This is a genomic window from Enterococcus casseliflavus NBRC 100478 (assembly GCF_001544095.1).
Classification (GTDB): Bacteria; Bacillota; Bacilli; order Lactobacillales; family Enterococcaceae; genus Enterococcus_D; species Enterococcus_D casseliflavus.
In genome coordinates this window covers 56,728-172,070 of record NZ_BCPT01000006.1, presented here as the reverse complement: position 1 = coordinate 172,070, position 115,343 = coordinate 56,728, and the positions used below count along the sequence as shown (strand labels likewise).

The window sequence follows — 115,343 nt, the reverse complement described above, 5'->3', positions numbered from 1 at the left end:
CAAAAGTTCAAGGATTGCCGTTAGCGATCGGGATCATGGATGCGAATTTCATCATGGGCAGTATGGGAACGGTCGTAGGGGAGAAGATTACCCGTTTGTTTGAACGTGCGATCGAAAAACAGCTACCAGTTGTTCTTTTTACCGCTTCAGGTGGTGCGCGGATGCAAGAAGGAATTTTGTCACTGATGCAAATGGCAAAAATCTCTGCCGCGGTAAAACGCCACAGTAAAGCTGGCTTGTTTTATCTAACGGTTTTAACGGACCCGACAACCGGTGGCGTCACCGCTAGTTTTGCGATGGAAGGGGATATCATCCTGGCAGAACCGCAAGCCTTGATCGGTTTTGCTGGACGACGTGTGATTGAACAAACCATTCGTCAGGAACTACCTGAAGACTTTCAAAAGGCAGAGTTTCTGTTAGATCATGGCTTTGTCGATCAAATCGTTCCACGGACGAACTTGCGGGAGAAAATCCACCATTTGATTTCTTTGCATACGCGGAAAGGATGGGATCGCAATGACTAGAGCAGCCCACGAGATCGTTGAACTCGCTCGCAGCAAAGACCGTTTGACGGCACTGGATTACTTTGACGGCATTTTTTCTGAGTTTGAAGAGTTTCATGGAGACCGTCTGTTTGGCGAAGATGAAGCCGTTGTTGGCGGCATTGCTTGTTTAGATGGCAAGCCAGTGACCGTGATCGGTATTCAAAAAGGCCGTAATCTGCCTGAAAATTTACGCAGAAACTTTGGCTCGCCACATCCTGAAGGTTATCGCAAAGCGTTACGCTTAATGAAGCAAGCAGAAAAATTTCAGCGACCTGTGGTCACATTGATCAATACAGCAGGGGCGTTTTGCGGTATTGGCGCGGAAGAGCGCGGAGAAGGCGAAGCGATTGCCCGTAACTTGATGGAAATGTCCGATTTAACGGTGCCGATCTTGGCAATCATCATTGGTGAAGGCGGCAGCGGCGGTGCCTTAGCACTGGCATTAGGCGATGAGGTTTGGATGATGGAACATTCGATCTATGCCATTTTATCTCCCGAAGGCTTTGCTTCGATCCTATGGAAAGATGGCAGCCGTGCCAAAGAAGCTGCTGGCTTGATGAAGATCACAGCTCAAGAACTATATGAACTCGGTGTTATTGAAAAAGTGATTGCTGAAACCCATGAAGAGGCCTTTTTACCGAAAGAGCAATTGATGGAACAGATGAAAGCGGCAATTTCAACGAAACTTGCCGAACTTTCTACCTTGCAAACAGATGAATTGCTTGAGGCAAGGTATCAACGTTTTCGCCGATTTTAAAAACTAGGATATCCACTCTGATTAGAGGATGGGTATCCTAGTATTTTTTTATTAAAAGTGTTATTGAATAAATCGTACAAATGGCGAAGTTTTTAGTTTAAAATTTAATTATTCTGTGCTATTATGTATATATTCTGAATATATGAAGATTATATTGCATAAATATTTGTTTTGAAGAGGAGCTTTTTTTATGAAAAAATTATTTGGAGCATTTGTTGTATTGACGGGGATTTTGGTTTTAGGAGCTTGTGGGAATGGCGGCTCATCGAGTACTGGAAGTTCTAGTGCCAGCGGTTCGGCGGATAATCAATTGGAAGCCATCAAAGCAGCTGGTGTGTTAAATGTGGCAACTTCTGCTGACTTTGCCCCGTTTGAATTTCATGCCTTGATCGATGGCAAAGATACGATCGTGGGCGCAGATATCGATATGGTCAATGAGATCGCTGATCGTCTTGGTGTCGAAGTGAATATTTTGGACCTTGATTTCAATGCTGTTTTGACTGCTTTGCAACAAGGGAAAGCCGATATCGCTGTTTCAGGCATCTCAGCAACTGACGAACGTAAACAGACTTTTGATTTCACCGATAACTATTTTACACCAGAACAAAAATTAGTTGTTAATAAAAACAATGAATCGGCATTTGATTCAATCGAAAGCTTGTCTGGCAAAAAAGTAGGCGCTCAAAAAGGCTCGATCCAAGAAATGATCGTTCAAGATCAATTAGCTGATTCGCAATTGGTTTCCATCGCCAAAGTTCCGAATCTAGTCAATGAATTGAAACAAGGCTCGATCGACGGTTTGGTCCTTGAAAGTGCGGTTGCTGAATCGTATGTTGCACAAAATGATGACCTCGTGATCACTGATGTAGCATTAGAAGCATCTGAAGGCGATTCTTATGCAATTGCTTTACCTAAAGGGAGTACCGAATTACAAGAAGAACTAAACAGTATTTTGAAAGAATTGATTGAAGATGGTACAATCGACGAGTATGTACAAAAGAACACAGATCTAGCCAACGAAAATGCGGCGCGATAGATAGAACGGAGTAGACACAATTATGGATTTATCCTTTTTAGCGATATATTACCCTTATTTTCTTTCTGGTGTGGTGATCACCATCGTGATCTCTATCATCACCGTGATCTTTGGAACGATTCTAGGGGTGATTTTTGCCCTAATGAAATTATCAAAAGTGACGCCTTTGCGCTGGTTTGCTAATGCGTATATTGAAGTCATCCGCGGCACACCGATGCTGGTGCAGATATTGATCGCTTTTGGTCTTTTGCAAGGAATGTTTGCCTTGCCGACGGTCTCGATCGGCGTGTTGAGTCTTGATTTTGGGCGGCTATTTCCTGGGATCATTGCGCTCTCGCTTAATTCTGGGGCATATGTTGCTGAGATTGTCCGAGGGGGAATCAATGCGGTTGATTACGGTCAAACAGAAGCGGCTGGTTCTTTAGGGTTGCGGCCTTTTCAAACGATGCGTTATGTCGTATTGCCACAAGCACTACGCAACATTTTGCCGCCACTAGGCAATGAATTTATCGTTTTGATTAAGGATTCCTCTTTGCTTTCAACGATCGGCATCTACGAGCTGATGAACAGTGCGCAGATCGTTGTCACCAGTTCTTTCCAACCATTAACGCCTTTCTATGTGGCGGCGGTCATTTACTTCATCTTGACGTTTACGACTTCGCGACTATTGAGTTTATGGGAAAAGAAACTAGGCAAAGGCTATCGTCGTTAAAAGGAGAAGACAAGCTATGATGTTAGATATTCAAGATTTACACAAAACCTTTGGCAGCAATCAAGTGCTAAAAGGGATCACAACGACGATCGATCAAGGAGAAGTCGTAGTGGTGATTGGGCCATCTGGGTCAGGAAAAAGCACGTTTTTACGCTGTTTGAACCTATTAGAAGTACCGACAAGCGGAAAAATCTTTTTTGAAGGAACCGATATTACCGATCCAAAGAATGATTTGTATAAGATGCGTGAAAAAATGGGTATGGTCTTTCAAAATTTTAATCTTTTTCCGAATATGACGGTTTTAGAAAACATTACTTTGTCCCCGACGAAAGTCAAGAAGGTAGCAAAATCGGCGGCTGATCAGTTGGCAAAACAACTACTAAATGATGTTGGCTTACCAGACAAAGCAAAAGCCTATCCTCAAAGTCTTTCTGGTGGACAAATGCAACGAATCGCTATCGCACGTGCCTTGGCGATGGATCCAGACGTGATGCTCTTTGATGAACCGACTTCAGCGTTAGACCCAGAAATGGTTGGCGAAGTATTGTCCGTCATGCAGCGTTTGGCTCAGCAAGGAATGACGATGGTCATCGTCACTCATGAAATGGGCTTTGCGAAAGAAGTCGCGGATCGGATTTTATTTATGGATCAGGGAATCATTATGGAGGAAGGAACGCCAGAACAGATCTTTGATCATCCGAAAAATCCACGAACCATTGATTTTTTGAGTAAAGTATTGTAAACTGCGAGAAGTTCGCAGTTGTTAGTGATAAATTTGGACCTTTCCTAAGCATCCTTTCAGTAAAAGGATGCTTTTTTGACGGAAAAAAGACTACTTTAAAGAAGTGATAGAACAAACGGTTGTCTTGGCAGGTTCCTTTTTCAGTTCTTTTACAAGAAACCTGCAGAAACTGGCGCACTTGCTAGTATTCAAAAAGATTCTATTGTATAATTACAGGTTGAAGAGGTCTGATCTTGATAGAAACCATCTGCGTGATTGTAGGCAGATCGGACTGTTTCTTTTTAAGGATCGACAATTTGGATCGATGACTAGTCGCCGATTTTTAATACGTGAAGAAATCATGCAGCAAAGGAGATTTTATGTTTTCAAATTATAAACCGACTTGGATGGTCGATGCGATTTATAAAATCACCCCTAGCCAACTAAAGGCACAGGGGATCAAAGGGATTTTGACCGATCTTGATAATACCTTGATTGCTTGGAACAATCCTGACGGAACCGAAGAACTAAAAAACTGGCTACTGGAAATGAAAAATGCTGGGATACCGGTAGTTGTCGTTTCCAACAACAATAGTGAACGAGTGGCACGGGCAGTTGCGCCTTTTGGTTTAAAGTACGTACACCGCGCATTAAAACCCTTTTCAAGAGGGATCAAACAAGGCTATCAACAATTAGGCTTGAAAAAAGAAGAGGTCGTGATGATCGGCGATCAAATCATGACGGATGTACGAGGTGCCAATCGTGCCGGTGTTCGCAGTATTTTAGTGAAACCAGTGATCCCAACGGATTCTTGGAAAACCCAATTTAATCGAGCCGCAGAAAGAAAAATCATGAACTATTTATTGAAGCACAACCCAGAGTTAAAATGGCGTGGAGGAATTTAATATGACAGAAGGAATCGAAGAAATTCACTGTATCGGCTGCGGGGCAGTGATTCAGACAACGAACCCCAATGAATTGGGCTACACCCCGCAATCCGCATTAGAAAAAGGACTTGAATCAGGAGAAGTCTATTGTCAACGCTGCTTCCGTTTGCGCCATTACAATGAGATCCAAGATGTTTCCCTTACCGACGATGATTTTCTGCGTCTACTGAATGAAATCGGGGAAAAAGAAGCCTTGATCGTTAATGTCGTTGATATTTTCGATTTTAATGGTTCATTGATCCCAGGACTGCACCGCTTTGTCGGCAATAATCCTGTTTTATTAGTGGGCAACAAGGTGGATATTTTACCAAAATCTTTGAAAAAATCGAAGATGACCCAATGGATGAAGGAACGTGCTCATGAAGCTGGTTTAAGACCAGTGGATGTATTATTGACGAGTGCCAAGAAGCCAGGTGAAACGGAAGCTTTACTGCAAGCGATCGAAACGTATCGTGAAGGACGCGATGTCTATGTGGTGGGTGTGACGAATGTTGGAAAATCAACATTGATCAATCAAATCATCAAACAAACAGCGGGGATCAACGAATTGATCACGACTTCGCGTTTCCCAGGAACCACATTGGATAAAATCGAGATTCCATTGGATGACGGACACTTCTTGATCGACACACCAGGAATCATTCATCGTCATCAAATGGCGCATTATTTAGGTAAAAAAGATCTAAAAATCGTGGCACCAGCCAAAGAGATCAAACCAAAGGTGTATCAGTTGAATCCAGAACAAACTTTGTTCTTAGGAGGACTTGCCCGATTTGATTTCATTCAAGGAGAACGCAGTTCATTTATTGCTTATGTAGCAAATGATGTGGCGATCCATCGGACCAAATTAACGAAAGCCGATGAGTTTTATGAGAAACATGTTGGTGGGCTGCTGCAGCCGCCGCGAGCAGATGAAGTGGCGGATTTTCCTGAACTCGTCCGTTTCGAATTTTCAATCAAAGAAAAAACCGATATCGTTTTTGCTGGACTTGGCTGGATCACGATCACCAAACCGTGCGTCATCGCTGGGTGGGCGCCAAAGGGTGTCGATGTGCTTAGACGTAAAGCATTAGTATAAGGAAGAAGGAAGAATATGGACTTACGAGGAAAACAAAAAAGATTTTTACGAAGTGAAGCGCACCATTTAAACCCGATTTTTCAAATCGGCAAAGGCGGCTTGAATGACGCGATGATGGCGCAAATTGAAGAAGCGCTAGAAAAACGAGAATTGATCAAAGTCTCATTGCTCCAAAATACCGATGAGGTTGCTGACGAAGCAGCTGAAACGATCCGTGAGAAAGTCGGCTGTGAAGTGGTACAAATCATCGGACGAGTGATCGTTTTATTCAAACCGTCAAGCAAAGAAAAATACCAAACGATTTCAAGCAAAGTTCGTTCAATTTAGGAGGGAGAAGGCATGCAAGGACAAACATTTGGAAAGGTACAAACGGTTTTAGAGACACAAACACAAGAACTTGTACCGAAAAAGCAAGTGGGCATTCTTGGTGGGAATTTTAATCCAGTACACTACGCACATCTGGTCATGGGTGAGCAAGTAGGGCAAGCATTAGGGCTGGATAAAGTTTATTTCATGCCTGAGTATTTACCGCCTCATGTTGATGAGAAAAAGACGATCCCAGCTGAGCACCGCTTGGCGATGTTGGAGTTGGCGATCGCCGATAATCCGCGATTTGCTGTAGAGACCATTGAGTTGGAACGAAAAGGTAAGAGTTATACGGTTGATACGATGCGGGAATTGACAGCTAAGAATCCAGATACCAATTATTATTTTATCATTGGCGGGGATATGGTGAACTATTTACCAAAATGGCATCAAATCGATGAGCTGATGGAATTGGTGACTTTTGTGGGGGTTCGTCGTCCAGAAGTGCCGATCGATAGCCCATACCCGATTATTTGGATCGATATCCCGCTAATGGATGTCAGCTCAACAACAATTCGTAAAAAAGTGCAACAAGGTTGTTCGGTTCGCTACTTATTGCCAGATAATGTGTTACACTATATTCAAGAAAAGGGGTTGTACTTGGATGAAGAGTGAACACTACACACAAGCAGAACGGGAACTTTTGATGCAAAAGGTCCAAATGCAGATGAGTCAAAAGCGCTTTGAGCATGTGTTAGGTGTCGAAAAAACGGCCGTTGCCCTTGCGGAAAGATATGGTGCTTCACCGGTCAAAGCCAGCATCGCCGCCTTGACGCATGATTATGCGAAAGAACGCAGCGATGAAGAATTTCAATTAGTCATTCGTAGAGACGGATTCGACTTGGATCTCTTGAACTGGAACAATGCCATCTGGCATGGACTCGTCGGTGCTGATTTCGTTCAACGAGAATTAGAAATCGATGACGAAGAAATCTTACAAGCGATCCGTTTGCACACCACCGGAGCTGCTAAGATGAGCCTGTTAGATAAAATCATCTATGTGGCAGATTATATCGAACCCGGACGTACGTTTCCTGGAGTCGTTGAAGCCAGAGAGATCGCAATGATCGACTTAGATGCCGCTGTTGCTTACGAAACGAAACATACCTTGCTTCATTTGATCGAAACAGAAGCTGTTATCTACCCAAAAACGATCGAAACCTACAATTTTTGGGTAGCCAAATATAGGAGGGAATTACCATAGATAGTCAGAAAATATTAGAAATTGCTGTAAAAGCCGCCGATTCCAAACATGCCGAAGATATTATGGCATTAGATGTGCGGGAAATCTCTTTGCTCGCAGATTACTTTGTGATCTGTTCAGGAAATAGCGAACGTCAAATCAATGCGATCATTGATGAAGTCATCGATAAAGAAGAAGAAAATCAAGTATCTGTTCGCCGTGTCGAAGGAAAAGATGGTGGAAAATGGGTCTTGATCGACTTAGGTGACGTGATCGTTCACGTATTTAGTGCCTCAGAACGTGCTTTTTACAACCTAGAAAAATTATGGTCTGATGCGCCGCTTGTGGATCTTAATGAATGGGTCGTGGCGTAATGGCTTACGAAACCTTCGCATTTGTCTATGACGAAGTAATGGATTCCAGTCTCTATAAAAAGTGGCTGGATTTTTCTTGTCGTCATTTAGGAAAAAGAAAACAGCTGTTAGAATTGGCTTGTGGAACTGGTGCGTTAGCCGTTGAGTTTGCCAAGGCTGGTTTTGACGTGACTGGGTTAGATCTTTCAGAAGAGATGCTGATGATCGCTAGTCAACGGGCTGAAAAAGAAGAGGCGGCTGTGCAATTTGTTGCGGGTGACATGCTGGATCTCGTAGATGTTGGCACCTATCAAGCAATTACCTGCTATTCTGACTCCCTTTGCTACATGGAAGACGAGCAGAGTGTGCAGCAAGTGTTTGATGGTGTTTACAGTTGTTTAGAAGAAGATGGCGTCTTTTTATTTGATGTGCATTCCTTATATCAAATCGATGAAGTCTTTCCTGATTATAGCTATCATTACCAAACCGATGAATTTGCCTTTCTTTGGGAAAGCTATCAAGGCGAAAAAGACCATAGCATTGAACACTTCTTGACCTTTTTTGTTGCACAAGAGAATGGGTTGTTTGAACGCTTAGATGAGCTTCATCAAGAAAGAACCTATCCTCTTGAAAGCTATTTAAGAATGTTAGAAAATGCTGGTTTTGCTAATGTTGAATGCTATGCTGATTTTATCGATACGAAGCCAAATGAAAAAAGCCGTCGCTGGTTTTTTGTCTGCCATAAGTAACCGTTATGTAAAACAGGAGGGATGTCGATGAAGGCTTGCGGACTAGTCGTAGAATACAATCCTTTTCACCATGGACACCAATACCATGTGGAAAAAGCACGGCAAGTAACGAACGCTGATGTCGTCGTTGCGGTGATGAGTGGGAATTTTTTACAGCGTGGCGAACCAGCAATCATCGATAAATGGCAGCGAGCTCAAGCAGCACTACAATATGGGGTAGACTTGATCGTCGAATTGCCCCCCGCTTGGGCCGTCCACTCTGCTGATTTTTTTGCATCGGGTGCGATTAGGATTCTGCAGGATCTGCAATGTGAGTTGTTATGCTTTGGCACAGATACGAAACACCCCTTCGACTATGCCAAGTTTGCTCACTTTGAAAAAGAAAATCAACTAATGATCGATGACGCATTTCAACGCTTAGCGAGGCAAAATGCTACCTATAGTCAAAAAATGAGTGCGGTCCTCAGTGAGCTTTATCCTGAGTACCATGCAGAAAAAGACCAGCCCAATCATCTGTTGGGTATGGCGTATGCACGGGAAGTGCTGCATTATGAAAAACCAATGCGCTTGGTCCCCATCCAACGCGTTGCGGCGTCTTATCATTCAGAACAATTCGATCATCCCACGATCGCCAGTGCAACAGCCATTCGCCAAGCAATCAAACAAGGTGCAGCTGTTGCGGATTTTGTTCCTGAAGCCACACAAAACTTTCTTTCACAAGCAACAGTCGACTGGGAAGCATTTTGGCCGTATCTTCAATACCAGATCATCTCTGCCCCGCTCGAAAAATTAGCTGCTATTTACCAGATGGAAGAAGGATTAGAATATCGACTAAAACAATATGTGACGGCGGCGGATTCTTTTGCAGATTTTATCAAGTTGTTAAAGACGAAACGTTATACCCAAACGCGGCTGCAGCGTCTTGCTTGTTATGTATTGTTCCAAGTGACAAAAGCTGAAATGAAGGAAGCTCAAGAACATTCCTTTATTCGAGTCTTAGGGTATACGAAGCAAGGGCAGCACTATTTAAAAGAGGTCAAAAAAGAGCTGACCCTGCCGCTGATCGCTAAATTTGGTAAGCAAGAAGCACAGCGCTATGGCTTGTCATTGCGGATCGACCAGATCTATCAGCAAGGGAATCCTCAAATCACAGAACAAAATTTTCGAAGAATTCCGCTTTTTATTGATAAATAAGTGAAAATTACTTCACAGAACGCCATTTGACAAGTATAATGAATAAGGATTTTTAAAAACAAGAAAGCGAAGTGAAATCATGGGTCGTAAATGGGCAAATATCGTAGCGAAAAAAACTGCTAAAGATGCAAACAATAGCCGAGTTTATGCAAAATTTGGAATCGAAATCTACGCAGCAGCAAAATCGGGTGATCCTGATCCTCACGCGAACCAAAAATTACGCTTTGTTATCGAACGTGCGAAAACCTACAATGTGCCAAAACACATTATTGACCGTGCGATTGAAAAAGCCAAAGGTTCTGGCGATGAACAATACTCAGAACTTCGATACGAAGGATTTGGTCCAAATGGATCAATGGTGATCGTCGACACGTTGACAAATAACGTCAACCGCACCGCAGCCGATGTTCGGGCCGCTTTTGGTAAAAACGGCGGGAATATGGGTGTTTCAGGGGCCGTTGCTTATATGTTTGATAACACGGCACTCTTTGGCTTTGCCGGTGACGATGCGGATGAAATCTTAGAATATTTGATGGACAAAGAGATCGATGTTCGTGATGTTGTTGAAGAAGATGGACAAATCATCGTTCACGGTGAACCAAGTGACTTCCATGCCATTCAAGAAGCCTTGAAAGAAAAAGGAATCACTGAATTCTCAATTGCAGAAATGCAAATGATTCCTCAAAATGAAGTAACCTTGACGGGTGACGATCTAGAAAAATTCGAAAAAATGATCGATGTGTTAGAAGATCTTGAAGACGTACAAAACGTCTATCACAATGTGGCAGACGCGGAAGAATAAGTGTCACTTGGCAGCCTAGAGACAATCTGGCTGCCATTTTTTAGTATGTTTTTTTATGTAGAAGCTTTGTCGCTTATGCAAGAGAAATAATGAAGCGGTAGCGTTGCTCATTTACTGAAAATTCTTCTGTGTTGATCATCTTTTCAGTTGGTTTCTATACATTTTATGTGTTATGATTTACTACATAAGCAAACAAATCGTTAGGGGGGCAGACATGGAAGAAAAAATCGTTTTAGAGCCATTTAATCGAATCTTAAGTGGTTTTGAAAAGCTAGCAGAAGTGTCTGTATCGATTTCTGACTGCTCGGCTCTTTGTCGGAAATATCAAAAGTACGGGGTAGAAGGGTATCGTCTAGGTGATTATCGTGGTTCTTCTTATTTGAATCGTTATTTAAATGTCGTCGTTGATCGCGCACCCTTATTAATTTATAAAGAGCGATTCTTGATTCCATTAGTCTTTCGCATGTCGGAATACTCTGAACGGCTCTTTATCGATGAGTATCGAATGGAAGGGTTCTTCTTGCTTTTGGATTGGCTTTTAGAGCACCGACCAGAAAAAGCAATTATTGATTATAAACGAACGCGTGCTTTGCCTCATAGAAAAGAATTTGTCATCGATAGTTCCTATGTACTTTTTCGATTGACAGAAATTCTAGATGGCGCTGGCTTCCCTCTTAGTCGCTTTACGACGATTGAGGAATTTAGTGAGTGGAATCGTACCCATCGCTTGATCGATAACGGCAGTATTGGACGACATACAAAATTATTCGTTCCAGAAGATCCCGAACACGTTTCTGAGCTGCAAATGATTTTAACCATCGTAGGGATGCGTTATCCAGAAACCCGTTTATTTATTGGCGAGTTAAAAGGCTAAAAAAACATCACGATCGGCTTGTTTCCTTTGGGAACTCGCCGAAAGTGATGTTTTTTGTTATCCGATCGTTGATGCTTTTTGGAACTGATAAGTGGTAGGATCAGCTTTTGCTAGCAGCGGCAATTCCTCTTGGGTGAGGACGGTCAACTGATGCATCGCCCGTGTCGCCATTGTATAAAAAATCAATTGGTCTTGTTCAGTCACAAAAGTGGCACCTGGTGTCCAGACAAATACTTGGTCAAACTCTAGCCCTTTTGCTAAAAAGGCCGGGAAGATCATCACATTGCGTTTCATGAAGTCTTCTTCAGAGGTGATCAGCTGCACTTGTTCCTGCATTGTTTCTGCCAGCTGGGCATATAACTGCTGGCAATCCTTTGCGGTTTTACAAATGATCGCGGTGCGCCAACGCTGATTCTCAGCTGCGTCACGAATACTGGTTTCTAGGAAAGCCAGATTTTCAGTTGCAGTTCCTTTAACAATTGTTGGTACCGCCCCTTTACGAGCCGTCAATTCCACTTGATCACTGCCAACTAAAAATTGATTGGCGAAATCTGTGATTTCCTTAGTCGAACGATAGCTGGTTTTCAATTGATAACGTTTCACACTTTCGTGGGGGAATAATTCTGCTAATGCCCCGACGATCGTTTCATTGCCATACACTTTTTGATTCAAATCTCCGCACAGGGTGATGCCAGCCTTTGGATAAAGCTGACGCAGTAGAGCCACTTGTACTGGTGGAAAATCCTGCATTTCATCGATAAAGATAAACCGAGCTTTTTCTTCGACGTGAACAGGATAAAGCTGTTTGATCAGTAAGAAAAACAAAACGGCGTCTTCTTGTTTGATCTGTCTTTGGCGCATGCCTTGTCGAATATCGGCAATACTTTGCTGCCAAGCCGCAGCCTCGATGCCAGTTTCTTTGACTGCAGCAGACTCAACCGATTGTAAAAAGTGTAAGTATTGCTTGGCTTGGTTGATAAACTGAAAGTTTTTCACTCCCCGGGTCAAGGAACGGAACTTCTTGCGGACGATCTGCTGTCTAAGTTTCTTCCGCAAACGGCGTTCGTTTTCTTCGCTGTATTCTTGATGAGGATCATTGGCAAATACTTGTTGCAATTGTTCTTCGGTCGCTTCTTTGACCCAGTCTTTTTTTGCTTCATCTTTTTCCAAGCCGCCGATTTTTTTTAATAATTTCGTTTGAAGCAGTTGGGTTCTTTGGTAAATCGGCAGTTCGTTATTGGTTTCTTGATACCAGCGGCGAATCTGTTCTTTTGTCAAATAGGTTTGCCCTTGGATTTTTAGATCACGGAACAAGGGACCGATCGGTGCAATCGAACGGACATAACGGTTGATTTTTTCCACCAAGAAAAGACTACTTTTGATTTTTTCAATGGCATCATCATCGCCGCTTAAAAAGGTTTCTTCTTGTTGGGTTTCTTTCGTCACTTCATAGCCAGTCAGAATCAATTGGATAAAGTGGTGGAAGGTTCTTGTGGGCACTTCACTTTCACCTAAAGAAGGCAGGACCATGGAAATATAGTCAGAAAACAAATGATTGGGTGAAAACAGCAAGACTTGTTTTTCGTCCAACCATTTGCGATTCCGATAAAGTAAAAAGGCGACCCGCTGCAACAAAGCAGAGGTTTTCCCACTTCCAGCAATCCCTTCGATCAGCAAGAATTTATTGGTGGTATCACGAATGATTTGATTCTGTGCTTTTTGGATCGTCGAAACGATGTTACGCATTTGAGAAGAAGAGGCTTCATCCAATATTTCCAACAAAAATTCGTCATTGATGATCTCCGAAGTATCGACCATCGACAAGATTTCACCATTTTGAATTTTAAATTGGCGTTTCAAAAGCAATTCTACCGTAAAGCGATCAGTGTCTGTTTCGTAGAAGGTTTCACCAAGCTCTCCTTCATAATAAAGATTGGCGATCGGTGCGCGCCAGTCAATGACGATCGTTTCTTCATCTTTGTCTCGCAATGAAGCGATCCCCAAATAGAGGGTCTCGGTTTCTTGTTCTTCTTTGAAATCGATTCGAGCAAAATACGGATTGCCCGCCATCGTTGTTAAGGTTTTGACGCGTTTTTCTTGTGATTCTGCGGTTTGGTATTTTATCAGCAATTCTTGTTCATGCTGCTGGTACTCGATAACTGATTCATAAAAGGCTTCACTGTCGCCCCCGCGAATTTTCTTATCGGCGATTTCTTTTAATTGATCATCCATTTTAGCGGCTAACTCTTGTTTTTGCTGCGAAAGGATCGCTTGTTCTCTGTGGATCAGAGCAATGGTTTCATTGACATGTTGTTGTTCTTTTTGACGTTCGTTCACGAAGGATCCTCCTTAAAAAAATTGCGACATAAAATTATAGCATATTTTCCCTACGGATGTCGTGGAAAAAAAGAAACTATGCTAATATTTATAAAAAGAGCTTAGGTGTTCAAAAACGAAACGAAAAAGAGGTGGAGACGGTGAGGGAAGAAGCAGAATTGCACCAATTGATCCTGTCTGTGGGGCAACGTGTTGGGGCACGTGCCATCGGTTTATCTGGTTCACGGACCGATCCGCAGGCGCCAAAAGATTTTTTGCAAGACTTTGATGTGGTTTACGTAATGGATGATATTCAGCCCTTGGTCGATGATCCTTCATGGTTAGAAGCCTTTGGACCGATCATGATCAGGCAAACACCGGAAGCTAGCACCATCTATCCGCCAAGCTTGGGCGGGTGTTTTACGTACTTGATGCATTTTTTAGACGGAGTAAGAATCGATCTCATGCTATGTCCTCTTGCACTGGTCGATCGTCTGGCTAACGAACCAGGCTTGCAGCCGCTGCTTGATCCAGACCAAATACTAAGTTTTGCTAAACAAGCAAATCATTCGCATTACTGGATCAAGCGCCCGACCCAAGCCGCTTTTCAGGAACACTGCAACGAATTTTGGTGGGTAAGCACGTATGTCGTGAAAGGGCTGCTTCGAAAGCAGCTGATTTATGCTGCGGATCATTTATACACTATTTGTTGGCAAGAATTGTTATGGATTGAAGATTTGTTCGTTGCCCAAGCTCAGCAATTTCAGGTGAGTACAGGAAAAAATCATAAATACCTACAGTCGTTTCTAACGGAAAAGGAGTGGCGGGAATTGACCTCATTGCTTGATTTTTCCACGATCACTGCCTGCGGTCAGTCCCTCTTGAAGATGCAAAAACGTTTTGATGGCCAAGCAAAGAACATCAGCGAGAAATTAGGGCTGGCCTATGATTGGCAAGAAGCTGAGAATGTCCAAACATATACGAAGTATTGGAGTGAAAAAAATTGGCAGATGAAACCAGAGAATCAAAAATAAAAGACTGTCAGATTCAAGCGTTTTGGTAGCGGTTTTTAAAAGCAAATCCAAGAAATCAATCTCCTTTGACCTATGAAGATGCTTGGTCCTTTGGTGATACACCACAAATGGCCGATGAACTGGCAGCACTGGTTTTAGCTGGCAAAAAGACGGCAACGACATCTGCCGCTGCACTCTATGAAATCGAGCAAGAAGCATTGCCGCAATCAGGAACCTATAGTGTCCTTTTAAATGGGTCGGATGTACCAAAAGCTGTTCTTTACTTAGAGTCAGTGTCGATCGTGCCTTTTGATGAGGTGACAGCAGACTTTGCCTTTTTAGAAGGGGAAGGAGATCGCACTTTGGCTTATTGGCGCCGTGTTCATGAAGCTTTTTTTCAACGAGCTTATGCCTCAGCGGGGTTGTCTTTTCACGATCAAATGCTGTGTGTTTGCGAAAAGTTTTGTGTCGTTTATCAGGAAGAATAAAGTCATGGTTTTCTTTGGAAACCAAGGTAATAGTTTTTGTCTTTTTGAAAAAGGTGTATAATCAAAAGCAAACAAAGGAGGAAATCGTATGCCATTTATCCATGTCGAACTAGTTGAAGGACGTTCGCAAGAGCAACTGACGAATATGATGAAAGAAATCACTGAGGCTGTCCATAAAAATACAGGCGCCCCTAAAGAGCATATCCACGTTATCATCAATGAAATGAAGCAAGGAACCTATGCTGTGAATGGCGATTGGAAATAATTCTCTTGCTTTTTTATCAAGAGAGTGTTTTAATTGAGCCATAATCGATCAATAAAAAAGACACCTGAATTTGAGAGTCTTCGATAAGAGAGGGAAATCTTGGCTGAAAATTTCCTAGAAGAAAACCAAAGGATGACCACTTTTTTAAGACCTCTGTCGAAACGGAGGCGGCTGAACCGTTATCTCATGAAGAGGAAAACAGACTTTTTCTGTTTTTGAAGAATAGGTGGAACCACGTGTGATCGTCCTAGTATCGTAACCGATACTAGGACTTTTTTTATTGATTGAAATCATTCAAAGGAGGACATTCATATGTCATTATTTATTACATTTCCTGATGGCGCAAAAAAAGAATTTGCTGTTGGGGTAACAACCAAAGAGATTGCTGAAAGTATCTCGAAAAGTCTTGCAAAGAAAGCCTTAGCTGGAAAAGTCAATGGACAACTGATCGATCTTTCACGTCCGATCGAAGAAGATGCAACGATTGAGATCGTGACACCCGATCATGAAGACGCCTTAGGCTTACTTCGTCATTCGACAGCTCATTTAATGGCTCAAGCCATGCGCAGACTCTATCCATCGATCCATTTTGGGGTAGGACCTGCAATTGATTCTGGTTTTTACTATGACACAGACAATGGGGAAAACCCAGTAACTGCAGAAGATCTACCAGCAATCGAAGCAGAGATGATGAAGATCATCAAAGAAAATCTGCCAATCGAACGCCGCGTGTTAACAAAAGAAGAAGCGTTGACCCTTTTTGCCGAAGATCCATACAAAGTAGAGTTGATCACTGAATTACCAGATGATGAAACGATTACTGCCTATCAGCAAGGTGAATTTGTCGATCTTTGCCGCGGTCCTCACGTCCCATCAACTGGTCGTATCCAAGTGTACAAATTATTATCAGTGGCCGGTGCTTACTGGCGTGGAAGCTCTGACAACCAGATGATGCAACGGGTATACGGAACAGCCTTTTTCGATAAAAAAGACTTGAAGGAATTTATCCGTTTACGAGAAGAAGCAAAAGAACGCGATCATCGTAAATTAGGAAAAGAATTAGAATTGTTCATGTTATCACCTGAAGTCGGCGCTGGTTTGCCTTTCTGGCTGCCAAAAGGAGCTACGATCCGTCGTACGATCGAACGGTATATCGTGGACAAAGAAATCAGCTTAGGGTACCAACATGTGTATACACCAATCATGGCAAACGTGGATCTATACAAAACCTCAGGGCACTGGGATCATTACCATGAAGACATGTTCCCGCCAATGGATATGGGTGATGGGGAAATGTTAGTATTGCGACCAATGAACTGTCCACATCATATGATGGTTTATAAAAATGACATTCATTCGTATCGTGAGCTACCGATTCGGATCGCTGAATTAGGCATGATGCACCGCTATGAAAAATCAGGGGCATTATCTGGATTGCAACGGGTTCGGGAAATGACTTTAAACGATGGGCATACATTCGTCCGTCCGGATCAAATCAAAGAAGAATTCAAACGAACACTTGATTTAATGATCGGTGTTTATGAAGACTTTAACATCACCGATTATCGTTTCCGTCTAAGTTATCGTGATCCACAAAACAAAGACAAATATTTTGATGACGATGCAATGTGGGAAAATGCGCAAACGATGCTAAAAGCCGCTATGGATGAATTAGAATTGGATTATTTTGAAGCAGAAGGCGAAGCAGCTTTCTATGGACCAAAACTAGATGTCCAAGTGAAAACCGCTTTAGGCATGGAGGAAACCTTGTCAACGATCCAATTAGATTTCTTGTTGCCTGAACGGTTTGACCTAACGTATGTTGGTGAAGATGGTGAAAACAACCACCGTCCAGTGGTGATCCACCGCGGCATCGTTTCAACGATGGAACGCTTTGTGGCTTATCTAACGGAAGTCTATAAAGGCGCATTCCCAACTTGGTTGGCGCCGATCCAAGCATCGATCATTCCAGTTTCAGTCGAAGCTCACAGTGACTATGCTTACGAAATCAAAGAACGCTTGCAGGCACAAGGACTGCGGGTAGAAGTGGATGACCGCAACGAAAAAATGGGGTATAAGATCCGCGCATCACAAACCCAAAAAATTCCTTACCAAATCGTTGTTGGGGATCAAGAGGTCAATGACGCAACAGTCAATATCCGTCGCTACGGCAGCAAAGAGACCCAAGTCGAAGAATTGAATCTGTTTGTTGATGCAATGGCTGCAGAAGTAAAAAACTATAGTCGAAATTAGTTTTATGATGGATGAAGCGAAAAAGCACCTTCTTTAAGATGGTGCTTTTTTGTCTAAATTCACAAAAATAAATAAATAGGTTTTGTTATGATGATTATATTGTAGTATAATTGATAAGTGGCAAAAATGAAAAAAAGAAAAGGAGTTTGTGATGAATTATAATTACGGAGTTAGAAAGAAATCGGTTGTATCGGTCATTTTATTAACATTTATTACTTGTGGCATTTATACATTCTTTTGGATGTACCAAACAACTAAAGAGCTAGCAGAGTACAGCGGGGATAATCGTCTTTCGCCAGAAACATCGATCTTATTATCGATCCTTACTTGCGGATTGTACCAAATTTATTGGTGGTACCGAATTGCGGATGTCTTTATGGGGGCACAGCAACGAGCGAATATGCCTCGTCTGAGTGACAACAAAATCCTTTTTGTCGTCTTGAGCCTTTTTGGTTTTGATTTTATCAACATGGCGATTTTACAAGGAGATATGAACCAAATGTGGGAAGCTGCTGATCAAAATGTCATGATGTCATCTGCTACATCAAACGATTCGTCTGATTCAGATGATTGGGTCGATTATTGATTTGTCCGTTTAAATGGTTAACGGGGTTTCCTTGTCCAGGTTGTGGCATGACGCGCGCCTACTTGCACTTATTTCAGGGTGATCTTGAAGGTGCGCTGCATTTTCATCCCTTGTTTTGTTTAGTGCCGATCGTATTCGGAATCGTTTTGTTCAAAAAAAATCCGAAAATCAGCAAACTTTACCACAGTCACAACCTGTGGCTGACCTTGACACTTTTGGTACTAGTGGTTTATGGTGGTCGGCTCTGGCTTCATTTCCCACATGACGCGCCAATGGACTTTGATCCAGAGAGCATTTTCCCACAACTACTACGTCGGATTGGTCAAGTGATTCACTAACAGCCATTCACCCAAGCATTAAAAATCTTTAAGAAAATGCTTTGTTTTTTTCTGAAAGCGAAGGGAACATGCGACAGTAGTTGAATCTTTATGAAAATTGTGTTATATTTACAATGTAATGATACTTAGAGTGAGTGAGCGGTTTTTTCGCTCACTCTTTTTAATGGAATGAAGTTCGTTTCGTTGAGAAATAAAGGAGGCGATGTTGTGAGTACGGTAGTGGAAACTGTTACAGATATAGTGACCCCTATTCTGGATGCGCAAAAATTTGAATTAGTTGAAGTAGAATTCGTGAAGGAGGGGAAAAATTGGTTTCTTCGTGTGTTCATCGATAAAGAAGGCGGAATCGATATCGAGGAATGTGCCTTTGTCAGTGAACAACTTAGTGAACAATTAGACCAATGCGAACCTGATCCTATTCCACAGGCCTATTTCTTGGAAGTTTCTTCCCCTGGCGCCGAGCGTCCATTGAAGAAAGAAGCAGATTATCAACGGGCAGTCGGCGAGTACATTCATGTTTCTTTATATCAACCGATTGATGGAGAAAAACAGTTCGAAGGCTTTTTACAGTCATTCGACGAAAACCAGCTAGTTATTAAGACCCGAATCAAAACCAGAGAAAAAGAACGAACGATCGACCGGAAAAATATTGCCAAAGCTCGTTTAGCCATTCAATTTTAAACACGGAGGAATGAAAGAATCATGAGTAAAGAAATGTTGAATGCATTGGATGCATTAGAAGCAGAGAAAGGCATTTCAAAAGAGATTGTCATCGATGCCTTGGAAGCGGCATTGGTTTCAGCGTACAAACGTCATTACGGGCAAGCACAAAATGTGGAAGTTGAATTTGATCAGAAAAAAGGCAACATCCACGTCTATGCAGTCAAAGAAGTGACAGAAGAAGTCATGGACTCGCAACTAGAGGTTTCATTAAAAGAAGCGATGACAATCAACCCCGCTTATGAAATCGGCGACAAAATCCGTTTTGAAGTAACGCCTAAAGACTTTGGTCGTATTGCGGCGCAAACAGCAAAACAAGTCATTTTGCAACGGGTCCGTGAAGCGGAAAGAAACATTATCTATAACGAATTTAGTGCGTACGAAAAAGACATTCTGCAAGGAATCGTTGAACGCCAAGACAATCGTTATATCTATGTAAACTTAGGCAAAATTGAAGCCGTGCTTTCAAAACAAGACCAAATGCCAAATGAGTTTTATCAACCCCATGATCGGATCAAAGTATTCGTTTCTCGTGTTGAAAATACTTCGAAAGGCCCTCAAGTATTCGTTAGCCGTAGCCATCCAGATTTGCTACGCCGATTATTTGAACAAGAAGTGCCAGAAGTATATGATGGTACTGTAGAGATCGTAAGTATTGCTCGTGAAGCAGGGGATCGTGCCAAAGTTGCTGTTCGTTCCTTTGATGCCAACGTCGATCCAGTCGGCACTTGTGTTGGTCCTAAAGGTCAACGGGTTCAAGCGATCGTCAATGAATTAAAAGGCGAGAACATGGACATCGTGGAATGGAATGAAGATCCAGCGATCTTTATCGCCAATGCGTTGAATCCAGCAGAAGTCAGCGACGTTATTTTCGACGTTGATAATCCGAAGGCATGTACTGTTGTCGTTCCTGATTACCAATTATCATTGGCGATCGGTAAACGCGGACAAAATGCTCGTCTAGCAGCTAAATTGACTGGCTTCAAAATCGATATCAAATCAGAAACAGATATGGAAGAGTTTTATGCGAAGCTGGATGAAGGCGACTATATCGATGAGTATGATGCAACTGCTTCAGAAGCTGCTGAAGAAAGCAGCACAGAAGCAACAGAATCTGCAGAAACAGTTGATGAAGCGATCCTTTCATCAGACATGACTGCGGATGATTATGAAAATGTTGAGTTTGACGAAAAATAGTTGAGGTGAGATCGTGATGAAAAAACGAAAAATTCCTTTACGAAAATCAGTGATTTCAGGCGAAATGCTGCCTAAGAAAGAAATGCTTCGTATCACTCGTTCAAAAGAAGGCGTTGTTTCCATCGATCCAACAGGAAAAATGCCCGGTCGAGGAGCTTATATAGCGATCGAACCGGCTGAAGCCCAGAAAGCATGGGATAAGCGGATCTTGGATCGGGTGCTGGAAACGAAATTAACAGATGAATTTTACCAAGAACTATTGGACTATGTAACGCACCAAAAAGCGCGAAAAGAGTTATTTGCAAATGAATAAAACCAAAGCATTAAATATGTTAGGACTAGCCATGCGTGCTGGGAAATTAGTGACTGGTGAAGAAATGACCTTAAAAGAGATTCGCAATGAGAAAGCTGCTTTGGTCATTGTCGCCAGTGATGCTGGTAAAAATACACAAAAGAAAATTAAGGACAAAAGTTCTTATTACGAAATTCCGCTCCTAGATGCATTTTCTGCTGATGAAATCAGTGCGGCCATTGGAAAGCCAAGAATGGTCATTGGCATCTTAGATCAAGGATTTGCAAGGAAGGTGCAGGAATTAATATTAGGTTAGGAAGGTGATTGCATGGGGAAAAAAAGAATTTATGAACTTGCAAAAGAATGGAACAAATCGAGCAAAGAGGTTGTTGAAAAAGCACAATCTTTAGGCTTTGATGTCAAAAATCATATGGGCGCGATCTCAGATGGAGAGGCGCAGAAATTGCAGCAGTCATTAGGCGGCAATCCAAATGGTAAAACATCTGCAAACTCAAATCCCGCAAATCAGAAACCAGCCAACCAGCCGGAAAAACAAGAACAAAAGAAATTTAAAACGCAAAGAAATAATCCTAACTTCCAAAACCGTCATAATAATCAAAGTCAACAGCGAACTACGCAAAGCAATAACCGTCCTGCTGGTCAAGGACAAGTAGAGCGCACGAACAGTCAAGGAAGTAACAGACCAAATAACCAAGGAAGTCATAATCGAGTGAATAACCAAGAGAATCGTAACAATCAAGGGCAACAAAACCGCCCAACAAACCAAGGACAACAAAACCGTCCGAATAATCAAGGGCAACAAAATCGCCCAAACAACCAAGGACAACAAAACCGTCCGAATAACCAAGGGCAACAAAATCGTCCAAACAACCAAGGACAACAAAACCGTCCAAACAATCAAGGACAGCAAAACCGTCCAAACAACCAAGGGCAACAAAATCGTCCAAACAACCAAGGGCAACAAAATCGTCCGAATAACCAAGGACAGCAAAACCGTCCAAACAACCAAGGACAACAAAATCGTCCGAACAATCAAGGGCAACAAAACCGTCCAGCCGCTCAATCTGCAGGAAATACGCAAGGGGCAGACCGCAACAACAACCGTACGCAAGGCTCGAATGATTCCCGTGGAGGAAATCAAAACCGCGGCAAGTCAAATTACGGTGGACGCAATAACAATTTCAACAACAACAATCGCAATAAATTTAACAAAAAAGGGAAAAAAGGCCGTCAGCAGACGGAAAAGAAACCGCCAGTTCCAGCACGTAAATTCCGTGAACTGCCAGAAGTATTGGAATATACAGAAGGCATGAACGTAGCGGATATCGCGAAAAAAATCTACCGTGAACCAGCAGAGATCATCAAGAAGCTCTTTATGATGGGGGTTATGGTCAATCAAAACCAACCTTTAGATAAAGATACGATTGAACTGCTTGCTACCGATTACGGAATCGAACCACAAGAAAAAGTTCAAGTGGATATCGCAGATATCGATAAATTCTTCGAAGTAGAAGAACAAATTGAAGAGAATTTAGTATCACGACCACCTGTTGTAACCATCATGGGTCACGTTGACCACGGGAAAACAACATTGCTAGATACGTTACGTCATTCCCGCGTAACAAGTGGGGAAGCTGGAGGAATCACGCAGCATATCGGGGCTTACCAAATCGACATCAATGGCAAACCAATCACTTTCTTAGATACTCCTGGACACGCGGCGTTCACCAGTATGCGTGCACGGGGAGCAAGTATCACCGATATTACGATTTTAGTTGTCGCAGCTGATGATGGTGTCATGCCGCAAACGGTAGAAGCGATCAACCATGCGAAAGCAGCAAAAGTGCCAATCATCGTTGCAGTAAACAAAATCGATAAACCAGGTGCTAACCCTCAACATGTGATGCAAGAATTAAGTGAACATGAGTTGATCCCAGAAGCTTGGGGTGGGGATACGATCTTCGTTGAAATCTCAGCGAAATTTGGGCAAAACATTGAAGAATTGCTTGAAATGATCCTCTTAGTAGCAGAAGTCGAAGATTTGAAAGCTGATCCTACCCAACGAGCGATCGGTACCGTTATTGAAGCGCGCCTTGATAAAGGCAAAGGTCCTGTAGCAACACTATTGGTACAACAAGGAACTCTTCATGTTGGTGATCCAATCGTTGTAGGGAACACTTTCGGTCGTGTCCGCGTGATGACGAATGATTTAGGTCGTCGTGATAAAGCAGCTGGACCTGCAACGCCAGTCGAAATCACAGGATTGAACGATGTCCCTCAAGCAGGTGACCGTTTCGTTACCTTTGAAGATGAAAAAACGGCTCGGGCAGCAGGTGAAGAACGTGCAAAACGTGCCTTGATGGAACAACGTGCATCAAGCAGTCGTGTGACATTGGATAACTTGTTTGAAAGTCTGAAAGAAGGCGAACTGAAAGAAGTGAACGTCATCATCAAAGCAGACGTACAAGGTTCAGCCGAAGCGTTAGCTGCGTCATTGAAGAAAATCGATGTTGAAGGTGTGCGAGTAAACATCGTCCATTCAGCCGTTGGTGCCATTAATGAAAGTGACGTAACGCTAGCAGCAGCAAGTAATGCTATCATCATCGGATTCAACGTCCGCCCTACACCGCAAGCCAAACAGCAAGCGGAAGCAGAAGAAGTCGATATTCGTTTGCATCGCATTATCTACAAAGCGATCGAAGAAATCGAAACAGCGATGAAAGGGATGCTTGATCCTGAATTTGAAGAAAAAATCACCGGTCAAATGATCGTTCGTGAAACCTACAAAGTTTCTAAAGTTGGTACGATCGCTGGTTGCTATGTGACGGAAGGCAGCATTCGCCGTGACAGTGGTGTACGGGTGATTCGTGACGGTATCGTCATTTATGAAGGCAAACTTGCCAGCTTGAAACGCTTCAAAGACGATGTCAAAGAAGTGAAGCTAGGATTTGAATGTGGCGCGATGATCGAGAAATTCAACGATGTAAAAGTCGATGATGTGATCGAAGGCTATGTCATGGAAGAAGTACCAACAAAATAAACGAAATGACAACTATACAAGGAGGCTTTTTGAATGGCTAACTATCGAGATCGCCGAGTGGCGCAAGAAATCTTAAAAGAAGTCAATCAAATTCTTCGTAAAAAAGTTCGTGATCCTCGCGTGCAAGATGTGACGATCACAGATGTACGAGTAACTGGAGATTTGCAGCAAGCAACGATCTTTTACAGCACCTTGACGGACTTGGCTTCAGATAAGCAAAAAGCCCAAGCAGGACTGGAAAAAGCAACTGGGTTGGTTCGTCGTGAACTAGGCCAAGCGCTAACGCTCTACAAAGTTCCAGAAATCCAATTCGAGTTGGATGAATCTGTACAATACGGGAATAAAATTGATGAAATGATTCGCGCATTGCACTCAGAAGAATAAAAAAAAGAACAGCTTCCAGTCGAAGCTGTTCTTTTTTATTTGGAAAAAGCATCAGGAATTCATCAGTAAAGTAACCAGTCCAGCAACACCTGCCCCTAAGAGCCAACCACCGATCACATCTGTTAAAAAATGGATCCCTAAGTAGACTCTGCTAAAGCCAATCATAAAGCTAAGCAAAGTTGCCAGTAAGGTCATCGGGATGACAGCTGAGGGAACCAATTGTCCAAGATTCAAGGCGATCGTTCCATACATGGCAGCGGATGTGGCAGCATGAGCACTAGGAAAGCTGTGATCTTTTTCTTCAACTAAACGATGATCAATAGGACGATCTCGTCGGACGATTCGTTTGATCAAGTAAGCAGCTGCTGATACTATGAAGATACTGACTGCTGTTTTTGGTGCAAGATCCGCCCGCGATGATGGAAAGGCAAACAACAGTAAAGCGATCGCAACTGTCGGAAAGGCTTTTCCTAAATTGGTAAAAAAGTGCATCATGCGCGTCAAAGAGGGCGTACGGCTTTGGATGATCTGCAAAGCAAACGCTTCTTCCCAACGCTGCATCGTGCCGAGCTGAATCATGATCAAAAAAATGGCAAATCCAATAAATGACCCTATCGTTAAAACAACCATTTTAGGACCTCCTTATATGCTTAGTTTATCATGTAATGAGAAAGAGCGAAAAGGATTTTGTCGTGCAATGAATTTTTTTTATATGTTATAATAAGCAAGTTGAAGTGAAATGGAGGAATACGATGGACGGGATTTTACCATTATGGAAAGAGCGTGGACAAACAAGTCACGACTGCGTGTTTAAATTACGAAAAATATTAAAGACAAAAAAAATCGGACACAGCGGCACACTAGATCCTGACGTGGATGGTGTCTTGCCCATTTGTATCGGAAAAGGAACGAAGATCGTCGAATACTTGGTTGATTCTGGAAAAGTCTACACCGGGGAAATCACCTTGGGATTCAGTACCACTACAGAAGATCGGTCGGGGGATATCGTTGAACAACAAGCACTAACTCGTCCGTTTACGAAGGAAGAGATCGATCAGGCAATGAAACAGTTGACGGGGACGATTACCCAGATCCCGCCGATGTATTCGGCGGTCAAAGTCAATGGCAAACGACTTTACGAATATGCTCGTAATAATGAAACTGTCGAGCGGCCACAGCGCAACGCAGAAATTTATTCCTTTGAACGAATTTCAGAGCCGATTATTCATGAGGACAATACGCAAAGCTGGCGTTTTGAAGTTTCTTGTGGAAAAGGGACCTATGTTCGCACATTAGCGGTCGACACAGGGAAATTGCTGGGTGTACCCGCGCATATGTCTGATTTGACTCGCCTAAAAAGCGGTGGTTTTTCAAAAGAACAATCCTACACGATTGCAGAGGTGCAAAAGGCAGTCGATGAACAACGTGTTTCGGAACTACTACTACCTTTAGAATACGGGGTATCAGAATTTCTTCAAGTGACGATCGATGCAGACCTCTGGCAGAAAGTAAAAAATGGCATGCGTTTGCCCTTCAGCGCGTTTGGATTACCAAAGCGCCCAGAGGAATTAGTGGCGATTTTTTATCGAGAACAATTGATCAGTATCTATAAAGCTCATGACAAATACCAGGATATGATGAAACCGGTAAAAGTCATCCGTACAGAAATAGGAGAATGAACATGGAAATCATTGAAATGAGACACCCTTATGATCACGCAGCGATTCCTGAGGAGGAGATCGTCTTAGTTTTAGGCTTTTTCGATGGCGTGCATTTAGGTCATCAAAAAGTCATTGAAACAGGACGAAAGATTGCAGAGGAGAAAGGGTTAAAATTGGCGTTGATGACCTTTAATCAGCATCCCTCGATCGTTTTTCAAAAGGTGGATCCTGAAAAAATGCAATACCTGACCAGTTTGCCGCAAAAAGAAGCGCACATGGAACAACTTGGAGTAGACATTCTTTATATCATTGAATTTACTTCTGCTTTTGCAAATTTGGCACCGCAAGTATTTGTAGATGAATATATGATCGGACTGCATGCAAAAGTTGTTGTTGCAGGTTTTGACTATACCTATGGCAAGAAAGAGATTGCCAACATGGCGCTTTTGCCAACCTATGCAGAAGGACGTTTTGAAGTCGTGACTGTCGCGCAAGAATCGTTTCATGAGGAAAAGGTCAGCTCCACACGCATTCGCTCTGCACTACAAAATGGTGATATGGCGCAAGTCAATCGCTTGTTAGGGTATATTTATGAATTTGAAGGAACCGTCGTTCACGGTGATGCTAGAGGACGAGAACTTGGGTTTCCAACCGCAAATATCAAAGTGAAGAGCACCGTTCGGTTGCCAAAAGAAGGCGTCTATGTGACGGAAATCAAAGTTGGTGACAAGTGGTATCCATCGATGGGCTCGATTGGTCACAATGATACGTTTGGTCAAGGTCGCCAGTTAACAGTTGAGATTTATATTCTCGATTTTCATCAAGATATCTATGGTGAAACCGTGGCGATCCGCTGGCATCATTTCTTACGTGATCAAGTCGCTTTCAATGGCGCACAAGCGTTGATCGAGCAATTAAAGCAAGATGAACGAGACACTGAAGCTTTTTTTAATGGGCTTTCTGAAGAAAACTAGTCATTCGTAGTGAAAAGAAGCGTTTCAGGCTTCTTTTCACTTTTTCTTTTTCTCTCTTTTTATAACGTAGTTTATTTGAATTCTAATGCTTTCCCCATGAGGAAAAAACGTTTTTTCGATATACTAAAAAATAGGCTAAAATGATAATTTATGCAGTACGCTGCAAAGGGAAAGGGAGAGAAAAAGTGACAATTGGAAAAAAAGCGAAAAAGGGGAAAGAAAAGAAAGATTTAACCAAAATGAAAACGCCGCATACGTATGTCATCATTTTTGGGGTCGTGCTGTTGGCATGGTTGCTGACTTTCTTAGTTCCTGCTGGGAAATTTAGTACACAAGAAATCGAGTATACCGATGCAAATGGGGACATAAGTACCAGAACGGTCTTGATGCAAGATTCGTTTCGTTATGCCTACCCGTTAGATAACGAATACGTCTATCAACAGTTGAATCAATTGGAAGACGATCCACAAGAGCTGGAAGAATTAGATGTCGATCCTGAGGCTTTAGCAGCTGTTCTAGCTGAAGGGCCTAAAGAGTTGTCTCAGAGTCAATTAGATGAGGTCGGGCTAACGGATGACACCCTTTACAGCCTTTATGGCGAAAAGATTTATGATACTTCTGAAAAACTGCATAAAACAGCCAAGGTTTGGGGAACCGATGACTTTGGCGGTTTCGGCTTTTTAAATTTTGTTTTTGAAGGGTTGGTTTCTGGCGACAAATACGGCTCAGCAGTAGGGATTGCAGCACTGATTTTAGTGGTCGGTGGTGCATTTGGTATTATCATGCAAACGGGAGCGATCGATGCGGGGATCTTTGCATTTATCAGCAAAACCCGTGGATTAGAACGTTTGGCATTGCCGCTGTTGTTCTTTGCTTTTTCATTTGGTGGTGCTACTTTTGGGATGGCAGAAGAAGTCATTCCGTTTTCGATGGTCATGGTGCCTTTCGTGATCGCATTAGGGTATGACTCGATCGTTGCGGTCACTGTCACCTATGTCGCCTCCCAGATTGGGAATGCCACCTCGTGGATGAGTCCATTTAGTGTGGCAGTGGCTCAAGGGATCGCAGGCATTCCCGTTCTTTCAGGCGCAACGTTCCGAATCATCATGTGGGTCGTGGTTACCGCATTATCCGCAGGATACCTCATGATCTATGCCGAAAGAATTCGCAAGAATCCTGAGAAATCGCTCACGTATCAATCAGATGCGTATTTTCGAAATCATCTTGAAAAAACCTCTAGTGAGCAAAAACCATTTTTATTAGGTCATAAATTGATCTTGGTTGAAATGCTGGCGGTCTTGATCTGGATCGTATGGGGTGTGACACAAAAAGGCTATTATATTCCCGAGATCGCTTCTCAATTCTTTGTTATGGGCTTAGGGGCAGGAATCATAGCGGTTCTTTTCAAATTAGAAAATATGGGCTTGAATGATGTGGCGAGTGCCTTTCAATCAGGGGCCTCAGAATTAGCAGGAACTGCAATCGTTGTAGGGATGGCCAAAGGGATTCTTCTGGTTCTCGGCGGTTCTGATGCCAACGTGCCGTCAGCCTTGAATACGATTTTGCACAGCATCGATGGTTTGTTAAGCAATGTTCCAGCATTTATTGGGGCTTGGTTCATGTACATTTTCCAAAGCTTCTTCAATTTGATTGTGACCTCAAATTCAGGTCAGGCTGCATTGACCATGCCGATCATGGCGCCATTAGCTGATCTTTTAGGTGTTTCAAGACAGATCGCTGTATTGGCTTATCAATTAGGCTCAGGCTTCATGGATGCCTTCACTCCAGTATCGGCAAGTCTGATCGGTGTGCTAGGTGTCGCAAGAATCGAATGGGTGAAATGGGCGAAATTCCAGATCAAAATGCAAGGGTTCTTATTTGTATTAGGAACGATCTTCATCTTTATTGCAGTCGCGATCGGCTTGCAATAAGAAGCAATCAGACACGAGGAGGAAGCACTCATGAAGGTGATACGACAAGGGGAGGTTTATGCGCCTGACTATTTAGGAAAAAAAGATATTCTTTTAAGCGAAGACAAGATCATTGCTATTGAAGATTCGATCGAAGGAGGATTCTCAGGGGTTCCTCTTGAAGAAATCGATGGCACAGGGTTACTCGCTGTTCCCGGCTTTATTGACTGCCACTTTCATATCTTAGGAGGTGGCGGGGAAGGCGGCTTTCAGAACCGGACACCAGAAGTGAAATTGTCTCAGCTGACCTCTGCAGGGGTAACGACAGTGGTTGGGTGTTTGGGTACTGACGGAGTAGGCAGAGATATGACTGCCTTGATCAGTAAGGCCCGTGGACTAGAGGCAGAAGGCATCACGACGTACTTGTATGACGGTTCTTATCGATTGCCATTGACTCCGGTCACCGATTCTATCATTCAAGATTTTTTGACTATTGACAAAATCATTGGTATCGGTGAAATTGCCGTTTCTGACCATCGTTCTTCACAACCGAGTTTCGAAGAATTTACCCGCGCGGTGGCGGATGCCCGTGTTGGTGGGATGCTTTCTGGAAAAGCAGGCATCGTAAACGTCCACTTAGGTGGAGGAAAGAGAAAATATGAGCTGCTTTTACGAACCATCGAAGAAACAGAGATTCCAATCAGCCAATTTTTACCGACACATGCCAATCGGACCAGCGAGCTTTTCGAAGCAAGTATTGCTTTTGCAAAAATGGGTGGAACGATTGATTTTACAGCGAGTGAGGATCCTGATTTTTGGGAAAAAGAAGACGATGAGGTTCGCTTCAGTAAAGGATTGAAGCGTTTGTTAGCAGAAGGGATCGGGCTGGATCAATTTACCATGACCTCTGATGGGCAAGGCAGCCTCCCGTACTTTGATGAAAACAATCAATTCATAGGTCTGGGTGTCGGTAGTTCGCGAGCCTTGATGGTAGGCATTAAAGAAGCAGTCCAAAAAGAGCAGATTCCATTGGAGATCGCCATTCGAGCAATCACTTCCAATCCAGCGAAAGTATTGAAGCTTGATCAAAAGGGACGTCTTGCAGCAGGGATGGATGCTGATATTTGCTTGCTGAACAAAGAAACATTAGTAGTAGAAACGGTTCTAGCGAAAGGCAGAACGATGGTAGAAAAACAAGAAGTGAAAGTGTGGGGTACCTTTGAGCAACTAACATAAGAAGAATCCAGCTTTGACAAACTAAGAAACGGTTGTTTTTCTAAACAGAGTTGTAGAAGATAAAAATAAGCAGCCCGATCCATGACCAGTATTTACTGGACTTGATCGGACTGCTTTTTTTCAATTAAACGTAAGCATTCTTAAGCTTGCAACGCATCCAATTTCTTCATGTCTTCTTCAGAAATTTCAAAGTCAACTTTGGCATTGTCAGAAATGTATTCTTCATGAACGGATTTTGGCAATGGCAGAATGTCTTTTTGTAGCAAGTAACGAATTGAAAGTTGTGGAATAGATTTTCCATAAGCTTCCGCAATCGTCTTCACTGCATCGTTATCGAGTAAACGACCGGTGGCGATTGGAGAATAGCCTTCCACTAAAATATCGTGGTCTTTACAAAATGCCAATAACTCTTCATTTGTGCGTCCAATATGGTAAACAAACTGGTTGACCATCGGTTTCACATCGCAATGATCAAAAATATTCTGTAAATCTTTTTGATCGAAGTTGGAAACACCAATTGATTTTACTTTCCCACTTAAGTAGGCTTCTTCTAATGCTTTCCAAACATCGATGTTTTCAAGATAAAAATCTTTGTTTTCTGGATTGTTTCCCATGATTTTCCAAGGACGAGGGGCGTGGATCAAAATCAAATCGATATACCCTAAGTCAAGTTTTTTTAGAGAAGCATCAATGCTATCAACCGCTTCTTGGTAGGTCTTCAACTCAGCAGGTACTTTCGTGGTAACAAAAATTTCTTCGCGGGCAACGCCTGAATCGCGCACAGCTTTCCCAACCGCTTCTTCGTTTTTGTAAGCTGCCGCTGTATCGACATGTCGATAACCATTTTGAATGGCAAATTTTGTGGCGTTGTAAGCATCTTCTGGAGAAGATTGCCAGGTTCCAAGGCCAATCTTAGGAATCGTCAGTTTGTTCTGCAAGGTAAATGTTTCTTGTAATATCACGTATCTCAACCTACTTTCATCGCTTTTTTTTGTTACATCTTCCATTATAAAACGTTTTCTTGTTTGAAACAAATCAGACGCTGAAACTTTATCGGTAAATTGACTTTAAAAAGGATCTTTGATACATTATCAGCAACCTAAACGCAGAAAGATGTGGAAAAAATGGATTTTGTAAAAGAAGATTTTGCCTATTATCGGCGCTCTTTTGAATTGATGTATCGCAGTTATTTCCGTAGAAGAATGATTGCCCTAGGTGTGGCGATTTTGATTATCTTAGGTTATTTATTTTTGTTACAAGAAAGTTTGCTTTTAAATATCATCTTGCTAGGTATTTTGCTAGGGATGATGGCGTGGCTGGTTTCACTTTCTCAGAAAGCGAGTGAGGTCGTACGTGCTTTTGAAGAAGAAAATCAGGTGCCTCAAATTCATCAACTGACAGAATTCGAGGATCATTATGCGTTCCCAATGAACGATGGAACAACGATGCGCGTGAAGAAAAACGGCAATCGCAACTTCCCTTCCAATAATAAGCAGTACACGTTGATGGCAGGCTATAAAAAAGTTTTCTTTGTGCAACAACCCTTGATGATTTTTTACTATGACCTCTTGGAAATGAAGTATGATGAAGCGTATCGTTTGAAACGAAATCGCCAAAACGGGTTCAATCGTTGGTCGCGTTATTTCAGCTTTCGTTCCTTTAAGGGATCGATCGGCAATGTTTTTCAATTCTTGCTGGGAAATATTTTCTTCTTATTTATTGCGTATCGGTTGATCCGCTATCTGATCGATATTTTGCTACACATTCTATAACGGTCGCCAAGGGGATGATTCTCATCGTTTTCATAGACTGGTGAAAAAGATGATAGGACTTAATTTTTTAAAAAAGGTATACTTAAGTCAGATAAGACAAGCAATTGTCTTTCAAGAATAAGAGTCCTGCTCTTGTTAAGTAAGCCGTCAGCAACAGCTTATCTATTGTGGCGCTAACAGTTTGGGGGAAGTGTTAGTTCTTGTAACAAACAGATTTTTTTCTGGGCGGGATAAGAACAAAAGCGGTATTTTACCGTACTTAATAAGAGTAGTGCTCTTAATTTTTGCTATGACTATTTGAAGACATCACTTCTTGGAAGTGGTGTTTTTTCTTGCCCAAAATAGTCCAAGTGATAGGAGAATTCTAAGAACTATGCTACAATGAGTGCCGATGCTCTCAGCGATGGGAGTAAAAAGAAGGTAGAGGAGAATCACTTAGGAATGCCTGAAGGTCAAACAATAAACGATCCATCTACAAAAAGCGCGCAAAATATTTCTGCGTATATACATATACCATTCTGTGAACATATCTGCTATTACTGTGACTTCAACAAAGTGTTTTTAGAAGGGCAGCCAGTGGATGAGTACATCGAAGCGTTACTAAAAGAAATTGAGCTGACCCTCTTGCGTCAGCCTATCAATGAGGCGGAAACAATTTATATCGGCGGTGGGACGCCAACGTCGCTTTCGGCGAACCAGCTGGATCGATTGCTTGCAGGTGTGCATGAATTGCTGCCGACCCACACAACCAAAGAGTTTACCGTGGAAGCAAATCCTGGTGATTTGAGTGAAGAAAAAATGCTGGTTTTGAAAAACCATCAAGTCACTCGCTTGTCGATGGGGGTCCAAACCTTTGATAATCGCTTGCTTAAAAAAATTGGCCGCAAGCATACCGCTGAAGATGTTTATTCAACCATTCAGCTGCTGGAAAAACATGATTTTCAGAATGTGACGATCGATTTGATTTATGCACTTCCGGGACAAAGCATAGAAAGCTTCCGTGATACACTGACGCGAGCGATTGATCTCGGGTTGCCTCACTATGCGATGTATTCCTTGATTTTAGAAAACAAAACCATGTTTATGAACTGGGTTCGCCAAGGGAGAATGGCGCTGCCTTCTCAAGAAGCTGAAACGCAGATGTTTGATGAGGCGATCGCCGCGATGACAAAAGCTGGCTTGAATCAATATGAAATCAGTAATTTTGCACGACCAGGGTATGAGTCCTTGCATAATCTAGTGTATTGGAACAATGAACATTATTTTGGCTTTGGGGCAGGCGCCAGCGGGTATCTTGGACAGACCCGCTACAAGAATAAAGGTCCAATCCAGCATTATTTGAAACCATTACAGGAAAATCAATTGCCAATCCATGAAACCGAAGAATTGACAACCAGTAATCAAATGGAAGAGGAACTGTTTTTAGGCCTTCGTAAAAAGGCTGGCATTTCAAAAATACGCTTTGCAGAAAAATTCGGGAAGTCTTTTCAGGAAATCTATGGTTCAACTAGCGAACAGTTGATTCAAAAAGGCTGGTTGGCTAGTCAAGGTGATCGTGTCTTTTTAACGAAAGCTGGGATGTTCATTGGCAACGAAGTGTTTGAAGCATTTCTCTTGGATGGAGAAAAATAAGAAAGAACAAGGAAGAGAAGTAGCCATTTCGCGCTGCTTCTTTTTTTGATTTCTTTTTTTAGCACTCTCTTAGAAAGAGTGCTAAAAAAGTGATGCAAATACTTGACATTCCTAGCAAATATGGTATATTTATAATCGTGTTAGCACTTAATAGGAATGAGTGCTAACGGAGGAGTGGATAAAATGTTGACACCTAGACAACAAATGATTTTACACCTCATCATCCAAAACTATACGAATACTGGTCAGCCCACGGGCTCGAAGCGATTGATGGAAGATGGGGTTGAAGCTAGCTCTGCCACCATTCGTAATGAGATGAAGGAGCTGGAAGAAGCTGGACTTCTGCTAAAAACACATTCATCTTCAGGGCGTGTGCCATCAATAAAAGGGTATCGCTATTACGTTGATCACTTATTGAAGCCATCTGAAGTTGACCAAAACGAAATTCAAACCATTCGTCATTCTTTTGGAAAAGATTTTCATGAAATCAATGAAATCATCCAGCAGTCTGCCACGATCTTGTCCAACTTGACTAGCTATACAGCGTTGTCTCTCGGACCAGATATGAAGGAAAGGAAATTGACGGGCTTTCGAATCGTCCCTTTGAATGCACGACAGATCATCGCGATCATCGTGACGGATAAAGGAAATGTCGAAAATCAAGTCTTTACTCTTCCTGAATCGATGAGCAGCGAAGATTTGGAAAAAATGGTAAGGATCATCAACGACAAATTGATCGGTGAACCTCTAATGACGGTCTACCATCGATTAAGAACCGAGATTCCTATGATTCTGCATAAGTATTTTCAAACGACTGACGGAATCGTTGATCTCTTTGATACGATGCTGAGCCATATTTTTGAAGAAAAAATCTTCGTCGGCGGGCGAATGAATCTTCTGGATTTTGAACCGACGCAAGATGTTAGTCAGTTCAAATCGATGTATTCATTTATGAAAAACGCAGATCAGCTGACACAGCTGCTGGCGCCAAGAGATTCTGCGATTCAAATCAGAATCGGCTCTGAGCTTGGCAACGACTTGTTACAAAATATGAGTTTGATCCAAGCCAGCTATGAAATCGAAGGTCATGGACAAGGAACGATCGCTTTATTAGGTCCATCAAGTATGCCGTATTCACGGATGTTTGGATTGATGGAAGTTTTTCGAGGCGAGTTAGCAAAAAAATTGGCCGATTATTATCGCGCATTAGACGCTGCCAATGAATAAGCGGCAATGAAACAAATCGTAGAAGGGATGGTTGAAACGTGACGGAAAAAGAAGAGCGTTTAGATGAAGAATTAGATAAAACTGCTGAAGAAACCGCAGAAACAACTGAATCTTCAAATGAATCAACTGAAACTGAAGCACAGACTCCTCAACCAGAGGAAGAAGCAGTGGAAAAAAGCGAATTGGAACTTTTGCAAGAAAAGAATAACGAATTGGAAGATCAATTCCTGCGTGCTCGTGCAGAGATCGCAAATATCACTTCACGTAACCGCAACGAGCGGGAACTTTTACAAAAATACCGCTCGCAAGATCTTGGCAAAAAACTGTTGCCAGCAATCGACAATTTGGAACGAGCGATGGCAGCAGATGTCGATCAAGACCAAGCTGCGAATTTGAAAAAAGGCGTTGAAATGGTTCTTGAAAGTCTGCGTCAAGCCTTAAAAGAAGAGGGAATCGAAGAGATTCCTGCTGAAGGTGCAATGTTCGATCCGAACTTGCATCAAGCGGTGCAGACTGTACCTGCCTCTGATGAAACACCGGCAGACACAATCGTTACTGTCTTGCAAAAAGGGTATAAATTGCATGATCGTGTCTTGCGTGCAAGCATGGTCATCGTTGCACAATAGTTCTTTCTATCTATAAGTAGATGTTTAAATTAAAAAAGGGAGTGTATTACTTATGAGTAAAATTATCGGTATCGACTTAGGAACAACAAACTCAGCTGTTGCTGTCCTTGAAGGCGGCGAAGCAAAAATCATTACGAATCCAGAAGGAAACCGTACCACACCTTCTGTTGTCTCATTCAAAAACGGTGAGATCCAAGTAGGGGAAGTTGCAAAACGCCAAGCAGTAACAAACCCGAATACGATTTCTTCTATTAAACGCCATATGGGTGAAGCTGGATACAAAGTAGAAGTTGAAGGCAAATCCTATACACCACAAGAAGTTTCCGCAATGGTTCTTCAATACATCAAAGGATTTGCTGAAGACTATTTAGGTGAAAAAGTTGAAAAAGCAGTCATTACTGTTCCTGCATACTTCAACGATGCACAACGTCAAGCAACCAAAGATGCTGGTAAAATTGCCGGTCTTGAAGTAGAACGGATCGTCAACGAACCAACTGCTGCAGCTTTAGCTTATGGGTTAGACAAAACAGATAAAGATGAAAAAATCCTAGTCTTTGACTTAGGTGGCGGTACTTTCGACGTATCGATCCTTGAATTAGGGGATGGCGTCTTTGACGTATTATCAACTGCTGGGGACAACAACCTAGGTGGGGATGACTTTGATAACAAAATCATCGATCACATGGTAGCAGAATTCAAAAAAGAAAACGGCATTGATCTTGGAAAAGACAAAATGGCCTTGCAACGTTTGAAAGATGCTGCTGAAAAAGCGAAAAAAGACTTGTCAGGTGTAACAAGTACTCAAATCAGCTTGCCATTTATCACAGCTGGTGATGCTGGACCATTGCACTTGGAAATGACCTTGACTCGTGCGAAATTCGATGAATTGACCGCAGACCTAGTCGAACGGACAAAAATTCCAGTACGCCAAGCTTTGAAAGATGCTGGCTTATCACAATCAGAAATCGATGAAGTCATCTTAGTTGGTGGTTCAACACGTATTCCAGCAGTAGTTGATGCTGTTCGTAAAGAAACCAATAAAGAACCAAACAAATCAGTAAACCCAGATGAAGTGGTAGCGATGGGTGCTGCGATCCAAGGTGGCGTGATCACAGGTGATGTGAAAGATGTCGTCTTACTAGACGTTACACCATTATCATTAGGTATCGAAACAATGGGTGCCGTCTTCACAAAACTGATCGATCGTAACACAACGATCCCTACAAGTAAATCACAAGTCTTCTCAACTGCAGCAGACAATCAACCAGCCGTTGATATCCATGTCTTGCAAGGAGAACGCCCAATGGCAGCTGACAACAAAACATTAGGTAGATTCCAATTGACGGATATTCCACCAGCACCTCGTGGCATTCCTCAAATCGAAGTAACATTTGATATCGATAAAAATGGGATCGTCAATGTTTCTGCAAAAGATTTAGGTACACAAAAAGAACAAAAAATCACGATCAAATCATCTTCAGGTTTATCAGATGAAGAAATCGAACGCATGGTAAAAGATGCTGAAGCAAACGCTGAAGCCGACAAACAACGCAAAGAAGAAGTTGATCTACGCAATGACGTCGATGCTTTGTTGTTCACTGTTGATAAAACATTGAAAGAGCTTGAAGGCAAAGTGGATGCAGACGAAGTCAAAAAAGCGGAAGAAGCTCGTGATGAGTTGAAAGCTGCACTTGAAGCAAACAACTTAGAAGAAATGAAAACGAAACGTGATGCTTTGAATGAAATCGTACAAAACTTAACTGTTAAATTATACGAACAAGCAGCACAACAACAAGCACAAGAAAATCCAGAAGCTGCACAAGGCGGCGCAGACGATGTGGTTGACGCCGACTTTGAAGAAGTAGACGGTGACGATAAATAATCGCTGTTTGTGAAAAAGCCAAAGTCACCGCTTTGGCTTTTTCTTATGAATTTGCGAAACGTATTTTTCTAGAGCGAATTATATGCTAAAATACGAGAGACGCAAGAATATAGTGGAGGGAAGCCAATGGCAGACAAAAGAGATTATTATGAGGTCTTAGGTCTACAAAAAGGGGCTTCGGATGACGAAATCAAAAAAGCTTATCGTAAGCTTTCAAAACAATATCATCCAGACATCAATAAAGAACCTGATGCAGAAGCAAAGTTTAAAGAGATTTCTGAGGCCTATGAAATATTAAGTGATTCCCAAAAAAGAGCTGCTTATGACCAGTATGGTCATGCTGGTACCGATCCGAACTACGGAGGCGGTTATGGCGGTGGATTCGGCGGCTTTAACAGTGGCGGATTCTCCGGTGGCGGTTTTGGTGGATTTGAAGACATTTTCGAATCGTTTTTCGGTGGTGGAGGCGGCAGAGCAGCCAATCCTAATGCACCTCGACAAGGAGCGGACTTGCAATATGCGGTTGATCTTTCCTTTGAAGAAGCGATTTTCGGAGTGGAAAAAACTGTTCAATACAATCGTGAAGAAACCTGTCATACCTGCGGTGGGAACGGGGCAAAACCAGGTACTTCACCAGAAACCTGTCATAAATGTCATGGTGCAGGTACCATCAATGTTGAACGTCAAACACCGCTTGGTCGTGTGATGAGCCGTCAAACCTGTGATGTTTGTCATGGAACTGGGAAAGAAATCAAAGAACCATGTACAACATGTCATGGTACTGGCCATGAAAAGAAAAAACACAGTGTGAAAGTCAACGTACCTGCAGGTGTCGAAGATGGACAACAAATGCGCTTGTCTGGTCAAGGAGAAGCTGGCACCAATGGTGGTCCTTATGGTGATCTGTACGTTGTTTTCCGAGTGGAAGAAAGTGATATTTTTGACCGTGATGGGTCGGAAATTTATTACGAACTGCCGTTAAACTTTGTCCAAGCTGCTTTAGGCGACGAAGTCAATGTACCAACGGTTCATGGGAATGTGAAATTAAAAATTCCAGCTGGTACGCAAACAGGCACAAACTTCCGCTTACGCGGTAAGGGAGCCCCTCGCTTACGGGGAGGCGGCAATGGCGATCAACAGGTCAAAGTGAAGCTGATCACACCTAAAAACTTAAATGAGGAACAAAAAGAGGCATTGCGGGCTTATGCAAAAGCCAGTGGCCATGAAACGAACGAACAACAACCAGAAGGATTTTTTGATAAAATGAAAGATGCTTTTGGTGGGAAAAAGAAATAACCATGAAAAAATCCAACTCATGCCCTTATAAAACCATCCGTTTTATAAGGGCATGAGTGTTTGTATGGCTATAAATGTGCAGTATGGGCAAGAATCGAATCTTCTTGGCCATCTTTTTTTCTTTTCCTTTGAAATCGCTTGCTTAGTGTGTCACAATAAAAGTAGACCAATTAAAGGAGGAGATACAATGGAAAGAATATTTGCGAGTCCGTCACGATACGTTCAAGGAAAAGGGGTCTTGAAGCATGGGTTATCCCATATCAAAGATTTAGGAAAGAAAGTGCTTCTTTTGACCGATGAAACTGTTTGGAAAATTGCCGGTGAAGAACTATTTGAGAATCTGAAAGCAGCCGAGTTAGAACCGGTAAAAGAAATTTTTGGTGGAGAAGCTTCTGCAAATGAAATCGATCGTATCGTCTCTAAAGCTAAAAGTGAATCAATCGAAGTGATTGCCGCATTAGGTGGTGGGAAAGCCATCGATACTGGGAAAGCTGTTGCGGATGAATTGAAAATACCGATTGCTGTTTTGCCAACGATTGCCTCCACTGATGCACCAACTTCGGCACTTTCTGTTATTTATACTGATGAAGGTCGTTTTGAAAAGTATCGTTTTTATAACAAAAATCCTGAACTTGTCTTAGTGGATACCGCTGTGATTGCCAAAGCGCCTGCCAAATTGCTAGCCGCTGGTATTGCGGATGCACTCGCAACCTATGTCGAGGCACGTGCTGTTGCTCGAAGCCATAGTAAAAATATGGTCGGCGGGGTGCAACCAATTGCCAGCATGGCGATCGCTGAAAAATGCGAAGAGATCCTTTTTGAGAATGCCTTAAAAGCCTATCAAGCGAATAAAAAACAAGTCGTTACCGAAGCTTTTGAACAAATCGTGGAAGCAAATACTTTGCTTAGTGGATTAGGCTTTGAAAGTGCAGGTCTGGCAGCAGCTCATGCGATTCATAATGGCTTGACAGCCCTTGAAGGAGACGTTCATGATCTGACCCATGGTGAGAAGGTTGCTTACGGAACACTCACTCAATTGATGCTGGAAAATGCAGATCCTGAAGAGCTCGACCAATATATAGAATTGTATCAAGCATTAGAATTACCGACGACATTATCCGACATGCATCTTGCGGAAGCCAGCGATGCAGACCTATTAAAAATTGGCGAGCAAGCAACCATCGAAGGGGAAACGATCCACAATATGCCATTTCCGGTTTCTGCAGAAGATGTTGCAGCAGCGATCAAAGCCGTGGATGCCTATGTGAGTGCTTACTATCCTCTATGATGTTATTTTATTAAAGATCATCAATGTGTGCTCGGTGATTTCAAAAAACGTTTGACAATAAAAAAGAGTCGTGCTATTTTGATAACAAGCAAATTAAAGGAGGGAACAAGACATGACAAACGTCAACACACAAACTACCTGTTGTTGTTGTATGGTGCAAAAAGCAGCATACCGATTTGTCATGCCTATTATTAGTTCCTTTGTCGCAGAAGATCGCTGAAGTTTCTTTAGTGATTCACTTCTATCCGGATAAGACGACATTTTTTTGGGGTACTGATGTAATAGTCAGTACCCCTTTTTGTTTGCTGTTTTTTACCGCTTTCATTGGCGACGGCTGATGATTGCAAATGAAAATGAGTACATGAAGCATACGAGTTGTGCCAAACAAAGTTGAGCGAGGAGTCGAGCGATGATCGTTAATAATATAAAAGCATTGATTGGGCACACCCCATTCTTTGAATTTGATGCCGCAGCATTTGGCGGCAAAAAGGGAAGTACCATCTATGCGAAACTTGAGTATTTAAATCCTGGTGGAAGTATCAAGGACCGCTTAGGAAAGTATTTGATCGATGAAGCGTTTCGCGAGCATGTGATCGATCATGAGACAACCGTTATCGAACCGACAGCGGGAAATACTGGAATTGGTTTAGCTTTAGCTGGAATCGAGTATGGCTTAAAAATGATTTTTGTCATTCCTGAAAAATTTAGCCTTGAAAAGCAGCAACTGATTGAAGCGTTGGGCGGGACCATCGTTCATACGCCCACTGAAGCAGGCATTCAAGGGGCGATTGAAAAAGCAAAGGAAATAGCAAAACAGCTACCAAATAGTTATATGCCAATGCAATTTCACAATCAAAACAATCCTGCCGCCTACCAAGCAACCTTAGGCCCAGAGATCTTTCAGGAGTTATCTGGAAAAATTGACAGCTTTGTTGCTGGAGCTGGCAGCGGGGGGACCTTCGCGGGTGTCGCAACATACTTAAAGAAGCAAAAATCAAGCACTCGACTTGCTGTCGTTGAACCAGAAGGATCCATTTTAAATGGCGGGCCTGCCCATGGACATGAGATTGAAGGGATCGGTGTTGAGTTCATTCCCCAATTTTTTGACGATTTGCTTTTCGATCAAATTTATACGATCAGTGATGCGGAAGGCTTTGCTTTTACTCGTTACTTGGCAAGATACTATGGTCTACTTGTTGGAAGTTCAAGTGGAGCGGCGATGGCAGCAGCAGTAAAAGAAAGCCTCGAATTACCAACTGGAAGCTCGATCGTTACCGTCTTTCCAGATGGAGGCGATCGCTATCTATCAAAACAGATTTATGCGGGTGAATCAGCAATCACCCCATTCATAGGAGGAGCAAACCATGCATTTTAATACAAAAGTAATCCACGGCGGTATCAGCGAAGACGAAATGACTGGTGCTGTCAGTGTGCCAATTTACCAAACATCAACCTATCGGCAAAATGCTCTTGGTCAGCCAAAGCAATATGAATACAGTCGTTCAGGCAATCCAACTCGATTTGCCTTAGAAGAATTGATTGCGGATCTGGAAGAAGGCGCCCAAGGGTTTGCTTTTGCCTCTGGATTAGCAGCCACCCATGCGGTCTTCTCGCTGTTTCAGACTGGAGATCATGTCATTTTAGGGGATGATGTATATGGCGGGACGTTTCGTTTGCTCCATCAAGTATTAGAAAAAAGCGGATTGTCTTATACACTTGTCAAAACAAATGAGCTAGCTGCCGTTGAAGCAGCCATCCTTCCAGAAACCAAAGCGATCTTTCTGGAAACGCCGACTAATCCATTATTGAAGATCACGGACATCGCAATCGTTGCCCAACTAGCGAAAAAACAGGACATTTTGACGATCGTGGATAATACCTTTGCGACCCCTTACTTTCAAAAGCCGCTACAATTAGGCGCAGATATTGTGATTCACAGTGCTACCAAGTATCTCGGTGGACACAGTGATGTAGTAGCTGGGTTAGCGGTTGCCAAAGAGCCAAAAATCGCCGAAAGAATTGCTATTTTACAAAACGCCATTGGTGGTGTATTAGGGCCTCATGATAGCTGGTTGATTCAACGAAGCATCAAAACACTTGCTTTGCGGATGGAAGCACATCAAAACAACGCGATGAAAATTGCTCACTACTTACAAGCACATCCAGCTGTCGCAAACGTGTATTATCCAGGATTGATTGCCCATGAAGGACATGAGATCGCCAAATCACAGATGTCTGGGTATAGCGGTATGATATCTTTTGAACTAAACGATGAATCGAAAACAGCAGAATTTGTTGAATCATTAAAGATTTTTACTTTAGCAGAAAGCTTAGGTGGCGTGGAAAGCTTGGTAGAAGTGCCAGCCGTGATGACCCATGCCTCGATCCCTAAAGAAATTCGTGAGCAATCTGGGATCAAAGATGGCTTGATTCGGTTGTCTCTCGGCATCGAAGACGGTGAGGATCTGCAGGCAGATTTAGAGCAAGCGTTTGAAAAGGCAGGTAGCTAGTGATGGGGAGAGAGTTTATTCCAATTTTTTCTGACTGGGCAGCTGAGTACGATGAAACAGTTGCAGGTAAGGATGAAGAATATCGAGCGGTTTTTTTCAAATATGAACAGTTACTCGCTGAAATAGCTGAAAAAGCAGGGCAGTCTGTGGTAGAATTTGGTAGTGGAACTGGAAATCTAACACAAGCTCTGCTTGATCAAGGAAAAAACGTGCTGGCAATCGAGCCATCGCCAGAGATGCGGCGAATCGCCAAGTCAAAACCCAGTCTTTCTAAAGTGACTTTTGTAGATGGTGATATGGAGGTTTTTCCTGAGATCACGGATGTGATTGATACGATCGTTTCTACCTATGTTTTTCATCATCTTACGGAGGACGAAAAACAACGGGCAATCGGCAAATATGCTGCGATGCTGCCCAAAGGCGGGAAAGTGCTTTTCGGGGATACGATGTTTCTTTCTCTAGCCCACAAAATGGAACGAATCGATGAAGCACGGCAAGCTGGTCACCAGCGACTAGCCGCTGATCTGCAAAGAGAGTACTATCCAGTTATAGCGGATATCGAACGATACTTTCGTCAGCATGGGTTTACCAGTCGTTTTAAGCAGATCAATGAGTATGTTTGGCTTGTGGAAGCACAAAAAGAGTAGGAGAGAAGTACAATGAAAATGAATGTTGAAAGCTTTAATTTGGATCATACGAAAGTCAAAGCACCTTATGTACGGGTTGCCGATAAAAAGCAAGGAACGAATGATACGATTATCAAATATGATGTCCGTTTGAAGCAGCCGAACCAAGCGCATATGGATATGGCAAGTCTGCACTCGCTAGAACATTTGACGGCAGAATTGATTCGTAATCATGCGGATTATATCGTGGACTGGTCACCAATGGGCTGCCAAACCGGCTTTTATTTGACTGTCTTGAATCACGACGATTATGAAGAGATTTTGACCGTCCTAGAAAAAACCATGAAGGACGTTTTGCAAGCAACTGAAGTACCTGCCAGCAATGAAGTGCAATGCGGTTGGGCGGCGAACCATACCTTAGAGGGTGCGCAAAAATTAGCGCAAGAATTTCTTGATGAACGTGACAATTGGTCGACCGTTTTTGCCTAAATAAAAATAGAAGTAGAAAAAGGTGCCTGCGTTTGGATTCGCAGACGCCTTTTTTGTTAAACCCGCAAAGAGACGGGGGTTCGATAGTTTTTGTTTATGGTTCTACTGCTTGGACAGTAATGCCGACTCCGTTTGGATTATAGGTTTGACTAATGTAAAACTCAAATCCTTCATGAATAAAGAAAAGTCTCCGAATGGCGCTAACGTCTCTGATGTGAGCATCTAAACCATACTGTTCGATCAATGTCTCTTTGATCTCCTCAATATCATCCTCTTTCCCGAATTGTGAGAAATCAATACCGAAAAATTCTGGGACATCAACCAATGTGATTCTAGATAAATGTTCATTTCCCGCGTTATCGGAGTCAAAATCAAAGCTGATTTTGGCTAACTTCTCACGCGAGCCCCTTGGTACTCGTCTCGTTTCTAATGCACTACCATCACCCATCATTGACAACAATTCAATGTTAGAATCAGGTAAACGAGTGGTCACCTGTCTCACTTCATCGACCATGACTCCTTGCTCAGGCGAGAAGACCTTACAGGTTTCTTCGGTAACGATCACATTTTGACGCCGCCGCTTTTGATTGATGGCGGTTCGGCGTTGATTGACCCGGTCACTTCGTTTGATCAGATCAAGCCCTAGATCTTGAATAGCTTCTGGAGTCGTATCGTCTGCTAGTAAGGAAATTAAGTAATCGATAGTTAGAAATTGTTCATAAATAGGTGATGGCTGGTTTTCGATAAAAAAAGTTATTGCACCAATCATCAAAAAAGCAATACCTAAAAGAAAGAAGCAATGCTTTTTGATTTTCATATGTACCTGGTTGAAGGACCTTATCGGTTTCATCTGACGAATCAACTCCTAATAGAATGATTTGAAAAAAATTTACGGTGATATAATTCGGAAGGATCAATAAAACGAATTTCCTCTGACTACTTACTTAACTTCTGTTTCTGAGAATTGATCATGCCAGGTAACGCCAGTAACGGTTCGGTTGGAAAGGGTAACGATGATCGCTTCGCCCTCTTGATTGATCCAGGCATTGGATTCCACGCCTAGAATCGCTAGTCGCCAAGAAGGCAGTCCACCCATGATCTCTAATACTTGATCGCAGGACATTCCTTCTTGCAATTGGTGGAGCAAATCTTTGGTGACGGTTCTATTCCAACGTCGTGGCAATCCAATCTGTAATTGCTCGCAATAGGAGAAGTGAGAGGTGGATTCTTCGGTACTTACTGACTGTTGATCAAGGCTGTCAGAAGAGCTGCTTATGTCAATTGTAGTAGACGTTGATTGCTTTTCAGTAGAGGAAGAGCTGCTAGCTTCCGAATCCATTGACAATGATTCAGAAGTCACCGCTGTTTCTAATGACGAACTGCTTTGTCGCGTTTCATCCAGGAGTTCGTCAATCAGGGTACAGCCTGTGAGTGATAAGGAAAGGAAAATCAGTAAGGGAAAGAAATAGATGGTTTTCATACGATGCATGCCTCCAAAGTAATTTTCTGCATTTTTCTTTTGTTGTTATTTTAAGGTTGGTTTTTTATAAGAAGGGTTCTGACCGATGTTTAAACAAAAGAATCAATGTATTTATACAGCTTATGCAGTTATGGAGGGAGTGTTGTTTAATAAGTGTAACATGCCACTCCTGATCTGACTACTCGATTTCAAATTGCATTTCATAGTTTTAATAAAATTTAGTCTCTATTCCTGATGATTATAAAATTCACGTGATATACTATAGTCAACTACAAGATAAAAAAATACGGCTTCAGTGGCAAAGGGCATTTGACGCAAACAGATCGTTGGGAATGTTTTCGAGCATTTGAATGTGGCATTGTTTTAATAGAAAAGGGAGGAAGAGGGAATGAAGATCTTAAGGGATTGGCAAGCAAAACATCAAGCGAAAAAAGAAGAAAAAAAACAGGCATTACGGTTAAAAAATGCCAAGCTTCGTGCAGCGGGGAAAGAGCCGTTGAAGGGCTGGGGGAAAATGGTTGATACTGGCATCGGCGGGGCGAACAAAGCAAACCCCATCGATACAAAAGTGTTTTTGGGGGAAAATCAAAAGCGGATCGCAGATGAAACGAAACGGAACAAGCAATAAAGAAAACCTCTGCAACAGTTCCTTCGTCGGACTGTTGCAGAGGCTTTTTTAAATATTCAATACTTTGTCTAAGAAGTCTTTGGTACGCTCATGCTTAGGATTGGTAAAGATTTGCTCAGGTGTACCGTCTTCCAAGAAGTTCCCGCCGTCAATAAACATCACACGGTTTGCTACTTCTTTGGCAAAACCCATCTCGTGAGTTACGATCACCATGGTCATTCCTTGTTTTGCCAAATCCTTCATAACATTGAGGACATCGCCAACCATTTCTGGATCGAGTGCGGAGGTTGGTTCATCGAACAACATCACATCGGGATTCATTGCTAAAGCTCTAGCGATCGCCACCCGTTGTTTTTGTCCTCCAGACAGATTGTCAGGGTACATGTCTTTTTTATCTGCCAAACCGACCGTTTCTAATAAACGAATTGCGTTCTTTTCCGCTTCTTGCCGAGAAGCATTTTTTAGATCCATCGGTGCTAAAATGATATTTTCTAAAACCGACAAGTGAGGGAAGAGATTGAAATGCTGAAACACCATGCCGATATGTTGACGAACAGCATTGATATTGGTGTTTTTATCCATCAGATGTGCGCCGTCAACGATAATATCACCGCTGGTTGGTTCTTCTAAGCGGTTCAAACAGCGTAAGAACGTCGATTTCCCGGATCCTGAAGGACCGATCACACAAACGACTTCTCCTTCAGCGATTGAAACATTGATATTGTTCAATACGGTATTGTCGCCGTATTTTTTTACAAGGTTTTCAACTAAGATTTTTTCTTTCATGCTATTTCACCTTCTTTTCTAAAACTTTTGCAAGTTTCGTTAAAGCTGTGATCACGACTAAGTAAATAATCGCGATGATCAAGTAAACATAGGTACTTTGCGTAGTCCGAGCAACGATGATTTTCCCAGTTTGCAATAATTCTACGACTCCGATAACCGAGATGATCGTTGTATCTTTCAACGAGATAACGAATTGGTTAACGAAAGATGGAATCATGATTTTGATCGCTTGCGGTAAAATGATTTTCTGCATTGTCCGAGTGTAGGTCATCCCCAAACTTCGAGAGGCTTCCATCTGACCTTTTGGCACCGCATTGATCCCGCCACGGACGATCTCAGCGATATAGGCACTGGCATTTAAAGTCAATGTAATGACCCCGGCTGCAAAGTCGGGAATCGTGATACCAATGGCATCGGAAAGTCCGAAGAAGATGAAGAAAGCCAATACCATCATAGGAATACCACGAATGATATCAACATAGATCCCTGCAAAAACCCGCAATGCTTTGATTGGAGCAACACTAAATAGTCCAAAAATGATGCCGATCACTAATGCTAAGGCAAAAGAAATCAATGCTAGTAAAAGGGTATTCCATAAACCTTTTAATAAGACGTTATAGTTGTTGCTGATCAAACCAGTGATCGTTGATTCATCCACTCGTTTTTCTGTGGCAGAGCCATCTTCAATGTATTTATTGATGATTTGATCGTACTCGCCAGTCCGTTTCATTTCTTTCAATGCTTCATTGAACATTTGGATCAGTTCAGGATTTTGGCCTTTTTTCACCGCAAAACCGTACTGACCGCCAGATTCTTTTTCAATCGGTGTCACTAGTTTTTGACCTTGGCTGATGGCATAACCGATCACTGGATAATCATCCATCATGGCATCGATTTGTCCGCCGTTAACAGCCGCATATAATTGATCGGCCGCATCATAATATTTGATCGAATAGCCATATTTTTCTTCGTTGGCGATCAAGAAGTCTGCACTTTCTGTTCCCACTTTCGCACCAACGGTTTGTCCATCTAGATCTTCATAGGAATTGATGGGATCATTGCCTTCTTTTACAGCGATCTGAATGCCGCTTTCAAAGTAAGAGTCTGAGAAGTCGTAGGATTGACGACGCTCATCAGTGATCGTCATCCCAGCGATCATCCCATCTGCTTGGTTACCATCCAAGGCTTGCAAAGCTCCTGAAAAACCGATGAAATTGAATTCAATGTTGAACCCTTGCAATTCTGCCGCCCGATTCATTAAATCAACATCGATCCCTACATACTCATTGTCTTCATTTTGGAATTCAAAAGGAGCGAAGGCGGAGTCACTGGCAATTCGGTAAACATCTTTCTTTGGTTCGACTTTCACCATTTCACTGGTGTCTGCATCTGAATCAGACGTTGTGATGTAAGTATTGACGATTTCGTCGTATTTGCCAGAAGCTTTCATGTTGGCTAAACCAGCATTGAATTTTTCAAGTAGTTCTTGATTTTGGCCTTTTCTGACAGCGAATCCGTAAGAAGCACCTTTTTCAGGTTCGCCGACAAGTTTCATCGGTTCGCCGTTGTTGATGGCATAGCCAAGCACTGGATAATCATCAAAAGCGGCTGCCACAGTACCATTGCGTACAGCGCCATACAACCCAGTAGCGTCATCATAAAGTTTGATGTCGTAGCCATATTGGTCTTTATTTTCTTCTAAAAAGCGGGCACTTTCGGTACCAACCTTTGCACCGACCGTTTCGCCCTCAAGATCTTCGTAGCTAGTAATGCTGTCATTGTCAGCAGCTACCGCCATTTGAATCCCACTATCAAAATAAGGATCTGAGAAATCAAACGTTTCTTTACGTTCATCAGTGATGCTCATCCCAGCAATCATGCCATCTAACTGATTTGATTGCACGCCTTGAATGGAGGCGTCAAAACCTAAAGGACGTAAATCAACTGCAAAACCTTGATCTTCAGCGATCGCGTTTAATAAATCTATATCGATCCCAACGTATTCATTATTTTCATTTTGGAATTCGAAAGGAGCAAATGTTAAATCTGTTCCTATCTTATACGTAGTTTCCTCCGCACTTGCTGACTTTACTGATAGCGTAAAAATGCTGATAATCAGCGCGATTAAAGCGAAGGACATGTGTTTTCTTTTCAAGAAAATTCCCCCTTTAGATATAACGTATTTATAGATTATATGGATTTTTTCTTCAACACACAAGTCTTTCTCTTTAAAAATATGACAAAATTGCTTAAACCTCACATCAGATGTTAGAAAATCAAACATGTTAAGTTATGCTTAATCGCATGAAACTTTCATAGCAAATGATGGCGAAAGTATGTTCGCTATGATATACTTATTTATGGAAAAGCGGCAGCGAGTTTTTCTTTTTTTGTTGTCGTTTAGAATAATCGAGGGGGAATGAAGATGATCGAAAGAACAACTTCCCATGAATTTGACTTAGTATCAAAATATCAACCAGCTGGGGATCAACCAGAAGCGATCCATCAATTGGTTGACGGGGTGGTCGGTGGAAAAAAAGCACAGATTTTGTTGGGAGCCACTGGGACCGGTAAGACTTATACGATTTCTAATCTAATCAAGGAAGTCAATAAACCGACATTGATCATTGCCCATAATAAAACACTGGCTGGACAATTATATGGCGAGTTCAAGGACTTTTTCCCAAATAATGCGGTCGAGTACTTTGTCAGTTACTATGATTACTATCAACCAGAAGCGTATGTTCCTTCCAGTGATACATACATCGAAAAAGACTCCAGTGTCAACGATGAAATCGATAAGTTGCGTCACTCGGCCACAAGTTCTTTATTAGAGAGAAACGATGTGATCGTTGTAGCTTCTGTCTCTTGTATTTTCGGTTTAGGTTCGCCGATCGAGTATGCCAGACAGGTTGTTTCTTTACGAGTAGGGATGGAAAAGTCTCGCGATCAACTATTAAAAGAATTGATCGAGATCCAATTTGAACGAAACGACATCGATTTTCAACGGGGACGTTTTCGCGTACGTGGCGATGTTGTGGAGATTTTCCCAGCTTCTCGTGATGAGCGAGCGTTACGCATTGAGTTTTTTGGCGATGAAATCGATCGGATTCGTGAAGTCGATGCCTTGACGGGCGAGATCATGAGTGACACCGAACATGTGTCGATCTTTCCGGCAACTCACTTTGTGACCAATGAAGACCATATGGAACATGCGATCGCTTCGATACAAAGTGAACTCGATGAACGACTGAAAGTTTTGCGAGCAGAAAATAAGCTGCTGGAAGCACAGCGTTTAGAGCAGCGAACCAACTATGATATTGAAATGATGCGAGAAATGGGGTATACCTCAGGAATCGAAAACTACTCTCGCCACATGGATGGACGAAAAGAAGGCGAACCGCCTTATACGTTATTAGATTTCTTTCCTGATGACTTTCTGATCGTTATTGATGAATCCCACGTGACCATGCCGCAAGTTCGTGGGATGTATAATGGTGACCGTGCTAGAAAACAAATGTTAGTGGATTATGGCTTCCGTTTGCCTTCTGCACTGGATAACCGTCCGTTACGCTTGGAAGAATTTGAGAAGCATGTCAATCAAATCGTCTATGTTTCAGCAACACCTGGACCATATGAATACGATCAAACCGATACCGTCATTCAACAAATCATTCGTCCGACTGGTCTGTTAGATCCGGTGATCGAAGTACGACCGATCATGGGTCAAATTGACGACCTAGTAGGAGAAATCAATGAGCGAGTTGAGCGAAATGAACGGGTCTTTGTCACGACCTTGACGAAAAAAATGTCTGAAGATTTGACGGATTACTTTAAAGAATTAGGGATCAAAGTCAAATACTTGCACAGTGACATCAAAACATTGGAACGAACAGAGATCATTCGCGACCTGCGGCTCGGTGAATTTGATGTACTGGTCGGAATCAACTTACTGCGAGAAGGGTTAGACGTCCCAGAAGTTTCCCTGGTTGCGATCCTTGATGCCGATAAGGAAGGCTTCTTGCGCAGCGAGCGTTCATTAGTCCAAACCATCGGACGAGCAGCTCGTAACTCAGAAGGAAAAGTAATTATGTACGCCGATAAAATGACCGATTCGATGCAGCGAGCGATCGACGAAACAGCGCGACGCCGAAGTATTCAAGAAGCCTATAACGAAGAACATGGAATCGTACCGAAAACCATCATCAAAGAGATTCGCGATCTGATCGCGATCACGAAAGTGGCGGAAGAAACTGGCGAATACACCGCGACTTCTTATGAAGAATTGAGTCGTGAAGAAAAAGCAACCTTGTTGTTGAAATTAGAAAAAGAAATGAAAGATGCTGCGAAAGCACTGGATTTTGAAACGGCTGCTACCTTGAGAGATACTATTCTTGAGCTAAAAGCTGCTGATTAGAAGGAGAAACAATATGGCAAATGATAAAATCGTGATCCATGGGGCACGGGCCCATAATTTAAAAAATATCGATGTGACGATTCCCAGAGACCAGCTCGTTGTTGTAACTGGTCTTTCGGGTTCAGGGAAAAGCTCCTTAGCATTTGATACGTTGTATGCCGAAGGACAGCGCCGGTATGTCGAAAGTCTATCGGCGTATGCCCGTCAGTTTTTAGGGCAAATGGATAAACCCGACGTAGATAGCATTGATGGACTTAGTCCAGCGATTTCTATCGATCAAAAAACCACCAGCAAGAACCCGCGATCAACAGTGGGGACGGTTACTGAAATCAATGATTATCTGCGGCTTCTTTACGCCAGAATCGGTCACCCAATCTGTCCCAATGATCATATTGAGATTACTAGTCAGTCGGTTGAGCAGATGGTGGATGAAGTTTTGGCATTACCAGAACGCACCAAGATCCAATTGTTGGCACCTATCGTTTATCAAAAGAAAGGGCAGCACAAAAAAGTCTTCGAACGTATCCAAAGAGAAGGTTATGTTCGGATGCGGGTGGATGGCGAAGTCTATGATGTCTCCGAAGCGCCTGAATTAGAAAAAAATAAAAAGCATGATATTGCCATCATCATTGACCGAATCGTTGTAAAGGAAGGCATCCGTTCTCGTCTGTTTGATTCCTTTGAAGCGGCATTACGTTTAGCTGATGGCTATGCGGTAGTCGATGTGATTGGTCAAGAAGAGATGCTTTTCAGTGAACATTATTCTTGCCCGTATTGTGGCTTTACAGTTGGTGAATTAGAGCCACGGCTCTTTTCATTCAATGCGCCTTTTGGTGCTTGTCCAGACTGTGATGGTCTTGGTGTGAAGCTAGAAGTCGATGTCGACCTAGTGATTCCCGATCAAAGCAAAACGTTGCGTGAAGGCGCACTATTACCTTGGAACCCAATCAGTTCACAGTACTATCCGCAAATGCTGGAACAAGCCTGTCAAGAGTTCAATATCGATATGGACACACCCTTTGAAGAGCTGCCAGAAGAACACAAAGACATTATTTTGAATGGTTCGAATGGCGAAATTTTCCATTTCCATTATGAGAATGATTTCGGTGGCGTGCGTGATGTTGAGGTAGCTTTTGAAGGAATCTTACCAAATATTAAGCGCCGTTATCATGAAACCAACTCTGATTTCACCCGTGATCAAATGCGTTTGTATATGACGGAATTGACTTGTAAAACTTGTCATGGCTATCGTTTGAACCCTCAAGCGCTGTGCGTGCAAGTCAACGGAAAACACATTGGTGAAATGAGCGAGATGGCAATCAACAATGCGTTGAACTTTGTCGAAGAATTGAAACTATCGGAACAAGAGCAAATGATCGCACGTCCGATCGTGAAAGAAGTCGATGATCGTTTAAGTTTCTTGAAAAATGTCGGATTGGACTATTTGACCTTGAGTCGTGCATCAGGCACACTCTCTGGTGGGGAAGCGCAACGGATTCGTTTGGCAACACAAATCGGCTCCAATTTGTCTGGGGTGCTCTACATTCTTGACGAGCCATCGATCGGTCTTCACCAACGGGATAACGATCGCTTACTAGATTCATTGCGGAAAATGCGTGATCTTGGGAATACCCTGATCGTCGTTGAGCATGACGAAGACACGATGCGGGCAGCGGACTACTTGATCGATGTCGGTCCAGGTGCAGGACACGCAGGTGGCGAGATCGTCGCTGCAGGCACTCCTGATGAAGTCGCAGCCAATGCGTCTTCCTTAACAGGTCAATACTTATCAGGAAAACGACAAATCCCGACACCAACGCAACGCCGCAAAGGCAATGGTGAAAAGATTCGTGTGACCGGTGCTTCTGAGAATAACTTGAAAAACATTTCGGTCGATTTTCCATTAGGAAAGTTCGTCGCCGTTACTGGGGTCTCTGGCTCTGGTAAATCGACATTAGTCAACGAAATTTTGAAAAAAGCCTTGGCGCAAAAAATCAATCGGAATTCGAACAAGCCTGGTCGCTTTAAAACCATTACTGGTTATGAAGCGATTGAGAAATTAATCGATATCGATCAAAGCCCTATCGGTCGGACGCCTCGAAGCAATCCAGCAACGTATACCAGTGTCTTTGATGACATCCGCGATTTATTTGCTAAAACCAATGAGGCGAAAGTCCGTGGTTACAAAAAAGGCCGCTTTAGTTTTAATGTAAAAGGTGGACGCTGTGAAGCATGTAAAGGGGACGGAATCATCAAGATCGAGATGCACTTCTTACCTGATGTCTACGTACCTTGTGAGGTTTGTCATGGCAAACGTTATAACTCAGAAACGTTAGAAGTTCATTACAAAGGAAAAAATATTTCGGAAATCTTAGATATGACCGTGGAAGATGCAGTGGAATTTTTCCAACATATTCCTAAAATCCATCGAAAATTGCAAACGATCGTCGATGTCGGTCTAGGTTATGTCACGATGGGACAACCAGCGACTACTTTGTCTGGTGGGGAAGCGCAACGGATGAAGCTTGCCAGTGAACTGCACAAAAATTCCAATGGCAAGAGTTTTTATATCTTAGATGAACCAACGACTGGTCTGCACACGGATGATATTGCCCGTTTGTTGAAAGTTTTGGAACGATTTGTCGACGCTGGCAATACCGTTTTAGTGATCGAACACAACTTGGATGTCATCAAATCAGCGGACCATGTGATTGATCTAGGTCCAGAAGGTGGCGAAGGCGGTGGAACGATCATTGCAACTGGTACACCAGAAGAAATTGCTGCGGTTTCTGAAAGCTACACCGGTCATTATTTGAAAAAAGTCCTTTAAGCAAGGAAAAGAGCACTCACTTTTTTACTTGTCTGTCAATAGGTTTCGCTAAAGTTTAAGGAAGCGTGAAATATCTGCAAATTTCATGATAAGGGCTTGAAATCAAAATTTTATTTGATAGAATAGCAATAGGTATACGTATATTCGCATTGAATAAACTGCCTATAAGTTCTATCCGTTCAAAGTGGGAGAAAGCAATCAAAGATAGATACTTTGATTGCTTTTTTCTTTGTGGTATTATAATTCTATTGTAATTAAACGAAACGAGAGAGGTCGTTTTTCGTATTCAAAAGAGAGAGTGATTTTTGATGAGTCAGGAAAATTTTCTTCCCATATTATTAGGAAGCGATATGAATGTTTATGGTATGGCCAGAGCATTCCACGAAGCATATGGCATTCAATCAGTTGCTTATGCTGGTGCGGAACTTGCGCCAACCCGCTTTAGTAAAATCGTTACAATCAATCAAGTGGAAGGTTTTGACCATGATCCGGGATTCACTGAGACGTTGATCAAGTTAGGAAAAAATACTTACAACGATCCTGCCATGAAATATTTATTGATTCCCTGCGGCGATGGCTATGCAGAACTGTTAGCGAAGCATAAAGAAGAATTGAAGCCTTATTATACCTTTATTGCCAATGACTATTCCCTATTAAAACGGTTGATCAATAAAGTCAGTTTTTACGAAGTTTGCGAGGAATATGGCTTGCCTTATCCTAAGACCTTCATTTTAACACCTGAACTGTTGACGGAAGGAACGTTCAAAGGAGAGCTGCCTTTTGATTTTCCTGTGGCTTTGAAACCAGCAAATAGTGTCGCGTGGCTGTCAGTTGATTTTGAAGGGCGCAAGAAAGCCTTCATTATTGACAATCGAACAGAATTTGAAGAAATCGTTTCTCGCATTTATCAAGCGGGTTATCAATATGAAATGATCGTCCAAGATTTTATTCCTGGCGATGACAGCAACATGCGGGTCTTAAATGCCTATGTTGATGAGAATCACGAAGTTCGCGTGATGGGTTTAGGTCATCCTTTATTAGAGGATCCAACGCCTGGAGCTGTTGGGAATTATGTCGTGATCATTCCAGATGAAAATGATCAAATCTATCAAATGATCCGTAAGTTTTTAAAAGAGATCGAATATGTTGGATTTGCCAATTTTGACTTGAAATATGATGCGCGAGACGGTCAATATAAATTATTTGAAATCAACTTGCGTCAAGGAAGAAGCAGTTTCTTTATTACCTTAAGCGGATTGAATCTGGCGAAGTTCATCACAGAGGATTTAGTCTTCGAAAAACCTTACACAGAAACGGTTTATGGCAAAGCTGACGCGCCTGAAGCGAAATTATGGCTAGGGGTACCAAAAAACATTTTCTTGACTTATGCAAAAGAAAATCCTGCGAAAGAACGCGCAAAAAAATTATTAGCAGAGAATCGCTGGGGAACGACTGTCTTTTACAAAGAAGACTTATCTCTAAAGCGTTGGATTCTATTAAAGAGAATGTTCCATCTGTACAACAAACGATTCAAAACGTATTTCCATACGAAAGAAGGCTAGAAGATGGAGAATTTTTTTAGTATTTTAGGCGGCATGGGAACGTTAGCGACGGAAAGTTTTGTCCGCATTTTAAACCGACGGACACAGACCCATAAAGACCAAGATTACTTGAACTATGTTTTATTCAATCATGCGACAGTCCCAGATCGGACGGCATATATTTTAGACAACACGTTAGAAAACCCTGTTCCATATTTAATGGACGACATCGAAAAACAAAATTTGTTAAACCCAAATTTTATTGTGTTGACTTGTAACACTGCCCATTATTTTTTTGATGAGCTGCAAGCTGCCACTGAGATCGAGATTTTGCATATGCCTCGTGAGGCTGCGAAAGTCGTTTTTGAAAAAGGCGTCACTGGAAAAGTGGCCTTTCTTGGGACAGAAGGCAGTGTCAAAGCTGGCATCTATGAAAAAGAATTGCGGAAGTTCGGACTTGACGTCTATCTTCCAGAGCCGACGATCCAAAAAAAGGTCAATACATTGATCTATGATCGAATCAAAGAAAATGATCATTTGGATCAAGAACTTTACTTTGAGATACTGGAAGAAGTCACCGAACGTATCGGCTGTGAAAGCGTAGTGCTTGGATGTACCGAGTTGTCCTTGATGGATGAATTTGTGACTGATAATCCGTATCCAGTCGTCGATGCCCAATCGATTTTAGTTGATCGGACGATCGAAAAAGCATTGGCAAATCGCCAAGCAATCTAAAGCTGATAGCGACGTTAGCAGCATTTTTTGAGCTAACGTCTTTTTTTATGCCGGTGTTCCAATGATACGCCCGGCATGATATAATAGAGTTGTTTCAGAAAGGAGTTTTACCTATGACTGAAGTGGATCATTTAGAATTGGTCATTATTACTGGGATGAGCGGAGCCGGCAAAACGGTCGCGATCCAGAGTTTTGAAGATATGGGGTACTTTTGTATCGATAATATGCCCCCAAGCTTGATCCCTAAATTTTGGGAACTGATCAAAGAATCAGGAAAAGTGACAAAAATTGCCTTAGTTGTCGATCTGCGTTCAAGATCGTTTTTTGAAGAAATCCAAAGTATGCTGATCGATATTGAAAACACGAATTTTATCGACACACGGATGCTCTTTTTAGATGCATCGGACAATGAATTGGTGTCAAGATACAAAGAAACGAGAAGAGCACATCCATTAGCGATGGATGGCTTAGTTACGGAAGGCATTCGCAAAGAGCGAGCGATCTTAAACGATTTGAAGACGCGTGCCAGTATTGTTATCGACACAACGACGCTGACCCCACGGCAATTGAGAGAAAAAATCAATCAAGAATTTCGTGCTTCTCATGAGACAGGGTTTCGTATTGAAATACTTTCGTTTGGCTTCAAGTATGGCTTGCCGATCGATGCTGATATTGTGATGGATGTTCGTTTCTTACCGAATCCCCATTACATTCCAGAGTTGCGTCCTTTAACGGGTAAAGATGAACCCGTGTATGAGTACGTCATGTCTTTTCCAGAAACGGAAGAATTCTATCAGCAATTTAGTACACTGTTGCAAACGATCATGCCAGGCTATGTCAAGGAAGGCAAAAGCAGCTTGACGGTGGCTATCGGCTGTACTGGGGGCCAACACCGTTCAGTTGCATTATCTGAGCGCATCGGTGCGGTTTTGGCAGAAGACTATCGCGTCAATATTACTCATCGCGACAAAGATAAGCGTAAAGAGACGGTGAATCGTTCATGAAAATGAAAACGTACCGAATCAGAAAGCCGAAGATCGTTGTGGTAGGTGGCGGAACTGGGTTACCAGTCATCCTGAAGAGCTTGCGGAATCAGGGTGTCGACATCACAGCGATCGTTACGGTCGCTGATGATGGCGGTAGCAGCGGCGAAATTCGCAATTTGGTTTCCTCTATCTCGCCACCAGGGGATCTGCGCAATGTTTTGGCGGCTCTATCTGATATGCCGCAACTGTATAATGATATTTTTCAATACCGTTTTAAAGCCGAAGACAAATTTTTAGCCAATCATGCCCTGGGGAACTTGATTATTGCGGCGATTGCTGAAATGCGCAGCAGTACCTATGAAGCCATTCAAATTTTGTCAAAAATCATGCATATCGATGGACGAGTTTATCCTTCGTCAGATCTGCCATTGGTGTTGCACGCTGTTTTTAAAGACGGCACCGAAGCGGTAGGAGAGTCCAAGATCGCGGTTGATCGCAAAACGATCGATCGGGTCTTTGTTCGTAATCAAGAAAATAATGATGAGCCGAAAGCAGCTCGTAAAGTTGTTTCTTCAATTATGGAGGCAGATATGATCGTCTTGGGTCCTGGTAGTCTCTTTACTAGTATTTTGCCCAATCTCATGATTAGCGAGATCGGCCAAGCAATGTTGGAAACACAAGCTGAAACGGTTTATATTTGTAATATCATGACCCAAAAAGGTGAAACTGAACACTTTAGTGATGCCGACCATGTGCGGGTCCTGCATAAGCATTTAGGCAAACCCTTTATTGATACGGTGTTAGTCAACACCGAGAAAGTTCCAGAAGGGTATATGGACCCAGAGATTTATGATGAATATCTTGTACAAGTGAAACACGATTTCCAAGGACTGCGAGAAGAAGCCAGCCGTGTCATTTCAGCTGACTTTCTGGAGCTTAGAGATGGCGGAGTTTTTCATGACGGAGATAAAGTGATTGAAGAACTTCTACGTATCGTTTACGGGGCCAAAATCTAAGAAAGGAGGGATTTTTTTATGTCCTTTGCAGCAGAAGTAAAAAAAGAATTGACCGCATTAGAAGTTCATCGCGAACATGCCAAGGCAGAATTGGCCGCTTTGATTCGGATGAATGGGTCATTAAGTATCAACAACCAACAATTTGTTTTAAACGTTCAAACAGAAAACGCGGCGATTGCCAGACGCATCTATTCGTTACTAAAAGATCATTACGACGTGCGCAGCGAATTGCTGGTCCGTCGTAAAATGAAATTAAAAAAGAACAACGTTTACATCGTTCGTTTGAAGCAAGATACACAGCGCGTGCTTTTGGACTTAGATATCATGGACGGGCTGATGTTTCAAAGCCATGTTTCTGATGAGATCATGGGCAATACTCAAAAAATGCGTTCCTATTTACGAGGCGCTTTCATGGCATCTGGGTCCATCAACAATCCAGAAACCAGCCGCTATCATTTAGAGATCTATTCCATCTACGAGGAGCATAACCAAGATATTTGCGATATGCTAAACGCATATGGATTGAATGCCCGTGCATTAGAACGCAGAAATGGGTATATCTCTTACTTGAAAGGCGCTGAGAAAATCGCTGATTTTTTGACACTGATCGGTGCCACCAATTCCATGCTGAAATTCGAGGACGTGCGGATCGTGCGTGATATGCGTAACTCAGTCAACCGTTTGGTGAATTGCGAAACCGCCAATATGAACAAAACGATCGACGCTGCTTCGAAGCAGATCGACAATATCGAATTTATTCAAGATCGAGTTGGCTTGCAAGCTTTACCTGAAAAGCTGCAAGAAATCGCCGAATTACGTTTGGAACATCCCGAGGTCAGCTTGAAAGAGCTAGGAGAAATGATTCCATCAGGAGCGATCTCGAAATCAGGAATCAATCATCGCATTCGCAAAATCAATGAATTTGCGGATCATTTGCGTGAACAAGTCAGTTAATCTAAGTAGTGAATGAAATCAAAAAAGCAGGAGCTTGCATTTGACATGGATTTTAGTGTCAAATCGGCTCCTGTTTTTTGTTAGTGGTTATTCATTGATCAATGCAGTTAATTCCTCAGCAGAGATCGATTCATCAAAAATGTGCCCATCTAAGATAATCGTTGGCACAAATTGAATGTTGGCGTTTTTCGCTTCTTCCACAATTTCTCCTGCGATCGCAGGATGGTCTTGTTCAGATAGCCCTAAGGTATTTTTCGCATATTCTGCCACTTCAGGTAAAGATAAATGACCCCATTCGTCTTGTGTTTGATAAATTTTTGTGATCTCAGCGATCGTTGCCTGAGGATCTGTACTGGAAACAAATCGGTGCATCACATTGCCTCGTTGCAATGATTCTTTTTCTTTGTCGAATAGTTTGATGACACGGCGTAGTTTCCCAGCTGCGACAGCTTCACCTAAGATCGGTAACGATTCCTCAAACCATTGCCGACAGTAAGGGCAGCGCAAATTCATAAATTCGACGATCGGTTTAGCGGAAGGGTCTCCGATATGTATCCCTGTTACCGCATTTGTTTCCTGTGCTTTGATGATTGAAATATCCATTAAGATTCCTCCTTTTTCTTTTAGTTTACCGAAGTTTCTACTGAAAGAAAAGCCTCAGGTCTTTTGATTTAAGTCTGTGAAAAGAGGAGGAGAATGAGCTAAATACTATGTATTTCGTTTCACGAAATTAAGAAAAATCCCCTGACTGTGCTTTTATATTCCTTGATTTTCAGCTATAATGAATTGTGTTTTATTGTGCAAAATGATGATTAAAGGAAGTTATATAGATGAGAAAAAGAAAAACAATGGATGGCAATACGGCAGCAGCCTATATTTCCTATGCCTTTACGGAACTTGCGGCGATCTATCCGATAACCCCTAGTTCAACCATGGCTGAATTAGTGGATCAGTGGTCTGCTCAAGGAAAGCATAATCTTTTTGGGCAGCCGGTGAAAGTGGTTGAAATGCAATCTGAAGCAGGGGCGGCCGGTGTGGTTCACGGCTCATTAAAAACGGGCGCCTTAACGACGACCTATACGGCATCCCAGGGACTTTTATTAATGGTACCAAATATGTACAAGATTGCTGGGGAAATGCTGCCAGGCGTCTTTCATGTCGCCAGCCGAGCAGTGACCACCAATGCTTTGAATATTTTTGGAGATCATACCGATGTAATGGCCACCCGACAAACAGGCTTTGCTATGTTAGCGGAAAGCAGTGTCCAAGAAGTAATGGATTTAGCGCCAGTCGCTCATTTAGCAGCTATCGAAGCCAATATCCCATTTTTAAATTTTTTTGATGGGTTTCGAACCAGTCATGAGATTCAAAAAATAGAGGTCTTAGATTATGAGGAATTGGCACAGTTGGTCAATCATGAAAAATTGACTGCCTTTCGACAAAAAGCCATGAACCCGAATCACCCGACGACGAGTGGAACGAATCAAAATCCTGATATCCATTTTCAACAGCGGGAAACGATCAATCAGCATTATCAAACATTGCCTGAGATCGTTCGTTTTTACATGAAAAAAATCAATGCTTTAAGAGGAACCAACTATGATTTAGTGGATTATTATGGTGCTTCGGACGCCGAAGAAGTCATCGTTTCGATGGGGTCCTCGACGCAAACGATCCAGCAAACGGTGGATCATTTATGCGCTTCAGGCCGCAAGGTGGGGGTCTTGTCGATCCATTTGTATCGACCATTCCCACTAGAAGTCTTCTTAGAAAAACTGCCTGCTACCGTTAAAAGTATCGCTGTATTGGATCGCAGCAAAGAACCTGGTGCCAATGGCGAGTCTTTGCTTTTGGATGTGCAAAGTGCCATGTATGATGCAGCGATTCGGCCGACGATCATTGGTGGACGCTATGGTCTTGGGTCAAAAGATGTGACGCCTGATCAAATCGTTGCCGTTTATGACGAATTGCTCAAGCCAAAAGCGAGCCAAAAGAAACGCTTCACCATTGGGATCACGGATGATGTGACGCAATTGTCGTTGCCATCAAAGGGCACGCTAGATCTAACTGATCCATCCACCTTCCAAGCGAAATTCTGGGGATTCGGCTCTGACGGGACCGTCGGGGCAAATAAGTCAGCAATCAAAATCATCGGTGACCATACCGAAAAATATGTACAAGGCTATTTCCATTATGATTCGAAAAAATCTGGTGGTCTAACGGTTTCTCATCTGCGATTTGGGGATACCCCCATTCGTTCTACCTATTTGATCGAACACGCGGATTTCGTTGCGTGTCATACGCCTGCGTATTTGCATACGTATGATTTGCTGAAAGGACTCAAAAAAGGCGGAACCTTTTTATTAAATACGACCTGGTCACAAGAGCAAATCTTAAAAAATCTACCGAAGAAAATGAAACGTTATCTTGCTGAAAACGAGATCCGCTTTTATACCATCAATGCCATGCAGTTGGCAATGGAAGTCGGCTTAGGTGGGCGGATCAATACCGCGATGGAAACAGCCTTCTTTTACTTGGCAAACATCATTCCGACCGAGGAAATCTTGCCGATTTTAAAAGAAGAGGCGCTGAAAAGTTATCGGCACAAATCGATGGCGATCGTTGAAAAGAACCAAGCAGCCATCGATCGCACCATCGAATTATTACAAGAAATCCCTGTTCCAAGCAAGTGGGCAACGATCGAAGTGCCGGAGAGGACATCCACTGCTACAACACAATTTGTACGGGAAATCGTGGAACCCATCAACCGTCAAGAAGGCAACCAACTAAGCGTAGGTACCCTCGTACGAAATCAAATGACTGAAGGGGTGATCCCTGTCGGGACAACAGCGGTTGAGAAGCGGGGCATCGCTGTTGAAGTGCCCGAGTGGCTATCAGATCGCTGTACCATGTGCAATGAGTGTGCTTTTGTCTGTCCTCATGCGGCGATCCGTCCGTTTTTGGCAGATGAAGATGAATTAACCGAAGCACCTGAAGGCTTTATCGTCAGAGAGATGCGAGGCGTGAATGGGCAAAAATATCGAATTCAAGTTTCCGTTGAAGATTGTACAGGTTGCGGCCTTTGTGTGGAAGCATGTCCCGCCAAAGGGAAAGCTTTGACGATGCGTCCTTACGAAGAACAAAAAGAACAAGCTTTAAATTGGGCTTTTGCGATGACTTTACGTCAAAAAGAAAATCCAGCAAAACCAGGAACTGTTTTGGGCTCCCAATTCAATAAACCTTTGTTGGAGTTCTCTGGTGCTTGTGCGGGCTGTGGGGAAACCCCCTATGTGAAACTATTGACCCAAATGTTTGGTGATCGCATGATGATCGCCAATGCGACCGGCTGCTCTTCGATTTGGGGTGGAACCTCACCAGTATCTCCTTATACAACCAATCACTTAGGACAAGGGCCAGCTTGGTCAAACTCGTTGTTTGAAGACAATGCCGAATATGGCTATGGCATGTTCTTAGCCAACCAAACCCGACGGGAGAAATTAGCAGCCCAGCTGCAGTCGTTGAAAGCCAATGTATCAGAAGAATTGCAGGCTTTGATTGATGATTGGGACCTTCATCGAGAAGAAAGTGCTGGGACGCAGCAGCGAGCAGCAAAATTGATCGCCGCCTTAGAAGCTGAAGCTGCCACAACACCTCAGCTGAACAAAATCTTGCAGGAGAAAGAATTGTTTGTTAAGCCAAGCCAATGGATGATAGGCGGTGACGGATGGGCATATGATATTGGGTTTGGCGGTATCGATCATGTCCTCGCTTCTGGTGCAGACGTCAATATTCTCGTGTTAGATAATGAAGTCTATTCTAATACAGGGGGGCAAGTCTCTAAAGCGACACCGACTTCGGCCATTGCTAAATTCGCTGCGAGTGGCAAGTTTGTTTCCAAAAAAGATTTAGGAATGATGGCGATGACCTACGGACATGTCTATGTCGCACAAATCGCATCTGGTGCCAATCAAATGCAAACGATCAAAGCCTTTGAAGAAGCCGAGCGGTTCCCAGGACCGTCAATCATCATTGCCTATACGCCATGTATCACCCACGGTCTTGCAGGCGGAATGGGTCAATCCTTGAAAGAAGCACAAGAAGCAGTTGCATCGGGGTATTGGAGTCTCTACCGCTATAACCCGCTGTTGGCAGAAAAAGGGAAACAGCCAATTACACTCGATTTCAAAAAGCCAGCATTTGATCAAATGCCTGCCTTTATGCAGACACAAGTTCGATTTGCATCCTTGCAGTCTGCCAATCCGAATGCGGCGCAAGCGTTGTTTGAAAAAACCGTTTCAGATGCGAAAACTCGTTTCTACAACTATGCTCGCTTAGCAGGTCAAGAAGAAAAAATACGAGCAAAGCTTGAAAAAAAGGTAAGTACTTATGCAGAACAACCAACGGCAGTAAAAACGGAGCGTGTACGAAGAGAAAAACAGCCGTTAAGCGAAGAGCAGCTCGCTGAAAGAGCAGCACGGCGTGCAGCGCGCGCAAAGCGCCGTCAGCAAGAGTAATCGCTCGCTGAGGAATGACCCTGAAAAACGGTTTGACCCGTTTTTCAGGGTCATTTGTTGTTTTTCCTAAGAAATGAGTGCAAGAAGCTCGTTTAGATGAAATCTTCTAAGACCTTTGACAAACAATGATTTCAGGATAATGGTAAACTAAGTAAAAGAGCTGTTTATTTTTTCAAAACTTTTTCATAAATTTGTTTTTTTTCAAATCTTTGAAGAGGTCCTATGTTATACTATTATCTGAAGTCTTAAGAATAAAGGAAGGCTGTTTATGTTGATAAATTTCAGGGATTTTTTTAATTTAGATTATTGGAGAGAATTGCTCTCATTTGATATATTTTCTTGGTCATTTTTAGTAAATGTTTTAGATGTGATCGTTGTTTGGTACTTGGTTTATAAGCTGATCCAGCTTGTGCGAGGAACAAAAGCGATCCAGTTGTTTAAAGGCGTCGGCCTATTCATTGTTCTAAGGTTTTTGGCAGGTATCGTAGGATTAAAGACGCTATCTTGGTTGATGGATCAAGTCATCACATATGGGGTGATCGCCGCGATTGTTATTTTCCAACCAGAAATTCGACGAGGGCTGGAGCATCTTGGCCGTAGCTCTTTCTTCAAGACTTCTAAGAATGAAAAACGACGGGATGAAGTGTTGGTCCAAGCGTTGGACAAAGCTGTTCAATATATGGCAAAACGAAAAATCGGTGCATTGATCACGATCGAACGGACGACGGGGTTAGAAGAATATATTGAAACGGGGATTCCTTTAGATGCGGACGTGACGGGCGAATTACTTATCAATATTTTTATTCCCAATACACCGCTACACGATGGTGCAGTCATCTTAAGAGATGATAAGATCGCTGTTGCTAGTGCCTACTTACCACTGTCAGAAAGTCCGTTGATTCCCAAAGAATTTGGGACGCGCCATCGAGCGGCTGTCGGGATTTCAGAAGTTAGTGATGCGTTGACCATTATCGTCTCAGAGGAGACGGGAGACGTCAGTATTACCCTGAATAATCGGATGCTTACTGAGCTTTCGCGACAAGAGTATCTCGACGTGTTGAATCGCGAATTAGTGCCAGAAGAAAAGCCTGGTAAACGCAACTTGCTGCAATCTTTCTTTGAAGGGGTCAACAAAGGAGGAAGAAAATGATCAAGAAAGAACGTCGTCAAAACGTATTTTATGGTATACTAGCGCTGTTCTTTAGTCTGGTTCTGTTTTTCATCGCCAGCGGATCAAGCCTGCAAGTCAACCTTGCAGGAACTTCAAATCCTTATGAGGAAGAGATCGATAATGTACCGATTCAGACCACCTATGACACAGATGAATACTTTATCCAAGGATTTGAAACAACAGTAGACGTGACTTTGTCTAGTCGAAATCGGGTGCAATTGAATGCTGAACGTAGCGAGGAAACGCGGAGCTTTCGAGTAGTTGCTGATTTGACTGGACTTGATGAAGGAACCCATGAGGTCCCTTTAGAAGTGAAAAATCTTAGCTCAAGTGTGACAGCCGAAATCGAACCCAAAACCGTCACTGTGACGATCGAGAAAAAAGTCACCCAAACGTTTACCGTTGAGCCAGTCATCTCGACTGATGGAGCAACGAGTGGTTACGGCGTTGATTCAATGAGTGTTGAACCGCAAGAAGTAGAGATCACTACTGGCGACAAGACACTGGCAGAAATCGACCGAGTGGTAGCGATCGTGAATCCAGATGATATTACTGGTGATTCGATCACGGTGGATGGAACGATCGAGGCTTGGGATAGTGAAAACAATCCTTTAGCGATCATTCCTGAGCCAGATTCGGTCGATGTGGCATTGATGATGGAAGCACCAAGCAAAGAAATTGAATTGTTTGTCACTCAACAGGGGACAACACCAGATGGGATCTCTCATTACATCTACCGGATGAGTAGTATCAGTGCGGTGCTAACAGGACCACAAAGTATTTTGGATGAGACCCAGCAGATCGGTGTCCCAGTGGATGTTAGTGAGATCACAACCACGACCGAACGGACAGTAACGATTCCAGTACCAGAGGGAACAACGATCAATCCAACAGTAGTGACGATCCAAATCACTCCGGTTGCAGAAACAACTACTGAGAATCAATCAAACAATGATGGCGATGAAGCAACGAACAGTGCGAATTCTCAAGCCAATTCTTCGACAGTCGACACGACGCAAGAACAAACAGAGAATTCCGCAAGCAGCACGACGACAAGCAGTTCTTAGTCGTTTGACTGTAGAGAATGAATAAGAGAGGTTATTAAAATGGGAAAATATTTTGGTACTGATGGTGTTAGAGGAGAAGCAAACAAGGAGTTGACACCTGAATTAGCATTTAAATTAGGTCGTTACGGCGGCTATGTATTAAGTCAGCATGAAACTGGGGACCGCCGTCCCCGTGTTTTGGTGGGACGGGACACACGGATTTCTGGACAGATGCTAGAAAATGCATTGATCGCTGGACTATTATCTGTCGGGATCGAGGTATTCCAATTGGGTGTTATTTCTACACCGGGTGTTGCGTACTTGACGAAAGTGCAAAAAGCGAGTGCAGGTGTAATGATCTCTGCCTCTCACAATCCTGCACAAGACAATGGCATCAAGTTTTTCGGGAATGATGGCTTTAAATTAGTCGATGAACAAGAAGCTGAAATTGAAGCATTACTTGATGCACCGGAAGACACACTTCCACGTCCTTCTGCCGATGGCTTAGGGACGGTGGATGAGTTTCCAGAAGGGTTGTTGAAATACTCTCAATTTCTACGTCAAACGATTCCTGATGATTTGGAAGGGATCACGGTGTGTGTTGATGCAGCAAATGGCGCAACAGCAACAAGTGTCAATCGTTTGTTTGCCGATCTAGAAACAGAATTCTTCACAATGGGGACGTCTCCAGACGGGTTGAACATTAATGATGGTGTGGGATCGACTCACCCTGAAGCGTTAGCTGAATTTGTCGTTGAAAAAGGGGCGGATGCTGGTCTTGCGTTTGATGGAGATGGTGATCGGGTCATCGCAGTAGATGAACTAGGAAACATCGTTGATGGCGATAAAATCATGTATATCTGTGCGAAATATTTAGCGGAGCAAAAGCGCTTGAACCAAGGAACGATCGTGACAACAGTCATGAGCAATTTAGGGTTCCATAAAGCAGTGGAAGCAATTGGACTGAAAGATGTCATCACACAAGTCGGTGACCGTTATGTCGTCGAAGAAATGCGTAAAAACGATTATAATTTTGGTGGCGAGCAATCAGGTCACATGATTTTCTTGGATTTCAATACGACAGGTGACGGTTTGCTATCAGGAATTCAACTATTGAATATCATGAAACAAACGGGCAAGAAACTGTCGGAATTAGCAGGAGAGGTAACGATCTATCCACAAAAACTTGTCAACATTCGAGTGACAGATAAAAATGGCGCGATGGATGTTCCAGCTATCCGTAAAATCGTGGAAGAGACAGAAGCAGAAATGAACGGCGAAGGCCGTATCTTGGTTCGCCCTTCAGGAACAGAACCATTGCTTCGGGTGATGGCAGAAGCGCCGACCATTGAAAAAGTCGATTACTATGTTGAAAAAATCGCAGCGGTCGTTCGAGAGGAAATCGGTGCGGAATAAACGAAGAAGTAAGACGATCAAAGATATCCTTTGGTCGTCTTTTTTGTCTACTTACCAGCAAGAAGCCAACTTGCGAATTAGAGAAACTTGTCAACGATTTTGTCGGCAACGCTTAACAGAGGAGACGCAGTGGGCAAGCCTTGCGAAGGATAGTTGCTTTTAAAAGTCTTTTCGGATTTGTTGTGCAGTAGACAAGAAAAAAAGAACCCCTATGAACGATCGAGTCATCGAACGAGGAGTTCTTTTTATTATACAGAAGATAACCAATTCGGTTTCAATCTTTTAAAAAACTTATTCAACGGTAACGGATTTTGCTAAGTTTCTTGGTTTATCAACGTCGAATCCGCGCTGTAAAGTGGCAAAGTAAGCCAGCAGCTGTGTTGGAACGACTGCCACTAAGCTGGTTACCAATGGATGAACATTTGGTAAAATGATTTGATCAGTCGCTTTTGCTAATTCTTGGCTAACGATCACAAGGGTATGAGCCCCACGAGATTCGACTTCTTTCAAATTGCCTCGCGTATGAGAGCCGGTCACTTCTTCCGTGATCACACCGATCACTGGTGTACCTTCTTCGATCAACGCGATGGTGCCGTGTTTCAATTCACCAGCCGCAAAGCCTTCCGCTTGGATATAAGAAATTTCTTTTAATTTCAATGCCGCTTCCATCGATACATAGTAATCATTCCCACGACCAATGTAAAACGCATTGCGGGTATCAGATAAGAAATCCTCAGCAAATTGACTGATAACAGCTTTTTCATCCACTAAAGCCTCCATTGCAGAAGCAACGATGCTTAGTTCGTGGAAAACATCAAAGTCCAATGCTTCAGGAACAGCTTTTTCATCACCAATGGCTTTTGCTAATAACGTCATCACTGCGATCTGTGCCGTATACGCCTTTGTAGAGGCAACAGCGATTTCTGGACCAGCATGAAGCAATAAGGTATGGTTCGCTTCTCGTGAAAGAGTAGAACCAGCAACGTTGGTAATCGTCAGACTAGGAAGACCTAACTGGTTGATTGTCACTAATACTTGACGGCTATCTGCCGTTTCACCACTTTGTGATAAGAACAAGAAGAAGGGTTTTGCTGACAACAATGGCATGTTGTAGCCAAACTCACTAGATAAATGAACCTCAACAGGGATCTGTGTTAGTTTTTCTAAAATGGCTTTTGCTGCCCAGCCAGCATGATTGCTGGTACCACAAGCAATGATGTAGATCCGATCGCTAGCTAAAAGTTCGTTTTTTAACGCTGGATCGATCACTACTTCACCAGATTCTCCTTGATATTCTTGAATCAAGCGGCGCATCACAGTTGGTTGATCATCGATTTCTTTTAACATGTAGTAAGGGTACGTTCCTTTTTCGATGTCAGTCAGATCTAGTTGTGCTTCATAAGATTCACGGTACACAAGGTTTCCTTTTGGATCTTCGATTTCGATCGCATCGGCTGTTACGGTCACCATTTCGCCATCTTCGATCTCAACAAAATGAGTCGTTTGATCGAGCATTGCTAAGGCATCGCTGCAGATGACATTGAACCCATCTCCCAAACCGATCAATAAAGGACTTTTGTTTTTGGCAACATAAATGGTTTCTGGATCATTTTTTTCTACTAAGGCAAAGGCATAAGAGCCGCGAATCAAGGACAAAGCTTTTTTAAAGGCTGCTTTGGTCGTGCTGTTGTCTTGCTCCTTCAATGCTTCAATCAAATGAACAACGATTTCCGTATCTGTTTGACCTTCAAATTGGTGGTTGCTTAAATATTCTTGATGAAGCTCTTCAAAGTTTTCGATCACACCGTTATGAACCAACACGAGTGCTTGGTTTGCTGAAGTATGAGGATGAGCGTTCATTTCTGATGGCTTGCCGTGGGTCGCCCAACGGGTATGTCCGATACCGATCGTTCCTGTTACTTCAGAAGTCACTTTTTCTTCCAAGTTTTTGATTCTTCCTTGGGCTTTAATTAAGTGATCCGAAGTCCGATCAGCGACATAAAGACCTGCTGAGTCATAGCCGCGATACTCTAAGCGTTCCAATCCGTTCAAAATAATTCGTTCTGCATTTGATTTTCCTACGATTCCTACAATTCCACACATAATGATAATCCTACTTTCAAAAAAATTTAGTTTGGCATTATGTATTTCTATCTGCGTAGCAAGTCTTTGTCATCACCTTACGATGAGATTTGTTCTTGCCTGTAGAGTGCAGTCCCTAGAGTCATCCGCCGAATGTTTCGATAAACTCTTTCCTCGTCATCTGTTTCCAGATCAGGCGCTATCCTTATTGGTCTATCTATCCTCCTTGTGAGATATTTTATAGAAATACAAGCAATATCATAATATTTATTCCTGTTTCTGTCAACTCAAAGTTATATAAAAATGATTGGTATAGTTATTGGTAAGGTTGGTTTGAACCTGTTTAAAGGAAATCAAAACAGCTGACATAGCTTTGTCGATTAAGATTCCCAAGAAATTTCCTCATAAAGCTATGCTTTTTTTTTTAAGTTCGCTACAATAAAAAAGTAAGAAAGTGAGGGAATGAAATGCCAGAATTTGTAAATTGTATGACTTTTTCAGAGCTAAAGAAAATGGTAGCTGCGATAGAAAAAGATCCTAATGTCACAGATGAAACAAAGGTCATGTTGGATACGGGCTGGGACAGCTTGCAAGAAATTTTGCCTGGATCAGTCACCGTGGAAACCGCGCAAACATTCGAAGTCCAGGATGAACTGACAAAGGAGTTTTTTGGTGGCTACGTCTTAGCTGAAAAAAGCGAGAAATTTGATGCGGTTGGAGACGAAGAAGCAGTGATCGTCATCAAAAATCTATACTAAAAATGGGAAAGGTGAAAAGTTAGGTGGGAAAATGAATAAAAGAAGATGGATCGCAGCGGCGATCGCAGCAGGGTTATTTATCTGCTCGGGGGTTTTTTCAGTAATCACAAATCGTCCAGAGCAAGAGGAAACTCAAACGCTGCAAGGGTTAAATGCTTTGTTCTACGGAAGTAATGCGATCGAAGAGACAACGTTAGTTGCCGGAGATCAAGACAATCGTATTGTTCGCTTATCTTTAGAAGGAACCATCGCCAGCAGCTCCAGTGGTGGCTTATTCACAACAGAATCTTATGATCATCAGCGATTTTTAGAAGAATTACGGATGATCCAAGAAGATCCAACTATTGGGGGCATCTTGATGGAAGTCAATACGCCAGGAGGCGGCGTCTATGAAAGTGCGGAGATCGCTCGTGAGTTAGCAAAAATCAAAGAGTTAGGGATTCCAATGTATGTCAGTATGAAAAACATGGCAGCCAGTGGCGGTTATTATATCTCGGCAGGTGCTGATAAAATTTTTGCAACGGATGAAACCATTACTGGTTCAATCGGGGTGATCATGTCAGGGCTAAACTATGCTGGCTTATTCGAAAAGCTAGGGATCGAAGACAATACGTATAAAAGTGGCGCACTAAAAGATGTAGGTTCATCAACGAGAGAACCCACAGAAGCCGACAAGGAAGTCTTGCAGACCTATGTCGACAATGCCTATGGTCGGTTCGTAAAAATCGTAGCAGAAGGACGTGGCATGACAGAAGAAGCCGTTAGAAAGATCGCTGATGGCCGTATCTATGATGGTCAGCAAGCAGTGTCTGTTGGTTTAGTGGATGAAATCGGTTTTCCTGAAGATACATTAGCAGCAATGCAAGCAGATCTAGGCTTGGAAGATGCCGAGATTTTCAGCTATGATGTTTCCTCTACTGGATTTGCTTCTACTTGGTTAGGTTCAAGTTTAGCCGAACTGCAAGGGTTAAAAGAATCAAACACAGAGCGAGTGATCCAATTGATGGAAAGCCTTGGAACCAGCGATGCTCCGAAACCTCTTTATTACTATGGAGGTGAATGACTATGACAGAGAAAAACAAGTATTCCGCTGGCACATCGTCAAGGGATGACAATCACACAAGTTCGTCAATCGATCAAAGGGAACAGCGGGAAACCTCGACACCGTCAACCAATCATACGGATGTGCAAACTGAAGCGCAGGTTTCAGAAACAACCGAACCAGTAACTGCCAACAAAGCGATGAGGAACGCACAAGTAAATCATCCCTATGATTTTTACCAACAAGTCTTGACGTCTTTTAAGGAAGAAGAGTATACCCAAAGCGAGATCGAGGAAAAACAACAAGCCTGGCAACGGTATGAAGAACCTGAAAAACAGGCAGAAGACAGACGGTTCTTCAATGATTTTCCTAGCTACTTTTTTGCTGGGTTTTGGATTCGTTTCTTTGCTTATCTCGTTGATGTGTTGGTGATCCGAGCGATTACCCAAATAACGATCGGTAGTATCTACAATTTAGCGAATTTAACGGCAACCAATCAGCGGTTTGGCCTTTACAACATCTGTGCCTTAGCAATCTATCTAGGCTATTTTGTTCTAATGACAAAGCTAAATCATGGTCAAACGATTGGAAAAATGCTTTTTGGCATTCGAGTGGTTTCTTTTGTAGAGGAAGAACTCAGCTGGCAAACCGTGTTGATTCGCGAGCTATGCGGACGCTACGTATTACAATTCAATCTTTTCTTTTATCTCGGTTATTTACCGATCGTCTTTAATAAAAATAAGCAGCAGGCTGCGGATTATTTTGCAGAAACCAGTGTGGTGACCATTAATCTGATCAAAGCTTTCAATAAACAGGTGGATGCCAATCACGTAATGATTGGCGCACAAAACTAACTAGCAGATCAAGCAAGTAGTAAAGGAGGGATCGAGAATGGGTGAGACGATTGATTTCCCAGGACCAAATGAACGGCTTCGGCTGGCGGCAGAAAAAGCCTACCAGTCAAAGGAGTTTTTGCAAGCTTTTCGCCTGTACAATGAACTCTATCAAAAAAATGCCAGTTTTGAGATCAATCAATGGCTTGTTGAATGTCTGCAGCAGTTGAATGATTTTGCCAAAGCGTTAGATCTGGCGGAAGACTATTTGGATGATTATCTAAAAGAAACCGACGGGTATTTACAAATTGGTCATCTGCTGATCTTGGATGGTCAGTATTTAAAAGCTCGGCGCTGGCTTACATTAGGTAAAAAAACAAAAATTGCAAGCCGCTATCAGGAACAGTTAGCAAGTGAATTAGCAAAGGTAGAAGAAGTTCAGCAAATTTTAGGACTGGAAGATTTTCATGGGAAACGCAAGCATTTACGTGCATTGGATGAAGCCAATCAACCGGTGAGTGCAACAGAATGGCACGTTTTTACCCAAGCCATTACCAAACCACAATTTGTCACGCTGATGCATGAAACGTTAGCTTCCATCAAAAATCCATATTTACTGCCCAAATTAGTGGATGAGCTCGTGCGTCTTGAAGTGGACGAACCTTTTGAACTGATCGATTACCTTGGGAATATGCAGCAAATCGTTCCGAAAGAGTTAAAACTTTTGCAAGAAGATGCCGCTGTTAAAGCGATCCAGAAAGAGATTGACGAAACGATCGCCCAAGAAGATCCGATTTTAGCAGAAAGCGTCTCAGCAGAGATCAATGATCATTTAGCCATCAGCTACCCATTTTTACCTGCAAAAGAGGAGGCAAAAGCATGGGTGGCAAGCTACATTGAAGATTATCGTGGGTTATTTGAAGAAAAAGAACAGCCAAAAGCAGTGAATGAAATAGAAGAACGCAAACGACACCTACGCAATATCCTACGATTGAGCATTCGCTGAAAGAAAAATTCGCAACTTTCATGGTAAAATGTTTACAATTAAACAACGTTAGTGTACTATTTAAAGGTATGCATGAAGCTATTTCATATGTAAATCAATTAATATTCGGAGGGAAATAAATGACTGCAAAATGGGAAAAAACAGGCACCAATGATGGTGTTTTGACATTTACGATCGCTCAAGCAGAAATCCAAAAAGGCTTGACGACTGCATTCAATAAAGTGAAAGGCAATCTTAACGTACCTGGCTTCCGTAAAGGGAAAGTTTCACGCCAAGTATTTAACCGTATGTACGGCGAAGAAGCGTTGTATGAAGATGCATTGAACGCTGTTCTTCCAGAAGCTTATGAAGCTGCTGTAAAAGAAGCAGGGATCGATCCTGTTGCGCAACCAAAAATCGACGTTGACAGCATGGAAAAAGGCCAAGATTGGGTTATCAAAGCAGAAGTTACTGTAAAACCTGAAGTAAAACTTGGTGATTACAAAGAATTAACAGTTGAAAAACAAGACCGTGAAGTAACAGAAGAAGACGTGGATGCACGCATCAAACGTGAACAAGAAGCACAAGCTGAATTAGTTATCAAAGAAGACGAAGCAGCTGAAAATGGCGACACAGTCGTTATCGACTTTGAAGGCTTCTTAGGGGAAGAAACATTTGAAGGCGGCAAAGGTGAAAACTACTCACTTGAACTTGGCTCAAACTCATTCATCCCTGGTTTTGAAGAACAATTAGTAGGAACAAAAGCTGGTGATAGCAAAGACGTTACCGTTACTTTCCCAGAAGATTATCAAGCAGAAGATTTAGCTGGTAAAGAAGCAGTCTTCAAAGTAACTGTTCACGAAGTAAAAGCAAAAGAACTTCCTGAATTAGATGATGAATTCGCAAAAGACGTTGATGACAGCGTTGAATCATTAGCTGAATTAAAAGAAAAATACCGTGCTGAATTGACTGAAACAAAAGAAAAAGCAGCTGAAGATGCAAAAGATGAAGCTGCGATCCGTCAAGCAGTTGAAAACGCAGAAATCGTTGAATTACCACATTCAATGGTTCATGATGAAGTACACCGTTCAATGGATGAATTCTTGAACAACATGCAACGTCAAGGAATCTCACCAGAAATGTATTATCAATTAACTGGTTCAACTGAAGCAGATCTGCACACACAATTTGAAGGTGAAGCAGAAACCCGCGTGAAAACAAACCTTGTTATTGAAGCAATCGCTAAAGCAGAAGGTTTGGAAGCAACAGAAGAAGATATCGAAAACGAAATCAAAGAACTTTCTGAAGCTTACAACATGCCAGTGGATCAAATCAAACGCGTCTTAACAGAAGACATGTTGAAACATGATATCACGATGAAGAAAGCAGTTGAACTTGTCACAGGTACTGCAAAAGAAGCGTAAGCAAAATGCTTAAAAACGGCGAACATCTAGCGGTGTTTGCCGTTTTTTCTTGGGAGTAAGAGGGGCTAGTTTAACAATTACTAACAAATGATAAGAAAACGTTAGGCAACGTAAAAAGAACTTTTTCTTTCAAAAAAGTTATGATATGATTGTTTAAGACTGCAAAGTTAGTAAACAAAATTCCACTCCTTTAAATAGGTTGGAAAATTTTCAAGGGGTGAACAGTATGTACGATAATACAAACGGTAATGAAGCTGTTCGTTGTTCTTTTTGTGGCAAAACGCAAGAAGAGGTGAAAAAGATCGTTGCAGGTCCTGGGGTCTATATCTGTAATGAATGCATCGATTTGTGCAAAGAAATCATTGATGAAGAGTTTTACGAAGAAGCAATTCGTGAATTTACCGAAGTGCCGAAACCGCAAGAACTATTGAATGTTCTCAATGAATATGTGATTGGACAAGATCGTGCGAAACGGACATTGGCTGTAGCGGTTTACAATCACTACAAACGGGTCAATGTAGAAACGACAGCAGAAGATGTAGAATTACAAAAAAGCAATATTTGCTTGATCGGACCAACAGGTTCTGGGAAAACATTTTTGGCACAAACGTTAGCACGTTCACTAAACGTGCCTTTTGCAATCGCTGATGCAACCAGTTTGACAGAAGCCGGCTATGTCGGTGAAGATGTGGAAAACATTCTTTTGAAACTGTTACAAGCTGCTGATTATAACGTAGAAATGGCAGAAAAAGGAATCATCTATATTGATGAGATCGATAAAATCGCCCGTAAGAGTGAAAATGTATCGATTACTCGTGACGTATCCGGTGAAGGCGTGCAGCAAGCATTGCTGAAGATCCTAGAAGGAACGACTGCTAGTGTACCGCCACAAGGTGGACGGAAACATCCACATCAAGAGATGATCCAAATTGATACCACCAATATTCTCTTTATCGTTGGCGGGGCGTTTGACGGAATCGAAACCATCGTTAAAAACCGTTTAGGTGAAAAAACAATTGGTTTTGGCACGAACAATAAGCGTCTTGAAGAAGGCGAAAGTGTGATGCAGCAAATCATTCCTGAAGACTTGCTTAAATTCGGTTTGATTCCTGAATTTATTGGCCGCTTGCCAGTGATGGCTGCCCTAGAGAAATTAACAGTAGATGATTTAGTGCATATTTTGACTGAACCAAAAAATGCGCTGGTCAAACAATACCAAAAGTTAATGGCATTAGATGACACCGAGCTGGAATTTGAGCCAGAGGCTTTGCGTGCCATTGCTGCGCAAGCCATTGAGCGAAATACCGGTGCTCGTGGGTTGCGTTCGATCATCGAGAATATCATGATGGATGTCATGTTCAATGTCCCTTCTGATGAGTCGATCCAAAAAGTCACCATCACGGAAGAAGCGGCAAAAGGACTTGGTGAACCAAAAATCATTTACAATGAAGAGACCAAAAAAGCAGTCTAATCGAGACCAAGTCGGATAGTTTCATTGCTATCCGGCTTTCTTTTTGAAAAAATAGAAAGGAGCGATTCAATGAAAGTACATGATGCTGAAATCGTCATCAGTGCCGTTTCTCCAGCACAATATCCAGATACACCTTTACCGGAGATTGCCTTAGCAGGACGCTCAAATGTCGGAAAGTCATCCTTCATCAATACATTGATCAATCGTAAAAATTTAGCCCGTACCTCATCAAAACCTGGGAAGACGCAAACGCTGAACTTTTATTTGATTGAAAATACGCTGCATTTTGTCGATGTCCCCGGCTACGGCTATGCAAAAGTATCGAAAACAGAGCGAGCGAAATGGGGGAAAATGATTGAGACATATCTTGAACAAAGAGAGCAGCTGCGTGCAGTCGTATCTCTTGTCGATTTACGTCATGCCCCCTCACAAGAAGATATTCAAATGTATGAGTTTTTGAAATACTACGAGATTCCAGTGATCGTGGTCGCCACCAAAGCAGACAAAATCCCTCGCGGGAAATGGAACAAGCATGAAAGCATGATCAAAAAAGCATTATCCTTTGATCCAGCAGATACGTTTATCCTCTTTTCTTCCGTTACCAAACAAGGAAAAGAAGAAGCGTGGAAAGCGATTGAAGCAGCAATAAAATAATTATCATTTAGGAAACCGAAGCAAGAAAGTTCTTTGCTTCGGTTTTTCTCATTTTACAGTGGAAATCAGCTGATTTAAGCTATTCTACGCAGCGTAGAGTGCTGAATTTGCTCCATTTTAGCGAAAATCTCCTTGTTGTTTGTTAAACTTGTAACAAGGAGGTGTGGTCGAATGCATGAATCATTAAGTAAAAAAATAAAAGAGTATCGATCAAGACATAATTTAACACAGAAGGAATTAGCTGCGAGGTTATTTGTTTCTGATAAGGCCATTTCAAAATGGGAACGAGGAAATGGGTTGCCAGACATCGAGACATTGGTCCGTCTAGCCGATTTATTAGGCACACCAGTGGAAGAGCTATTAAAAGAAAAGAAAGAAACCTACTATTATGAATACAAAAGTGAACGGACGTTTCTGCGGCTTCCGTTAATGCACATTTTGATTCCCAATATATTCTTATTACTGAATCAAGTGACGAGTGTTCGAGCGTTTTTTGTGCTGATGAAAGAGCTACCAACTGCCAGCGGCTGGTTTAGCCTTGGTGTCAAAGCCAAAGGGGTTATTGCTTTGGGGATTGTGAGTTTAGGCTTTTTATCGATTGGCTTATTGTCCTTCGGAATGCTGGGGATTGGGACAGTCAGCACCGGTGTCATTGCAATAGGGAACCTCTGTTTTGGCTTTTTAGTTGGGATTGGCAATCTTGCTGTCGGCTCGATCGTTGTTGGTAATCTTGGCATTGGCTGGCTCGCTCTAGCAAATGTCGCAATTGCTTGGATTGGGGTTGCTAATTATGGTGTAGGGAGCTTTATGGCTGTTTTACCCTCAAATTCATCAACGGAAGATTTTAACCAAGCGATTCAACAGCTCTTAGTCTCAGAGATCCCTGACTTGATCAAAACCACTATCTTTGAACCAATGATTCGTTTTACAAGCTCACCGATTTTTGTGATGATCTTCGTGGTGACGATCTTAGCAACCATCTTTTTTATTCTTTGCTTGTTGACCATTGGCTTGGTGCGATTACGTCAAAGCATGTTGTATGAAGAGCTATAAGAAAACCTCTAGATGATGATTCTGATCGTTGAACTTATGTAGCTTCAGTGGCTCATTTTCTATTTCGACAAGTAAAAAAAGGCAAGGGACTGACGCGTCCTTTGCCTTTTTTATTAGTCTGCTTTCTTACTATCTTTAGGTTGTGTTTTTTTCTCTTCATCAGATTCGTTTTTCAAGAAACGCTCAATATCGTTTTCCTGCTTTTTCTTGTCTTCGTCGTTATCGGGAAGAAAGGCAAAATCATCAAACATTTTATCTAGCGAGTCTTCTCGTTGGAATTTTAAGCCCATAGGTTCACCTCCAAGCGCCTTAAGTTTACCACGAACGGTGGTAGATTTCATCAAAAAAAAGCGAAATAGTGTTCAATCGTTTCCCCCTTTACTATAATTAAAGAAAGGGGATAGAAAAGAGGGATAGCGATGATCAAAACTGAAAAAATCTATGGCTTTCTACAATCAACCCAAATGGAAGCGGCACAGTTGCGTTTGTTGATTGAAAATTGGTTCGCTTTGGTTCGTCTTAGCTATCAGCCGACGGAATACTACTACAATCAGCAAGCAAAGAAACCTTATGATTTGGATGAGGTCAGTCAACTGCTGCATAGCGCCCCTGAAGAAATCAATACGGAATTGATTGTGACGGACGGCAAAAATGAGTCCAGTATCCATATCATTCAAGAGGCTGTTTTACAACGGCACCTGTTTACGAAAGACGTATTTTCCACACAAAAACCAGTGATTTTAAGTTACTTCGATGAAACGATGCAAAGAGAGGGCTTGTTCGGCTATTTGCGTTCATATGATGAGTACTTGATGCATAACGTCGAGGGAATCGAGAAAAGGCAAAATTTTCAATCGATTGCTGAAATCAACGCGTTACCGAAGCGGAAAAATTTTGAACAAGAAATCGTCATCGACTGCAATCAGTTTTCTGGTTACGACGTCTTTTACAATGGCTATACACTGACTTCTTGCTGGCGCATGTACTTTTCGGCATTCTACGCGCATATCATTCCTCAGGTGATCATTACTGATGCGCAGCAGGTGGAGCAAGTGCAGGTAAGAGACCAAGGGGTTGTGATGGTGGAATTGTATCGAGATCCTTTCCAGTGGGATCACGAATTGAATCTATCCTACCAGCGATTGTTTCGCGATCAAACTGGAATCGATCAATTGACTTGGGATAACGGGGTCGGTATTTTGAGAGAACCATATATTGAATATGCCTTTGGTGATCACTTGATCCAAACCATTCAATACCAAAATGATCGACTGCAGCCAACAACAAAACGCAGCGCGACACATTTTGTCACCAGAAGCTTCGACCTCGTGAACGAAGAGTATCAAGAGCGGCGAGTGAAAGGGTATCTGAATGCCCAAGCGTATTTTCCTTGGGTGGATCAAGAGCGGTTGCGCATGATGGATTATATCGTATTAAAGCCAGAACTAACGATAGACGATGGTGTAGAGGCTTATTCATTCTATATTCGTAGCCATCTCGAGATTGAATATTCAGAGGATCGTTTTAAAGACTATACTGCTTGCCTGCAATTTTATTTGCCTGAGACTGCTTTGAAGCACTTACCGCTAGATGCTTTGAAAGCGGCCATGCCTGATGTTCATTTTGGCTATCTGCACCGCACGCGCAAATATACATGGGTCAATCTAAAGAAGGATGGGAAAAAACTTCGAGTGTATTTTATGAACACCCAAAAGCTAGTCGAGCAGCAGCTTTTTACCAATCAAGAATGAAAAAGACCCGCAAGATCACGAGGATCTTGTGGGTCTTTTCAATTAGGCTGTTTGCTCAGGCGCTTTTTTCAACAAACCGAATACGACGCCAGAAACGATCGCACCGATCAAGATGAATAGCAAGAACAAAATTGGTTTAGATAATAATAGGACAACGAAGATCCCACCATGTGGCGCCATCAATTGGATATCAAAGGCACCGACAAGTGCACCAGTCAGGGCAGAACCGACGATAAAGCTTGGGATCGCTCGCAGTGGATCTGCTGCTGCAAATGGAATCGCACCTTCTGTGACGAAGGACAGCCCCATGACGATATTTGTCAAACCTGCTTCTTTTTGGTCTTTTGTGAATTTGTTTTTGAACAATAATGTTGCGACAAAGATTGCTAATGGAGGAACCATTCCGCCCGCCATTACAGATGCCATCACGACGCTACCACCTTCAGCAACGGTCGTTGCCAATGTTGCAGTACCAAAAACATAAGCGGCTTTGTTGATTGGGCCGCCTAGATCGGCTGCCATCATCGCTGCTAACAAAGCGCCAAGTAAAGCTGCGTTGGTACCACTTAAGCCAGTCAAGAAGCTGTTCAAGCCGTCGTTGATAGCTTTCATTGGCACGTTGATCAGTAACATCAAGAAGCCAGTGATCAATAGGCCGAAAACAGGGTAGAAGAGGATCGTTTTGATTCCTTCTAATGATTTTGGTAAGCCTTTGAATAATGAACGTAAGAACTTAATGACGTAACCAGCTAAGAAACCGCCGATCAAGGCACCTAAGAAACCAGCACCACCTGTATTTGCTAACGCACCTGCTGCGAAACCGACGATCAATCCAGGTCGGTCACTGATACTTGAAGCGATAAATCCAGCTAAGACAGGTAGCATAAAACCAAATGCCGCGCTACCGATTTGATTGAACCAAGAAGCTGCTTGGTTGTAGTTTCCTAATTGACTCAAGGCATCTTGAGGGACACCCATGAACTGGTCCACCATGAAGGAAATAGCGATCATGATTCCACCGGCAATAACAAATGGCAGCATATGAGAAACACCATTCATCAAATCTTTATAGATTCGTTGACCGACTGAACCATCAGCAGAAGCGTCCTCTTTATCAGAAGCTTGGCCGCTACCATGAAAAACAGGAGCAGTTCCGCTCATTGCTTCATTGATTAATTGCTCGGTTTTACGGATACCATCACTGACAGGACGGTTTACTAAATGTTTGCCGTCAAAGCGATCCATTTCTACTTTTTTATCAGCAGCTACGATTACACCAGTAGCTCGGGCGATATCAGCTTCTGTTAGACGATTTTTGATTCCTTCTGAACCATTTGTTTCGACTTTGATGTCAACACCCAGCTCTTTGGCTTTCTTTTTCAAAGCATCTTCTGCCATGTAGGTATGGGCGATTCCTGTCGGGCAAGCTGTAACTGCGACGATATAGGGACGTTCGCTAGCGGGTGCTGCTTCTTGGTTTGCCGCTTCTTCTGCTAAAGCATCGGCTTCTTGCTGTGCCTCAGCTTCTGAGAAAAGTTGCTGTACTTGATCAGCAGTCGTCGCTGTTTTTAATTTAGCAACGAAATCTGGATCGATCAACAAGCGAGATAGCGCTGCTAATGCTTGTAAATGAGTATCATTTGCTCCTTCTGGTGCTGCGATCATAAAGAAGAGGTACGTTGGTTGTCCATCTAATGCCTCATAGTCAACACCCGCATTACTTTTTGCGAATAAGACCGTCGCTTCTTTGACCGCACTGTTTTTGGCATGAGGCATTGCGATGCCGTCACCTAGCCCTGTTGATGTTTGAGCTTCTCGGGCAAGAATTCCTTCTTTGTAGACCTCGATATCTGAAATTCGTCCGACAGCATATAATTTTGCTACCATATCATCAATGGCACCTTTTTTGTCTGTTGCTTGTAAGTCCATGATCATGGCATCTTTCAGCATCAACTCATTGATTTTCATTTTTTCCATCCTCCTATAGATTCACTTGTTCAATTATGACTTCCGGTAGTAATTCTTCGATAAATGACGCCTCAGCTAAATCATCTGAAAACGCAGTGGCACTGCCACAAGCGACTCCCCATTTGAATGCTTCAACCACATCTTTGGTCTTTGCATAACGCCCAATGAATCCAGCAATCATGGAATCTCCAGCGCCGACTGAATTTTTCAAAGGTCGTTTCAACACATTGGATCGATAGATCTCATTGCCAGTAAATAGCAGGGCGCCATCGCCGCCTAGAGAGACAATGACATTTTTAGCGCCATCCTTTAGCATTCTTTGACCATAAGGCAAAATATCTTCGATTGTTGAAAAAGAAGTTTCATAAAGTTCGGCTAATTCATGATTATTTGGTTTGATCAGCAAAGGCTGATCGGATAAAGCATCAAAAAGTTCCGCGCCGGTCGTATCAATGACAAATTCCGCACCCGCTTCTTTAACGATTTTGATCAATTCTTTATAAAAGTCGGTTGGAAGACCAGCTGGTTTACTTCCTGATAGGATGACGATGTCTTCGGCAGAAAGAGTGGCTAATTGGTGTTTCAATTCAGCAATTTCTTGCTGGCGAATGACTGGACCAAGACCGTTGATTTCTGTTTCTTCGCCGAATTTTAGTTTGATATTGATTCGTGTGTCCGCAGCGACTTGGGTAAAGTTGCTGTTGATTTCCTCTTTGGTCAGCCACTCTTCAATAAAACGACCAGTAAATCCGCCAACGAAACCAAGGGCAGTCGAGGCGATGCCGATGCGTTTCAAAATCCGTGAGACATTGATTCCTTTGCCGCCAGGTAGTTTAAAGTCTTGTTTCATTCGATTAAGGGCGCCGATTTCCAAATGATCGACATGGACGATAAAGTCGATCGATGGATTGAGTGTTACTGTGTAAATCATTGTATTACCTCCATAATGGTTGTTTTTGCTCTGAATTTCGCTAAATAGTTTTTTGGGCAATAATCGGTGATGATCGTCGCACCTTCGATAAAAGCAACTTGAGCAAAAGTCGTTTGCTGAAATTTGGAATGGTCTAGCAAGACATAGGCTTGTTGACTGTGCTCTAAAGCGATCTGCTTGATCAGGGCTTCTTCAGGATCAGGTGTTGTGAATCCAGCCTCAGAATGAGCCCCGTTCATGCCCATAAAGCAACGATTAAAGCGTAGTTTTCGCAGTTGCTCACCAGCATTGATCCCTAACACAGCGTTCGTCGATATCTTAATGGTTCCCCCTAAAATCATGGTGTCGATCCCGTGATCGATCAATAGGGAAGCGTGTTTGACGGAGTTTGTGACCACCTTAAGGCCTGAGATAGCCGATAGGAAAGGAATCATTTCGAGGGTCGTTGTGCCAGCATCTAAGTAAATGACTTCACCATTTTTGATCGTCTGGGCAGCTGCTCTTGCTATCTTTTGTTTTTCCGTTTGAAACTTCGCCGTTTTTTCTGACATGTTTGGTTCGAAGCCTAATTGCTGACTTTTCTTGGCTCCACCGTGAATTCTGACTAAAAATCCTTTGTCTTCCAACTCTTGCAGGTCTCGACGGATCGTTGATTCTGAAGCATCCAACAGTTGAATCAGTTCACTGACCTTGACGATCTCTTCTTGTTCCAATCGTGCCAAAATCGCTTGATGACGCTCCTCTGTAAGCATTTTCATCACCTCTTCACCTGCCATGATACCATATGATTCGTTCAAAATCAATCATAAACAGTAAAAAACATTCAAAATGAAAGCGTGAATAAATGGAATCGGTCATAAACGGTCATGATAACCGTCATTTTGATTTAATAGCTATCCTTATATTTGACAATTTTTACTATTATTTGGCTTAATTGAAGTAAGGGGGGATAAATAAATGAATAACAAAGTCATTTTACAAGGGTTCGAATGGGACCTGTCGGCAGATAGCCAGCACTGGAACAAATTGAAAGAAATGAGTAAAGAAATCAAAGAGTATGGATTTACCGCAATTTGGCTGCCGCCTGCCTATAAAGGGACAGCTGGGTCCGAAGACGTTGGGTATGGTGTCTATGATTATTATGATCTAGGCGAATTCGATCAAAAGGGGTCGGTGCCAACAAAATATGGGACAAAGGATGAATACCTAGAAGCCATCAAAGCACTGCAAGAACAAGGAATAGAGGTTTATGCCGACATCGTTTTCAATCACTTGATTGGTGCCGATGAAAAAGAAGTCGTTCCAGCGGTTAAATACAATACCGAAAACCGTAATGAACCGATCAGTGATGAGGAAGAAATCGAAGCTTGGACCAAGTTCACATTCCCAGGACGTCAGGGGACGTACAATGATTACGTTTGGACGTGGCATAATTTTTCTGGTGTCGATTATGATGACCGCAACAAAGACCACGGGATTTTTAACTTCGCTGATAAGGGCTGGGAAAACCAAGTGGATGATGAGATGGGCAATTACGACTACTTAATGGGTTGTGATTTGGACATGGAAAATCCCGAAACAGTGGAACAACTCAATAAATGGGGCCAATGGTACCAAGAACTGACCGGCGTTGACGGGTATCGACTAGATGCGGTCAAACACATTGAGTTCAACTATTACGCGGATTGGATCTTAAACCGACGCGAGGAAAAAGGCAAACCACTATTTGTTGTCGGAGAATATTGGTCAGGGGATCTGCCAAAATTAGAAGAGTATTTAGATTCTTCAGGAAATTTGATTTATTTATTTGATGTGCCATTGCACTACAATTTATATGAAGCATCTCACTCAAATGGCGAATACGATATGAGCCAAATTTTTGCAGGTACGTTGACCGCCGCTCGCGAAGATTATGCAGTGACTTTTGTGGATAATCATGACACGCAGGTTGGGCAAAGTTTACAATCTTGGATAGACGGATGGTTCAAAGTCCATGCCTATTCATTGATCCTTTTACGTAAAGCTGGCGTACCAGTAGTTTTCTGGGGGGATTTATTTGGGATTCCCGCGCAAGAAATCGCCCCTGTCGGGGATGCGCTGGTCCATATGCTGAAACTTCGGGAGAAGCTTGCATTCGGGAATCAAGTCGATTATTTCGATGATCCTAATTGCATTGGCTGGGTATTAACTGGCGATTATGAACATGAGCTTTCTGGATTAGCGGTAGTGATGACCAATGCCCAAGGAGCGGAAAAAGAAATGACTATCAGTGCGATCCATGGTGGAGAGACATTCGTGGATATATTGAGAAACAATGAAGCGAAAGTTGTTTTAGATGATACCGGAAAAGGTGTTTTCCCGGTCAATGATGGGCAAGTCTCGATTTATGTAAATGAAAAACTAGTAGAGAAGTACTTTAGTTAACCAAAATCTTCAAACGAATAAAAAGGCTGGTAGGTTTACAGCCTTTTTATTATGTAAACAAACCAAGCCTGCTTTCTCTTGAAAAATCGCATGAATCGTAAGGGAAAAAATCAAAGCGCTTTTAATTAAAAGTTTTCAAAGCGTTCGGTTTTCCCCTTTCCCGGATAATGCTATAATTGAGAAGATTGAGAAAGAAAGGATGTTTAAAATCATGTCATCCAAAAGTGAATTACTTGAACGCATGAACCCACGGCAAAAAGAAGCCGTTATGCATACGGAAGGACCGTTGCTGCTGATGGCAGGTGCAGGAAGCGGGAAGACCCGTGTCCTAACCCACCGAATCGCCTATTTAATAGAAGAAAAAAATGTAAATCCATGGAATATTTTAGCCATCACATTTACGAATAAAGCGGCACGTGAAATGAAGGAACGGGTCAGTCAACTATTAGGATCAGGTGGAGAAGACGTTTGGGTTTCAACCTTCCACTCGATGTGTGTCAGAATCTTGCGCAGGGACGTTGATCGTATCGGCTATTCGAAGAATTTTACCATCATTGACTCTTCTGAGCAAAATACACTGATGAAACGGGTATTAAAAGAATTGAATATCGATCCCAAAAAATATGATCCTCGTTCTATTTTGGGAACGATCTCTCATGCAAAGAACGAGCTGTTGACACCTGAAGCTTACCAAGCCATGGAAGGTAGTCTATTTGAGCAGATCGTAGGTCGTTGCTATGAAAAATATCAAAAAGAGCTGCGAAACAATCAATGCATGGACTTCGATGATTTAATCATGAATACGATCCGCCTCTTCCAAGACAATGAAGATGCGCTGCAATTTTATCAACGGAAATTCCACTATATCCATGTCGACGAATACCAAGATACCAACCACGCCCAATACACGCTGGTCAATTTATTGGCCGCTCGTTTTCGAAATCTTTGTGTTGTTGGGGATGCGGACCAAAGTATTTACGGTTGGCGTGGTGCCAACATGCAAAATATTTTAGACTTTGAAAAGGACTATCCAGATGCCGCAACGATTTTGTTAGAGCAAAACTATCGTTCAACGCAAACGATTTTAAATGCGGCAAACCAAGTAATCAAAAATAACCGCAACCGTCCAGATAAAAATCTATGGACAGAAAATCATGATGGGGAAAAGATCACTTATTATCGCGGGGATAGTGAACGAGATGAAGCGCGATTTATCGTCAGTGAAATGCAAAAACAAATTGCAGAAAAGAACCGTAAATTCGGTGATTTTGCGATATTGTATCGGACCAATGCCCAGTCACGGATCATTGAAGAAATGCTTTTAAAAGCCAACGTTCCTTATACGATGGTCGGCGGCAGAAAATTCTATGACCGCAAAGAAATCCGTGATATTTTGGCCTATTTATCGGCGATCGCCAATCCGCGAGATTCCATCAGCTTAGAGCGTATCATCAATGTACCAAAACGTGGGATCGGTGCGACATCCGTCGAGAAACTACGAGCGTTTGCGAATCTTCATGAATGGTCATTGTTAGAAGCAGCCATGAACGTCGAGTTAGCGAATATTTCTGGAAAGGCTGGCAAAGAATTAGGGAGCTTTGGGATGATGATGGATGGCTTCGCCCAGATGGTTCCTTACCTATCAGTAACCGAACTGACGAAAGAAATATTAGAAAAAACGGGTTATCGTCAAGAGTTAGTCAACCAGAATAATTTAGAAGCACAAGCTAGACTTGAAAACTTGGAAGAATTTTTATCGGTTACCCAAGAATTCGACAAACGATTTGAGGCGCAAAACGAAGACGATGCAGATGCACCAGATGAGAAGTTGAGTGTTTTCTTAAATGACTTAGCTTTATTGTCAGACGTCGATAGTTATGAAGAAGAAAGTAGTCAAGTGACTTTGATGACCTTGCATGCTGCAAAAGGACTAGAGTTTCCAGTGGTATTTTTGATTGGGTTGGAAGAAAATATCTTCCCGCTTTCTCGTGCCTTAATGGAAGAAAGCGAGCTCGAAGAAGAACGGCGCCTTGCTTACGTGGGAATCACTCGTGCCGAGGAAGAGCTCTTTATGACCAACGCTTTTTCCAGAACATTATACGGTCGGACCCAATACAATCGTCCGTCTCGGTTTATCGAAGAGATCGAACAAGATCTGCTGCAATCATTAGGCGAGCGTTCACAGCCGAAAGCTGCTGCACCGTTTCAACCAAAAGTGTTCAAACCGAGCTATACACAACCGCGTCAAACGACCGTCGCTTCTAAACAACAGACTTCTGCAGCTGGTAATACTTGGCAAGTAGGCGAGAAAGTTCAACATAAAAAATGGGGAATCGGTACCGTCGTTCGGACGACTGGCAGCGCGCAAGATGTTGAATTAGATGTGGCGTTCCCACAACAAGGCGTCAAACGATTGTTGGCGGCCTTTGCGCCGATTGAAAAAGTTGAAAAATAAGGAGGATATTAGGATGGATGTCCCTTCAAAAGAAATCCAATCACGAGCAGAAGAGCTGCGCACACAATTAAATCAGTATGCTTACGAATACTATGTAAAAGATCAGCCTTCCGTGGAAGATTATCTCTATGATCATCTATATGCAGAACTGGTTGAAATTGAAACCAATTATCCGCAGCTAGTAACCGAAGACTCACCCACCCAACGAGTAGGCGGTATCATTTTACCTGGCTTTGAAAAGGTCACGCATGATATTCCGCTGTATAGCCTGAACGATGTCTTTGACAAAGAAGGAATCGTGGCTTTTGATGCCCGTGTTCAAAAAGCACTGGGGAAAGCGGTAGATTATGTCTGCGAGTTAAAGATCGATGGATTGTCAATTTCCTTGAAATATGAAGAAGGGCGCTTTGTTCGTGGAGCAACTCGAGGAGATGGTACGGTAGGTGAAAACATTACAGAAAACCTAAAGACCGTCAAATCGATTCCACTGAAATTAAAAGAACCGATCTCGTTGGAAGTTCGTGGCGAATGCTATATGCCAAAGGCTTCGTTTTTGAAATTGAATCAACAGCGAGAAGAAGAAGGGGCGGAAGTTTTTGCCAATCCTAGAAACGCAGCGGCTGGAAGCTTGCGACAATTAGACACACGGATCGCAGCCCAAAGAAACTTAAGCACCTTCTTGTACACACTAGCTGACTTTGGACCAATTGAAGCCAATGATCAATTTTCAGCATTGAATGAACTGGATCAATTAGGCTTTCGTACAAATCGCGAACGCAGAGTGTGTCACACCATCGATGAGGTTTGGGCATATATCGAAGAGTTTCATGACAAGCGCAGTGAGCTTCCCTATGAGATTGACGGCGTAGTCATCAAAGTCAATAATTTCAAAGATCAAGATGCGCTAGGCTTTACCGTAAAAGCACCCCGATGGGCGGCAGCATATAAGTTTCCACCGGAAGAAGCGGAAACAGTGATCGAAACGATCGAATGGACCGTGGGACGGACGGGTGTTGTGACACCGACCGCTGTTATGACCCCTGTTCGTGTTGCTGGAACGACGGTCAGCCGTGCCAGTCTCCATAATGTAGATTTCATTAAAATGAAAGACATCCGCATTGGCGATTCGGTCATCATCTATAAGGCGGGGGACATTATTCCAGAGGTTGCGAAAGTCTTGGAAGAAAAACGAACAGAAGCAAGTCAACCCTTTGAATCGCCTACACATTGTCCCGAATGTGGGAGTGAGCTGATCCATTTAGATGAAGAAGTTGCCTTGCGTTGTATCAATCCAAAGTGTCCAGCACAGATCAAAGAAGGACTAAGCCATTTCGTTTCACGGAATGCTATGAACATTGACGGTTTAGGGCCCCGTGTTTTAGAGCAAATGTTCGATAAATCCTTAGTTAAAGATGTGGCCGACTTGTACTTTTTAACAGAAGAACAATTGTTGACCCTTGATAAAATCAAAGAGAAATCAGCCAATAACCTGTTGCGGGCGATTCATCAAAGTAAAGGAAATTCGGTTGAACGTTTGATTTTTGGGCTAGGCATCCGTCATGTCGGTGCGAAAGCGGCTCGGATTTTAGCAGAACATTTCGGTGATCTGCGGGCGCTCAGCAAAGCCAAGGAAGAAGAAATCATTTCGCTAGAAGCTATCGGCGCAACGATTGCTGAAAGTGTCGTCACGTATTTTGACAATCAAGAAGTTCACGACCTGTTAGATGAACTTGAAAGAGCGGGTGTCAACTTTGCTTATTTGGGGCTTAGAAATGAACAGTTGGAAGACGTCGAATCACCATTTAAAGAGAAAACCGTCGTTTTAACAGGAAAATTAAGTCACTTCACTCGTGAAGAAGCCAAGGAACGAATTGAAAATCTCGGTGGGAAGGTAACAGGCAGTGTATCGAAAAAGACCGATATCGTTGTTGCTGGGGAAGAAGCAGGCAGCAAACTGACCAAAGCACAATCCCTAGGTGTCACCGTTTGGGATGAAGCTCAAATGGTGGCTGCGATCGAAGGCAGTCATTCGGCAGATCAATAACCTTTAAGCATTGTCACAGACGAGAAGCAGTTGTTTTTTCTTGTCTAATTGAAATCATTTCTTCCCTGCACTACGAGGAAAGAAATGATTTCTGCTTTTATTTGCAATTATATTTGATAATTTTCAAATTCTATTTCATGATTTGTTAAAAAAATGATACAATACATTGGAAAAACGTAAACGTAAATTACGGATACGAGAAAGAGGAGGATTTTATGGCGATCAGCGAAGAACAAGTCAAACACGTTGCCAAACTAGCAAAACTTTCATTCTCAGACGATGAATTACATGAGTTTACCTCTCAGCTAGGGAAAATTATTGATATGGTTGAAACACTTGAAGAAGTGGACACCACAGGAGTACCATTCACATCGAATGTCGCAGAAACGATCAACGTGATGCGTGAAGATGTAACGACCGGCGGCTGGGACCGTGATGAATTAATGAAAAATGTTCCAGAATCCGAAGAAGGCTTTATCAAAGTGCCTGCAATCATTGATAATGGGGAGGCGGGTGCCTAATGACTGAATTATATAAAAAAAGCTTAGAAGAATTACACAGCTTATTAGTGTCAAAGGAAATTACTGCAACAGACTTAACGAGCGAAACCTTTGCTCGCATTAAAGAAACAGAGCCGAAAGTCGATGCGTTTTTAGCGTTGAATGAAGAAAAAGCGCAGGAATTGGCACAAGCCATCGATCAAAAAGGCATCACTGAAAGCAATGTGTTGGCGGGAATTCCAATCGGAATCAAAGACAACATCGTTACCAAAGATTTGCGGACAACAGCTGCTTCAAAAATCTTAGGTAATTTTGATCCAATTTACGATGCGACCGTTATGGACAAAGTTTACCAAGCAGACATGATTCCAGTTGGTAAGTTAAATATGGATGAATTTGCCATGGGCGCAAGTACCGAAACGTCGTTCTTTAAGAAAACGAAAAACGCTTGGGACGAAACAAAAGTACCTGGTGGTTCATCAGGTGGCTCGGCAGCTGCCGTTGCAGCTGGACAAGTTCCCCTATCATTAGGTAGCGATACGGGTGGTTCGATTCGTCAACCAGCAGCTTTCAATGGGATCGTCGGGATGAAGCCAACCTACGGACGGGTTTCTCGTTTTGGTCTGATCGCGTTTGCATCATCTTTAGATCAAATTGGTCCGATGACGCGTGGTGTGAAAGACAATGCCTTTGCATTAAATGCCATCAGTGGGTTTGATGCGAAAGATAGTACGTCAGCAGGCGCTGCTGTTCCTGATTTTACAGCAGGTTTGACGGGTGATATCAAAGGTATGAAAGTCGCTTTGCCAAAAGAATACTTAGGTGAAGGGATCCAAGCAGGCGTTCGAGAAGCAATCTTAAAAGCAGCGGACACTTTCCGTGCGTTAGGAGCGACTGTGGAAGAAGTCAGCTTGCCACACTCAAAATACGGGGTAGCCGTTTACTATATCATCGCTTCTTCTGAAGCAAGTTCTAATTTGCAACGTTTTGACGGTATTCGTTATGGTTTCCGTTCAGAAAATGTCAGCAATCTAGAAGATGTCTATGTCAATTCTCGCAGTGAAGGATTCGGGGAAGAAGTAAAACGACGGATCATGTTAGGTACGTTTTCACTAAGTGCTGGCTACTACGATGCCTACTTCAAAAAAGCCGGTCAAGTACGGACGTTGATCAAACAAGATTTCGATAAGGTCTTCAGCCAATACGACTTGATCATTGGCCCAGCTTCCCCAACGGTAGCATTTGGTATTGGAGAAAACATCAATGATCCGATCACCATGTACTTGAATGATATTTTAACCATTCCTGTGAACTTAGCAGGACTGCCAGGGATGTCGATCCCAGCAGGTTTTTCTGAAGGACTGCCAGTCGGCTTGCAGATCATTGGGAAACATTTTGATGAAGCAACCATGTATAAAGCGGCGTATGCCTTTGAACAAGCAACTGATTTCCACACGAAAAAACCAGTGATTTTAGGAGGGGATAAGGCATGAACTTCGAAACAGTCATTGGGCTTGAAGTCCACGTAGAATTAAAAACAGAATCAAAGATTTTTTCTCCAGCACCTGCTCACTTTGGCGCTGAACCAAATAGCAACACGAATGTGATCGACTGGGGCTATCCAGGTGTTTTACCAGTAATGAACAAAGCGGCTATCGAATTTGGGATGAAAGCTGCGCTTGCGCTGAATTGTGAAATCTCAAAAGAAACGCATTTCGACCGCAAAAACTATTTCTATCCCGACAATCCAAAAGCGTATCAAATTTCGCAATTCGATCAACCGATCGGTCATGATGGGTGGATCGAGATCGAAGTGGAAGGCAAAAAGAAAAAGATTCGCATCGAGCGAGTTCATTTGGAAGAAGATGCTGGGAAAAACATGCACGGCAAAGGCGGTTATTCTTATGTTGATCTAAATCGTCAAGGAACCCCTTTGATCGAGATCGTTTCCGAAGCGGATATGCGTTCACCAGAAGAAGCATATGCGTATCTAGAAGCGTTGCGTTCAATCATCTTGTTTACAGAAGTATCCGATGTGAAGATGGAAGAAGGTTCTATGCGTTGTGATGCGAATATTTCGTTGCGACCTTACGGCCAAGAACAATTCGGAACAAAAACAGAACTGAAAAACTTAAACTCTATGTCCTTCGTGAAAAAAGGGTTGGCATTTGAGGAAAAACGCCAAGCCAAAGTATTGCTTTCTGGAGGCGAGATCCAACAAGAAACTCGACGTTTTGATGAAGCAACCAGCAAAACCTTATTGATGCGTGTCAAAGAAGGTTCTTCTGATTATCGTTACTTCCCAGAACCAGATATCCCACGGTTTGTGATCGATGATGAATGGATCGAACGTGTACGTCAAAGCTTGCCAGAAATGCCGCAAAAACGTCGTGCCCGTTACATCTCTGAATTGGGCTTACCAGAATATGATGCAATGGTCTTGACTTTATCAAAAGAAATGTCCGATTTCTTTGAAAAAACCATCGATGCTGGTGCTGATCCTAAACAAGCTTCTAACTGGTTGATGGGTGAAGTTTCAGCGTATCTGAACAGCGAGAAATTGGAACTGCCAGAAACGAAATTAACCCCAGACAATTTAGCGGGAATGATTCGTTTGATCGCCGATGGCACGATCAGTTCGAAGATTGCGAAAAAAGTCTTCAAAGAGTTGATCACAAACGGCGGTGACGCTGAAGAAGTCGTAAAAGCCAAAGGATTGATCCAATTATCAGATCCTGCGCAATTACTACCAATGATCAATGAAGTATTAGATAACAACCAACAATCCGTCGATGACTTCAAAAACGGAAAAGACCGCGCAGTCGGTTTCTTAGTTGGTCAAATCATGAAAGCAACCAAAGGACAAGCGAATCCAGGTGTTGTGAACAAGCTGTTGCAAGAAGAACTAGCAAAGCGATAAGAGGCAAGCGATGAAAAGAGCAAGAGTAATCTACAACCCGACATCTGGGAAAGAATTGATTCGAAAAAACTTAGCAGATATTTTAGATGTTTTGGAAACTGGCGGTTATGAGGCGAGTGCATTTGCCACGACCGCTGCGCCATTTTCCGCTCGTGATGAAGCAAGAAGAGCCGGCGAAGCTGGTTTTGATTTGGTGGTAGCTGCCGGTGGGGATGGCACGATCAATGAAGTCGTCAATGGGATCGCTCCTTTAGAAAAGCGACCAAAAATGGCGATCATTCCTGGAGGCACGACCAATGACTACGCACGAGCACTAAAGATTCCCCGTACGGATATCAAAGCAGCTGCGGAAGTGATTTTGAAGCAGCAGACAGTGAAAATGGATGTCGGAAAAACACCCAACACGTATTTTATCAACATTGCTGCTGGTGGGCACTTAACGGAATTGACCTACGATGTTCCTTCTGAACTGAAAAGTGTTTTTGGCTACTTAGCTTATCTAGCAAAAGGAGCGGAATTACTCCCTCGTGTCAAACCAATCAAAATGCATCTAAAGTATGAAGACGGAGAATACATTGGCGGAGCGTCGATGTTCTTTTTAGGGCTGACGAACTCAGTGGGGGGCTTTGAACAGATTGCGCCTGATGCAAAGCTTGACGATGGGAAATTTTCGTTGATCATTGTCAAAACGGCCAATATTTTTGAGATCGTCCACTTAGTTGCTTTAATGATGAATGGTGGAAAACACATCAACGATCGTCGTCTGATTTATACGAAAACATCTTTTCTTGAAGTAGACGCACCAGAACAGGTCAATCGTTTAATGATCAACCTTGATGGCGAATACGGCGGAGATGCTCCTATGCGCTTTGAAAACCTACACAATCATATTGAGTTTTTTGCAAATGTCGATCAAATCCCTGACGATGCGGTCGTTGGTGAGCAAAATTATCAAGAGATGAGCGAAGGTTTTATTAAAGAAGTCGAACGTCTTTCCGATGAGGACATCAATGGGGATGGCAAGATCGGCGACGAAACAAAGTAAACGATTTTTCTTTTCATGCGAGTTGAAAGAACAGGGACTTTTGGACCTGTTCTTTTTTTAAAACGTAATTGTGGAAAAGCAGGCACCGATTTTTTTTCGAATACTTGATAGAATAGCTTTTCTTAAATTTTAGTAAAGGTCGTTTTTTATAAAGTGTTTCACGATTCGTCTTTGTTTCACGAGATCGAGCGCGGATCATATAAATAAAACGAATAAAATTTCCAAAACACGAATGATAATCATCAAAAAGCGAACTTTTCGAATATATGCTCATTAAAGTTCGTTATTTCCGCATTTCTATCCAATCTATGGATGCAAAAGCGAATAAGAATATGCTATAATGGTGAAACGAAGAAATGGGGGGACCGGAATGGAGCAAATCGATTCTACAAAAGCGCTTGATCTGCTGAGAGATGACGCAGAACGAATCAAAAAGCTGATCCGAAACCAAGAAAATAGTTTATGTATCGCACAATGCAAAGCATTTGAAGAAGTGGTTGATACCCAGATGTATGGTCTATCACGACAAGTGGCATTTGCGATCCGCTTGGGGATCGTTGATAATCAAACAGGGCAGCAATTGATGGCGGATCTTGAAAAAGATTTGAACCAATTGTATAGCGAGGTCTACGAGGACCAGCGGACACCTGACATCGGCAAGGAGGCATAAACTTGCCAGAGAAAGTTAAGAAAAGACATTTATTAGATTATAGTATTTTATTACCATATATTGTTATGTGTGTCACGGGCTTGATGATGGTTTATAGTTCCACATCTTACGTTGCGATGACCGCCGCACAACCGACCACAGCTGCTTCTTACGTCATCAATCAAACATTATTTTGGTTGGTGAGCCTAATAGCGATCACTGTCATGTATAAAATGAAAACGGATGTTTTTCGGAACAAAAAATTTGTCCAGATCGCCATGATCGTCATCTTGTTTTTATTGATCGCTGCCTTCTTTTTCCCAAGAAGAAATGGGGCACTCGGTTGGTTATCGATTGCTGGCTTTTCCATTCAACCAGCAGAGTATTTAAAGTTTATTGTGATTTGGTTTTTATCGGTGACGCTATCTTATCGTCAAAAAGGTATCCAACAAGAATTTTGGAAAACGGTTTGGCGTCCAATCGGAATCGTTTTTGTCTACACCGGGATCATGGCACTTTATCCCGACTTAGGGAATGCTGTAATCGTTATGTTGCTGGCATTTGTCGTGTTATTGTCTAGCGGATTGAATTACCTGTATACCTTAATATTAGGTGTGGCAGGTATTATCGGTAGTATGTTGATCGTCTTGTTTGTGAATCTAACCGGTGGTAAGCTTTTACCCGACTATGTCTATAGTCGTTTTTCATCTTTTTTGAACCCGTTTGCTGATGAATACAATACAGGTCATCAAATGGTGAATGGGTATTACGCAATGTTCAACGGTGGGCTGTTCGGGCGCGGGCTTGGAAATAGTATCCAAAAACGTGGCTTCTTAAACGAAGCGCACACCGATTATATATTTTCGATCGTTATGGAAGAATTAGGGCTGATCCCATCGATCATCATTTTAGGTGTTTTGTTCTATATGGTGGGACGAATCTTTCTTGTCGGTATCCGTTCAAGAGATCCCTTTAATTCCATGATGTGTATAGGGATAGGGACATTATTTATGTCTCAGATTTTTATCAACTTAGGTGGAATCACTGGTTTGATCCCGTTGACGGGAATCACTTTCCCATTTCTAAGTCAAGGTGGATCAAGCTTGCTGATGCTATCGATTTGTATCGGTTTTGTGTTAAATATCAGTGCCGAAGAAAAGAGGAAACAGGTTTATTTGAATTATTGATCAATTGAATGGAGTGGATTAGATGAAGAAAATTCTTGTTGCCAATCGTGGAGAAATCGCGATCCGTGTCTTCCGCGCATGTGCGGAACTTGGGATCAAAACTGTCGGAATTTATGCTGCGGAGGATGAATACTCCGTCCATCGCTTTAAAGCAGACGAAGCGTATTTAGTAGGGAAAGGCAAACGTCCGATCGATGCGTATTTAGACATTGAAGATATCATTCGCACGGCGAAAAAGGCCGGTGCCGAAGGAATCCATCCTGGATACGGCTTTTTATCAGAAAATCTGGGATTTGCTCAACGCTGTGAAGAAGAAGGTTTGATTTTCATCGGACCATCCACCCATCATTTAGATATTTTTGGCGACAAGATCAAAGCAAAAGCAGCAGCGATCGAGGCAGGGATTCAATCGATTCCTGGCTCTGACGGTCCAGTTGCATCGATCGATGACGTTTTAGCTTTTGCAAACGAACATGATTATCCAATCATGATCAAAGCAGCCCTTGGGGGCGGTGGGCGAGGCATGCGTGTCGCTCATGATGAAAAAGAAGCAAGAGACGGCTACGAACGTGCCAAAAGTGAAGCCAAAGCGGCATTTGGTAGCGATGAAGTCTACGTTGAAAAATACATTAGTAATCCAAAACATATTGAAGTCCAAATTTTAGGAGATACGCACGGAAACGTCGTTCACTTATTTGAACGTGATTGCTCGGTTCAGCGCCGCCACCAAAAAGTAGTCGAGGTGGCACCTTGTGTGTCAATGACTGATGAACAACGGGAAAAAATATGCCAAGCAGCCGTTCAACTAATGAAGCATGTCGGCTATATCAATGCTGGAACCGTGGAATTTTTAGTAGAGGGCGACAAATTCTACTTTATCGAAGTAAACCCACGGGTCCAAGTGGAACATACGATCACTGAAATGATCACCAATTTAGACATCGTGACGACACAAATTTTGATTGCACAAGGCAAAGACTTGCATAAAGAAATCGGAATTCCTGAACAAAAAGACATTCGCTTTGAGGGTGTTGCGATCCAATGCCGCGTGACGACAGAAGATCCAGCGAATAATTTTATGCCAGATACTGGTAAGATCGATACCTACCGCTCTCCAGGTGGGTTTGGGGTTCGTTTAGATGTCGGAAATGCTTATGCCGGTGCAGTGGTAACCCCTTATTTCGACTCGCTACTTGTAAAAGTCTGTACGCATGCTGTTTCGTTCGACCAAGCAATTCAAAAAATGATGCGCTGTCTGAAAGAATTCCGAGTACGTGGTGTAAAAACAAACATTCTCTTTATGCGTAATGTTGTTTCTCATCCAGCCTTTCGTTCAGGTGAAGCCAAAACCACCTTTATCGACAATACGCCAGAACTATTCAATTTCCCTCGGATTCGTGACCGTGGAAACAAAACCATGAAGTATATCGGTGAAATCACGATCAATGGATTCCCGGGAATCGAAAAACAAAAGAAACCTTTCTACAATGAACCACGGATGCCACAACACATCCAAGCAACGCCTGATTTTGTCAGCGCCAAAAATATTTTAGATACGAAAGGTGCCGAGGGTGTCGTTGAATGGATCGGTCAACAAAAGAATGTCTTACTGACGGATACAACCTTCCGAGATGCCCATCAAAGTTTGTTGGCAACTCGTGTAAGAACCCATGATTTTAAGAAAATTGCCGCGATGACGGAAGCTGGCCTACCACAATTGTTCTCAAGTGAAATGTGGGGTGGGGCAACCTTTGACGTTGCATACCGTTTCTTAACAGAAGATCCATGGGAAAGATTGCGGATGTTCAGGAAAAAAATGCCGAATACACTCTTACAAATGTTGTTTAGAGGCTCCAACGCTGTCGGGTATTCCAATTATCCAGACAATGTTTTGGAAGAATTCATCAAAGAATCTGCGGCACAAGGAATCGATGTATTCCGAATCTTTGATAGTTTGAACTGGGTCCCACAAATGGAAAAAAGTATCCAAGCTGTTCGTGATACGGGGAAAATTGCAGAAGCGACGATTTGTTATACAGGGGATATCAATGATCCATCCCGCCAAAAATATTCGGTACAATATTACAAAGATATGGCAAAAGAATTGCAAAATCTTGGTGCCCATATTATTGCGATCAAGGATATGGCTGGATTATTAAAACCGCAAGCGGCTTATCGTTTGATCAGTGAGTTAAAAGATACGATCGATGTACCGATCCATCTGCACACGCATGATACCAGCGGGAATGGGATTATCACTTACTCAGCAGCTACCAAAGCTGGCGTTGATATCGTGGATGTCGCTATGTCAGCTATCAGTGGCGCAACGAGTCAGCCAAGTATGAGTAGTTTGTATTATGCTCTTTTAAACGGCGAGCGTTGCCCAGAGATCAATGTGGATAATATCCAACAATTGAATCACTATTGGGAAGATGTCCGCATGTACTACCATTCCTTTGAAAATGGCTTGAACGCCCCTCAAACGGAAGTGTACAAGCATGAGATGCCAGGAGGACAATATACCAATCTCCAGCAACAAGCCAAAGCCGTTGGTTTAGGCGAAAAATGGGATGAAATCAAAGAAATGTATCATGAAGTCAATATGATGTTTGGAGACATCGTGAAAGTGACACCTTCTTCGAAAGTCGTGGGCGATATGGCGCTCTTCATGGTACAAAATGGCTTGTCAGAAAAAGATATTTTTGAAAAAGGCGATACATTGAGTTTCCCAGAATCAGTGATCACCTTCTTCCAAGGCGAGTTAGGTCAGCCAGTCGGTGGTTTCCCGAAAGAATTGCAACGCATTATCTTAAAAGGACGCCCAGCCTTTACGGAACGTCCAGGAGCCTTTGCCAAACCAGTTGATTTTGCCGAAGTGAAACAAGAACTAGCTGAAAAAATCGGCTATGAACCAAAACACGAAGAAGTCTTGAGCTACTTGATGTATCCGCAAGTCTTCCTTGATTATCGAAAAGCGTATGAGCAGTTTGCCGATGTAAAAGTCCTTGATACACCAACCTTCTTTAATGGTATGCGCTTAGGCGAAACGATCAATGTCGAATTAGAAAAAGGCAAAATTTTGATCATTCGTCTCGATGAAATCGGTGAACCAGATATCGAAGGCAATCGGACCCTCTTCTTTAACTTGAACGGTCAACGACGAGAAATCGTTGTGAAAGATAGTTCGATCATCAGTTCTGTTCAAACAAAACGCAAAGCAGAGCCAACGAACAAAGAACAAATCGGTGCGTCCATGAGTGGTTCAGTTTTAGAAGTATTAGTCAAAAAAGGTGACCGAGTAGCACGTGGACAGACGTTGATGGTCACTGAAGCGATGAAGATGGAAACTTCCGTCGAAGCTCGCTTTTCTGGTGTAGTTGAGCATGTTTACGTAACCGATGGGGAACCAATCCAGTCAGGAGACCTTCTGATTGAAGTCAAAGAAAAATAAGGAGTCGATCAGCAGATGAAGCGAAGGGGATTATTATTTTGCGGCTTATTTGTCCTAGCCCTGATAATCGTGTATTTGCAGCCAGTATTCATGCAAAACGCTTCAGATTCAAGAATGACGATCGAGAACCCAATCAAAGCACCAACGACCATGAATTACGAACCAATCGCAGCCCAAGGATTAGCTGAATTGATTGGGGAGCCTGTTTCTGACTTTGAAGAAATCTACGGGCTTCCAGTTCAAACGTATCGCTCGGGCTACGAGTTTGAAATTCGGGTCTACAATCAATTAGACGATCAGCAATATGTTGAGATCAATACTGATGGTGAGAGTGTGCAGGCAATCAAAGTGATCGGCGCCGGGGGATCTTCCCTAGCGCCCTTTGCAATGGGCATGACCTTGACTGACTTGACTGAGCTGACCATGATTTATCCAAATTTTACCTTGACACAAAATGATCGCACCATCAGTTTTGAATTGATGGAAGAAGATATGAACTACCGACCCTTAGTAGCGTTTGATAATGGGACATTTGCTGTTTTATTCTTTGATCAAGAGACAGCTCAACTGCAGGCGATCACTTATTTGGATCAGACGACCCTGCTTAAGTTAGCGCCCTATCCCTTGACAGAAGGAGAACGACCGCTGTTTCAAGTTTCGCAAACGATTGACCAAGCACAAGCTGATCTTGAAAAAGAGACGTTAGCCTTTGTCATTATTGATAAGCTTCGTAATCAAATCGGTTTAGAAAGCTTTGTACAAGATACCCAGACGCATCAAGATGCGGTCGGACTTTTAGCAGATTTGACGAATAATCTATCGGATCATTTGACCTCTCAACGCATCCATTCCTATCAACGTGCTCTTTCTTCGGAAATAACGAGTAATTTTGTTTTGACGAACGATGAGTGGCAGGAGTTATTAGCAGCGAAGGAGTTAGAGGCTTCTGCTTCGATTTTTGAAGCGCCTGTCTATGATCCAACCTTTACTATTTTATCTTGGTTCAGTAACCCAAGATTTACTGAACGTTTGACCCATGAACAATCAGAAAAGATAGGAATTGCTTTTTCTGAAGCAAATATGGTAGTCTTAGTGCAAGAAGATGTAGAAGGGACCGAGGATAGTACATCAAATGATTTACGATGAAGCCTTTTTCGAGATTGAAGATCAAATCGATTCACTTGTGACGGCAATCAAAGCGAGTGAAACGTGTAGAAACTATCAAATAGCGAAACAAACCATGCATCAAGATCCTGTTGCTCAGGAATTGATGCGAACGTTTTTAGAAAAAAAGCTGGATTTTGAAAGAATTGAAGCGTACGGCGCATATGCCCCTGATTTCAAAGAGAAAAAGCGTGCGATGCGCACAGCTAAGCGACAGCTGGATCTCAATGAGCAAGTGAGCGAGTACCGCTGGAGTGAAACGCAGCTGCAGCGTTTGCTGGATGAACTGACCGTAGCGATTTCTACGTGTTTTTCACCAACTGTCAAAGTGGATGCTGGAAGTCCTTTTTTTCAATCAAAATCAAGTTGTGGAGGAAATTGTCATGCACGAGGATAAAACGCCTTTTACGATGCAGAAGCGTCGAGGATTGATCGTATGGGTCTACAGCCTACGTCAACTAAAAAATTTGCGTCGTTTTGGCTTCGTTCATTATGTGTCACGCAAAATGAAATACGTGGTCATGTATTTGAACGAAGAAGAATACGAAAGCAAAAAAACAAAAATCGAGCAGTTTCACTTTGTTCGACAAGTTGAAGCTTCCTATCGACCAGATGTCGAAATGGATTTTGCTGAAAAAATTGGTACATCAGCAGCCTATCCAGTGAAAGATGAAGGGTTTGATATCGAAGAAAAAAATACGATGATTCGATTGGCAGAAAACGTGTAATAAAAAAGTGGGGGTGCCTTGAGTCACCGCCATTTTTTTATTGCTATTTATAGAAACAGTGCTATATTTGTATTTACGAAGATCTTGGAGGGAAAAACGCATGCGTGTAGTAGCCGGAGAATATAGTGGCCGCAGATTAAAAAGTCTTGCTGGAGATAACACTCGCCCCACGACAGACAAAGTAAAAGGGGCGATCTTTAACATGTTAGGGCAATATTTAGATGGAGGAGTTGTACTGGATCTGTTTAGTGGGAGTGGGGGCTTAGCGATCGAAGCGGTCTCTCGTGGTGCGGAGCATGCCGTTTGTGTCGACCGTAGTTTTCCAGCTATCAAAGTGATCCGTGAAAATATTGCAATAACCAAAGAACCAGAAAAGTTCACGGTACTAAAAATGGATGCCAATCAAGCCTTACGCCAGTTTGCAGCTGAGGGACAAAGTTTTGACTATCTATTTTTAGATCCACCTTACGCAAAGCAAGAGATCCTGCAACAGCTAGAAGCTATGCTGAAGGATGAATTGATTCGTCCGTTTGCTTATGTGGTTTGCGAAACAGATAAGTCCATCGTCTTGCCAGAAAAGATTGGTTCTTTGCATTTGATGCGCGCCCAAACCTATGGCATATCTGCGGTGACGATCTATAGAAATGAGGGATAACATGAAAAAGATTGCTTTATTTCCAGGAAGTTTTGATCCGCTGACGTCAGGTCATGTGGATCTGATTGAGCGAGGCGCAACGCTTTTTGATGAACTGATCGTGGGTGTTTTTACAAATACCAATAAAAAAAGTTTTTTTACAAGTGAAGAAAAAGTTCATCTAATTGAAGAAGCCCTCGCTCATATTCCAAACGTCAAGATTCTGGCGCAAGAAACGGAGCTGACGGTCACGATCGCGAAAAAACTAGGCGCACAGTTTCTGCTTAGAGGCATTCGCAGTGTGAAAGATTATGAGTATGAGCGGGACATCATGGAAATGAATCATCACTTAGAACCTTCCCTAAAGACCGTCTTTCTTTTAGCAGATGCAAAGCATAGTTTCATCAGCTCCAGTTTGTTGAAAGAAATCTTAACCTTTAACGGCGATGTGGCGGAATATTTACCACAAAATATCTACGATGCTATAGTAAAGAAGCGTGATACCAATGAATCTTAAATCAACGATCAAATATGTTCTCTTGTTTGTTTTAGCACTGATCATCGCAGCCTGTGCCTTTTTGCCGATTCCTTATTATATCGAGCAACCTGGTGCAACGATCGATTTAAAAGAATTGATTACCGTCAATCAAAAAGAAGACACCTCAGCCGGCTCCTTTTCCTTAACCAGTGTCGGGATTCGACAGGCTACCGTGTTTACGGCGATTGGAACGAAATTCAATGAATTTCAAGACTTGATCAGTGAGGAAGAACTTTTAGGCGGTGCGACAGATGAGGAGTACAATCGCATCCAGCGCTATTATATGGAATCCTCGCAAAATAGTGCGATTGAGCAAGCATTAAAGCTGGCAGACTTGCCTTATGAAATGACCTATAAAGGGGTCTATGTCATGGGGATCGATCCAAATTCCAGTTTTGCGGGGAAAATATCCGTTGGAGATACAGTCACCGCTGTCAATGGCAAAGAATTTAAAAGTAGCCAAGACTTTATCGACTATGTACAAAGTCAAACCATTGGTGATGAGATCACCGTGACTTACTTGCAAGATGGCGAAGAAAAAGAAGCAAAAGGCAAATTAATTGAACTGGAAAGCAATCAAAAAGCAGGTATCGGTATCTCGCTCGTCGATCATACAGAGATCACTTCTGATGAAGAGATCGTGATCGATTCTGGCAATATCGGTGGGCCTTCAGCTGGGTTGATGTTCACCCTTGAAATCTATGAACAGCTAACTGGAGATAACTTGCGTAAAGGCCATAATATTGCTGGAACCGGAACGATCTCAGCTGATGGGACGGTTGGTCGAATCGGTGGGATTGACAAAAAAGTAGCGAGTGCCAGCGAAAGTGGAGCAGAAATCTTTTTTGCTCCGGACGATGAAATCACTGATGAAGAGCGTGAAATAGATCCTTCCATTAAAACGAATTACGAAGAGGCAGTGGCAGCCGCGAAGAAGTTAGACACAGACATGAAAATCGTTCCGATCGCCAATGTCCAAGATGCATTGGACTACCTAGCAACACTAAAAGAAGCAAATTAAAACGGCACTTGCCGTTTTTTTTATTGTCTAAAGAATACAGTAGGCTCAAAGAAAAGGTTATGCTATACTTTTAGATAAGGAGTGTGAATCTAGTGGAATTAAAAAGACAACAACCGATCGTTGAAGCATATCATTTCGACATGAAACCGAAAGACAAAGAAATGGAAACAAAATTGAATGTCGGCTTTGCGCCGTTAAAAGTCAAAGATGAAGAATATATGGAAAAAAACAGTATTATTGGTGCCCGCTTAGAGTTCCAATTGGTGTTCCCTGATTACGTTTTGTCAGGACGTGTCGGACAAGTCAATCATATTTTGAATCGCAAAGTCAATTCTGGAGAGGATTTGACGAAAGCCGAAACCGATCGCTTGGTTGAGCCCTTGTTTGATATCGTCAAACGCTTGACTTATGAAGTGACAGAGATCGTGACCGACAAACCAGGTTTACAATTGAACTTTAATACCAATTCGAACGCTGCGCAAGAAGCGAAGGAAGCAGACGAATAACGAGAAATAGGAGGGATGCCCATTGTTTTCCAATCAAATGCAAGTGATGCTATATGTCGACGATGTGACGAAAGCAGTTGAGTTTTGGCAAGAACTAGGGTTTGTGATCATTGAGCAACAAACCGTTGATGGAACATCCGTCGTTGAAATCGCGCCATCAAAAGAGGCGGAGGCACATTTTGTCTTATATGACCGTGAGTTTATCGAAACACATTCACCTGAAGTCGCTTTGAATTCCCCATCGATCATGTTTTTTGCAGAAGATATTACGACACTTTATAAGAAGCTTTTAGAGATGGAAGCAGAAGTGGGTGAATTGATTCAGATGGAAGAACAACTGGTTTTCAATTTTGCCGATCCGGATGGCAATTATTTTGCTGTTTCAGGAAAATAGCTTTTGTCGATCGTAACCAATCATTCGTCCTTTTGAACCCGACTTTATGTTGTCGTACTGTTCAGGACAAATGGTTGGTTTTTTCGTTTTATTGCAAGACATTTTACAGGCAAAGGTCTAAAATTGATAACAAGAGAATCAATTGCCTTTAAGGAGGAAATGACTATGCAAAACTATCTATATGCAATCAGTGATATTCATGGAATGGCCGATCTGTTTAAAAAACTTCTTACCGATTATGACCCTAAGCTCCATCAGCTGCTTTTGATTGGAGACTTAAATGATCGGGGGCCGAAGTCAAAAGAGTGTTTTTTTCTGGGAAAAAAGTTAGTCGAAGAATACCAAGCGATTTATTTACGCGGCAATCACGAGGAGTATTTTCTGCAATTTCTAAATGCCCCTGAGGATTGGTTTGCCGCTTACGTACGCAATGGCGGCAAAGAAACGATTGAAAGTCTTTTGCATACAGGCGCTACTGAGGAGTATTCGCCGACGGAAATCGCCTTAATGATCCGCAGTAGCTATCGAGACTTAATAGAGTTTTTGATGGAGCGACCGCTTTATTACGAATGGGGAAAGTATCTCTTTGTTCATGCGGGCGTGGATTTAAGTAAAAAAGATTGGCGTAAGACCGCAGACCATGATTTTATCTGGATTCGCGAGCCGTTTCATAAAGGAAAAAACCGTACAGGAAAAACGATCGTTTTTGGCCATACCATCACGCCCATGCTGCATGGCGATATGCAGACGACGGATCTATGGCAACAAGACGACAAAATCGGCATCGATGGCGGGGCAGTATTTGGTGGATCGGTGCATGGCGTGATTTTTGATGACAAAGGGATCGTTCAGGACATCGAATACCAAAATTTAGCAGGTCCTTGGCAACCAGACTTTTAAAAGTCTTTTTGAGAAAAGACAAAAGCAGCCATAACAAGAGTCGCGAAAGCAACATTGTTTTCGTGCAATCTTGTTCGCTCAATGGCTGTCTTTTTTATGTTAAAATAGCAAAAGCAACAAAGGAAAGGTGAGAACAAATGGCAGAAATGAATCAAGAGGTACTTGATTTAGTACAACAAGAATTAACCGCTTTTACCCAAAAACAAATCAGTACGGTTTTGCAGTTATTGCAAGAAGGAAATACCGTCCCCTTTATTGCCCGCTACCGTAAAGAAATGACGAATGGACTTGACGAAGTTCAGATTCGAGAAATTGAAGAGCGATACCAGTACTTAGAAAACTTAGAGAAACGCAAGCAAGAGGTTTTGCGTTTGATAGAAGAACAAGAAAAGCTAACGCCTGAACTATCACAGGCGATTTTAGCTGCGACAAAAATGCAGGCCGTCGAAGACTTGTATCGTCCTTATAAACAAAAACGACGCACCAAAGCGACGATCGCCAAAGAGAACGGCTTGGAACCATTTGCTCAGTGGCTGTTAAGCTTACCAAAAGCAGGTGACGTTCAAGAAAAAGCGACCGAATTTATCAGTGATGCTGTTCCTACTGTAGAAGATGCCTTAGCAGGTGCGCACGAAATCATTGCAGAAGGCGTTGGTGATACTGCAGAGTTTCGTAGTTGGATCCGCAGCTATTACACAAACAAAGGACTGTATCAAAGCACGGTCAAAAATGCTGAAAAAGATGAAAAAGACGTTTATGAAATGTATTACGATTTCCAGCATCCTATCAATAAGATGGTATCCCACCGAATTTTAGCCACTAATCGTGGGGAACAAGAAGACATCTTGAAGGTCGCCCTTGTGGCAGATGAAGAAAAAATCATGGATTACCTACGTCGCAAATTGATCACGAATAGGGATTCACCCGCAGCCGGTTTTGTTGAAGCTGCAGCTGCTGATGCGCTGAAACGGTTTATTTCACCAGCCATCGAACGAGAGATCCGCAATGAATTGACAGAAAAAGCTGACGAACAAGCAATTGCGATTTTTGGAGAAAATCTTCGCAATCTGTTGCTGCAGCCGCCATTGAAGGGCAAAGTCGTTTTAAGTTTTGATCCAGCGTATCGTACAGGCTGTAAACTAGCCGTCATTGATGAGACTGGAAAAGTACTAGCGATCGAAGTGATCTATCCTCATAAACCAGCGCCTATGAATAAGCGAGAAGCTGCCGGACCAGCGTTTCGTCGCTTATTACAAACCTATAAAGTCGAGATGGTCGCAATCGGTAATGGGACTGCGAGTCGGGAATCAGAGCAATTCGTCGCTGAACAATTAAAATTGATCGATCAAGAAGTATATTATGTGATCGTGAATGAGGCAGGCGCTTCTGTTTATTCTGCCAGTCCGATCGCTCGTCAAGAATTCCCTGATCTGCAAGTGGAAGAACGCAGCGCCATCAGTATTGGTCGCCGTCTGCAAGATCCCTTGGCAGAATTAGTCAAAATTGATCCACAATCCGTGGGCGTCGGACAATACCAGCATGACGTTTCGCAAAAACGCCTCGCTGAACAATTGGATTTTGTTGTTGAGACTGTTGTCAACCAAGTTGGCGTTGACGTCAATACCGCAAGTGCGGCACTCTTGCAGCATGTAGCTGGTTTAAATAAAACCACTGCTCAAAATATCGTGACTTATCGAGAAGAAAATGGTGTATTTACGCAGCGGAATCAACTGAAAAAAGTCCCTCGCTTAGGACCAAAAGCTTATGAACAGGCGATCGGCTTTATGCGGATACCTGGCGGAAAAGTCATTTTGGACAATACCGGTATCCATCCAGAAAGCTATGACACTGCCAAAGAAATTTTGGTGATCGCGGGTATTTCTTTAGCAGAGCTAGGGAAAGAGCAAATGGAAGAAAATAAAGCGAAACTTGCCCAACTACGCCCAGCGGAGCTTTCCGCAAAATTGTCAGTCGGCAAAGAAACCATCACGGATATCCTAAAGGCGTTAATGCAGCCTGGACGCGATATGCGTGATGAAATGCCAGCGCCATTATTGCGTAAAGATGTGTTGAGTATGGAGGATCTAAAACCGGGAATGGAACTGAAGGGAACGGTTCGAAATGTGATCGACTTTGGTGCTTTCGTTGATATCGGTGTCAAACAAGATGGACTGGTGCATTTATCGAAGCTGAGCCGTTCGTTTGTAAAGCATCCGAAAGACGTTGTTTCCGTCGGTGATGTCGTAACCGTTTGGATCGAGCAAGTAGATGTCAAAAAAGGCCGTATCAGTTTAACCATGGTCGATCCGGGAAATGCAAAATGACCCAACAAGAATTGCAGCATTTGGTGGAAGAGCTGTCGCTGTCTGTTTTCAACAAACCATTCACGCATCGAGCGGTGTTTAATTCTCGCTTAAAAACAACCGGTGGCCGCTACCATCTAAGTGATCACCACTTGGATTTCAATCCAGCGATGCTCACAGAACACGGGATGGAGGTTTTTATCGGCATTATCAAGCATGAATTGTGTCACTATCATTTGCACTTAGCAGGTCTTGGTCACCGTCACCAAGATCCTGCTTTTAAAGCATTGCTGGCAAGAACGGGAGGCTTGCGTTATGCACCTCCTGCCAAAAGGTCAGCGAAACATCGCTATCGATGCCAAAATTGCGGCTGCGAGATTCGGCGGCAGCGACGGGTGGATATCAAAAAATATGTTTGTGGAAAATGTCGTGGACGTTTGCTAGAAATAGGAAATGATGAGAAAAGTCAAGTCGAAAAATAAAACTCGTTGCTATTTTTTTCATTTTGTATGATAATGTAGGTCGTGTGACAACCTGATATTTGTCAATACACGCGTTTTTTTACGACGCGGATTTGAGAAAAGAGGATTATAATAATGGAAAATCAAAACAAAATACATCATTTTGTTGGAATCAAAGGTTCCGGTATGAGTTCATTGGCTTTGATTCTGCACGAAAAAGGCTACCAAGTACAAGGCTCTGATGTGGAAGAATATTTCTTCACTCAACGTGATCTAGAAAAAGCAGCGATCAAATTGTTGCCTTTCGATAAAGCAAACATTCAACCAGAAATGGTCATTATCCAAGGGAATGCTTTCCCTGACACCCACGAAGAAATCGTACGGGCAAAAGAACTTGGTTTAGAAGTTACTCGTTATCATGACTTTATTGGCCAATTCATTCAGCCCTATACGAGTATTGCGGTGACCGGTTCTCACGGGAAAACCAGTACGACAGGATTGCTTTCTCATGTCTTAAGCGGCATCCGTCCAACAAGTTTCTTGATTGGCGATGGGACTGGTCATGGGGAACCTGATGCGGAATTCTTTTCATTTGAAGCCTGTGAATACCGTCGTCATTTCTTAGCGTATTCACCGGATTATGCAATCATGACCAACATCGATTTTGATCACCCAGACTACTTCCACTCGATCGAGGATGTCTTCTCAGCCTTTCAATCGATGGCAAGTCAAGTGAAAAAAGGCATCTTTGCTTTTGGTGATGATGAATACTTGCGTAAACTTGAAGCCGATGTCCCAATCTACTATTACGGCGTCAACGATAACGACGATGTCCAAGCAAAAAATATTGAACGCACCACCCAAGGTTCAGAGTTCGACGTCTTTATCCATGGTAAAAATATTGGCCATTTTGTCTTGCCAGCGTTTGGTCAGCACAACATCAACAACGCATTAAGTGTGATCGCTGTGGCTTACAAAGAAGGATTGGATATGAAAGAAGTTGCTGCTGAGATGATTTCATTTCCTGGAGTGAAACGCCGCTTTAGCGAAAAAATCGTGGCGGATATGACGATCGTGGACGACTACGCCCACCATCCTGCAGAAATCAAAGCAACGATCGATGGCGCTCGTCAAAAATATCCAGAGAAAGAAATTATTGCTGTCTTCCAGCCACATACCTTTACCCGCACGATCGCTTTGATGGATGAATTTGCGGAAGCATTGGATCTTGCAGACCATGTCTATCTATGTGACATTTTTGGATCTGCTCGTGAATCACGAGGAGATGTTAAAATTGAAGATCTAGGCAAGAAAATCCAAAAAGGCGGAACTGTGATCAAAGAAGAGAACGTATCTCCGCTATTGGATCATCAAAATGCTGTCGTGATTTTCATGGGAGCAGGCGATGTGCAAAAATTTGAGACAGCCTATGAAAAACTATTAAGCAATACAACTCGTAACGTATTGTAATCAAAGACTCTTGTGGCGTGTTTGCTGCAAGAGTTTTTTACATCTGAAGTTTTTGCAAAAGCAGCACCGCGAACTTGCACTTTTGTCGGCATCTGATAGAATATACTCAGATGAAACTATTCTTTTTGGAGGAATTAAATTTTGAATATAGGGAAACCGCGAAAAATAGGAAAAAGTATTGAAGATATCGAGGAAGGCGATTCGTTATCCTTAACAGAATCGATCGAAGACAATCAACTGTTGTTATATTTAGGGCTGACTAATGATGCCAATCCTTTGTATATACAACATGACTACACGCAAAAAACTGAGTACCAGCGTCCAATCGTACCATCCATTATGTTGATGGGGATCATCACCAGTGCCGTATCGAAACATTTGCCTGGTCCTGGCTCTCATGTAGTCAATTTTTCGGTAAACTTTATTGAACCTGTATATCATTATGAAACGTTGACCTTTGAATTCGAAGTGATCAAAGTGGATAAAATGAAAGACGTGGTAACTATTTCGGTTGAAGCGATCAACACAGAAGATCATCGTATTTTAGATGCTGTGGTCATGGTCCAGCCGCCAAAAGCAGTAGCAGAAATTGAGGAGGAACAACAAGATGAATAATTTAAATAATGAAACCGTCCAAGCCCAAGGCTTAAATCGCTTTTATTCAAAAGTGTATTTATTCTTCGGCGTTGGGCTTGCGATCAGTGCGATCTCAGCCTATATATTTGGGGAAGTCTTTCAAGCGCAAACCCTGCAATTTATTGACAACTTTCCGCTAGGATTTACTGGTCTTTGGATCTTACAGATCATTCTAGTTATTGTATTAGGGGTGAAGGCGCAGAAAAATCCGTCCTTGACCGTTGCTGGCTTTTTAGTCTATTCGCTCTTGAATGGATTGACCTTATCTGTGACACTGATGATCTATGACTTTGGATCGATCGTGGGAGCATTTGTTTCAGCAGCTGTCACTTTTGGTGTCATGTCAGCATTTGGGATCATGACCAAACGGGATCTAAGTGTAGTTGGTCGTATCGGCTATGGTCTGTTGCTCGGGATCATCATCTCGACGCTCTTGAATGTATTTATTTTACGCAGTCAACCGGTTGACTTTTTCTTATCGATCGTGACCGTCTTTGTCTTTATGGGGATCACCGCCTATGACAATCAGCAAATCCGCAATGTATACTTCGCAACGAATGGTGGCGCAAATACAGGAGTGGCCGTTTTCATGGCATTACAACTATATTTGGACTTTATCAACTTATTCCTTGCGTTATTGCGAATCTTTGGAAAAAACAACTAAAAAAAGGGCGAGGAAACTCGCCTTTTTTTTTGTATAAAATGAGAGAGAAAACAAAGCAATTCATCGCTTTTGTGCCCGTTCTTTGATAGAATAAAGAGGAACTTTTTGAGAAAAGGAGTAATCAAATGCCAAAAAATAAATTACTACTCGTTGATGGAAATAGTGTGGCTTTTCGCGCGTTTTTTGCGTTGCATAATTCATTAGAACGGTTTAAAAATGCCAATGGGCTGCACACAAATGCCATCTATGCGTTTCATACTATGTTTGAAAATGTGATGGCAAAAGAACAGCCAACACATGTTTTAGTGGCTTTTGATGCTGGAAAAACCACCTTCAGGACAGCGATGTATGAAGACTATAAAGGCGGACGTTCAAAAACCCCTGGGGAATTTAAAGAACAAATGCCTTACATTCGCGAATTGATCAACGCGTTAGGTGTTCAATATTACGAATTAGATAATTACGAAGCCGATGATATTATTGGTACATTGGCGAATAAAGTCGACAAGGAGCTGTTTGACGTTGTCGTTTTATCTGGCGATCGCGATTTGACCCAGCTGGCAACGGAGCACGTGAAAGTTGACATTACGGTCAAAGGAGTTAGCGAAATTGAAAGTTATACGCCCGCTCATGTGGCTGAAAAATATGACGGCCTAACGCCTTTACAAATCATTGACATGAAAGGACTAGCCGGCGATGCTTCCGATAATATTCCTGGTGTCACCAAAATTGGTGAGAAGACAGCCATCAAGCTATTGAAGGAATATGGCTCCGTTGAGGGGATCTATGAACACATCGATGAAATGAAAAAAAGCAAGATGAAAGAAAACCTGATCAATGACCGTGAGATCGCCTTTCTTTCAAAACAGTTAGCAACCATCGATGTGGATGCGCCCATTGAGGTCGATGTCGACAAACTGAAATATGAAGGCAAAGACTTAGAGAAATTGGTGCCATTCTACCAAGAAATGAACTTTAATAGCTTCTTAGAGAAGTTGCAGATTACAGCCGAACCAGTTGAGATGGAAGACATTTTGTTTTCGGTCGTTGAAGAAGTAACAGAAGATATGTTCCAAGGAGACACAGCATTGTATGTCGAGATGATGGGGGATAACTATCATTTGGAAGACATCGTCGGTGTTGCTTGGGGCAATCAAGAAAAAATTTATGTCAGCAATCGTGAAGAATTGTTTGAAAGTCCAGTCTTTACCAATTGGTTAAAAGACGAGGAACGTAAAAAATTCGTCTATGATGCCAAACGCACGTACGTGGCATTAAACCGATACACGACAGCACCAAAAGGAATCGCTTTTGATGTTTTATTGGCAGCTTATCTTTTAGACACGAATGATACGAATAATGACATCGCAGGTGTTGCCGCTCACTATGGCTATGATGCGATCCAATCGGATGAAGCGATTTATGGAAAAGGTGCGAAAAAAGGTCTGCCAGCGGATGAGGAAGACTTCTTTGCTCATTTAGCCCGTAAAGTAGCAGCGATTACGAACCTAACACCAAAGCTTACGGAAGAATTGGCAGCGAAGAATCAAACAGCGCTATTTGAAGAGATGGAATTGCCTTTATCAATGATTTTAGCTGATATGGAGATTACTGGAATCAAAGTTGATGCGTCTCGCTTGCATCAGATGAAGGGCGAATTTGCGCAACGGTTGCACGAAATTGAAGAAAAAATCTATGCCGAAGCTGGTGAAACCTTCAATTTAAACTCACCGAAACAATTGGGTGTGATCTTATTTGAAAAAATGGGCTTACCAGTCATCAAAAAAAACAAAACTGGCTATTCGACAGCAGTCGATGTGTTAGAACAACTAAAAGAGCAAGCACCGATCGTTGAAGACATTTTGACTTATCGTCAAATCGCTAAGATCCAATCAACCTATGTAGAAGGCTTATTAAAAGTGATCCAAGGGGATGGCAAAGTCCATACACGATATGTACAAACCTTGACCCAAACTGGTCGATTAAGTTCTGTCGATCCGAACCTGCAAAACATTCCGATTCGTTTAGAAGAAGGTCGAAAGATCCGTGAAGCCTTTGTGCCACGAGAAGCTGATTGGGTGATCTATTCTTCTGACTACTCTCAAATCGAATTACGAGTGTTGGCACATATTTCAGATGATACCCATTTGAAAGAAGCCTTTATCGAAGGTCAAGATATCCACTCAAGCACAGCGATGCGAGTCTTTGGTATCGAAAAAGCAGAAGATGTGACACCAAATATGCGTCGTCAAGCCAAAGCGGTCAACTTCGGTATCGTTTATGGTATTTCCGATTATGGCTTATCCCAGAATCTGGGAATCACCAGAAAAGCCGCCCAACAATACATTGATACGTATTTTGAAAAATATCCTGGTGTGAAAACGTATATGGAGGATGTGGTTCGTGAGGCGAAGGACAAAGGGTACGTTGAAACCTTGTATCATCGCCGTCGTTACCTACCTGATATCAATTCGCGCAATTTCAATATTCGGACTTTTGCTGAAAGAACCGCCATCAATACACCGATCCAAGGCAGTGCGGCGGATATCTTAAAGATTGCCATGATCGATTTGGCGAAACGTTTGAAAGAAGAAAAATTAGCAGCAACGATGCTGCTGCAAGTACACGATGAACTAGTCTTTGAAGTACCTGAATCTGAATTGCCTCGTCTTGACGCTTTAGTGAAAGAAGTGATGGAGCAAGCCGTTGCATTGCATGTCCCTTTACTGACAGACAGCAATTGGGGCAAAACATGGTACGATGCAAAATAAATGAGGTGAACAGAGGTGCCTGAATTACCAGAAGTTGAAACGGTCCGCAAAGGACTTGAAAAACTTGTTTTAAATAAAACAATCGAATCGGTCGAGATCCTTTGGCCGCGAATCATCGAAAGTCCTGAAGTGCCGATCTTTTCGGCACTGTTGAAAGGGCAACGTTTTGAAAAATTTGAACGACGTGGAAAATTTTTGATTTTTAAATTGACAGATTATGATCTGATCTCTCATCTACGAATGGAAGGCAAGTACGAGTATTTTGAGTCAGACCCGATTGTCGATAAACATACACATGTCATTTTCCATTTTACGGATGGCAGTCAGTTAAATTACCATGATGTAAGAAAATTTGGTCGTATGACTTTAGTGGATAAAGACCAAAGCGCAGCCTATAAAGGCATCATGCAATTAGGTCCTGAGCCTAAGCCTGAATTGTTTTTATTAGAAGCATTTGAGCAAGGATTGAAGCGGTCTAAAAAAGCCATCAAACCCCTTTTGTTAGATCAAAAACTTGTGACTGGTTTGGGCAATATTTATGTAGATGAGGCGCTATGGCAAGCGAAGATCCATCCTGAACAACCAGCAGATTCGCTCACCCCAGCAGAAGCCAACGTGTTGCATCAAGCGATCATCGATGTCTTGGAACGCGCCGTTGAAGCAGGGGGGACAACCATTCGGACCTATCTCAATGCATTGGGCGAAGCAGGAAAATTCCAAATGTCATTAAATGTCTATGGCCAAACGGGCAATCCTTGCGGGCGATGCGGGACACCAATCGTCAAGACCAAGGTTGCCCAACGGGGGACGCACTTTTGTCCTCAGTGCCAAAAATTGCATGTGAGGTCCAGCAAATGAGCTTTGTCTTAGGGGTCACTGGCGGGATCGCCACTGGGAAAAGTACCGCAGTCGCACATTTTCGCTCACTGGGCTTACCGATTATTGATGCCGATATCATCGCCAGAGAAGTCGTTGAACCGAATACGGAGGGCTTGCAGGCGGTGACACAAGCCTTTGGTCCGCAGATTTTGACCGATGACGGACACCTGGATCGGCAAACCCTCGGTGCCCTGATATTTAATGATCCAGAAAAACGTCGCTTGCTGAATCAGACGCTGTCGCCATTTATTCGACAAGAGATTTTGTCTCAGATCGAAGAAAAAAGGCAGCAAGTGCCCTTGTTGATCGTTGACATTCCTTTGCTTTATGAAGCCGACTACGACCAATACATGGATCAAACCGCAGTCGTTTATGTGCCAGAAGCGCTTCAAAAAGAGCGGTTGATGGCACGTAATCAACTGAGTGAGCAAGAAGCGCAACAACGAATCGACAGTCAGCTTTCCATTGAGAAAAAGAAACAACGGGCCGATATTGTCTTTGATAATCAAGGAACGATCGCCCAACTCAATCAGCAGATCGATGATTGGTTAGCATCCTTAAACAAATAGATAAGACAGCAGGTTCCCTTCAGCAAAAGGGAACCTGCTATTTGTCTTTCAATAGCAAACCTAGCCCTATCATTTCCAAAAACAACTGGCGCTGAAACACGTCGGAAACTGTTTGGTTTGGAAAGTAAGACGATCGTGTATGAATGGTTAAACATCAAAGTACCAGCCCAGATTTATTTTGGGGTCACGATCACGCGATTGCTGGAAAAGGGGTGAAGAACGATCGGCTGATCATAAAAAGAGGTGAGAACCTCCTCAGTAAAAATCGTCTCTCGTTGACCAGCGGCGTGGACTTTGCCGTTTTTTAACATCAGCAAATGAGTGAAAATCGGTAGTAGCTCTTCCGTATGATGGGTAACGTAAAGAAGAGTCGGCGTATTCGGCAGCTGTGAGAAAGCCTCCAGACGGGTTAGCAGTTCTTCTCGTGCAAATAAATCAAGGCCCGTACATGGTTCGTCCAAAATGAGGATCTCTGGTTGTGCCATCATGGCACGTGCGATCATGACAAATTGTTTTTCCCCTTGCGAAAGGACGTGATAGGAACGATGGATCAAATGCGACAAACCTAAGTCAGTCAAAAGCTCTTTTGCTTGGATCAGCTGCTCTTCTTCGTAGGACTCATAAAGACCAATACTGGAATAAAGCCCGGAAAGAACGATCTCTTCGGCAAGATCGCGACCATAAAACTTGCTTTGCAGCGCTGAACTGACCCAACCAATGCGCCGTTGAAGATCGGGCACAGACGTTTTTCCGTAACGTTCACCTAAGACTGTTCGTTGACCAGAAGAAGGCCATAAACTTCCCGTGATCATTTGGAGTAATAAACTTTTGCCAGCACCATTCAGACCCAAAATCGCCCAATGCTCATTTTTTTTCACTTGCCAATTGATCGCTTTTAATAAATAGTTCTTGTCGCGAACGAATGAAACCTGTTGGAAATCGAGGATTGTCATCTATTGTCGAACCTTAAATAGGTTCTTCACCTCCAGTTGTAAGAAAATTCAGAAAATAATCGCTCATATTATAGCATAAAGAAAAACATTTTGCTGACTGTTTGGTATCGTATTCATATCTTTTGTCAGAAATCAGAATGCTTGTTATGATGAAAGTATACAGGAGGGATGATAACTATGGGTACTTTTAAAGATGAAAAAGATGTGATCGTTGGCAAAGCCAAAGAAAAAATCGGTGAGTGGACC

105 protein-coding genes (2 of these 105 only partly in view) are annotated in these 115,343 nt (G+C 42.5%); 91 read left to right on the top strand and 14 right to left on the bottom strand.

Features of this window, described 5'->3' with window-relative positions; genetic code table 11:
- The 15 genes from accD to ECA1_RS07175 all read left to right on the top strand — a co-directional run.
- Positions 1–524 carry the 3' portion of an acetyl-CoA carboxylase, carboxyltransferase subunit beta gene (gene accD / locus ECA1_RS07245; protein ID WP_005225897.1) on the top strand. The gene continues 346 nt to the left of window position 1, outside the view, so the window shows 524 of its 870 coding nt (coding positions 347–870); its start codon lies beyond the left edge, outside the window; the stop codon is at positions 522–524.
- A complete protein-coding gene (locus ECA1_RS07240; protein ID WP_010748087.1) occupies positions 517–1,302 on the top strand; it encodes an acetyl-CoA carboxylase carboxyl transferase subunit alpha in 786 nt (261 codons plus the stop codon). Before accD ends, ECA1_RS07240 begins: the two co-directional genes overlap by 8 nt.
- Before the next feature lie 190 nt (positions 1,303–1,492).
- A complete protein-coding gene (locus tag ECA1_RS07235) occupies positions 1,493–2,338 on the top strand; it encodes a transporter substrate-binding domain-containing protein (protein ID WP_060792095.1) in 846 nt (281 codons plus the stop codon).
- Positions 2,339–2,360: 22 nt separating this feature from the next.
- Positions 2,361–3,050 (top strand): amino acid ABC transporter permease, encoded by a 690-nt coding sequence (locus tag ECA1_RS07230; protein ID WP_005225900.1) that lies wholly within the window; start codon positions 2,361–2,363, stop codon positions 3,048–3,050.
- Between the two features lie 16 nt (positions 3,051–3,066).
- Entirely contained in the window at positions 3,067–3,792 is a 726-nt protein-coding gene (locus tag ECA1_RS07225) for an amino acid ABC transporter ATP-binding protein (RefSeq protein ID WP_060792094.1), read from the top strand.
- 359 nt (positions 3,793–4,151) lie between these two features.
- Entirely contained in the window at positions 4,152–4,676 is a 525-nt protein-coding gene (locus tag ECA1_RS07220) for a YqeG family HAD IIIA-type phosphatase (RefSeq protein ID WP_005225903.1), read from the top strand.
- 1 nt (position 4,677) lies between these two features.
- Positions 4,678–5,796: a ribosome biogenesis GTPase YqeH gene (gene yqeH, locus ECA1_RS07215; RefSeq protein WP_010748089.1), complete on the top strand. Its 1,119-nt coding sequence runs from the start codon at positions 4,678–4,680 to the stop codon at positions 5,794–5,796.
- A 15-nt stretch (positions 5,797–5,811) separates the two neighbouring features.
- Complete coding sequence (yhbY, locus tag ECA1_RS07210; protein WP_005225905.1) at positions 5,812–6,123, top strand: ribosome assembly RNA-binding protein YhbY; 312 nt, start codon at positions 5,812–5,814, stop codon at positions 6,121–6,123.
- Between the two features lie 12 nt (positions 6,124–6,135).
- Positions 6,136–6,777 (top strand): nicotinate-nucleotide adenylyltransferase, encoded by a 642-nt coding sequence (locus ECA1_RS07205; RefSeq protein ID WP_005225906.1) that lies wholly within the window; start codon positions 6,136–6,138, stop codon positions 6,775–6,777.
- Complete coding sequence (gene yqeK / locus ECA1_RS07200) at positions 6,767–7,366, top strand: bis(5'-nucleosyl)-tetraphosphatase (symmetrical) YqeK (RefSeq protein ID WP_060792093.1); 600 nt, start codon at positions 6,767–6,769, stop codon at positions 7,364–7,366. Before ECA1_RS07205 ends, yqeK begins: the two co-directional genes overlap by 11 nt.
- Positions 7,367–7,377: 11 nt before the next feature.
- Entirely contained in the window at positions 7,378–7,719 is a 342-nt protein-coding gene (gene rsfS, locus ECA1_RS07195; RefSeq protein WP_034695537.1) for a ribosome silencing factor, read from the top strand.
- Complete coding sequence (locus tag ECA1_RS07190) at positions 7,719–8,447, top strand: class I SAM-dependent DNA methyltransferase (RefSeq protein WP_016610179.1); 729 nt, start codon at positions 7,719–7,721, stop codon at positions 8,445–8,447. Before rsfS ends, ECA1_RS07190 begins: the two co-directional genes overlap by 1 nt.
- A gap of 27 nt (positions 8,448–8,474) precedes the next feature.
- Positions 8,475–9,641, top strand: coding sequence for a nucleotidyltransferase (locus ECA1_RS07185; RefSeq protein WP_060792092.1), 1,167 nt, complete (start codon positions 8,475–8,477; stop codon positions 9,639–9,641).
- Positions 9,642–9,720: 79 nt separating this feature from the next.
- Positions 9,721–10,443 (top strand): YebC/PmpR family DNA-binding transcriptional regulator, encoded by a 723-nt coding sequence (locus tag ECA1_RS07180; protein ID WP_005225911.1) that lies wholly within the window; start codon positions 9,721–9,723, stop codon positions 10,441–10,443.
- 214 nt (positions 10,444–10,657) lie between these two features.
- Entirely contained in the window at positions 10,658–11,317 is a 660-nt protein-coding gene (locus ECA1_RS07175; protein WP_005225912.1) for a hypothetical protein, read from the top strand.
- A 57-nt stretch (positions 11,318–11,374) separates the two neighbouring features.
- Here the strand turns inward: ECA1_RS07175 and helD are convergent, their stop codons facing one another.
- On the bottom strand, positions 11,375–13,654 hold the full coding sequence (gene helD, locus ECA1_RS07170; RefSeq protein WP_060792091.1) for an RNA polymerase recycling motor HelD: 2,280 nt from the start codon (positions 13,652–13,654) through the stop codon (positions 11,375–11,377).
- Between the two features lie 140 nt (positions 13,655–13,794).
- On the opposite strand from helD, the gene ECA1_RS07165 reads away from it, so the two are divergent.
- The 12 genes from ECA1_RS07165 to rbfA all read left to right on the top strand — a co-directional run bounded on the left by ECA1_RS07165 (position 13,795) and on the right by rbfA (position 24,230).
- Positions 13,795–14,667 carry an aminoglycoside 6-adenylyltransferase gene (locus ECA1_RS07165; protein ID WP_060792090.1) on the top strand — a complete coding sequence of 291 codons (873 nt, stop codon included), beginning with the start codon at positions 13,795–13,797 and terminating at the stop codon, positions 14,665–14,667.
- 65 nt (positions 14,668–14,732) lie between these two features.
- The gene (locus tag ECA1_RS07160) at positions 14,733–15,134 is read left to right on the top strand and encodes an ASCH domain-containing protein (protein WP_060792089.1); all 402 of its coding nucleotides are present in this window, start codon (positions 14,733–14,735) and stop codon (positions 15,132–15,134) included.
- A gap of 88 nt (positions 15,135–15,222) precedes the next feature.
- Positions 15,223–15,399 carry a 2-hydroxymuconate tautomerase gene (thmT, locus tag ECA1_RS07155; RefSeq protein ID WP_005225916.1) on the top strand — a complete coding sequence of 59 codons (177 nt, stop codon included), beginning with the start codon at positions 15,223–15,225 and terminating at the stop codon, positions 15,397–15,399.
- Between the two features lie 312 nt (positions 15,400–15,711).
- Positions 15,712–17,652, top strand: a complete 1,941-nt coding sequence (gene thrS, locus ECA1_RS07150; RefSeq protein ID WP_060792088.1) for a threonine--tRNA ligase — start codon at positions 15,712–15,714, stop codon at positions 17,650–17,652.
- A 151-nt stretch (positions 17,653–17,803) separates the two neighbouring features.
- Positions 17,804–18,238, top strand: coding sequence for a DUF4234 domain-containing protein (locus ECA1_RS07145; RefSeq protein ID WP_005225918.1), 435 nt, complete (start codon positions 17,804–17,806; stop codon positions 18,236–18,238).
- Positions 18,223–18,576, top strand: a complete 354-nt coding sequence (locus tag ECA1_RS07140) for a DUF2752 domain-containing protein (RefSeq protein WP_071859258.1) — start codon at positions 18,223–18,225, stop codon at positions 18,574–18,576. Before ECA1_RS07145 ends, ECA1_RS07140 begins: the two co-directional genes overlap by 16 nt.
- A gap of 207 nt (positions 18,577–18,783) precedes the next feature.
- A complete protein-coding gene (gene rimP, locus ECA1_RS07135) occupies positions 18,784–19,257 on the top strand; it encodes a ribosome maturation factor RimP (protein ID WP_005225920.1) in 474 nt (157 codons plus the stop codon).
- Between the two features lie 21 nt (positions 19,258–19,278).
- A complete protein-coding gene (gene nusA, locus ECA1_RS07130) occupies positions 19,279–20,493 on the top strand; it encodes a transcription termination factor NusA (RefSeq protein WP_060792086.1) in 1,215 nt (404 codons plus the stop codon).
- Between the two features lie 16 nt (positions 20,494–20,509).
- Entirely contained in the window at positions 20,510–20,806 is a 297-nt protein-coding gene (gene rnpM, locus ECA1_RS07125; protein WP_005225922.1) for an RNase P modulator RnpM, read from the top strand.
- Positions 20,799–21,101, top strand: a complete 303-nt coding sequence (locus ECA1_RS07120) for a YlxQ-related RNA-binding protein (protein WP_015509584.1) — start codon at positions 20,799–20,801, stop codon at positions 21,099–21,101. Before rnpM ends, ECA1_RS07120 begins: the two co-directional genes overlap by 8 nt.
- A gap of 12 nt (positions 21,102–21,113) precedes the next feature.
- A complete protein-coding gene (gene infB / locus ECA1_RS07115) occupies positions 21,114–23,846 on the top strand; it encodes a translation initiation factor IF-2 (protein WP_060792085.1) in 2,733 nt (910 codons plus the stop codon).
- 33 nt (positions 23,847–23,879) lie between these two features.
- Positions 23,880–24,230, top strand: coding sequence for a 30S ribosome-binding factor RbfA (gene rbfA / locus ECA1_RS07110; protein ID WP_005225925.1), 351 nt, complete (start codon positions 23,880–23,882; stop codon positions 24,228–24,230).
- A gap of 51 nt (positions 24,231–24,281) precedes the next feature.
- Here the strand turns inward: rbfA and ECA1_RS07105 are convergent, their stop codons facing one another.
- Entirely contained in the window at positions 24,282–24,860 is a 579-nt protein-coding gene (locus ECA1_RS07105) for a phosphatase PAP2 family protein (protein ID WP_060792084.1), read from the bottom strand.
- A gap of 122 nt (positions 24,861–24,982) precedes the next feature.
- Here ECA1_RS07105 and truB point away from each other — a divergent pair, with 122 nt between their 5' ends.
- From truB to iadA, 4 genes are all read left to right on the top strand, one after another.
- Positions 24,983–25,909 carry a tRNA pseudouridine(55) synthase TruB gene (gene truB / locus ECA1_RS07100; protein ID WP_060792083.1) on the top strand — a complete coding sequence of 309 codons (927 nt, stop codon included), beginning with the start codon at positions 24,983–24,985 and terminating at the stop codon, positions 25,907–25,909.
- Positions 25,910–25,911: 2 nt separating this feature from the next.
- Complete coding sequence (gene ribF / locus ECA1_RS07095) at positions 25,912–26,865, top strand: riboflavin biosynthesis protein RibF (protein ID WP_060792082.1); 954 nt, start codon at positions 25,912–25,914, stop codon at positions 26,863–26,865.
- A gap of 239 nt (positions 26,866–27,104) precedes the next feature.
- Entirely contained in the window at positions 27,105–28,796 is a 1,692-nt protein-coding gene (gene yfcC / locus ECA1_RS07090) for a putative basic amino acid antiporter YfcC (protein ID WP_172462587.1), read from the top strand.
- A 30-nt stretch (positions 28,797–28,826) separates the two neighbouring features.
- Positions 28,827–30,011 (top strand): beta-aspartyl-peptidase, encoded by a 1,185-nt coding sequence (gene iadA / locus ECA1_RS07085; RefSeq protein ID WP_060792080.1) that lies wholly within the window; start codon positions 28,827–28,829, stop codon positions 30,009–30,011.
- A gap of 140 nt (positions 30,012–30,151) precedes the next feature.
- On the opposite strand, the gene ECA1_RS07080 is transcribed toward iadA, so the two are convergent.
- Positions 30,152–31,018 (bottom strand): aldo/keto reductase, encoded by an 867-nt coding sequence (locus tag ECA1_RS07080; RefSeq protein ID WP_017144356.1) that lies wholly within the window; start codon positions 31,016–31,018, stop codon positions 30,152–30,154.
- 117 nt (positions 31,019–31,135) lie between these two features.
- Between ECA1_RS07080 and ECA1_RS07075 the strand changes: the two genes are divergently transcribed.
- The 11 genes from ECA1_RS07075 to ECA1_RS07025 all read left to right on the top strand — a co-directional run bounded on the left by ECA1_RS07075 (position 31,136) and on the right by ECA1_RS07025 (position 43,359).
- Positions 31,136–31,783: a hypothetical protein gene (locus ECA1_RS07075; protein ID WP_015509594.1), complete on the top strand. Its 648-nt coding sequence runs from the start codon at positions 31,136–31,138 to the stop codon at positions 31,781–31,783.
- A gap of 441 nt (positions 31,784–32,224) precedes the next feature.
- Positions 32,225–33,415, top strand: a complete 1,191-nt coding sequence (hemW, locus tag ECA1_RS07070) for a radical SAM family heme chaperone HemW (protein WP_060792079.1) — start codon at positions 32,225–32,227, stop codon at positions 33,413–33,415.
- A 183-nt stretch (positions 33,416–33,598) separates the two neighbouring features.
- Positions 33,599–34,642: a heat-inducible transcriptional repressor HrcA gene (gene hrcA / locus ECA1_RS07065; RefSeq protein WP_060792078.1), complete on the top strand. Its 1,044-nt coding sequence runs from the start codon at positions 33,599–33,601 to the stop codon at positions 34,640–34,642.
- A gap of 38 nt (positions 34,643–34,680) precedes the next feature.
- Positions 34,681–35,268: a nucleotide exchange factor GrpE gene (grpE, locus tag ECA1_RS07060; RefSeq protein ID WP_005225935.1), complete on the top strand. Its 588-nt coding sequence runs from the start codon at positions 34,681–34,683 to the stop codon at positions 35,266–35,268.
- A 52-nt stretch (positions 35,269–35,320) separates the two neighbouring features.
- Complete coding sequence (dnaK, locus tag ECA1_RS07055) at positions 35,321–37,150, top strand: molecular chaperone DnaK (RefSeq protein ID WP_005225936.1); 1,830 nt, start codon at positions 35,321–35,323, stop codon at positions 37,148–37,150.
- 126 nt (positions 37,151–37,276) lie between these two features.
- Positions 37,277–38,446, top strand: coding sequence for a molecular chaperone DnaJ (gene dnaJ, locus ECA1_RS07050; protein ID WP_005225937.1), 1,170 nt, complete (start codon positions 37,277–37,279; stop codon positions 38,444–38,446).
- Between the two features lie 187 nt (positions 38,447–38,633).
- Positions 38,634–39,734, top strand: coding sequence for a glycerol dehydrogenase (locus ECA1_RS07045; RefSeq protein WP_034857973.1), 1,101 nt, complete (start codon positions 38,634–38,636; stop codon positions 39,732–39,734).
- A 409-nt stretch (positions 39,735–40,143) separates the two neighbouring features.
- The gene (locus ECA1_RS07040; RefSeq protein ID WP_060792077.1) at positions 40,144–41,109 is read left to right on the top strand and encodes a PLP-dependent cysteine synthase family protein; all 966 of its coding nucleotides are present in this window, start codon (positions 40,144–40,146) and stop codon (positions 41,107–41,109) included.
- Positions 41,099–42,244, top strand: a complete 1,146-nt coding sequence (locus ECA1_RS07035; RefSeq protein ID WP_060792076.1) for a cystathionine gamma-synthase — start codon at positions 41,099–41,101, stop codon at positions 42,242–42,244. The genes ECA1_RS07040 and ECA1_RS07035 overlap by 11 nt, the downstream gene beginning before the upstream one ends.
- 2 nt (positions 42,245–42,246) lie before the next feature.
- Positions 42,247–42,891, top strand: coding sequence for a class I SAM-dependent methyltransferase (locus ECA1_RS07030; protein WP_060792075.1), 645 nt, complete (start codon positions 42,247–42,249; stop codon positions 42,889–42,891).
- Positions 42,892–42,903: 12 nt separating this feature from the next.
- Positions 42,904–43,359 (top strand): S-ribosylhomocysteine lyase, encoded by a 456-nt coding sequence (locus tag ECA1_RS07025; RefSeq protein WP_008382180.1) that lies wholly within the window; start codon positions 42,904–42,906, stop codon positions 43,357–43,359.
- Positions 43,360–43,453: 94 nt separating this feature from the next.
- Here the strand turns inward: ECA1_RS07025 and ECA1_RS07020 are convergent, their stop codons facing one another.
- Positions 43,454–44,209, bottom strand: a complete 756-nt coding sequence (locus ECA1_RS07020; RefSeq protein WP_236596052.1) for a Tat pathway signal sequence domain protein — start codon at positions 44,207–44,209, stop codon at positions 43,454–43,456.
- A gap of 90 nt (positions 44,210–44,299) precedes the next feature.
- Complete coding sequence (locus ECA1_RS07015) at positions 44,300–44,839, bottom strand: hypothetical protein (protein ID WP_060792074.1); 540 nt, start codon at positions 44,837–44,839, stop codon at positions 44,300–44,302.
- A 388-nt stretch (positions 44,840–45,227) separates the two neighbouring features.
- On the opposite strand from ECA1_RS07015, the gene ECA1_RS07010 reads away from it, so the two are divergent.
- Positions 45,228–45,467 (top strand): hypothetical protein, encoded by a 240-nt coding sequence (locus tag ECA1_RS07010; RefSeq protein WP_060792073.1) that lies wholly within the window; start codon positions 45,228–45,230, stop codon positions 45,465–45,467.
- Between the two features lie 48 nt (positions 45,468–45,515).
- Here ECA1_RS07010 and ECA1_RS07005 read toward each other — a convergent pair whose 3' ends face one another.
- Both ECA1_RS07005 and ECA1_RS07000 read right to left on the bottom strand, forming a co-directional pair.
- Positions 45,516–46,253: an amino acid ABC transporter ATP-binding protein gene (locus ECA1_RS07005; protein ID WP_005225946.1), complete on the bottom strand. Its 738-nt coding sequence runs from the start codon at positions 46,251–46,253 to the stop codon at positions 45,516–45,518.
- A 1-nt stretch (position 46,254) separates the two neighbouring features.
- Positions 46,255–48,408, bottom strand: a complete 2,154-nt coding sequence (locus ECA1_RS07000) for an amino acid ABC transporter substrate-binding protein/permease (RefSeq protein WP_060792072.1) — start codon at positions 48,406–48,408, stop codon at positions 46,255–46,257.
- A gap of 270 nt (positions 48,409–48,678) precedes the next feature.
- Here ECA1_RS07000 and uvrB point away from each other — a divergent pair, with 270 nt between their 5' ends.
- The 7 genes from uvrB (at position 48,679) to whiA (ending at position 58,732) form a co-directional block, all read left to right on the top strand.
- Positions 48,679–50,670: an excinuclease ABC subunit UvrB gene (uvrB, locus tag ECA1_RS06995; RefSeq protein ID WP_015509603.1), complete on the top strand. Its 1,992-nt coding sequence runs from the start codon at positions 48,679–48,681 to the stop codon at positions 50,668–50,670.
- A gap of 13 nt (positions 50,671–50,683) precedes the next feature.
- Entirely contained in the window at positions 50,684–53,500 is a 2,817-nt protein-coding gene (gene uvrA, locus ECA1_RS06990) for an excinuclease ABC subunit UvrA (RefSeq protein WP_060792071.1), read from the top strand.
- 308 nt (positions 53,501–53,808) lie between these two features.
- Entirely contained in the window at positions 53,809–55,062 is a 1,254-nt protein-coding gene (locus tag ECA1_RS06985; protein ID WP_016610145.1) for a carboxylate--amine ligase, read from the top strand.
- Between the two features lie 3 nt (positions 55,063–55,065).
- Positions 55,066–55,776: an amino acid racemase gene (locus tag ECA1_RS06980; RefSeq protein WP_060792070.1), complete on the top strand. Its 711-nt coding sequence runs from the start codon at positions 55,066–55,068 to the stop codon at positions 55,774–55,776.
- A gap of 113 nt (positions 55,777–55,889) precedes the next feature.
- Positions 55,890–56,780, top strand: coding sequence for an RNase adapter RapZ (gene rapZ / locus ECA1_RS06975; RefSeq protein WP_005225952.1), 891 nt, complete (start codon positions 55,890–55,892; stop codon positions 56,778–56,780).
- Positions 56,777–57,778, top strand: coding sequence for a gluconeogenesis factor YvcK family protein (locus ECA1_RS06970; protein ID WP_010748165.1), 1,002 nt, complete (start codon positions 56,777–56,779; stop codon positions 57,776–57,778). Before rapZ ends, ECA1_RS06970 begins: the two co-directional genes overlap by 4 nt.
- An 18-nt stretch (positions 57,779–57,796) precedes the next feature.
- Positions 57,797–58,732: a DNA-binding protein WhiA gene (gene whiA, locus ECA1_RS06965; protein ID WP_005225954.1), complete on the top strand. Its 936-nt coding sequence runs from the start codon at positions 57,797–57,799 to the stop codon at positions 58,730–58,732.
- 87 nt (positions 58,733–58,819) lie between these two features.
- On the opposite strand, the gene ECA1_RS06960 is transcribed toward whiA, so the two are convergent.
- A complete protein-coding gene (locus ECA1_RS06960; RefSeq protein WP_016610143.1) occupies positions 58,820–59,335 on the bottom strand; it encodes a DsbA family protein in 516 nt (171 codons plus the stop codon).
- Positions 59,336–59,562: 227 nt separating this feature from the next.
- Here ECA1_RS06960 and nifJ point away from each other — a divergent pair, with 227 nt between their 5' ends.
- The 4 genes from nifJ to glmM all read left to right on the top strand — a co-directional run bounded on the left by nifJ (position 59,563) and on the right by glmM (position 66,879).
- Complete coding sequence (gene nifJ, locus ECA1_RS06955) at positions 59,563–63,246, top strand: pyruvate:ferredoxin (flavodoxin) oxidoreductase (RefSeq protein ID WP_060792069.1); 3,684 nt, start codon at positions 59,563–59,565, stop codon at positions 63,244–63,246.
- A 268-nt stretch (positions 63,247–63,514) separates the two neighbouring features.
- Positions 63,515–64,396: a diadenylate cyclase CdaA gene (gene cdaA / locus ECA1_RS06950; RefSeq protein WP_005235688.1), complete on the top strand. Its 882-nt coding sequence runs from the start codon at positions 63,515–63,517 to the stop codon at positions 64,394–64,396.
- A complete protein-coding gene (locus tag ECA1_RS06945) occupies positions 64,393–65,484 on the top strand; it encodes a CdaR family protein (RefSeq protein WP_005225958.1) in 1,092 nt (363 codons plus the stop codon). The genes cdaA and ECA1_RS06945 overlap by 4 nt, the downstream gene beginning before the upstream one ends.
- A gap of 39 nt (positions 65,485–65,523) precedes the next feature.
- The gene (glmM, locus tag ECA1_RS06940; protein ID WP_005225959.1) at positions 65,524–66,879 is read left to right on the top strand and encodes a phosphoglucosamine mutase; all 1,356 of its coding nucleotides are present in this window, start codon (positions 65,524–65,526) and stop codon (positions 66,877–66,879) included.
- Positions 66,880–67,170: 291 nt separating this feature from the next.
- Here the strand turns inward: glmM and glmS are convergent, their stop codons facing one another.
- The gene (gene glmS, locus ECA1_RS06935; RefSeq protein WP_060792068.1) at positions 67,171–68,982 is read right to left on the bottom strand and encodes a glutamine--fructose-6-phosphate transaminase (isomerizing); all 1,812 of its coding nucleotides are present in this window, start codon (positions 68,980–68,982) and stop codon (positions 67,171–67,173) included.
- A 446-nt stretch (positions 68,983–69,428) separates the two neighbouring features.
- On the opposite strand from glmS, the gene ECA1_RS06930 reads away from it, so the two are divergent.
- The 8 genes from ECA1_RS06930 to ECA1_RS06895 all read left to right on the top strand — a co-directional run bounded on the left by ECA1_RS06930 (position 69,429) and on the right by ECA1_RS06895 (position 77,181).
- Positions 69,429–69,719, top strand: a complete 291-nt coding sequence (locus ECA1_RS06930) for a hypothetical protein (RefSeq protein WP_005225961.1) — start codon at positions 69,429–69,431, stop codon at positions 69,717–69,719.
- A 31-nt stretch (positions 69,720–69,750) separates the two neighbouring features.
- Complete coding sequence (sppA, locus tag ECA1_RS06925; protein ID WP_005225962.1) at positions 69,751–70,782, top strand: signal peptide peptidase SppA; 1,032 nt, start codon at positions 69,751–69,753, stop codon at positions 70,780–70,782.
- Between the two features lie 2 nt (positions 70,783–70,784).
- Positions 70,785–71,615 (top strand): RDD family protein, encoded by an 831-nt coding sequence (locus ECA1_RS06920; protein ID WP_060792067.1) that lies wholly within the window; start codon positions 70,785–70,787, stop codon positions 71,613–71,615.
- A gap of 37 nt (positions 71,616–71,652) precedes the next feature.
- Positions 71,653–72,600, top strand: coding sequence for a tetratricopeptide repeat protein (locus ECA1_RS06915; protein ID WP_015509612.1), 948 nt, complete (start codon positions 71,653–71,655; stop codon positions 72,598–72,600).
- 119 nt (positions 72,601–72,719) lie between these two features.
- Entirely contained in the window at positions 72,720–74,003 is a 1,284-nt protein-coding gene (gene tig, locus ECA1_RS06910) for a trigger factor (protein ID WP_005225965.1), read from the top strand.
- Between the two features lie 226 nt (positions 74,004–74,229).
- Positions 74,230–75,474 (top strand): ATP-dependent Clp protease ATP-binding subunit ClpX, encoded by a 1,245-nt coding sequence (clpX, locus tag ECA1_RS06905; protein ID WP_010748174.1) that lies wholly within the window; start codon positions 74,230–74,232, stop codon positions 75,472–75,474.
- A gap of 69 nt (positions 75,475–75,543) precedes the next feature.
- A complete protein-coding gene (gene yihA, locus ECA1_RS06900) occupies positions 75,544–76,128 on the top strand; it encodes a ribosome biogenesis GTP-binding protein YihA/YsxC (protein ID WP_060792066.1) in 585 nt (194 codons plus the stop codon).
- A gap of 171 nt (positions 76,129–76,299) precedes the next feature.
- Positions 76,300–77,181, top strand: a complete 882-nt coding sequence (locus ECA1_RS06895; protein WP_060792065.1) for a helix-turn-helix transcriptional regulator — start codon at positions 76,300–76,302, stop codon at positions 77,179–77,181.
- Between the two features lie 113 nt (positions 77,182–77,294).
- Here the strand turns inward: ECA1_RS06895 and ECA1_RS17620 are convergent, their stop codons facing one another.
- Complete coding sequence (locus ECA1_RS17620) at positions 77,295–77,471, bottom strand: SPJ_0845 family protein (protein ID WP_169793690.1); 177 nt, start codon at positions 77,469–77,471, stop codon at positions 77,295–77,297.
- A gap of 129 nt (positions 77,472–77,600) precedes the next feature.
- Here ECA1_RS17620 and ECA1_RS06885 point away from each other — a divergent pair, with 129 nt between their 5' ends.
- Positions 77,601–78,932, top strand: coding sequence for a hypothetical protein (locus ECA1_RS06885; protein ID WP_060792063.1), 1,332 nt, complete (start codon positions 77,601–77,603; stop codon positions 78,930–78,932).
- A 42-nt stretch (positions 78,933–78,974) separates the two neighbouring features.
- On the opposite strand, the gene ECA1_RS06880 is transcribed toward ECA1_RS06885, so the two are convergent.
- From ECA1_RS06880 to ECA1_RS06870, 3 genes are read right to left on the bottom strand one after another with little or no spacing between them, the layout of a single operon-like run.
- Positions 78,975–80,900, bottom strand: coding sequence for a PTS fructose transporter subunit IIABC (locus ECA1_RS06880; protein WP_060792062.1), 1,926 nt, complete (start codon positions 80,898–80,900; stop codon positions 78,975–78,977).
- 13 nt (positions 80,901–80,913) lie between these two features.
- A complete protein-coding gene (pfkB, locus tag ECA1_RS06875; RefSeq protein ID WP_060792061.1) occupies positions 80,914–81,831 on the bottom strand; it encodes a 1-phosphofructokinase in 918 nt (305 codons plus the stop codon).
- The gene (locus ECA1_RS06870; protein ID WP_060792060.1) at positions 81,828–82,583 is read right to left on the bottom strand and encodes a DeoR/GlpR family DNA-binding transcription regulator; all 756 of its coding nucleotides are present in this window, start codon (positions 82,581–82,583) and stop codon (positions 81,828–81,830) included. The genes pfkB and ECA1_RS06870 overlap by 4 nt, the downstream gene beginning before the upstream one ends.
- A gap of 205 nt (positions 82,584–82,788) precedes the next feature.
- Between ECA1_RS06870 and ECA1_RS06865 the strand changes: the two genes are divergently transcribed.
- The 27 genes from ECA1_RS06865 to coaE all read left to right on the top strand — a co-directional run bounded on the left by ECA1_RS06865 (position 82,789) and on the right by coaE (position 114,144).
- On the top strand, positions 82,789–84,255 hold the full coding sequence (locus tag ECA1_RS06865; protein ID WP_060792059.1) for an alpha-amylase: 1,467 nt from the start codon (positions 82,789–82,791) through the stop codon (positions 84,253–84,255).
- 211 nt (positions 84,256–84,466) lie between these two features.
- Positions 84,467–86,710, top strand: coding sequence for a DNA helicase PcrA (gene pcrA / locus ECA1_RS06860; RefSeq protein ID WP_005225975.1), 2,244 nt, complete (start codon positions 84,467–84,469; stop codon positions 86,708–86,710).
- Between the two features lie 13 nt (positions 86,711–86,723).
- Positions 86,724–88,754, top strand: coding sequence for an NAD-dependent DNA ligase LigA (gene ligA / locus ECA1_RS06855; RefSeq protein ID WP_060792058.1), 2,031 nt, complete (start codon positions 86,724–86,726; stop codon positions 88,752–88,754).
- Between the two features lie 215 nt (positions 88,755–88,969).
- Positions 88,970–89,275 (top strand): Asp-tRNA(Asn)/Glu-tRNA(Gln) amidotransferase subunit GatC, encoded by a 306-nt coding sequence (gatC, locus tag ECA1_RS06850; RefSeq protein ID WP_005225977.1) that lies wholly within the window; start codon positions 88,970–88,972, stop codon positions 89,273–89,275.
- A complete protein-coding gene (gatA, locus tag ECA1_RS06845) occupies positions 89,275–90,747 on the top strand; it encodes an Asp-tRNA(Asn)/Glu-tRNA(Gln) amidotransferase subunit GatA (RefSeq protein ID WP_010748184.1) in 1,473 nt (490 codons plus the stop codon). Before gatC ends, gatA begins: the two co-directional genes overlap by 1 nt.
- Positions 90,744–92,174: an Asp-tRNA(Asn)/Glu-tRNA(Gln) amidotransferase subunit GatB gene (gatB, locus tag ECA1_RS06840; protein ID WP_005225979.1), complete on the top strand. Its 1,431-nt coding sequence runs from the start codon at positions 90,744–90,746 to the stop codon at positions 92,172–92,174. Before gatA ends, gatB begins: the two co-directional genes overlap by 4 nt.
- A gap of 10 nt (positions 92,175–92,184) precedes the next feature.
- A complete protein-coding gene (locus ECA1_RS06835) occupies positions 92,185–93,219 on the top strand; it encodes a diacylglycerol kinase (RefSeq protein ID WP_010748185.1) in 1,035 nt (344 codons plus the stop codon).
- 370 nt (positions 93,220–93,589) lie between these two features.
- Positions 93,590–93,889 (top strand): Fpa/YlaN family protein, encoded by a 300-nt coding sequence (locus tag ECA1_RS06830; protein ID WP_010748186.1) that lies wholly within the window; start codon positions 93,590–93,592, stop codon positions 93,887–93,889.
- A gap of 2 nt (positions 93,890–93,891) precedes the next feature.
- On the top strand, positions 93,892–95,055 hold the full coding sequence (locus ECA1_RS06825) for an FtsW/RodA/SpoVE family cell cycle protein (RefSeq protein ID WP_060792057.1): 1,164 nt from the start codon (positions 93,892–93,894) through the stop codon (positions 95,053–95,055).
- Positions 95,056–95,077: 22 nt separating this feature from the next.
- The gene (locus ECA1_RS06820) at positions 95,078–98,506 is read left to right on the top strand and encodes a pyruvate carboxylase (RefSeq protein ID WP_060792056.1); all 3,429 of its coding nucleotides are present in this window, start codon (positions 95,078–95,080) and stop codon (positions 98,504–98,506) included.
- A 15-nt stretch (positions 98,507–98,521) separates the two neighbouring features.
- Entirely contained in the window at positions 98,522–99,652 is a 1,131-nt protein-coding gene (locus ECA1_RS06815; RefSeq protein ID WP_060792055.1) for a CAP-associated domain-containing protein, read from the top strand.
- Entirely contained in the window at positions 99,639–100,067 is a 429-nt protein-coding gene (locus ECA1_RS06810; protein ID WP_005225985.1) for a YlbF/YmcA family competence regulator, read from the top strand. The genes ECA1_RS06815 and ECA1_RS06810 overlap by 14 nt, the downstream gene beginning before the upstream one ends.
- Positions 100,054–100,398, top strand: coding sequence for a YlbG family protein (locus tag ECA1_RS06805; protein ID WP_005225986.1), 345 nt, complete (start codon positions 100,054–100,056; stop codon positions 100,396–100,398). The genes ECA1_RS06810 and ECA1_RS06805 overlap by 14 nt, the downstream gene beginning before the upstream one ends.
- A gap of 100 nt (positions 100,399–100,498) precedes the next feature.
- Positions 100,499–101,053 (top strand): 16S rRNA (guanine(966)-N(2))-methyltransferase RsmD, encoded by a 555-nt coding sequence (gene rsmD / locus ECA1_RS06800; protein WP_060792054.1) that lies wholly within the window; start codon positions 100,499–100,501, stop codon positions 101,051–101,053.
- 1 nt (position 101,054) lies between these two features.
- A complete protein-coding gene (gene coaD, locus ECA1_RS06795) occupies positions 101,055–101,549 on the top strand; it encodes a pantetheine-phosphate adenylyltransferase (protein ID WP_060792053.1) in 495 nt (164 codons plus the stop codon).
- Positions 101,539–102,591, top strand: a complete 1,053-nt coding sequence (locus ECA1_RS06790; RefSeq protein ID WP_060792052.1) for a SepM family pheromone-processing serine protease — start codon at positions 101,539–101,541, stop codon at positions 102,589–102,591. The genes coaD and ECA1_RS06790 overlap by 11 nt, the downstream gene beginning before the upstream one ends.
- A gap of 92 nt (positions 102,592–102,683) precedes the next feature.
- Entirely contained in the window at positions 102,684–103,097 is a 414-nt protein-coding gene (locus ECA1_RS06785; protein WP_005225990.1) for a DUF1149 family protein, read from the top strand.
- A gap of 22 nt (positions 103,098–103,119) precedes the next feature.
- Positions 103,120–103,491 (top strand): VOC family protein, encoded by a 372-nt coding sequence (locus ECA1_RS06780; protein ID WP_005225991.1) that lies wholly within the window; start codon positions 103,120–103,122, stop codon positions 103,489–103,491.
- Between the two features lie 165 nt (positions 103,492–103,656).
- Complete coding sequence (locus tag ECA1_RS06775) at positions 103,657–104,391, top strand: metallophosphoesterase family protein (RefSeq protein ID WP_005231330.1); 735 nt, start codon at positions 103,657–103,659, stop codon at positions 104,389–104,391.
- Between the two features lie 137 nt (positions 104,392–104,528).
- The gene (locus ECA1_RS06770) at positions 104,529–106,715 is read left to right on the top strand and encodes a Tex family protein (protein WP_060792051.1); all 2,187 of its coding nucleotides are present in this window, start codon (positions 104,529–104,531) and stop codon (positions 106,713–106,715) included.
- Positions 106,712–107,176 (top strand): SprT family protein, encoded by a 465-nt coding sequence (locus tag ECA1_RS06765; protein WP_060792050.1) that lies wholly within the window; start codon positions 106,712–106,714, stop codon positions 107,174–107,176. The genes ECA1_RS06770 and ECA1_RS06765 overlap by 4 nt, the downstream gene beginning before the upstream one ends.
- A 114-nt stretch (positions 107,177–107,290) precedes the next feature.
- Positions 107,291–108,625 carry a UDP-N-acetylmuramate--L-alanine ligase gene (gene murC / locus ECA1_RS06760; RefSeq protein ID WP_060792049.1) on the top strand — a complete coding sequence of 445 codons (1,335 nt, stop codon included), beginning with the start codon at positions 107,291–107,293 and terminating at the stop codon, positions 108,623–108,625.
- Between the two features lie 141 nt (positions 108,626–108,766).
- Positions 108,767–109,240 carry a MaoC family dehydratase gene (locus tag ECA1_RS06755; RefSeq protein WP_060792048.1) on the top strand — a complete coding sequence of 158 codons (474 nt, stop codon included), beginning with the start codon at positions 108,767–108,769 and terminating at the stop codon, positions 109,238–109,240.
- Positions 109,233–109,925 carry a Bax inhibitor-1/YccA family protein gene (locus ECA1_RS06750; RefSeq protein ID WP_016609519.1) on the top strand — a complete coding sequence of 231 codons (693 nt, stop codon included), beginning with the start codon at positions 109,233–109,235 and terminating at the stop codon, positions 109,923–109,925. The genes ECA1_RS06755 and ECA1_RS06750 overlap by 8 nt, the downstream gene beginning before the upstream one ends.
- A gap of 125 nt (positions 109,926–110,050) precedes the next feature.
- Positions 110,051–112,696: a DNA polymerase I gene (gene polA, locus ECA1_RS06745; protein WP_060792047.1), complete on the top strand. Its 2,646-nt coding sequence runs from the start codon at positions 110,051–110,053 to the stop codon at positions 112,694–112,696.
- 15 nt (positions 112,697–112,711) lie between these two features.
- On the top strand, positions 112,712–113,554 hold the full coding sequence (gene mutM / locus ECA1_RS06740; RefSeq protein WP_060792046.1) for a DNA-formamidopyrimidine glycosylase: 843 nt from the start codon (positions 112,712–112,714) through the stop codon (positions 113,552–113,554).
- Complete coding sequence (gene coaE, locus ECA1_RS06735; protein ID WP_015509632.1) at positions 113,551–114,144, top strand: dephospho-CoA kinase; 594 nt, start codon at positions 113,551–113,553, stop codon at positions 114,142–114,144. Before mutM ends, coaE begins: the two co-directional genes overlap by 4 nt.
- Positions 114,145–114,317: 173 nt before the next feature.
- Here the strand turns inward: coaE and ECA1_RS06730 are convergent, their stop codons facing one another.
- Positions 114,318–115,097 (bottom strand): ABC transporter ATP-binding protein, encoded by a 780-nt coding sequence (locus ECA1_RS06730; RefSeq protein WP_060792045.1) that lies wholly within the window; start codon positions 115,095–115,097, stop codon positions 114,318–114,320.
- Between the two features lie 168 nt (positions 115,098–115,265).
- Between ECA1_RS06730 and ECA1_RS06725 the strand changes: the two genes are divergently transcribed.
- A protein-coding gene (locus ECA1_RS06725; protein ID WP_016609515.1) for a hypothetical protein crosses the window boundary here: on the top strand, positions 115,266–115,343 show its 5' end (the start). Its footprint extends 261 nt past the window's final position; 78 of the gene's 339 nt are visible here — the first part of the coding sequence; it begins with the start codon at positions 115,266–115,268; its stop codon lies beyond the right edge, outside the window.

Coding starts and splice junctions, on each gene's coding strand:
- ECA1_RS06980 (WP_060792070.1), top strand. CDS start 55,066: ATGGAGAATTTTTTTAGTATTTTAGGCGGCATGGGAACGTTAGCGACG.
- rsmD (WP_060792054.1), top strand. CDS start 100,499: ATGCGTGTAGTAGCCGGAGAATATAGTGGCCGCAGATTAAAAAGTCTT.
- ribF (WP_060792082.1), top strand. CDS start 25,912: ATGGAAATCATTGAAATGAGACACCCTTATGATCACGCAGCGATTCCT.
- ECA1_RS06895 (WP_060792065.1), top strand. CDS start 76,300: ATGCATGAATCATTAAGTAAAAAAATAAAAGAGTATCGATCAAGACAT.
- ECA1_RS07105 (WP_060792084.1), bottom strand. CDS start 24,860: ATGGTTGTTTTAACGATAGGGTCATTTATTGGATTTGCCATTTTTTTG.
- ECA1_RS06765 (WP_060792050.1), top strand. CDS start 106,712: ATGACCCAACAAGAATTGCAGCATTTGGTGGAAGAGCTGTCGCTGTCT.
- ECA1_RS06775 (WP_005231330.1), top strand. CDS start 103,657: ATGCAAAACTATCTATATGCAATCAGTGATATTCATGGAATGGCCGAT.
- glmM (WP_005225959.1), top strand. CDS start 65,524: ATGGGAAAATATTTTGGTACTGATGGTGTTAGAGGAGAAGCAAACAAG.
- ECA1_RS07185 (WP_060792092.1), top strand. CDS start 8,475: ATGAAGGCTTGCGGACTAGTCGTAGAATACAATCCTTTTCACCATGGA.
- ECA1_RS07080 (WP_017144356.1), bottom strand. CDS start 31,018: ATGGAAGATGTAACAAAAAAAAGCGATGAAAGTAGGTTGAGATACGTG.
- yfcC (WP_172462587.1), top strand. CDS start 27,105: ATGAAAACGCCGCATACGTATGTCATCATTTTTGGGGTCGTGCTGTTG.
- ECA1_RS07035 (WP_060792076.1), top strand. CDS start 41,099: ATGCATTTTAATACAAAAGTAATCCACGGCGGTATCAGCGAAGACGAA.
- uvrB (WP_015509603.1), top strand. CDS start 48,679: ATGATCGAAAGAACAACTTCCCATGAATTTGACTTAGTATCAAAATAT.
- ECA1_RS06915 (WP_015509612.1), top strand. CDS start 71,653: ATGGGTGAGACGATTGATTTCCCAGGACCAAATGAACGGCTTCGGCTG.
- pfkB (WP_060792061.1), bottom strand. CDS start 81,831: ATGATTTACACAGTAACACTCAATCCATCGATCGACTTTATCGTCCAT.
- ECA1_RS07005 (WP_005225946.1), bottom strand. CDS start 46,253: ATGAAAGAAAAAATCTTAGTTGAAAACCTTGTAAAAAAATACGGCGAC.
- ECA1_RS07225 (WP_060792094.1), top strand. CDS start 3,067: ATGATGTTAGATATTCAAGATTTACACAAAACCTTTGGCAGCAATCAA.
- hrcA (WP_060792078.1), top strand. CDS start 33,599: ATGTTGACACCTAGACAACAAATGATTTTACACCTCATCATCCAAAAC.
- yhbY (WP_005225905.1), top strand. CDS start 5,812: ATGGACTTACGAGGAAAACAAAAAAGATTTTTACGAAGTGAAGCGCAC.
- yqeK (WP_060792093.1), top strand. CDS start 6,767: ATGAAGAGTGAACACTACACACAAGCAGAACGGGAACTTTTGATGCAA.
- tig (WP_005225965.1), top strand. CDS start 72,720: ATGACTGCAAAATGGGAAAAAACAGGCACCAATGATGGTGTTTTGACA.
- ECA1_RS06730 (WP_060792045.1), bottom strand. CDS start 115,097: ATGACAATCCTCGATTTCCAACAGGTTTCATTCGTTCGCGACAAGAAC.
- yihA (WP_060792066.1), top strand. CDS start 75,544: ATGAAAGTACATGATGCTGAAATCGTCATCAGTGCCGTTTCTCCAGCA.
- clpX (WP_010748174.1), top strand. CDS start 74,230: ATGTACGATAATACAAACGGTAATGAAGCTGTTCGTTGTTCTTTTTGT.
- gatC (WP_005225977.1), top strand. CDS start 88,970: ATGGCGATCAGCGAAGAACAAGTCAAACACGTTGCCAAACTAGCAAAA.
- ECA1_RS06805 (WP_005225986.1), top strand. CDS start 100,054: ATGCACGAGGATAAAACGCCTTTTACGATGCAGAAGCGTCGAGGATTG.
- ECA1_RS06880 (WP_060792062.1), bottom strand. CDS start 80,900: ATGAAAATCAATGAGTTGATGCTGAAAGATGCCATGATCATGGACTTA.
- rbfA (WP_005225925.1), top strand. CDS start 23,880: ATGGCTAACTATCGAGATCGCCGAGTGGCGCAAGAAATCTTAAAAGAA.
- ECA1_RS07075 (WP_015509594.1), top strand. CDS start 31,136: ATGGATTTTGTAAAAGAAGATTTTGCCTATTATCGGCGCTCTTTTGAA.
- ECA1_RS06930 (WP_005225961.1), top strand. CDS start 69,429: ATGCCAGAATTTGTAAATTGTATGACTTTTTCAGAGCTAAAGAAAATG.
- rnpM (WP_005225922.1), top strand. CDS start 20,510: ATGAAAAAACGAAAAATTCCTTTACGAAAATCAGTGATTTCAGGCGAA.
- ECA1_RS06970 (WP_010748165.1), top strand. CDS start 56,777: ATGAAAATGAAAACGTACCGAATCAGAAAGCCGAAGATCGTTGTGGTA.
- ECA1_RS06830 (WP_010748186.1), top strand. CDS start 93,590: ATGGAGCAAATCGATTCTACAAAAGCGCTTGATCTGCTGAGAGATGAC.
- cdaA (WP_005235688.1), top strand. CDS start 63,515: ATGTTGATAAATTTCAGGGATTTTTTTAATTTAGATTATTGGAGAGAA.
- hemW (WP_060792079.1), top strand. CDS start 32,225: ATGCCTGAAGGTCAAACAATAAACGATCCATCTACAAAAAGCGCGCAA.
- glmS (WP_060792068.1), bottom strand. CDS start 68,982: ATGTGTGGAATTGTAGGAATCGTAGGAAAATCAAATGCAGAACGAATT.
- ECA1_RS07010 (WP_060792073.1), top strand. CDS start 45,228: ATGAAGATCTTAAGGGATTGGCAAGCAAAACATCAAGCGAAAAAAGAA.
- ECA1_RS06885 (WP_060792063.1), top strand. CDS start 77,601: ATGATCAAAACTGAAAAAATCTATGGCTTTCTACAATCAACCCAAATG.
- pcrA (WP_005225975.1), top strand. CDS start 84,467: ATGTCATCCAAAAGTGAATTACTTGAACGCATGAACCCACGGCAAAAA.
- ECA1_RS06960 (WP_016610143.1), bottom strand. CDS start 59,335: ATGGATATTTCAATCATCAAAGCACAGGAAACAAATGCGGTAACAGGG.
- truB (WP_060792083.1), top strand. CDS start 24,983: ATGGACGGGATTTTACCATTATGGAAAGAGCGTGGACAAACAAGTCAC.
- ECA1_RS06750 (WP_016609519.1), top strand. CDS start 109,233: ATGAATAATTTAAATAATGAAACCGTCCAAGCCCAAGGCTTAAATCGC.
- uvrA (WP_060792071.1), top strand. CDS start 50,684: ATGGCAAATGATAAAATCGTGATCCATGGGGCACGGGCCCATAATTTA.
- ECA1_RS07205 (WP_005225906.1), top strand. CDS start 6,136: ATGCAAGGACAAACATTTGGAAAGGTACAAACGGTTTTAGAGACACAA.
- ECA1_RS06870 (WP_060792060.1), bottom strand. CDS start 82,583: ATGCTTACAGAGGAGCGTCATCAAGCGATTTTGGCACGATTGGAACAA.
- ECA1_RS07235 (WP_060792095.1), top strand. CDS start 1,493: ATGAAAAAATTATTTGGAGCATTTGTTGTATTGACGGGGATTTTGGTT.
- polA (WP_060792047.1), top strand. CDS start 110,051: ATGCCAAAAAATAAATTACTACTCGTTGATGGAAATAGTGTGGCTTTT.
- yqeH (WP_010748089.1), top strand. CDS start 4,678: ATGACAGAAGGAATCGAAGAAATTCACTGTATCGGCTGCGGGGCAGTG.
- ECA1_RS06985 (WP_016610145.1), top strand. CDS start 53,809: ATGAGTCAGGAAAATTTTCTTCCCATATTATTAGGAAGCGATATGAAT.
- ECA1_RS07180 (WP_005225911.1), top strand. CDS start 9,721: ATGGGTCGTAAATGGGCAAATATCGTAGCGAAAAAAACTGCTAAAGAT.
- nusA (WP_060792086.1), top strand. CDS start 19,279: ATGAGTAAAGAAATGTTGAATGCATTGGATGCATTAGAAGCAGAGAAA.
- ECA1_RS07015 (WP_060792074.1), bottom strand. CDS start 44,839: ATGAAAACCATCTATTTCTTTCCCTTACTGATTTTCCTTTCCTTATCA.
- gatB (WP_005225979.1), top strand. CDS start 90,744: ATGAACTTCGAAACAGTCATTGGGCTTGAAGTCCACGTAGAATTAAAA.
- coaD (WP_060792053.1), top strand. CDS start 101,055: ATGAAAAAGATTGCTTTATTTCCAGGAAGTTTTGATCCGCTGACGTCA.
- ECA1_RS06945 (WP_005225958.1), top strand. CDS start 64,393: ATGATCAAGAAAGAACGTCGTCAAAACGTATTTTATGGTATACTAGCG.
- nifJ (WP_060792069.1), top strand. CDS start 59,563: ATGAGAAAAAGAAAAACAATGGATGGCAATACGGCAGCAGCCTATATT.
- ECA1_RS06835 (WP_010748185.1), top strand. CDS start 92,185: ATGAAAAGAGCAAGAGTAATCTACAACCCGACATCTGGGAAAGAATTG.
- ECA1_RS06790 (WP_060792052.1), top strand. CDS start 101,539: ATGAATCTTAAATCAACGATCAAATATGTTCTCTTGTTTGTTTTAGCA.
- ECA1_RS07020 (WP_236596052.1), bottom strand. CDS start 44,209: ATGAAACCGATAAGGTCCTTCAACCAGGTACATATGAAAATCAAAAAG.
- ECA1_RS06920 (WP_060792067.1), top strand. CDS start 70,785: ATGACAGAGAAAAACAAGTATTCCGCTGGCACATCGTCAAGGGATGAC.
- sppA (WP_005225962.1), top strand. CDS start 69,751: ATGAATAAAAGAAGATGGATCGCAGCGGCGATCGCAGCAGGGTTATTT.
- ECA1_RS06770 (WP_060792051.1), top strand. CDS start 104,529: ATGGCAGAAATGAATCAAGAGGTACTTGATTTAGTACAACAAGAATTA.
- gatA (WP_010748184.1), top strand. CDS start 89,275: ATGACTGAATTATATAAAAAAAGCTTAGAAGAATTACACAGCTTATTA.
- ligA (WP_060792058.1), top strand. CDS start 86,724: ATGGATGTCCCTTCAAAAGAAATCCAATCACGAGCAGAAGAGCTGCGC.
- ECA1_RS06810 (WP_005225985.1), top strand. CDS start 99,639: ATGATTTACGATGAAGCCTTTTTCGAGATTGAAGATCAAATCGATTCA.
- ECA1_RS07230 (WP_005225900.1), top strand. CDS start 2,361: ATGGATTTATCCTTTTTAGCGATATATTACCCTTATTTTCTTTCTGGT.
- ECA1_RS07145 (WP_005225918.1), top strand. CDS start 17,804: ATGAATTATAATTACGGAGTTAGAAAGAAATCGGTTGTATCGGTCATT.
- ECA1_RS07220 (WP_005225903.1), top strand. CDS start 4,152: ATGTTTTCAAATTATAAACCGACTTGGATGGTCGATGCGATTTATAAA.
- infB (WP_060792085.1), top strand. CDS start 21,114: ATGGGGAAAAAAAGAATTTATGAACTTGCAAAAGAATGGAACAAATCG.
- rapZ (WP_005225952.1), top strand. CDS start 55,890: ATGACTGAAGTGGATCATTTAGAATTGGTCATTATTACTGGGATGAGC.
- ECA1_RS07240 (WP_010748087.1), top strand. CDS start 517: ATGACTAGAGCAGCCCACGAGATCGTTGAACTCGCTCGCAGCAAAGAC.
- coaE (WP_015509632.1), top strand. CDS start 113,551: ATGAGCTTTGTCTTAGGGGTCACTGGCGGGATCGCCACTGGGAAAAGT.
- murC (WP_060792049.1), top strand. CDS start 107,291: ATGGAAAATCAAAACAAAATACATCATTTTGTTGGAATCAAAGGTTCC.
- dnaK (WP_005225936.1), top strand. CDS start 35,321: ATGAGTAAAATTATCGGTATCGACTTAGGAACAACAAACTCAGCTGTT.
- thmT (WP_005225916.1), top strand. CDS start 15,223: ATGCCATTTATCCATGTCGAACTAGTTGAAGGACGTTCGCAAGAGCAA.
- ECA1_RS07190 (WP_016610179.1), top strand. CDS start 7,719: ATGGCTTACGAAACCTTCGCATTTGTCTATGACGAAGTAATGGATTCC.
- ECA1_RS07040 (WP_060792077.1), top strand. CDS start 40,144: ATGATCGTTAATAATATAAAAGCATTGATTGGGCACACCCCATTCTTT.
- ECA1_RS07120 (WP_015509584.1), top strand. CDS start 20,799: ATGAATAAAACCAAAGCATTAAATATGTTAGGACTAGCCATGCGTGCT.
- ECA1_RS06865 (WP_060792059.1), top strand. CDS start 82,789: ATGAATAACAAAGTCATTTTACAAGGGTTCGAATGGGACCTGTCGGCA.
- iadA (WP_060792080.1), top strand. CDS start 28,827: ATGAAGGTGATACGACAAGGGGAGGTTTATGCGCCTGACTATTTAGGA.
- ECA1_RS07025 (WP_008382180.1), top strand. CDS start 42,904: ATGAAAATGAATGTTGAAAGCTTTAATTTGGATCATACGAAAGTCAAA.
- ECA1_RS06815 (WP_060792055.1), top strand. CDS start 98,522: ATGAAGCGAAGGGGATTATTATTTTGCGGCTTATTTGTCCTAGCCCTG.
- thrS (WP_060792088.1), top strand. CDS start 15,712: ATGTCATTATTTATTACATTTCCTGATGGCGCAAAAAAAGAATTTGCT.
- dnaJ (WP_005225937.1), top strand. CDS start 37,277: ATGGCAGACAAAAGAGATTATTATGAGGTCTTAGGTCTACAAAAAGGG.
- ECA1_RS07030 (WP_060792075.1), top strand. CDS start 42,247: ATGGGGAGAGAGTTTATTCCAATTTTTTCTGACTGGGCAGCTGAGTAC.
- ECA1_RS17620 (WP_169793690.1), bottom strand. CDS start 77,471: ATGGGCTTAAAATTCCAACGAGAAGACTCGCTAGATAAAATGTTTGAT.
- ECA1_RS07045 (WP_034857973.1), top strand. CDS start 38,634: ATGGAAAGAATATTTGCGAGTCCGTCACGATACGTTCAAGGAAAAGGG.
- ECA1_RS06820 (WP_060792056.1), top strand. CDS start 95,078: ATGAAGAAAATTCTTGTTGCCAATCGTGGAGAAATCGCGATCCGTGTC.
- whiA (WP_005225954.1), top strand. CDS start 57,797: ATGTCCTTTGCAGCAGAAGTAAAAAAAGAATTGACCGCATTAGAAGTT.
- ECA1_RS07175 (WP_005225912.1), top strand. CDS start 10,658: ATGGAAGAAAAAATCGTTTTAGAGCCATTTAATCGAATCTTAAGTGGT.